The following is a 115,343-nucleotide window of genomic DNA, read 5'->3' as shown; positions in this document are numbered from 1 at the left end:
GCGCAAGGTCGTCTACGGCGGCTCTCCGATCTCCGAGACGCTGCTGGCCGAATGCCTGGAGACCCTCGACTGCGACATGGCCCAGATCTACGGCCTCACCGAGACCGGGAACACCGCGGTCTGCCTGCCGCCGGCCGACCACGTCCCGGGCGGCCCCCGGATGCGCGCCGCCGGCCGCCCCTACCCCGGCGTCCAGGTGAAGATCATCGATTCGGACGGCTCTCCGGTCCCCGCGGGGACGGTCGGCGAGGTCTGCCTGCACAGCCCCGCGAACATGCTGGAGTACTGGCGGCAGCCGGAGGCGACGGCCCGGACGCTGGTCGACGGGTGGATCCACACCGGGGACGCGGGCCGCCTCGACGAGGACGGCTACGTCTTCATCCAGGACCGGATCAAGGACCTGATCATCGTCGCCGGGGAGAACATCTACCCCGCGGAGATCGAGAACGTTCTGGCCAAGCATCCGGCGGTGGCCGACGCGGCGGTGGTGGGCGTGCCCGACGACCGCTTCGGCGAGGCGGTGCACGCCTTCGTGGCGCTGCGTCCCGGCGCCCAGGCCGGCCCGCGGGACCTGCTGGAGTTCCTGCGGGAGCGGATCGCCGCCTTCAAGATCCCCCACCGGTTCGAATTCGTCGACCGCGTGCCGCGCAACCCCAGCGGCAAGATCCTGCGCCGCGAGCTGCGCGACCGGCTCTGGCAGGGCCGCGACCGCAAGGTGAACTAGAGGGTAGAGGGAAGCGATCGTGACACAGCGCCTGGACGCCGCGGACCTGCGCCGCGACGTGGCCGAACTGCTCTACCTGCCACCGGAGGAGCTGACCGGTGACCTCGACCTGTTCGCGCAGGGCCTGGACTCGATCCGGCTGCTGTCGCTCGTCGAGACCTGGCGCGGGCGGGGGGGCCGACATCAGCCTCGTCGCGCTCGCCGAGCGGCCCACACTCGCGGCCTGGTCCGAGCTGATCCTCGGCACCCGGGCCGGACCGGGCCCCGGCGGCGGCCGCCGGGGCGGCACCCGCCGGCCGCTGACCGAGGCGCAGCTGGGGATCTGGACGGGCCAGCAGCTCGATCCGGACAGCCCGGCCTACAACACCGCGGAGTACGCCGAGATCAGCGGCCCGCTCGACGTGACGGTCCTGGAGGCGGCGATCCGCCACGTCGTGGACGAGACCGAGGCGCTGAGCGCCGGGCTGCGCGTCGACGGCGACGGCCGGCCGTGGCTGCTGCCGGGCGAGGCGCCCGCCTGGCCGTTCCACGTGCTCGACTTCAGCGGCGAGGCCGACCCGGCGGCCGCGGCGCGGGCCTGGATGGACGAGGACGTGGCCAGGCCCATCGACCTGACCGCCGACCCCCTCTTCGGCCACGCCGTCCTCGAACTCGGGCCCGGCAGGCACCTCTGGTACCACCGGGTGCACCACATCGCGCTCGACGGCTTCGGCCTGGCGCTCGTCGCGCGGCGGGTCGCGGCCGTCCACACCGCGCTGGTGAAGGGGGAGCCCGCCGGCGAGGCGGACTTCGGCTCTTTGCAGGCGGTCGTCGAGGAGGACGCCGCCTACCAGTCCTCGCCCCAGCGCGAGCGCGACCGCGAACACTGGCTGGAGCGCTGCTCGGGGCGCCCGGATCCGGTGACGCTCGCCGGGCGGCCGGCCGGGCGGTCGGCGACCTTCCTCCGCGCCGTCTTCGACGTCGACCCGGGCACCGCAGAGGGCATGCGCGCCCTCGCGCACGCGGCCTCGGTGACCTGGTCGGAGGTGTTCCTCGCGGCGTGCGCGGCCTACACCCACCGCATGACGGGCGCGCGGGAGGTGACGCTGGGCCTGCCGGTCATGGGACGGCTGGCGTCGGCGTCGCTGCGGGTGCCGGGCATGGTCCTCAACATCGTCCCGCTGCGCGTGCCCGTGGACCCGGGGGCCGGCGTGCGCGACCTCGCCGCCGTGGTGGCGGCCCGCATGCGGGAGGACCGGCCGCACCACCGCTACCGGTACGAGCATCTCCGGCAGGATCTGGGACTCAGCGGTGAGCGGGGCAAGCTCTACGGGCCGGCCGTCAACATCATGCCGTTCGACTACGGCCTGGACTTCGCCGGAAGCCGCGCCGTCGTCCACAACGTGTCCGCGGGACCGGTGGAGGACGTCTCCATCAACGTCTACGACCGGGCGGACGGCGCCGGCCTGCGGATCGCCATGGACGGCAACCCCGCGTGCCTCGACGGAACGGAACTGGACGCGCACGGCCGGCGGCTGCTGGCGTTCCTGGACGCCGCCCTCGCCGAGCCCGAGCGCCCGCTCCGCGATCTGGACCTCCTCCTGGAGGACGAGCGGCACCGGCTGCTGGCCGAGTGGAACGGCACCACGCGGGAGGTCCCGTCCGGGACCGTCACCGAACTGTTCGAGCGGCAGGCCGCGCGCACCCCCGACGCGGTCGCGGTCGTCTGCGGTGACTCCACGATCACCTACGGGCGCCTGAACGCGCGCGCCAACCGCCTCGCCCGCCTGCTGGTCGAGCGCGGCGCGGCGCCGGAGGAGCGGGTCGCGCTGCTGCTGCCCCGTTCGGCGGACCTGGTCGCCGCGCTGCTGGCGGTGCTGAAGGCAGGCGCCGCCTATCTCCCCCTCGATCCCGGGCTGCCCGCCCGGCGGTTGCGGTCCATGCTCGACGACGCACGGCCCGCGCTGCTGGTCACGACGGAGGACCTGGCCGCGCCGCTGCCGCCGCCCGCGCCGGGACCGGGCGCCGGCCTGGTCCTGCTGGACGACCCGGAGGTCAGGGACGCTCTCGCCTCCGGCACCGGCCCCGCCGCCGTGCCGGAGACCGACCTCACCGACGATGATCGGCGCGCACCGCTGCCTCCCGCGAGTCCGGCCTACCTCATCTACACCTCGGGGTCGACGGGGCGCCCCAAGGGAGTGCTCGTCCGGCACGACGGCCTGAGCAACCTCTACCACCACCACCTGCGGGAGATGTACCTGCCCGAGACCGCAGCGGCGGGCGGGGCCCGCGTCCGGGCCGCCCTCACCGCGACGCTGGCGTTCGACACCTCCTGGGAAGGCCTGTTCTGGATGATCGCCGGGCACGAGATGCATCTCGTCGAGGACGAGGTGCGGCGCGACGCCGAGGCGATGGTGGACTACATCACCGACCACGAGATCGACTTCCTGGACGTGACGCCCTCCTACGCCGAGGAGCTCCTCGCGGCGGGCCTGCTCGCACCGGGACGCCGCGCGCCGCGGGTGGTGGCACTCGGCGGCGAGGCGGCCGGGAGGTCCCTGTGGCAGCGGCTGCGTTCGGCGCCCGCGACGGTGGGATACAACCTGTACGGCCCCACCGAGTGCACCATCGACACCCTCTGGTGCCGGCTGGAGGACAGCGCCACGCCGATCGTGGGCAGGCCGGTCGCGAACACGCGCGCCTACGTCCTGGACGCCTCCCTGCGCCAGCTCCCGCCCGGCGCCACCGGCGAGCTGTACCTGTCGGGGGTCGCGCTGGCCCGCGGCTACCACCGCAGGCCGGAGCTGACCGCCGAGCGGTTCGTCCCCGACCCCCACGGCCCGCCGGGCGCGCTGATGTACCGGACGGGCGACCTGGCACGCCGACGCTTCGACGGCGACCTCGAATATTTCGGCCGCGCCGACGAGCAGGTGCAGATCCGGGGATTCCGCGTCGAACCCGGTGAGGTCGAGGCCGTCCTGCTGGAGCATCCGTTCGTTGCGCAGGCCGCCGTCCTGGTGCGGGAGGACGCGCCCGGGGCGGCGAGCCTGGCCGCCTACGTGGTGCCCGCGGACTCCACCGGCGACCTCGACCCCGCGGCGCTGCGCGTCCACACGGCCGACCTGCTGCCCGCCTACATGGTGCCGTCGGCCTTCGTGAACCTGCCGAAGCTGCCGCTGAACGCCAACGGCAAGCTCGACCGCGGGGCCCTGCCGAAACCGGACCGCGCCGCCGGCGCCCCCGGCCGGAGCCCCCGGACGCCCCTGGAACGGCGCCTGTGCGAGCTGTTCGCGGAGACCCTGGGTCTCGCCGGCGTCGGCGTCGACGACGACTTCTTCGACCTCGGCGGGCATTCGCTGCTGGTGACGCGCCTGGCGGGCCGTATCCGGCGCGAGCTGGGCACCGCCGTCCGGGCCGGGGCGCTGTTCGAGCGATCCACCGTCGAGCGCCTGGCGGAACTGCTGGAGGGGACCGCCGAGGGCGGCACCGGGGCGAGCACCGAGGCGGAACCGCCCGTCCCGGCGGATCTGGAGGCCGAGGCCGTCCTCGACCCCTCCATCAAGGCCGCCGGCGCGGCCCCGGTCCTGGACGGCGGGGTCCGGCGCGTCCTGCTGACCGGGGCGACCGGCTTCCTCGGCGCGTTCCTGGCGCACGAACTCCTGGAGCGCACGGACGCCGAGGTGTGGTGCCTGGTGCGGGCGGCCACCCCCGGCCAGGCGCGCGGCAGGGTCGAGCAGGCACTCGACCGCTACCGCCTGAACCCCGGCCCGGCCGCGCGGAACCGCATCGTCGGCGTGCCCGGCGACCTGGAACGCCCACGGCTCGGTCTCGACGACACGGCCTTCACCGAACTGGCCGAGCGGATCGACCTCATCGTGCACAACGGCGCCACGGTGAACCACGTGGCCCCCTACTCCCGCCTCAAGGCGCCGAACGTCCTGGGCACCCAGGAGATCCTGCGGCTCGCCGCATCCGGCCGGACCAAACCCGTCCACCACGTATCGACCTGCGACGTCGCGGCCGACGCGGACGGCGGCCCGCACACCCTCGCCGAGGACCGGCTCGCCCCCGCCCACGCCGTCCTGCGCAACGGCTACGTGGCCGGCAAGTGGGTGGCCGAGCGGCTGGTGCGGACGGCCCGCGAACGCGGCGTGCCCACCACGGTCTACCGGCCGAGCCGGGTCGGCGGGCACAGCCTCACCGGGGCCGGCGGCGACGGCGACGCGCTCTGGAACCTCATCCGCGCGATGATCGTCCTCCGGGCCGTCCCCGCCGAGTTCACCGCGGACACCGGATTCACCGTCGACCTCGTCCCCGCCGACTTCGTCGCCGGGGCCGTGGTGCACCTGGCGCTGCGGGCGCCGTCCGGCGAACGGTCCTACCACCTGACGCATCCGCGGCCGACCACCATCGCCTCGATCGTCGGCCACCTGCGGGACGCCGGATACGAGCTGGCCCCGGTCGCACGGCGCGAGTGGGACCGCAGGCTCGCCGATTCCGCCGAACGGGGCGCGCTGGCGGGCGACTACTCCCTGGCCCGAGCGTCGCTGATCAGCGCGAACTTCGGCGGACCGCCCCGGGAACGCGAGTTCGAGCGCACCGGCGCGCGCGACGGGCTGGCCGGGTCCGGTATCCGATGTCCTGACATCGACGGCACGCTCCTGCGGCGGTACCTCGGCTTCTTCGTGGAATCGGGGTTCGTCCCCCCGGCCGGGAACGCGCCCGCCCGCGACCGATCGGCCCGCCCATGACCAGCGGGACGGATTCCACCGGGACGACGGCCGACACCGGCGCCGGCCACCCGGGCACGGCGCGCGTCTGGCTGACCATCGCGGCACTGTCGGTCGGATCGTTCCTGTTCGTGACGTCCGAGACGTTGCCGATCGGGCTGCTGTCCGAGCTGTCGGCCGATCTGAACGTCAGCGAGAGCGCAGCCGGGCAACTGGTGACGGTCTACGCGTTCTGCATCGCACTCGGCGCGCTCCCCTTGACGATGCTGCTGTCCCCGATGAACCGCCGGCGGTCGCTGCTGGCCGTGTTCGCGGTGTTCGTCGTGGGCACCGCCCTCGCGGCATGGTCACCCGGATTCGGGGCCCTGGTGGCGACCCGCACCGTGGTCGCGCTGGCGCAGGCGGCGTTCTGGGCCATCGCCGTCTCCTACGCCGCGAGGCTGGCGCCGCCCGGACAGCAGGGCAGGGCGATCGCCATGGTGTACGCCGGGATCTCCTTCTCCCAGTTCCTCGGCGTGCCCGGAGGGTCGGCCCTCGGCCACGCGCTGGGCTGGCGCACCGCCATGCTCGTCATGGCGCTGGCCGGGCTGCTGACGCTGCTGGTGCTGGCGGCGGCCACGCCGCCGATGGAAGGACAGGCCCCGGTCGGGCCGCGTCAGGTGGCGGGGCTGGCGGCGCAGGGCCGCGTCCTCACGGCCATCGCCGCCGTGGCGCTCTCCTTCACCGGGGCGTACGTGGCCTTCACCTACCTCAGCCCGCTCCTGCAGGACATCGGCGGCGTCGAGACCGGCATGGTCTCGATCTTCCTCCTGCTCTTCGGCATGGCGGGCGTCGGCGGCAACGCGCTGGCCGGGATGCTGGTCGACAAGCGGCTGACCTGGGCGCTCTACCTGGCCGTCGGCGGCCTGTTCGGCACGCTCGTGCTGTTCGGCCTGGCGGCGCGGTGGCTGCCCGTCGCGGTGGTCTCGATCGTCCTGTGGGGGCTGTGCGGATCGGCGCTGCCGACCACGTTCACGTCCTGGGCCCTCCGGCTGGCGCCGACCGGCCAGGAGGCGATGACGGCGCTGCTGGTGATCGCCGTCAACCTCGGTCTCGGCACCGGCGCCCTCGTCGGAGGCAGGCTCCTGGCCGGACCGGGCGCGGAGGCGGTCGTCTGGGGCGCCACCGCCCTTCTCGGGGCGGCGGCCGCCGCGGTCACGGTCGTGGCACGGAGATGAGCCTGCCGCGGTGGCGCGCCCGCGCCGCACCGGCGGCGGTGTCCTCGCAGGCCGGAGCCGCTCGTGCTCCGAACGGCCCGGCGGACGCGGGACGGTGCGCGGCGCGCGGGGCGCGCAGGGTGCTCCACGGGGAGGCGGCTCACATAGACAACGCTATCCCTTTGAGCTTGGCGCCGCCAGCCCGCCGGGTGGCGAACCCGGGAACCCGCCGGGCCCGGCCGTGTCAGCGCAGGTCCAGGGCTCGCAGTACCCCCCTGCCGAGGGCGTCCTCGTGCTGCGCGCGCTCTCGGGCGTAGAGGCGGGTCAGGTCGTGGAACCGGTAGCGCACCGGGCCCTCGGCCGGCTCGACGACGTCCAGGAGGTGCGTGTCGATCAGCTCGTCGAGCAGGCGCTGGGCGACCTGCGGGTCGACGTCCAGGACCGCCGCGGCCGTCCAGTGCGCGAAGTCCGGCTCCTCCAGCGCGCCGAGCCGCCGGAACAGCCGGCGGGCCTTGGGGGTCAGCGCCAGGTAGCTCGGCGTGAGGCTGGACCGCACCCCCAGCCCTCCGTAGGCCAGCACGTCCAGCGGCCGGGCGCCGGTCAGCCCGGCGACCAGGTCGGCGACCCGGTAGTGCGGCCGGGCCGCCAGTAGCGAGCCGGCGGTCCGCAGCGCCAGCGGCGACCCCGCGCAGAGCCGGACCAGAGTGCGCAGGTGGGCCGGGTCGGCCGCGGCCAGCCGGTCGCCGGTGACCTTCCGCAGCAGCGCCGCGCCGTCGGGTTCGCCGAGGTCGCCGAGGGCGATGCGGTGGGCGCCCACCAGCGCGCCGAGCCGGGTCCGGCTGGTCACCAGGACCCCGCACGTTCCGGAGCCGGGCAGCAGCGTGCTGAGCTGGCCTTCGTCTCTGACGTCGTCCAGGACCACCAGCGTGCGCCGCTCGGCCAGCAGGCTCCGGTACAGCCCGGCGCGCTCGTCCTCGTCGTCGGGGACGGCGGCCGCGGGGACGCCGAGCGTCCGCAGGAAGCGGCCGAGCACCGTGTGCGGGTCCAGCGGCGACTCGGTGGTGGCGAGCGTGGCGAACAACTGGCCGTCGGGGTGCGCCCGCAGCACCCGGTGCGCCGCCTGGATCGCCAGGCTGGTCTTCCCGGAGCCGGCGCGGCCCGAGATCGTCACCACGGCCGTCGGGTCCTCGGGCGCCCGTTCCCCGCCGAGGACCTGCTCGATCGCCTCCAGTTCGGCCTGCCTGCCGGTGAAGTCCCGCAGCGCCGAGGAGAGCATGCGCGGCACGACCGCGGGGCGAGCCGGTCCGGCCGTCGCCGGGAGCGGTGCCGCGGGTCCGAGCGAGACGTCCTGGCCGAGGATGCGCTGGTGGATCTCGCGCAGCTCCCGGCCCGGATCGAGCCCGGCCTCCTCGATCAGGGTCCGCCGGGCCTGCGTGTACGCGTTGAGGGCGTCCGCGCGGCGCCCGCAGTGGTAGAGCGTCAGCATCAGCTGACCCCACAGGCGCTCCCGCAGCGGGAACTGGCCGGTCAGGGACGTCAGCTCGCCGAGCAGCTCGCCGTGGCGACCCAGCCGCAGGTCCACCGTGATCCGGCGTTCCAGCACCGACAGGCGCTCCTCTTCGAGCCGGGTGGACTCCACGGCCAGCGTCGCGACATCGGTCATGCCCGCGAAGGCCGGGCCGCGCCACAGCGCCAGCGCCTCGCGGAGGCGCCGGCTCGCCTCGTCGAGGCGGCCGGCCGCCTCCAGGGCCCGGCCCGAGGCCGCCAGATCCTCGAACCGCGCCGTGTCCAGGTCCTCCCGGCGCGTCGACGCCAGGTAGCCGGACCCCTGCCGGACCAGGCACGCCGGGTCGCCCAGGCACAGCCGGAGCCGGTGGACGTAGGTCTGCACGTTCTTGACGGCGCTCTTGGGGGGAGCGTCCCCCCACAGCGCACCCGCGAGCTGCTCCATCGAGACGGGCCGGCCGGCCCGGGACAGGAGCATCGCCAGGATGATCCGCGTCTTGGGCGTGCCCAGGTCGAGCTCGACGCCCTCCCGGCACACCGACAGCGGACCCAGCAACCGGTATTCCACGGACCTCATCATCCGGGGCGAGACATTAGGGGTGATCGCCCGGTCGGCTGGTGTAGATCGCGTTAACGCGATGTAACAAACCGGTCTACTGTCGCTGACAGTGACGAGTGAGTATACGCACTGTTCGTTGTCGCGCCGGCGCGGCCTCACAGTGCGGGCAGGACGGATCGGCGCTCGTCGATGCCATGGGCCGGCCGCCGTACCGCCATTTATTCGATGTTTCTCAGGGGTCACATCACGATCACTCTGTGAGCTGGATCATTGCATGCATGTAGCATATGCCAGGCATATGCCGAACTTATGCCGGACATATACCGGTGGCAGTTAAAGTTCGGCGAACGGGCCCCGAAAAGCGAGGCATGTCCCCAGGTGTCCAATTATCTTGGGTCGGGCGGGATGGCGGCCGGGGCCTTAATGGTTCGAGAAAGGAAAGGTATGGGGGCAAGAGGGATTGTGCTCTGCATTTCGAGTGGCGGCCATGACCGTGCGGCCGGCGGGCGGTGCCGGCCGCTCATCTGAGGAGCGGGCCCGCCGGAGCGCCCGCGACCGTTCACCGGCTCCCGTGCTCCCTGCCCCCCGGTCGGCGTCATCCCATCTGACCATTGACGTCACGGCTCCCGGAGCCACGACATGCTGCGCGCGGCAGCGCGGAACCCATCGCCGCGACGATGCCCGCCCGGGCCCGCGGCGCGCCTCCGCCGACCGCGCCAGGACGTGCGGGCCGACGGCTGCGCACGCGTCATCGAGCCTTGTGGCCAGCCCCGATATCCGGCCGGATATCGGGGCCCGCCGTGCGTCTTTCCATTCACTTCTCATCTCCGCGGTGAGTCGATCGTGTGTCGGTCATCGGCCCTGGGAATGCTTCCAACACATTCGGGAGTGCTGGCGATATGCATCTGGTGGAACGAGACAAAGAATTCGATGCGCTGACCGAAGCGTTCAGGGAATGCGCGCACAATGGCGGGCGATTGATTCTGGTCAATGGCCCTCCCGGCAGTGGGAAGTCCGCCCTCCTGGATCAGTTCTGCGAGCGGGTGGGAGCGGCCGGGGGGCGTTCTCGCAGCGCGGTCGGGCGCAAGGTCGAAATGGGGCAGCGACTCGGGATCGTCGAGCGGCTGTTCCGCGTCCCGGACGCCTCCGCGGAAATGCTCGACGCGCTGGACCGCGCACTGACGGCGATCGCGGAGCAGGACGCCGGGCATGATCTCGCGCAGCGGCCCCCGAGCCATGAGATCACCCGTCTGGCGGCGGCCCTGCGGCGGGACATCTCCGGCTCGCCCCTGGTGATCTGCGTCGACGACGTCCAGTACGCCGACGCCGCCTCGCTCCAGGTCCTGTCGCTGCTGATGGGCCGGCTCGACGAACTGCCGCTGCTGCTGGTCGTGACGGAGCCGGGCGGCACGCCCGCGCCGCCGATCTCCTTCCAGATCGAGGCGCGGCGGGTCCGCCGGGTCCGCCGCCTGCGGCTGGGGCCGCTGAGCAGGTCCGGCGCGCTGGAGGTGCTCGCCGGGCGCGTGGGCGGGCCCGCCGCGGCGCGGCTGGCGGACCGGTTCTACGAGATCACCGGCGGGAACCCGCTGCTGGTCGGCTCGCTCGCCGAGGAGTGCGGCGAGCTGGCACCGCCCGCGGACCCGGACTGGGGCTGCCTGGCCACCGGCGAGCGGTTCACCTCCGCCGTTCTGGTGTGCACCGGCAGCGGGGACGCCGACACCTTCTGGATCGCCTGCTGCGTCGCGGTGCTGGGGGACGAGGCGACCGTCGGGAGGGTCGCCCGGCTGGCGGGGGCGCACCGTTCGGCCGCGGCCGCGGTGATCCGGGAGCTGACCTCCGCCGGATTGGTCGCCGAGGTGAGGTTCCGCAGCCCGGAACCGGCCGCCGCGCTCCTCGCCCGCCTGCCCCCCGCCGACGTGTCGGTTCTGCACACGCGGGCGGCGCACCTGCTCTACGAGGCGGGCCTGCCGTTCACCGCGGTGGCCCGGCACCTGGTCGGGGAGGAGGCGGTCGGCGAGCCGTGGGTGGTGCGGGTGATGCTGGAGGCGGCCGCGGAGGCGAGGGAGCGCGACGACGTCGGGTTCGCCGTCACCTGCCTCGACGCGGCGGCGCGGGCCTGCTCGACGGACGCCGAGCGGGTGCCGGTGGAGATGGCGCGCAGGCTCGTCGACTACCGCGACAGCCCGCTGCTGGCGCACCGGTGGACCGAGTCGCTGCTCGCCGCGATGCGCGCCGGCCATCTGTCGCAGGGCGACATCGCGCAGCTCGTCATGGACCTCGCCTGGCAGGGCCGGCTGGCGGATGCGAAGGAGGCGCTCAGCCGGGCCGGTGAGGCGGAGAGCGGCCCGGGCGCGCGCGGGCGTACGACGTCCGTGATCGCCCACGAGCTGTTCGAGCTGCTCTACCCGCCGGAGCGGGGGGCCACGGGGCGGCCGGCGGGGCCGGTCAGCGACCACCGGGCCATGGTGGTGCGGACGCTGTCGGCGGTGCTCGCCAACGGCGGCGACGACCAGAGCACGAGCCTGGCCACGAGCTTCCTGGGCGGGATGGAGCTGAACGAGCACACCATCTCCACCATCGTCAGCGCGCTGCACATCCTGATCTTCGGGGGCAGGCCGGACATGGCGCTGCCGTACTGCGACGCCTGGTACGAGGAGGCGGTGGCGCGGGGGAGCCGCACGTGGCAGGGGCTGCTCGCCTGGACGCGCGCGTCCATCGCCATGCACCAGGGGGACCACGTCGTGGCCGATCGCCGCGGCAGGGACGCCTTCGCGGCCATCCCGCCGGCCGGCTGGGGCGTCGTCGTCGCGGCTCCCCTGGCCGCCTGCGTGTCCGGGAGCGTCGCCCTGGGCAGGACCGGGGACGCCGCGAAATGGCTGAGCACCCCGGTTCCGGACGCCCTGTTCCAGTCCCGCTTCGGCCCGCAGTACCAGTACGCCTGGGGCGAGTACCACCTGGCCACCGACAGGCCGGACGCGGCGCTGGAGGATTTCCTCGCCTGCGGGGAGCAGCTGGGCAAGTGGAACATGGACATCCCGTCCGTGCTGCCGTGGCGCATCGCGGCGGCGGAGGCGTGCCTCGCACTGGGGGACGCCGCGCAGGCGCGCCAGATCATCGACGGGCACGACCGCCGCTCCTGCGTGAACCCGCCGCGGATCCGCGCGGCCTTCCTGCGGGTGCTGTCGATGACGAAACCGCTCAAGGAGCGTCCCGCGCTGCTCCAGGAGGCCCTCACCGCGCTGGCGGGAGGGGCCGACCGGTCCGAGGCGATCCGCGTGCTGGCCGACCTGGGGCAGGTGCTCGCCGATCTCGGCATGTCCGGCCGCGCCAGATCGATCGCGCGCCGGGCGTGGAACATGGCCCGCGACGAAGGGCTGGAGGCATTGTGCGCGCCTCGCCTGTCGCCGAGCCTTTCCGCGCATCTGGAGGTTTCCGACGACGTGGACATGGAAGGCCAGATTTCGCTGTCCGAGTCGGAACTCGCGGTGGCGAAACTCGCCGCACTGGAGCACACGAATCGTGAGATCAGCCGGAAGCTGAATATCACCGTGAGCACGGTCGAGCAGCATTTGACGCGCGTCTACAAGAAGCTCGGCGCACGCGGGCGCCATGAAATATCGATCCTGCTCCAAATGAACGCCGCGACCGTCGCCGTCCGCAGCGAGTAGCGGATCGCCGGCCGCTCCGGCCGCGTTCCCGTCCACGGGGCCGCGGCCGGCTTCGGCGTGCCCGCGCGCAGGCGCGCCGACCGCCGATGCGCCGCCCCGGAACAGGCACTCCCGGTCCTCCCGCCGAGGTCAGGGGAGGGCAAGGGGTTGGAGATAGGGGCAGCGGAGGGGTTGGCTTGCGATCGCCTGGCGTGCTGGTACGAACTCGCGAATAGGCCGAATTGACCGGGGGCGCCCCGCGCGAACCATCCGCCAGTCCCGGACAGCGCGACGAAGGACGGTTTGTGGCGGACGAAGCGAAGTTGGTCGAGTACCTGCGCCGCATGACCGCGGATCTGCGGCAAGCCCACCGGCGTATCCGTGATCTGGAGTCCGGCGATCGGGAACCGATCGCGATCGTCGGCATGGCGTGCCGCTATCCCGGCGGTGCCGCCACTCCGGAGGAATTCTGGGAACTGGTTCTCGAGGGACGGGACGCGATCGCCGAATTCCCCGCCGACCGGGGCTGGGCGCCCGCGGGGCGGGACCCGGACTCCGGGATCGTCGAGCGGGGCGCGTTCCTCTACGACGCGGGCGAATTCGATGCCGCGATGTTCGGCATCTCGCCGCGCGAGGCGCTGGCGATGGACCCGCAGCAGCGGCTGCTGCTGGAGACGTCGTGGGAGACCTTCGAGCGGGCCGGGATGGACCCGCTCTCGCTCCGCGGCAGCCGCACCGGCGTGTTCTCCGGGCTCATGTACCACGACTACGGGATCCGGGCGGAGACGCCCGCCGAGCTGGAGGGGTACCTGGGGACCGCGACCTCGGCCAGCGTCGCCTCCGGCCGGGTCGCGTACGTGTTCGGGCTGGAGGGCCCGGCGGTGACGGTGGACACGGCGTGTTCGTCGTCGCTGGTGGGGTTGCATCTGGCGGCGCAGTCACTGGGGTCGGGGGAGTGCGATCTGGCGCTGGCGGGCGGGGTGACGGTGATGGCGACGCCGTTCACCTTCCTGGCCATGGCCAAGCAGGGCGGCGGCGCGGCGGACGGGCGGTGCAAGTCGTTCGCGGCGTCGGCGGACGGCACCGGCTGGGGTGAGGGCGTCGGGCTGGTGCTGCTGGAGCGGTTGTCGGACGCCGAGCGCAACGGTCGGCGGATCTTGGGGATCGTGCGTGGTTCGGCGGTGAATCAGGATGGTGCGTCCAATGGGTTGACGGCGCCGAACGGTCAGGCTCAGCAGCGGGTGATCCGGTCGGCGCTGGCGAGTGCGGGCTTGTCGGCCGGTGATGTGGATGTGGTGGAGGCGCACGGTACCGGGACGGTGCTGGGCGACCCGATCGAGGCCCAGGCGGTCTTGGCGACCTACGGGCAGGATCGCGACCGTCCACTGCTGCTGGGGTCGGTGAAGTCGAACATCGGTCATACGCAGGCGGCGGCCGGGGTCGCCGGTGTGATCAAGATGGTGATGGCGCTGCGGCATGGCGTGGTGCCCGGGACGCTGCACGTGGACGAGCCGTCCCCCCACGTGGACTGGTCGGGCGGAGCGGTCGAGCTGGCCGCCGGGGCGCGCGACCTGCCCGAGCTGGACCGGCCGTGGCGCGCCGGGGTGTCCTCGTTCGGGGTCAGCGGGACCAATGCCCACGTCATCATCGAGCAGGCGCCGGAGCAGGCACCCCGGGAAACGGTGTCCGGCGGTGCGGCCGTACGTCCGTTCGTGGTGTCGGCGAAGTCGGCGGAGGCGTTGCGGGCCCAGGCCGCGCGGCTGCGGGACTTCCTGGCGGAACCCTCCGGTCCGGGGCTGGACGATCTGGCGTGGTCGCTGGCGTCCACCCGCGCGGAGCTGGAGCACCGGGCCGTGGTGGTGGCGGCGGACCACGGCGAGCTGGCCGCCGGCCTCGGCCGGATCGCGGCCGGTGAACCGTCGGACGGCGTGGTGTCCGGCACGGCGCACGGCGCCGGGGGCAAGACGGTGTTCGTGTTCCCGGGGCAGGGCGCGCAGTGGGCGGGCATGGGCCGGGAACTGCTGGCGGACGAGCCGGTGTTCGCCGCCCGGATGGCCGAGTGCGCCGCGGCGCTGGACCCGCTGACCGGGTGGTCGCTGCTGGACGCGCTCGGCGACGCCGAGGCGCTGCGCCGGGTGGACGTCGTCCAGCCGGTCTCGTTCGCGGTGATGGTGTCGCTGGCGGCGGTGTGGGAGTCGTACGGGGTCGTGCCGGACGCGGTCGCCGGCCACTCGCAGGGCGAGATCGCCGCGGCGGCGGTGGCGGGCGTGCTGTCGCTGGAGGACGCGGCGCGCGTGGTGGCCGTCCGCTCCCGGATGCTCACCGCGCTGTCCGGGCAGGGGGGCATGCTGTCGGTCGCGCTGCCGGAGGCCGACGCCGGAACGCTCGCGGCCCCCTTCGCCGGGCTGTCGGTGGCCGCCGTGAACGGCCCCGCCGCGGTGGTGGTCGCGGGGGGCCGCGCGGAGCTGGCGGAGTTCGCGGCGGCCTGCGCCGAGCGCGAGGTCCGCACCCGCTGGATCGAGGTGGACTACGCCTCGCACACCGCGCAGGTCGACGCGGTCATGGACGAGCTGCGCGCGGCGCTCGGCGGTGTCACGCCGCTGCACGGCAGCGTGCCGCTGATGTCGTCGACCACCCTGGACCTGATCGACGGCGCCGGCGGCGTCCTGCCGGACGGGGACTACTGGGCCCGGAACCTGCGGGAGCCGGTCCGCTTCCACAGCGCGATCGAGAACCTTCTCGCCGCGGGCCACCGCCGGTTCGTCGAGGTCAGCGCGCACCCGGTGCTGGCGCCCGCGATCGAGGAGACGTGCGCGCAGGCCGACACCGCCGGGACGGTCCTGACCACCCTGCGCCGCGACGACGGCGGCGCGGGCCGCCTGCTCCGCTCGCTCGGCGCCGCCTGGGCGGCCGGCCTGCCGGTGCGCTGGCCGCTGCCCGCCGGACGGTACGCGGACCTGCCGACGTACGCGTTCCAGCGCGATCGGTACTGGCTTCCGGAGGGGCCGGCGGCCGGCGACGTCTCCGCGGCCGGCCTCGCCGCCGCCGACCATCCGATGCTCGGTGCCGCGATCACCCTGGCCGGTTCGGACGGCCTGGTCCTGGCGGGCCGCCTGTCGGCGGCGGGGCAGCCGTGGCTCGCCGACCACGCGGTGTCCGGCACGGTGCTGGTGCCGGGCACGGCGTTCGTCGAGCTCGCGCTCCGCGCCGGTGACCAGCTCGGCTGCGATCTCGTGGAGGAGCTGACGCTGGAGGCGCCGCTGGTGGTGCCCGAGACCGGCGGCGTGGCGCTGCAGATCGAGGTGGCCCGGGCCGGTGCGGACGGGCGCCGCCCGTTCACCGTGCACGCGCGGCCGGACGGCGGCGCGGAGGGGGAGTGGGCCCGCACCGCCGGCGGCGTCCTGGCGTCCGGGCGGCCCGCGCCCGGAGCGGACCTGGCGGCCTGGCCGCCCGCCGGGAGCGTGGAACTGGACACCGGCGACCTGTACGACCGGCTCGCCGCGTCGGGCTTCGAGTACGGGCCGGTGTTCCGGGGCCTGCGCGCCGCCTGGACGTACGGCGGCGACGTCTACGCCGAGATCCACCTGCCCGGCGAGGACGCGGACGCCGCCCGCTTCGGCGTGCACCCGGCGCTGCTGGACGCCGCGCTGCACTCAGCGTCCCTGCTGGACGGCGCCCGTCCCGATGGCGACCGGACGCCGGGCGGGATCCCGTTCTCCTGGCGCGGCGTCGCGCTGTACGCGACCGGCGCGCGGACGCTGCGGGTCCGGCTCCGCGCGGCGGGTCCCGGCGCGGTGTCGCTGTTCGCGGCGGACGCCGCCGGAGAGCCGGTCGTCTCGGTGGAGTCGCTCGCGGTGCGGGCCATCTCGGCCGAGCAGCTTGAGCGGGCGCGGGGTGCCGCGCCCGAGCCGATGTACCGGCTGGCCTGGCAGGCCGCGCAGGTGCCGCCGACCACCGACTACGTCCTGCTCGGGACCGGCGACCCGCCGTCCGGCGCCGGCGCGTTCCCCGATCTGGACGGGCTGGGTGAGGTCGCGGAGGCGGGCGTCCCGCCCCTGGACGTCGTGGTCCGGGTGCCCGTACCGGACGCGGACGGCCCGGCGGCGGTGCGCCAGAGCGTGCACGCCGTGCTGGAGCTGGTGCAGAGGTGGCTGGCCGACGAGCGGTTCGCCGGCCGCCGCCTGGTGCTCGTCACGAGCGGCGCCGTCGCCGTGACCGGGCGGGAGGACGTCGCCGTCCCGGCCCACGCCGCGGTCTGGGGCCTGGTCCGCTCCGCGCAGACCGAGAACCCCGGCAGGCTGCTGCTGATCGACCTCGACGGCCCGCTCGGGCCCCTCCCGCTGGGCGGCGACGAGCCGCAGGCCGCCGTGCGGGCGGGTGTGGTGCACGTGCCGAGGCTGGTGCGGGCCGAGCCCGCCGCGCCCGCGACCGGGCCGGGGTTCGCGCCAGCCGGGACGGTCCTGGTCACCGGGGCGAGCGGGACGCTCGGCGGCCTGGTGGCCCGGCACCTGGTCGCCGAGCACGGCGTGCGGCACCTGCTGCTGGCCAGCCGCAGCGGCGACCTCGGCGACCTGCCCGCCGAGCTGACCGCGCTCGGCGCCGCCGTCGCCAACGTCCGCTGCGACGTCGCGGACCGCGCCGCCGTCGCCGACCTGCTCGGCCAGGTGGACCCCGGGCACCCCCTCACCGCGGTGGTGCACGCGGCGGGCGTCCTGGACGACGCCGTCGTCACCGCCCTGACGCCGGAGCGCGTCGACGCCGTGCTGCGCGCCAAGGTGGACGCCGCCTGGCACCTGCACGAGCTGACCGCGGACCTCGGCCTGACCGCGTTCGTGCTGTTCTCGTCCGCGGCGGGAGTGCTGGGCGGCGCCGGGCAGGCCGGCTACGCCGCGGCCAACGCCTACCTGGACGCGCTGGCCGTCCGCCGGCACGCCGCCGGGCTGCCGGGCACCGCGCTGGCCTGGGGTTTCTGGGCGGAGCGCGGCGGGATGACCCGGCACCTGACCGACCTCGACCTGCGGCGGATGGCGCGTGCCGGGGTGCGCCCCCTGTCGACCGAGCAGGGGCTCGCCGCGTTCGACGCCGCGCTCGGCCGGGCGGACGCCGCCCTGGTGCCCGCCCGGTTCGACATCGCCGGGCTGCGCGGCCTGGCGGCCGACGGCCGGCTGCCCGCGGTGCTGCGCGCGCTCGCCGGTCCCGTGCGGCGGCGCGCCGCGGCCGGGACCGGGGGAGAGGCGGCCGAGGGGATCCTCGCGCTGCCCAGGGCCGAGCAGCGGAGCGCACTACTGGAGACGGTGCGCGCGCAGGCCGCCGCCGTGCTCGGGCACGCCTCGGGCGCGGCGATCGACCCGGACGGCACCTTCCAGGGGCTGGGCGTCGACTCGCTGACGGCCGTCGAGCTGCGCAACGGCCTGAGCGCGAGCACCGGCCTCAGGCTTCCCGCGACCCTGGTCTTCGACCATCCGACGCCGGCGGCGGTCGCCGACCACCTGTTCGCCGAGATCACCGGCCGGGCCGGGGCCGGGGCCGCCGCGACCCGCGCGGCCGCCACCGACGAGCCGATCGCGATCGTCGGGATGGGCTGCCGCTTCCCGGGCGGGGTGGACTCGCCGGAGAGCCTGTGGCAGTTGGTCGGCACGGGCACCGACGCGGTGTCGGGGTTCCCCGCCGACCGCGGCTGGGAACCAGGGACCCACGGCGAGGAGCCGCGGTTCACGCGCGCCGGAGGGTTCCTCCACGACGCGGGGCGCTTCGACGCCGAGCTGTTCGGGATCTCGCCGCGCGAGGCCGTCGCCATGGATCCGCAGCAGCGGCTGCTGCTGGAGACCTCATGGGAGACCTTCGAGGGCGCCGGCATCGATCCGCTGTCGCTGCGGGGCAGCCAGACCGGCGTGTTCGCCGGGATCATGTACCACGACTACGGGGCCCGGCAGGACACCTCCGCCGAGGGGATCTCCGGGTACCTCGGCACGGGGACGTCCGGAAGCATCGCCTCCGGCCGCGTCGCGTACACGTTCGGGCTGGAGGGCCCGGCGGTGACGGTGGACACGGCGTGCTCGTCGTCGCTGGTGGGCCTGCATCTGGCGGCGCAGTCGCTGCGGTCGGGTGAGTGCGATCTGGCGCTGGCGGGCGGCGTCACGGTGATGGCGACGCCGGGCACGTTCGTCGAGTTCGCGCGGCAGGGCGGGCTGGCGGGCGACGGCCGCTGCAAGTCCTTCGCCGCCGCCGCCGACGGCACCGGGATCTCCGAAGGCGTCGGGCTGGTGCTGCTGGAGCGGTTGTCGGACGCGGTGCGCAACGGGCGCCGCGTCCTGGGCGTGGTGCGTGGTAGCGCGGTCAATCAGGACGGCGCGTCCAACGGGTTGACGGCGCCGAACGGGGCGTCGCAGCAGCGGGTGATCCGGTCGGCGCTGGCGGCGGCGGGGGTGCCGGCGTCCGAGGTGGACGTGGTGGAGGCGCACGGCACCGGGACGGTGCTGGGCGATCCGATCGAGGCGCAGGCGGTGCTGGCGACCTACGGGCAGGACCGGGAGCGTCCGGTGTTGCTGGGGTCGGTGAAGTCGAACATCGGTCATACGCAGGCGGCGGCCGGGGTCGCCGGTGTGATCAAGATGGTGATGGCGCTACGGGAGGGCGTGGTCCCCGCGTCGTTGCATCTGGACGAGCCGTCCCCGCACGTGGACTGGAGCGCCGGCGCCGTCCGGCTCGCGGCGGAGCCGAGCCCGCTGCCCGAGGTGGACCGGCCGTGGCGGGCGGCGGTGTCGTCGTTCGGGATCAGCGGCACCAACGCGCACGTCATCATCGAGCAGGCCCCCGACGCGCCCGGCGCCGCCCTCGCCGCGGCGCCCCTGGCGCCAGCCGTGGACGGACGGCCGCTGCCGTTCGCGATCTCCGGCAAGTCCGGCGGCGCGCTGCGCGCGCAGGCCGCCCGGCTGCGGGACCTGGTGCAGGCGGATCCGGCGATCGCGCTGCCCGACCTGGCGTGGTCGCTGGCCCGCGCGCGGGCGCGGCTGGACCGGCGCGCCGTCGTCGTGGCGGCGGACCGGGACGGGCTGCTCGCGGAGCTGGACCGGGTCGCCGCCGGGGAGGCCGGCACGACCGCCGTGCGCGGCGGCCGGCTGGCCGTCGTCTTCTCCGGCCAGGGCTCGGAGTGGGCGGGGATGGGCCGGGAGCTGCACGCGGCCTTCCCGGTGTTCCGGGAAGCCTTCGACGAGGTCTGCGCGGTGGCCGACGGCCTGGTGGACCGCTCGCTGCGCGAGGCCGTCTTCGACGCCGGCGCCGACGGGCTGACCGGCACCCTGTTCACCCAGCTCGGGCTGTTCGCGTTCGAGGTCGCGCTGTACCGCCTGGTGCGGTCGTGGGGCGTGCCGGTCGGCGCGGTGCTGGGCCATTCGCTCGGCGAGGTGGTGGCCGCGCACGTGGCCGGGGTGTTCGGCCTGGCCGACGCGGTGCGCCTCGTGGTCGCGCGGGGGCGGCTGATGGCCGGGGTGGAGGGCGGCGCGATGGCCGCCGTCGAGGCCTCCGAGGCGCGGGTGCGCGGCGAACTGGTGGACGGCGCGGAGATCGCGGCCGTGAACGGCCCGGAATCGGTGGTGGTCTCCGGCCGGGAGGACGCCGTCGAGGCCGTCGCCGCCCGGTTCGCCGCGGCGGGCCGCCGCGTCCGCCGGCTGGCCGTCCGGCACGGCTTCCACTCCTTCCTGATGGAGCCGATGCTGGAGGAGTTCGGGCGCGCGCTCGACGGCGTGGAGTTCCACCGGCCCGACCTGACGGTGATCTCCAACGTGACGGGACGGGCCGCCGCGGACGAGCTGTGCGACCCCGCGTACTGGGTGCGGCACGTGCGCGAGACCGTCCGGTTCGGCGACGGTGTCGCCGCCGCGGCCGCGGCCGGCGTGTCGGGGTTCCTGGAGCTCGGCCCGGACGGGTCGCTCACCTCGCTGGTCCGGGCGATCCCGCACGGCGCGGCGGCCGGCGAGGTGGTCTCGGTCGCCGGGCAGCGCCGCGGCCGGCCGGAGACCGCGACCCTGCTCGGCGCGGTCGCCGCGCTCGACGCGCACGGGCCGGCCGTGGACTGGAGCCGCTACCTCACCGGTCCCGGGGGGCCGCCGCGCCTGATCGACCTGCCGACCTACGCGTTCCAGCGCCGCCACTACTGGCTGCCGCCGGCGGCCGGCGCCGCGCCGGGCGTGGCCGCCACCGCGCACCCGGTGCTCGGCGCCGCCGTCGCGCTCGCCGAGACCGACGGCCTGGTGCTGACCGGGCATCTGTCGCTGACCGCGTTCCCGTGGCTGGCCGATCATGTCGTGCTCGGCAACGTCCTGGTGCCGGGCGCCATGTTCGTCGAGTTCGCCCTGCACGCGGGCCGCCGGGTCGGCGGCGCCGTGGTGTCGGGGCTGACGGTCGAGAGGCCGCTGGTGCTGTCGGAGCACCGCGGCATCACCGTCCAGGTCACCATCGGCTCGCCGGACGAGAGCGGGCACCGCGCGCTCGCGATCTACTCCAGGAGGGACGACGGCGCGGCCGCCGAGGAGTCGTGGACGCGGCACGTCACCGCGACGCTCGACCCGGTGGAGGGCCCCGGCGGGGAACCCGCGCCCGACGGGGAGCAGTGGCCGCCGCCGGGCGCGGCCGAGCTCGACACCGCCGACCTGTACGAGCGGGTGATCGCCAGCGGCATCACCTACGGCCCGGTGTTCCAGGGGCTGCGCGCCGCGTGGATCCGCGGCGCGGAGCTGTTCGCCGAGATCGCCCTGCCCGAGGAGACCGCCGACGACCGGTACGAGCTGCACCCCGCCCTGCTGGACGCGGCCCTGCACGTGCTGGGCGCGCCGCGGCACGAGGAGCGGCCGGTGGAGCTGCCGTTCGTCTGGAACGGCGTCCGGCTGCACGGTGCCGGCGGCGGCGAGGGCGCCGTGCTGCGCGTCCGGGTGGCACCGGTGGACGGCGACCGGATCGCGCTGGCGGTGACCGACACCGGCGGGCGGCCGATCGTGGCGGTGGACGCGCTCACCACCCGGCCCGTGTCGCCCGCGCAGCTCGCGCAGGCCGGCGGCGGAGACGCGCCGGAGGCCCTGTTCCAGGTGGGCTGGACCGAGCTGACCGTGCCGGAGGAAGACGACCGCGACGTCCTGGTGGCCGGGTCGCTCCCCGGCGCCGGGGAGGACGCGTTCCCGGACCTGCGCTCCCTCATCGCCGCGGTCGAGGCGGGGGCGCCGGTGCCGGACGCCGTCCTCCTCCCGCTCCCCGACCGGCCGGACACCGCGTCCGGCGACCTCGCGCGGGCGGTCCGGGACGCGACCGTGCAGGCCCTGGAGCTGGCACAGGACTGGTTCGCGAGCGACCGGCTGAGCGGCACCAGGCTGATCGTCCTCACCCGCGGCGCGGCGGCCGGCGCACCCGGCACCGGCGCCCCCGACCTGGTGGGCGCGCCGGTGGCGGCCCTGCTGCGCGCGGCGTCCGCCGAGCACCCCGGACGCCTCATGCTGGCCGATCTCGACGACGGCCCCGGCTCCCTCGCCGTGCTGCCCGCCGTCATCGGCCTGGACGAGCCGGAGGTGGCGATCCGGGACGGCGCCGTGCACGCCCCCCGCCTGGTGCGGCCGGAACCCGGCGGCGACGGCCCGGTGCCGTGGGCCGCCGACGGCGCCGTGCTGATCACCGGAGCCGCCGGCGCGCTCGGTGCGGCCGTCGCGCGGCACCTGGTGACGGCGCACCGCGTCGGCCGGCTCGTGCTGGTCGGCCGCGGCGGGGCGGACGCGCTGTCCACCGAGCTGACCGTCCTCGGCGCGCAGGTCACCTCGGCCGCCTGCGACGTCTCCGACCGGGAGGGCCTCGCCGCCCTGATCGCCGCGCTGCCGTTCCCGCTGACCGGCGTCGTGCACGCCGCGGGCGTGCTGGACGACGGCGTCCTGGCGGCCATGACCCCCGAGCGCGTCGAGCGGGTCATGAAGGCCAAGGTGGACGGCGCGCTGAACCTGCACGAGCTGACCCGGGACATGGACCTGGCCGCGTTCGTGCTGTTCTCGTCCGCCGCGGGCACGTTCGGAGGGGCCGGGCAGGCGAACTACGCCGCCGCGAACGCCTTCCTCGACGCGCTCGCGCGGCACCGCGCCGCCGGCGGGCTGCCCGCGACCTCCCTGGCCTGGGGGCCGTGGGCCGGCGAGGGTATGGCCGCGGGGCTCGGCGAGCAGGGCCGCCGCCGGCTGGGCCGCACCGGCGTGGTGGCGCTGCCCGTCGAACGGGGCCTCGCCCTCTTCGACGCCGCGCTCGCCGCGCCGCGGCCCGTGCACGTGCCGATGGGGCTGGACATCTCGGTGCTGCGCGCCGCATGGGCGAGCGCGGAGCCGGTGCCCGCGCTGCTGCGGGACGTCGCGCGCATCCCGCGGCCGAAGGTGCTCGGCAGGCCCAGGCCGGCTCCGCTCGCCGCCCGGCTCGCGGGCGTGTCGGAGAAGGAGCGGCGCACCCGGTGCCTCGACCTGGTCCGCGCCGAGGTCGCCGCCGTGCTCGGCCACCGGGGCGCGGCCGATGTGGATCCGGACATCCCGTTCAACGAGATCGGCGTCGACTCGCTCACCGCGGTCGAGCTGCGCGACCGGCTCGGCGCGGCCACCGGCGTCCGGTTCCCGGCGACCCTGGTGTTCGACCATCCGACCCCGGCCGCGCTCGCCCGCCACGTGCTCGCCGAGGTGACCCGGGACGGCGGCGCCCCGGCCGCCGGCACCCTGGACGCCGGCGCGGCGCCGGTCCCCGCCGACGAGCCGATCGCGGTCGTGGCGATGGGCTGCCGCTATCCGGGCGACGTCCGCTCGCCGGAGGACCTGTGGCGGCTGCTGCTGGCCGGCGGCGACGCGATCTCGGAGTTCCCGTCCGACCGGGGCTGGGATCTGGCCGCGCTCTACGACCCCACCGGGACGCGGCCGAACACCACCTACACGCGCGAGGGCGGGTTCCTGTCCGGCGCCGCGGAGTTCGACGCCGGGCTGTTCGGCATCTCGCCGCGCGAGGCGCTGTCGATGGACCCGCAGCAGCGGGTGCTGCTGGAGATCACCTGGGAGGTGTTCGAGCGCGGCGGCATCGACCCGCTGTCGCTGCGCGGCAGCCGGACCGGGGTGTTCGCCGGCGTGATGTACGGCGACTACGCCTCGCTCGTGCAGCGGGCGCCGAGCGACCTGGACGGGCACGTCGGCACCGGCACCGCGGGCAGCGTCGTGTCCGGCCGCATCGCCTACACCTTCGGCCTGGAGGGCCCGGCCGTCACGGTCGACACGGCCTGCTCGTCGTCGCTGGTGTCGCTGCACCTGGCGGCGCAGGCGCTGCGCAACGGCGAGTGCGCGCTTGCGCTGGCGGGCGGCGTGGCGCTGATGAGCACGCCGATCTCGTTCGTGGACTTCAGCAGGCAGCGCGGACTGGCGCCCGACGGCCGCTGCAAGGCGTTCGGCGCGGGCGCGGACGGCACCGGCTGGAGCGAGGGCGCGGGCCTGGTGCTGCTGGAGCGCCTGTCGGACGCGCGGCGCAACGGCCATCCCGTGCTCGCGGTGATCCGCGGCTCCGCGGTGAACCAGGACGGCGCGTCCAACGGGCTGTCCGCGCCGAACGGCCCGTCCCAGCAGCGGGTGATCCGGCAGGCGCTCGCCGCGGCCCGGCTGTCCCCCGCCGACGTCGACGTGATCGAGGCGCACGGCACCGGGACGCGGCTGGGCGACCCGATCGAGGCTCAGGCGGTGCTGGCGACCTACGGGCAGGACCGGGACGATCCGGTTTTGCTGGGGTCGGTCAAGTCCAACCTCGGCCACACCCAGGCTGCGGCGGGCGTGGCCGGGCTGATCAAGCTGGTCTTGGCGCTGCGGCACGGCACGGTGCCCGCGACGCTGCACGCCGACGAGCCGTCCCCGCACGTCGACTGGTCGTCCGGGGCCGTCGAGCTGGTGACGCGGTCCCGGCCGTGGCCGCGGGTCGAGCGCCCGCGGCGGGCCGCGGTGTCCTCCTTCGGGTTCAGCGGGACCAACGCCCACGTGGTGGTGGAGCAGGCGCCCGAACCCGCGCCCGAAACCGCTGCGGAGCCGGCGGTCCCGCCGCTGCTGCCGCTGGTGCTGTCCGGGAAGACCGAGGACGCCCTGCGCGACCGGGCCGCACAGCTCATGCCCGTCCTGGACGCGGCCGGCCCGGTCGACCTGGCGTGGTCGCTCGCCACGACCCGCGCCGCGCTGCCCAGCCGGGCGGTCGTCGTCGGCCGCGACCGCGACGAGCTGGCCCGCGGCCTGGCCGCGCTCGCCTGCCGCGAACCGGCCGCGAACGTGATCACCGGGACCGCCCCGGCGGCCGCGCGCCTGGGCATCGTCTTCTCCGGGCAGGGCTCGCAGCGCGCCGGGATGGGCCGGGAGCTGTACGAGGCGTTCGGGGCGTTCGCCGCGGCCTTCGACGAGGTCTGCGCGGCGTTCGACCCGCTGCTCGGCCGCCCGCTGCGCGAGGTGGTGTTCGACGGCGCGGACGTGATCGACTCGACCGGGTTCGCGCAGCCCGCCCTGTTCGCCGTCGAGGTGGCGCTGTTCCGGCTGCTCGCCTCGTGGGGGATCGAGCCGGAGCTGGTGTTCGGCCACTCGCTCGGCGAGATCACCGCGGCGCACGTGGCCGGGGCGCTCACGCTGCCGGACGCGGCGGCCATGGTCGCCGCGCGCGCCCGGCTGATGCAGGCGCTGCCCGAGGGCGGCGCGATGCTGGCCGTCCAGGCCGCTCCGGACGCCGTGCGGCGGGTGGCTCCCGCCGGGGTCGACGTCGCCGCGGTGAACGGGCCGGCCGCGGTCGTGCTGTCCGGCCCGCGCGAGGGCGTCCGCGAGCTGGAGGCGCGGTGCGCCGAGCGCGGCTGGCGCGCTCGGCGGCTGTGGGTCTCGCACGCCTTCCACTCGGCGCTGATGGAGCCGATGCTCGAGGACTTCGCACGGGTCTGCGCGGGGATCGCCGTCCAGCCGCCCCGGCTGCCGGTGGTGTCCAACGTGACCGGGCGGCTGGCCACCGCGGAGGAACTCGCCACGCCGGACTACTGGGTCCGGCACGTGCGGCAGACGGTGCTGTTCGCCGACGGTGTGCGCGCGGCCGCCGCCGAGGGCGTCACCACCTTCCTGGAGGTCGGCCCCGACGGCTCGCTGACCTCGCTCATCAAGGAGAACCTCGCCGGTACCGGCGGCGACGCCGTCGCGGCGCTGCGCAAGGGCGAGGCCGAACCGGTCGCGCTGGTGTCCGCGCTGGGCGCGCTCGTCGCCCGGGGCTGCCCGGTCGACTGGTCCGGCTACTTCGCAGGCAGCGGCGCGCGGCGCGTCGACCTGCCGACGTACCCGTTCCAGCACCAGCGCTACTGGCCCGCCGCCGTCTTCACGGGCGCGGCGGGAGAGCGCACCGGGCACCCGCTGGTCGGCGCGGTGGTCGCGCCCGCGGATTCCGGCGGCGTCCTGCTCAGCGGGCGGCTGTCCGCGCAGATCCAGCCCTGGCTCGCCGACCACCGCGTGTCCGGCGCCGCCGTGGTCCCCGGCGCCGTGCTGGTCGAACTCGCGCTCGCGGCCGCCGCGGAGACGGACTGCGGCCGGATCCGCGAGCTGACCGTGCAGGCGCCACTCGTGCTGCCCGAGGACGGAGGCGTCCAGGTGCAGGTGTCGGTCTCCGGCGCGGACGAGGCCGGCGACCGGGAGCTGGTCTGCTACGCGCGCCGTGACGGCGCCGCGCCGGACGAGCCGTGGACCAGGCACGCGGACGGTGTCCTGGCCGCCGGCGACGGCGACCCGGGGCCGGAGATCGGCACCTGGCCGCCCGCTCCGGCCGACCGGATCGACGTCGCCGGCCTCTACGCGGACTTCGCGGCGGGCGGCCTGGAGTACGGGCCGGCGTTCCAAGGGCTGCGCGCGGTCTGGCGGCGCGGCGCGGACGCCTTCGCCGAGGTCGAGCTGCCGGGCCAGCATGGCGCCGCCGACGGGTTCGGCGTCCATCCGGCGCTGCTCGACGCCGCGCTGCACGCGGCCGGCACCGGGATCGCCGGCACCGCCGGGGCGGAGGGGGCCGCGCTGCCGTTCTGCTGGCGGGACGTCCGGCTCCGCGCCACCGGCGCGACCCGGATCCGGGTGCGCGTCACCGCGCTCGGCGGCACCGCGCTGTCGATCACCGCCACCGACCCGGCGGGGCAGGAGGTCCTGTCGGTCGGCGAGCTCACCCTGCGCCCCCTCCCCGCCGGCGGGCTGCGCGCCACCGGCTCCATCGCCGGGGAGGCGCTGTTCCGCCCCGAGTGGGTCGAACTGGACGCCGCTCCGGGCGCCGCGGCCGCGGTCGAGCTCGGCGGCGACGCGTACCCGGACACGGACGAGCTCGCCGCCGCCGTCGCGGCCGGGCGGGTCCCGGAGGACGTCGTCGCGCTGTACCGGCCGCCCACCGGCGACGGCAGGTCCGCGGCGGCCGTCCGGTCGGCGTCCGAACGGGTGCTGGAACTGCTCCAGGGCTGGCTCGCCGACGACCGGCTCGCGGCGGCGCGGCTCGCCCTGATCACCGAAGGGGCGACCGATGGCGGTCTCGGCGGCGCCGCCGTGTGGGGCCTGGTCCGTACGGCGCAGGCCGAGCATCCCGGCCGGTTCCAGCTCGTCGACCTGGACGGTTCACCGGCATCGGCCGGCGCCCTGCCGGACGCGCTGGGCAGCGGCGAACCGCAGGTCGCCGTCCGCGCCGGCCAGTGCCACGGAATGCGGCTGGCCCGCGCCGGAGCGGACGCGGCCGCGGACCCGGCCGCGCCGGACGGGCAGGCGTTCGACCCCGGCGGCACGGTCCTGATCATCGGCGGCACCGGCGACCTCGGCGCCGCCGTCGCCCGGCACCTGGTGCGCGAGCACGGCGTCCGGCACCTGCTGCTCGTCAGCCGCCGCGGCCCGGACGCGCCCGGCGCGGCCGACCTGGCGGCCGAGCTGGCGGACCTGGGCGCCACGGTGCGCGTCGAGGCCGCCGACGCCGCCGAGCGCGCCGACGTCGAACGGGTGCTCGCCCTGATCGGCGAGGAGCGCCCGCTGCGCGGCATCGTCCACGCGGCCGGAGTCCTGGACGACGGGATGCTCACCTCCCTGACCCCCGAACGGCTCGGCGCGGTCCTGCGGCCGAAGGTCGACGCCGCCCTCAACCTGCACGAGCTGACCCGCGGAGCCGACCTGACCGCGTTCGTGCTGTTCTCCTCCTCCGCCGGTGTGGTCGGCGCCGCGGGCCAGGCCGGCTACGCCGCCGCCAACGCCTTCCTCGACGCGCTGGCCCGGCACCGTATGTCCCTGGGGCTGCCGGCGCTGTCGCTGGCCTGGGGCATGTGGGCGGGCGGCATGGCGGCCCGCGCCGACGCGCGCCGCTACTCGCGCGGCGGCGTGCTCGAACTCGCCGTGGACGAAGGGCTGGCGCTGCTCGACGCGGCGCTGCCGCGCCGTGAGGCGGTGCTCGTCCCGGTGCGGCTGGACTTCGCCGCGCTGCGCGCCGGCACCGGTCCCGTCCCGCACGTGCTGAGCGCCCTCGTCCGCCGCCCGGCGCGGCGCCGGGCCGGGACGGTGGCCGCGGACTCGGCCCCGGCCGACCGGCTGGCGGGGCTCCCGGCCGCCGAGCGGGACGAGGCGCTGCTCGGCCTGGTGCGCGGCCACGCCGCCGCCGTCCTCGGCCACGCGCGGCCCGACGACGTCGGCGCCGTGACGGCCTTCGCCGACCTCGGCTTCGACTCGCTCACCTCGGTGGAGTTCCGCAACGCGCTGGCCGAGGCGACCGGTCTGAGGCTCCCCGCGACGCTGGTGTTCGACTACCCGACGGCCGAGGCGGTCGCCGGATACCTGCGCGACCGCCTGCTCGGCGCCACCGCGCGGACCGCCGCCGCCCGCCCGGCCGCGGTGGACGAGCCCATCGCGATCGTCGCCATGAGCTGCCGCTACCCCGGTGGGGCCGGCTCGCCCGAGGCGTTCTACGCGATGCTGGAGCGCGGCGTGGACGCGATCGGCGCGTTCCCGCCCGACCGCGGCTGGCGGCCAGACCTGATCTATCGCGGCACGGACGACGACGTGCGCGAGGGCGGGTTCCTCGACGACGCGGCCGAGTTCGACGCCGCGTTCTTCGGGATCTCGCCGCGCGAGGCCCTGGCCATGGATCCGCAGCAGCGGCTTCTGCTGGAGACCTCCTGGGAGGCGTTCGAGCGGGCGGGGATCGACCCGCCGTCGCTTCGCGGCAGCCGGACCGGAGTGTTCGTCGGGGTCATGTACCACGACTACGTCGGCCTCATCCAGGACGAGGAACTGGCCGGATACCTGGGCACCGGTGGCTCCGGCAGCGTCGTGTCAGGCCGCCTGTCCTATGTGTTCGGGCTGGAAGGTCCCGCGGTGACGGTGGACACGGCGTGTTCGTCGTCGCTGGTCGGGTTGCATCTGGCGGTGCAGTCGCTGCGGTCGGGGGAGTGCGATCTGGCGTTGGCGGGCGGGGTGACGGTGATGGCTACGCCCGCCGCGTTCGTGGAGTTCGCCCGGCAGGGCGGCCTGTCGGGGGACGGGCGCTGCAAGCCCTTCGCGGCGGCGGCTGATGGCACGGGCTGGGGTGAGGGTGCGGGGCTGGTGCTGCTGGAGCGGCTGTCGGATGCGCGGCGTCGTGGTCATCGGATCCTGGGTGTGGTCCGCGGCTCTGCGGTGAACCAGGACGGTGCGTCCAACGGGTTGACCGCTCCGAATGGCTTGTCGCAGCAGCGGGTGATCGGTGCGGCGCTGGCGAGTGCGGGTCTGTCGGCCGGTGAGGTCGACGTGGTGGAGGCGCATGGCACCGGGACGGTGCTGGGTGATCCGATCGAGGCGCAGGCGGTGCTGGCGACCTACGGCCAGGACCGGGAGCGTCCGGTGCTGCTGGGGTCGGTGAAGTCGAACATCGGGCACACGCAGGCCGCGGCGGGCGTGGCCGGTGTGATCAAGATGGTGATGGCGTTGGAGCGGGGTATGGTTCCGGCGTCGCTGCATCTGGACGAGCCGTCCCCGCACGTCGACTGGAGCGCGGGCAACGTCCAGCTCACCGACGAGAACAGCCCGCTCCCCGAGGTCGGCCGCCCGTGGCGCGCCGGGATCTCCTCCTTCGGCTTCAGCGGGACCAACGCCCACGTCATCATCGAACAGGCACCCGAGCCGGAGGAACCCGCGCGGCCTGACGCACCGATCGTGGATTCCCCGGTGCTGCCGTTCGCGCTGTCGGCGAAAACGGAAGCGGCGCTACGGGCGCAGGCCGCGCGGCTGCTGGAGTTCGTCGAGGAGCGCCCCGGGATCGACCTCGGCGACATGGCGTGGTCGCTGGCGGAGGGCCGGTCGGCGATGCGGCACCGCGCCGTCGTCGTCACCGGCGACCGTGACGCGCTGCTGACGGGCCTGGCCGCGCTCGCGGCGGGAACGCCGGACGCCGCGACCGTGCATGGAACCACCGCAACCGCCGGGGCCAAGACCGCGTTCCTGTTCCCCGGCAAGGAATCCTGCTGGTCCGGCGCGGGCCGGGAACTGCGGGCGTCCTCGCCGGTGTTCGCGGCGCGGATCGCCGAATGCGCCGAGGTCCTCGACCCGCTGACCGGCTCGTCGCTGGTGGAGGCCGTCGACTGTGGGGCCGAGGGCGACGGGCCGGCGGCCTTCGCGGTCCTGCTTGGGCTGGCGGCGCTGTGGGAGGCGTGCGGGGTGACGCCCGCGGCGGTGGTCGGGGACGCCGAAGGGATCCTCGCCGCCGCCTGCGCCGCAGGAGTGCTGGACCTGGCCGACGCCGCCCGGCTGCTCGTGCTCGGCCCGGACGCGGCGACGGGGATCGAGCCGCGTCCCGCGGCGATGCCGCTGCTGTCCACCGGTACGGGCGACCGGCTCGGCGAACTCCTCGGCGCCACCGTGCACACCGGCCTCGACCAGGCGATCGGGACGCTGCGCGACGACGGCTTCCAAAGCGTCATCGAGATCGGCCCGGACCCGGTGCTCCCCGCCGGGACGGACCTGACCGCGGTCGCGACGCTGCGCCGCGGCGACGGCGGCCCCGGGCGGCTGCTGACCGCGCTGGCCGAGGCCCACGTCCACGGCCTGCCCGTCACCTGGCCGATCGCCGGCCGGTTCACCGACGTCCCGACCTACGCCTTCCAGCACGACTACTACTGGCCGAAGCCGCCTAGGGCGACCGGCGACGCCGTGTCCCTCGGCATCGGGGCGAACCGGCACCCGATCCTCTCGGGCGCGGTGTCCCTGCCGGACTCCGAGGCGATGCTGTTCACCGGCCGCGTGGCGCTCGACGCCCAACCCTGGCTCGCCGACCACGCGGTGGCGGGCACCGTCGTGGTCCCCGGCGCAGTCCTGGTCGAGGTCGCGGTGAACGCGGGCGACCAGGTCGGGTGCGACGCGCTCGACGAACTCGTCCTGGCGGCGCCCCTGATCGTGCCCCGTGCCGGCGGCGTGGCGGTGCGGGTCACGGTCGGCGAACCCGGCGACGGCGGGAGCCGCGCCCTGGAGGTTCACTCGCGTCCGGAGGGCACCGAGGCGCCCTGGACCCTGCACGCGACCGGCAGGCTGGGCACCGGCCCGGACGCGCCGTCGTTCGAGCTGACCGAGTGGCCCCCGCAGGCGACCCCGCTCGAAGTGGACGAACTCTACGAACGGCTCGCCGAGACCGGGCTGGTATACGGGCCCGCCTTCCGCAACCTGCGGGCGGCGTGGCGCCAGGGCGAGGACGTTCTGGCCGAGGTCGCGCTCGGGGAAGGCGTTCCCGGTGACGACCTGACCCTGCATCCGGGCCTGCTGGACGCGGCGCTGCACGCGGTCGGGCTCGGCGGCGACGGGCCGGGGCAGCTGCCCTTCGGCTGGCACGGGGTCACCGTGCACGCCGCCGGCGCCGATCGGCTGCGGGTACGAATCTCCGCCGCCGACGGTGGTGTCGCGCTGCAGATGGCGGACGGCGCGGGCCGGCCGGTCGCCTCCGTCGGCCTGCTGGAGTTCCGGCCGCTGCCCACGGAGCTCGGGCTACGCGAACACCCGGTCGAGTCGCTGTTCCGGCTCGACTGGCCGATGCTGACGCCGACGCCCCCGCCCCCGGCCGCCGAGACCGGATGGCGGGTGGCAGGCGACGGCGGCGAGCTGGCCGCGCTGCTCCGCCGCGCCCGGCAAAAGGTCCGCTCCACCGGACCGGACCCGGCCGCCGAGCCCGGTCCCGTGCTCGTGTCCTTCCTGCCCGAAGCCGAGGGCGCCCCCGCAACCGGCATCGTCGCGGCGACGCACGCCGCGACGGCACGGGCGCTGGCCACCGTGCGGTCCTGGCTCGCGGGGCCGCCGGCCGGCCTGCTCGCGATCGTGACGCGGCGCGGCGCGGCCGTCGGCGGCCCGGCCGATCCCGCGGCCGCGGCGGTGTGCGGGCTGGTGCGGTCGGCGCAGGCCGAGCATCCGGACCGGTTCGTCCTGGTCGATCTCGACGACGGCGACCTCGATCCGGAGCTGCTGCGCGCCGCGCTCGCCGCGGGCGAACCGCAGATCGCGATCCGCGGCGCGGAACTGCGCGTACCGCGCCTCGCGCGGGCCGCCCCGGACCCCGGCCACCGCGCCTTCGCCTGGGATCCGGCGGGCACCGTGCTCGTCACCGGCGGCACGGGCGCGCTGGGCTCCGCCGTCGCCCGGCACCTGGTCACCGAGCACGGGGTGCGGCGGCTCGTGCTGACCGGACGGCGCGGCGCCGGCACCCAGGGCGCGGCCGGGCTCGCCGCCGAGCTGTCCGGGCTCGGCGCCGAGGTGCGCGTCGAGGCGTGCGACGCCGCCGACCGGACCGCGCTGAGCAGCCTGCTCGCGACGATCCCGGACCTGACCGGGGTCGTGCACGCCGCCGGCGTCTTGGACGACGGGCTCGTCACGGACCTCACGCCCGAGCGGCTGGCGGCCGTGCTGCGGCCCAAGGTGGACGCGGCCCGGCACCTGCACGAGCTGACCGCGGGGACGCCGCTGTCGGCGTTCGTGCTGTTCTCCTCGGCCGCCGGGGTGTTCGGCGTCGCGGGCCAGGCGAACTACGCGGCCGCCAACGCCTTCCTCGACGCGCTGGCCGGCGAGCGGGCGGCGGCCGGGCTCGCGGGCGTCTCGCTGGCCTGGGGCCGCTGGGACGCGGGCATGTGGCGGGAGAACGCGCGGGCCGAGCCCGGCCCGGACGCCCTCTCGGTCGAGGAGGGCCTCGGCCTGCTCGACGCGGTCCGGACCGTCGACGCCTCCGTGCTGGTGCCGATGAAGCTCGGCACGGTGATGGACGCGGTGCCGCCCGTCCTGCGCGGCGTGGTGCGCGCCCCGTCCCGGCGCCAGGCCGGCACCGGCGGCCGGGACGCGCTCGCCGGGCTGCTGCGGGGGAGAACCGCGGAGCAGCGGCGGACGGTGCTGCGCGAGCTGGTGGACGCCGAGGCCGCCGCGGTGCTCGGGCACGCCGGCACCGGGACGGTCGACACCGCCCTGCCCTTCCGCGAGCTGGGCTTCGACTCCTTGGCCGCCGTCGAACTGCGCAACCGGCTGAACCGGCGGACCGGGCTGGTCCTGGCGCCGAGCCTGGTGTTCGACTACCCGACCTCGGCCGCCGTCGCCGACCACCTGCACGACGAGCTGGGGCTCGCGGAGGCGGCCGCGGACGAGGCGATCCTGGGCCGCCTCGACGAGGTCGAGACCGCGTTCCAGGACCTCCCCGCCGGGCTGGACCGGACACGGATCAGGACACGGCTGCGCTCCCTGCTCGCGCGCTGGGACGACGCCGAGGAGCCGGCCGCCGCGGTCGATCTCGCCGGCACCAGCGACGACGAGCTGTTCGACCTGCTCGACAAGAACCTCGGAACGACCTGATGGACCGCGTCGGCGAGGCCGCGGACACCGCGGCGGAGACAGGGGGCCAAGCCGTGGACGGCGACCGGAAGTACCGCGACTACCTGCGGCGGGCCACCGAGGACCTGCTGCGCACGAGGCGGCTGCTGGAGGCCGCCGAGGCCAGGGCGCGCGAGCCGATCGCCGTGGTCGCCATGGGCTGCCGCTATCCGGGCGGCGTGCGCACGCCCGAGGAACTGTGGCGGCTGGTCTCGGACGGCCGGGACGCGATCTCGGCGTTCCCGGACGACCGCGGCTGGGCCCGCGACGCTTCCGGCTTCCGGCCGGAGGGCGGGTTCCTCTACGACGCGGGGGAGTTCGACGCGGGGCTGTTCGGGATCTCGCCGCGCGAGGCCCTGGCGATGGATCCGCAGCAGCGGCTGCTGCTGGAGACGTCCTGGGAGGTCTTCGAGCGGGCCGGGATCGGCCCGCACTCGCTGAAGGGCAGCCTGACCGGGGTGTTCGTCGGGGTGATGTACCACGACTACGCCTCGGGGGCGCAGATCCCGGACGGCCTGGGCGGCTACCTGACCACGGGCGTCGCGGGCAGCGTCGCGTCCGGTCGGCTTTCCTACGCCTACGGCCTGGAGGGCCCCGCGGTGACGGTGGACACGGCGTGCTCGTCGTCGCTGGTGGGGCTGCATCTGGCCGTGCAGGCGCTGCGGGCCGGGGAGTGCGACCTGGCGCTGGCGGGCGGCGTGACCGTGATGTCCACGCCGAGCGTGTTCGCGGAGTTCTCCCGGCAGGGCGGGCTGGCCTTCGACGGCCGGTGCAAGCCGTTCGCGGCGGCCGCCGACGGGACGGGCTGGAGCGAGGGCGCCGGCCTGCTGCTGCTGGAGCGGCTGTCGGACGCCCGGCGTGCGGGCCGGCCCGTCCTCGCGGTGGTGCGCGGCTCCGCGGTGAACCAGGACGGCGCGTCCAACGGGCTGACGGCGCCGAACGGGCTGTCGCAGCAGCGGGTGATCCGGGCGGCGCTGGCGAGCGCGGGCCTGTCCACCGGCGATGTCGACGTGGTGGAGGCGCACGGCACCGGCACGACGCTCGGCGACCCGATCGAGGCGCAGGCGGTCCTGGCGACCTACGGGCAGGACCGGCGGCGGCCGGTGCTGCTGGGATCCATCAAGTCGAACATCGGGCACGCCCAGGCCGCCGCGGGCGTCGCGGGCGTGATCAAGATGGTGCTGGCGCTGCGGCACGGCGTGGTCCCGGCGTCGCTGCACGTCGACTCCCCCACGCCGAACGTCGACTGGAGCGCGGGGGACGTCGAGCTGGCCACCGGCCAGCGGCCCCTGCCGGACCTCGAAAGGCCCTGGCGGGCGGCGGTGTCCTCGTTCGGGTTCAGCGGCACGAACGCGCACGTGATCCTCGAACAGGTCCCCGCGGACCCCGAACCCGAGGTCACCCAGCCCACCGGGGAGGCTCCCGTGCTGCCGTTCGCGGTGTCGGGGGCGTCGGAGTCGGCGCTGCGGGGGCAGGCCGCGCGGCTGCGCGAGTTCCTGCTGGAGCACCCCGGCGCAGGGCTGCGGGACGTGGCCGGTTCGCTGGCGGCGGGCCGCGCGGACCTGGCGCACCGCGCCGTCGTGACCGCCGCGGACCGGGACGAGCTGCTGACCGGGCTCGCGGGCGTCGCCGCCGGTGAACCGGGGGACGGCACGGTGGCGGGCGTGGTCCGGGGCCGCGCGGGCCGGACCGTGTTCGTGTTCCCCGGCCAGGGCACCCAGTGGCCCGGGATGGGGCGGGAGCTGCTCGCGTCCTCGCCGCCGTTCGCCGCGCGGATGGCCGAGTGCGCCGAGGCGCTGGACCCGCTGACGGGCTGGTCGCTGACGGCCGCGCTGGACGACGCGGCGGCCCTGGAACGCGTTGACGTCGTCCAGCCGGTGGTGTTCGCCGTGATGGTGTCGCTGGCGGCGGTGTGGGAGGCCGCCGGGGTCGGGCCCGACGCGGTGATCGGCCACTCCCAGGGGGAGATCGCCGCCGCCGTGGTCGCCGGAGGGCTGTCGCTGGCCGACGGCGCGCGGGTCGTCGTCGGCCGGTCCCGGGCGCTGACCGCGTTGTCCGGGGAGGGCGGCATGGTGTCGGTCGCGCTCGGGGAGGCCGCGACCCGGGAGCTGGCCGGCCGGTGGGACGGGCGGATCTGCGTCGCGGCGCTCAACGGGCCGGCGGCGACCGTGGTGTCCGGCGCGCCGGACGCGCTCGCCGAGCTGCTCGCCGCCTGCGCCGAGCGGGACGTCCGCGCCCGCCGGGTGGAGGTGGACTACGCCTCGCACTCGCCGCAGGTCGACGCCGTCACCGGCGAGCTGCGCGCGGCACTGGCCCGGATCACGCCGCTGCCGCCGCGGATCCCCTTCCTGTCCACGGTGTCCGGGGAGTGGGTGGACGGCGCCACCCTCGACACCGGCTACTGGATCCGCAACCTGCGCGATCCCGTCCGCTTCCACCAGGCGACCGACGCCCTCATCGCGGACGGCTTCCGCACCTTCATCGAGGTCGGCCCGCACCCGGTGCTGACCCCGTCCATCGCGCAGGCTGCGGAGGCCGCGTCCGCCGACATCGTCACGATCTCCGCCCTGAAGCGGGACGGCGGGACGCGCGTCCTGCTCACCGCGCTGGCGACCGCGTACGCGCACGGCCTGCCGGTGGCCTGGCCGCGCGACGGGCGGCGCGCCGAACTCCCCACCTACGCCTTCCAGCGCCGCCGCTACTGGCTGGCCGCCGGCGCCGCCTCGGGGTCGGCGGACCCCACCGGCTCCTGGCGCTACCGGGAGACCTGGCGCCGGATCACCGTCCCGGACGGGGACTGCTCCGGCACCTGGCTGCTGCTCTCCTCCGCCGGCGCCCCGGCCGACCCGGCGCTCGCGGCGGCGCTCACCGCCGCGGGCGGGAAGGTCGCGGAGATCCGGCTGACCGAGGACGAGACGACCCGCGCGGCCCTCGCCGACCGGCTGCGGACCCACGAGGGCGACGGCGTGCGCGGAATCGTCTCGCTGCTGGCCGCCGACACCCGGCCGCACGCGGATCATCCGGGGCTCACCCGCGGCCTCGCCGCCACCCTCGCGCTGGCGCAGGCGTGCGCCGACACCGCGACGGGCGGCGCGCTGTGGACGGTGACCCGGCACGCCGTCGCGGTGTCGGACGGCGAGACCATCGCCGGACCCGAGCAGCAGGCCGTCTGGGGGCTCGGCCGGGTCATCGCGCTGGAACACCCGCACCACTGGGGCGGCCTGCTCGACCTGCCCGCCGATCTCGGCGAGACGGCGGCCGCCGCCGCGGCCGCGGTGCTCTCCGCGGGCGGGCGGGAGGACCAGGTCGCCGTCCGCGACACGGGCGTGTTCGGCCGCCGCCTGGGCAGGGCGCCGGTCCCGGCGCACGAGCCCCGGCGGCGCTGGCGGCCGCACGGCACCGTGCTGATCACCGGAGGCACCGGCGAGATCGGGGCGCACCTCGCCCGCTGGGCGGCCCGCGAAGGGGCCGGGCACCTGGTCCTCACCGGCCGCCGGGGCCTCGCCGCGCCCGGCGCGGCCGCGCTCGCCGCGGAGCTGGAGGACCTCGGCGCGACCGTCACCGTCGCCGCGTGCGACGTCGCCGACCGCGCCGCGCTGGCCGCGGTGCTGGCCGGGATCCCGGCCGGGCAGCCGCTGACCGCCGTCCTGCACGCCGCGGGCGTCGCCCCCCGCACGCCGGTGGCCGAGCTGGAGCCCGCCGAGCTGGCCGGGGTGCTGGCCGCCAAGGTGCTCGGCACGGACAACCTCCACGAGCTGACCAGGGAGACGGACCTGGAGGCGTTCGTCCTGTTCTCCTCCGGAGCCGCGACGTGGGGGAGCGCCGCGAGCGCCGCGTACGCGGCGGCCAACGCCTACCTGGACGGCATGGCCCTGCACCGCGCCGGCGCCGGGCTGCCCGCCACCTCGCTCGCGTGGGGAAGCTGGGGCGGCGGCGGGCTCGTCGGCGAGGCAGAGGACTTCCTCGCCCGGCAGGGCGTCCGGCCGATGGCGCACGAACCGGCGATCTCGGTGCTGCGCGGCGCCGTCGAGCACGGCGAGACGCTGCTGACCGTCGCCGACCTCGACTGGCCCCGCTTCGCGCCGGTCTTCTCGGCGCGCCGCGCCAGTGTCCTGTTCGAGGAGATCCCCGAGGCCGTGCTCGCCCCCGGCGGGGACGACGGCGGCGACGCCGGCCGGGTCCGGGCCGAGCTGGCCGCCGAACTGGGGGCGGTGGCGCCGCAGGAGGCGCGGCGCCGGCTGCTCGCCCTGGTCCGCGCGGAGGTCGCCGCGGTGCTCGGCTACGACGGCCGCGACGACGTCGAACCTGGCAGGCCGTTCCGCGACGTCGGCGTGACCTCCGTCGGGTCGGTCGAGCTGCGCGACCGGCTCGGCGCCCGGACGGGCATGCGGCTGTCCTCGGCGATGGTGTTCGACCATCCCACCCCGCTCGCGCTGGCGGACCACCTGCGCGAGGCGCTTTTGGCCGAGCCCGACCCCGTCGAGCCCGCCGAGCCCGGCGAAGCCGAGGTCCGCGCCGCCCTGGCCTCGCTCCCGCTGGCCCGGCTGCGCCAGGAGGGCCTGCTCGACAGGCTGCTCGACCTGGCCGGCCGGGACGGCCCGGACGGCGGTGGCGAGCGCGACCTGGACGAGCACGGGCGGGACGAGCAGGCCCAGATCGAAGCCATGGCCGTCGACGACCTCGTCCGCATGGCGTTCCAGCCCGGCGACATCGACTGATTGCGGAGTGAGAGCTGTGGACACACCTGCCGAGAACGTCGTCGAGGCGCTGCGCCGGTCGCTGCTGGAGAACCGGCGGCTCCGCGCCGAGCACAAGCGGATGGCGGCCGCGGCGGCCGAGCCGATCGCGGTCATCGGGATGGCCTGCCGCTTCCCCGGCGGCGTCGCGTCCGCCGACGACCTGTGGCGGCTCGTCGCCGGCGGCGTCGACGCCGTCGGCGGGTTCCCGGCCGACCGCGGCTGGGATCTCGACCGGCTGCACGACGCCGACCCGCTCGTGCCGGGCCGCAGCGTCACCCGGGAGGGCGGGTTCCTGGACGATCCCGGCGCGTTCGACGCCGGGTTCTTCGGGATCAGCCCGCGCGAGGCGCTGACCATCGACCCGCAGCAGCGGCTCGTGCTCGAAGCGGCCTGGGAGGCGATCGAGCACGCCGCGATCGCGCCGGGGTCGCTGGCGGGCGGCGGCACCGGAGTGTTCGTCGGCGGCGCGGCCAGCGACCACGTCTCGGTGCTGGCCGCCGCGGGCGACGAGGTCGAGGGCCAGGTGCTCACCGGGTCCGCGATCAGCGTGCTCGCCGGCCGCGTCTCCTACGCGCTGGGGCTGGAGGGCCCGGCGGTCACCGTCGACACCGCCTGCTCCTCCTCGCTCACCGCGCTGCACCTGGCGGTGCGGGCGCTGCGCGGCGGCGAGTGCGACCTGGCGCTCGGCGGTGGCGTGTCGGTGATCGTCACGCCCGGCAGCTTCATCGAGACGTCCCGGCTGGGCGGCCTCGCCGCGGACGGCCGGTGCAAGGCGTTCGACGCGTCCGCCGACGGCACCGGGTTCGCCGAGGGCGTCGGCATGCTGCTGCTGGAGCGGCTGCCGGACGCGCTGCGCAACGGGCACGAGGTGCTGGCGGTGATCCGCGGCTCGGCGCTGAACCAGGACGGCGCGTCCAACGGGCTGTCCGCGCCGAGCGGTTCCGCGCAGCGCGCACTGATCCGGCGGGCGCTCGCCGATGCCGGGCTCTCGCCCGCCGACATCGACGCCCTGGAGGCGCACGGCACCGGGACCACGCTCGGCGACGGCGTCGAGGGCGAGGCGGTGCTGGCCGCCTACGGGCAGGGGCGGCCGCAGGGCCGGCCGCTGTGGCTGGGATCGGTCAAGTCCAACATCGGGCACGCCCAGGCCGCGGCCGGCGCGGCCGGCGTGATCAAGATGGTGCAGGCGCTGCGGCACGGGATGCTGCCCCGGACCCTGCACGTGACGCGGCCGACCCCGCACGTCGACTGGTCGGCGGGCGAGGTCAGGCTGCTGACCGAGGAGCGGCCGTGGCCGGCGGAGCCCGGCCGGCCGCGCCGCGCGGCCGTCTCGGGCTTCGGCGTGAGCGGCACCAACGCGCACCTGATCCTGGAGGAGGCGCCGCCCGCCGAACCGGCCGGGACCGGGCCGCGGCCGGTGCCCGCGGCGGTTCCGTTCCCGATCTCCGCGAAGACCCCCGAGGCGCTGCGCGGGCAGGCGGAGCGGCTGGCCGCGCATCTGCGGGCCGAGCGCCCGGAGCCGGAGGACGTGGCGCTGTCGCTGGCCACGACGAGGTCCGCGCTGGACTACCGCGCCGTGGTGGTGGCGCGCGATCGGGACGATCTGGCGGACACCCTGGACCGGATGGCCGCGGGGGAGAGCCCGGCCAATACCGTGCGGAGCTGGAGCGACGCCGCGGCGGCCGGAGCGGTGTTCGTCTTCCCCGGCCAGGGCTCGCAGTGGGCGGGCATGGCCGCCGAGATGCTGGAGTCCTCGCCGGTGTTCGCCGCCCGGATCGAGGAGTGCGCGGCGGCGATCGACCCGCTCGTGGACTGGTCGCTGGCCGAGGTGCTGCGCGGCGCCGACGGCGCGCCGTCGCTGGACCGGATCGACGTCGTGCAGCCCGCGCTGTTCGCGATCATGGTGTCGCTGGCCGCGGTGTGGCGGTCGTTCGGCGTCGAGCCCGCCGCGGTGATCGGGCACTCGCAGGGCGAGATCGCCGCGGCGGCCGTCACCGGCGCGCTGCCACTGGCCGACGCCGCGCGGATCGTCGTGCTGAGGTCCCGGCTGTTCGCCACCGAGCTCTCCGGGCGGGGCACGCTGGCGGTGATCGCGCGTCCCGCCGGCGAGGTCGCCGCCCGCATCGAGGGCGGGGACGGCTCGCTGACGATCGCGGCGGTGAACGGGCCCGCCTCGGTGACGGTGGCCGGTTCGCACGACGCGGTCGCCGGGCTGGTCGCGGAGTACACGGCGGAGGGCGTGCGCGCCAAGACGGTCGCCGCGTCCATCCCCGGCCATTCGCCGTTCGTGGAGGACGTGCGGGAGCCGCTGGTGGCCGGGCTGGCCGGAATCCGGCCCGAGCCGACCGGGATCACCTACTACTCGCCGACGGCCGGCGGGCCGCTCGACACCGCGTCGCTGGACGCCGGGTACTGGTATCGCAACGCCCGCGAGACGGTGGACTTCGAGGCGACCCTGCGCCGCGCGTTCTCCGACGGGCACCGCGTGTTCATCGAGGTGAGCCCGCATCCCGTGCTGACGATGGCGGTCGAGGAGACCGCGTCGGACGCCGGGCGGGAGATCACGGTCGCGCCGACGCTGCACCGCGACGACGGCGGCCTGCGCCGCCTCTACACGTCCCTGGGCACCGTGCACGCCGCGGGCGTCCCCGTCGACTGGGCCCCCGCGTTCGCCGACGGCGGCGCGCGGGTGGTGAAGCTGCCGACCTACGCTTTCCAGCACCGCCGCTACTGGCTGGAGCCCGCCGCCGGCCGCGCCGCCGACCCGGCCGGGCTCGGCCTGACCCCGGTCGACCATCCGCTGCTGAGCGCGGCGGTGTCGCTGGCCGGACGCGACGCCCTGGTGATCGTCGGCAGGCTGTCGCCGCGGAGCCAGCCATGGCTGGCCGACCACGCCCTCGGTGACGCGCCGCTGCTGCCCGGGACCGCCTTCGTCGAGCTCGCGCTGCGCGCCGCCGGTCAGGCCGGGTGCGCCGGCGTCGCCGAGATCACCCTCGACGCGCCGCTGCCGCTGCCCGAGCGCGGCGGCGTCCAGATCCAGCTCGCCGTCGGCGAACCGGACGCCGACGGGCAGCGGATCCTGGAGGTCCACTCCCGGCCGGACGGCGACGACGGCGCGGACTGGACGCGGCACGCGCGGGCCGTGCTGGTGCCGGACGCGGCGCCGGAGCCCGCGGGGCTCACCGAGTGGCCGCCGCGCGGCGCGGAACCGGTCGCGGAGGACGAGGTCGACGGGCTGTACGCGGCGCTCGCCTCGATGGACATGCGGTACGGGCCCGCGTTCCAGGGCCTGGAAGCGGTGTGGCGCCGCGGCGACGAGGTCTACGCCGAGGTGCGGCTGGGCGAGGAGACCACCGGCGCGGAGCGGTTCGGAGTGCACCCCGCCCTCCTGGACGCCGCGTTGCACGCGGTCGCGTTCGGCCGGTTCGTGGCGGGGAGCGGGCGGCCGCTCCTGCCGTTCGCCGTGCGGGGCGTGGCGTGCCATCGTCCCGGCGCCGCGGCGCTGCGGATCCGGCTGTCCCCCGCGGGGTCCGGCGGCGTCGCGCTGCACGCCTCCGACGAGGACGGGCGGCCGGTGCTCACCGCGGACGCCGTGGTGCTGCGCGAACTCACCGGGGGAGAGCCCGGCCGGGCCCTGGACAGGGACCTGCTGCGGCCGGACTGGGTCACCGTCGAGCCGGGCGGCCGCGCGCCGTCGGTCACGGTCCTCGGCACGGACGTCCCCGATCTGGCCGCGCTCGCCGAAGCGATCGGCGCCGGGGCCGGGGCACCGGACGTGGTGCTGGCGCCGGTCGGCACCGAGGCGGGCGCTGAGGCGGGCGACGTGCCGGCGGCCGTGCGCGCGGCGACCACGGCGGCGCTGGAGCTGATCCAGGAGTGGGTGGCGGGCGAGCGGTTCGGCGACGCGCGGCTGGTGCTGGTCACCCGGGACGCGACACGCGAACCGGCCCCCGACCTCGCCGGAGCGGCGGTCTGGGGCCTGGTCCGCTCCGCCCAGTCCGAACATCCCGGCCGGTTTCTGCTGGCCGACGTCGACGGGACGCCCGAGGCGTGGGACCTGCTGCCCGCCGCCGTGGGCACGGGCGAACCGCAGTTCGCCGTCCGCGACGGCGCGGTCCGCGCGCCGCGGCTGACCCGTGGCGCCGCGCCGGCCGCCGCCGGCCGCGCGCCTTGGGGACCGGACGGCACCGTGCTGATCACCGGCGGCACCGGCGCGCTCGGCCTCGGGCTCGCCCGGCATCTCGTCGCGGCGCACGGCGTCCGGCGGCTGGTGCTGGCGGGCCGCGGCGGCGCGACCCCCGAGGCGGCCGCGCTGCGCGCCGAACTCGCCGAGCGGGGCGCCGACGTCCGGCTGGCCGCGTGCGACGTCGCCGACCGCGCCGCGCTGCGCGACCTGCTGGCGGGCATCCCGGCCGAGCATCCGCTGACCGCCGTCGTGCACGCCGCCGTGGTGCTCGACGACGGCGTCGTCACCGGGCTGACCCCCGGCCGGCTGGAGACGGTCCTGCGCCCCAAGGTCGACGGCGCCTGGCTGCTGCACGAGCTCACCCGGGACCTCGACCTGTCCGCGTTCGTCCTGTTCTCCTCGGCCGTCGGCGTGCTCGGCGCCCCCGGCCAGGCCGCGTACGCGGCGTCGAGCACCTTCCTGGACGCCCTCGCCCGGCACCGCCGCGCCGCCGGCCTGCCCGCGCAGTCCCTCGCCTGGGGCCGGTGGGCGCGCGAGGACGACGGCCTCACCGCCGGGCTGACCGCGGCCGACGTCCGGCGCATCAGCGCGTCGGGCGTGGCCGGATTCACCGAGCCGGAGGGGCTGGCGCTGCTGGACGCGGCCTGCGCGCGCGACGAGGCCGTGCTGGTGCCGCTGCGGCTCGACCTGGCCGCGGTGCGCGCCCGGGCCGGGGAGGAGGCGGTCGAGCCGATGCTGCGCGGGCTGGTCCGCGCCGTCCCCCGCCGCCGGGCCCCCGGCGGCACGGCGCTCGCGGACCGGCTCGGCCGGGCGGGCGCCGAGGAGCGGCCGCGGCTGGTGCTGGACGTCGTGCTCGCCGAGGCGGCGGCCGTCCTCGGGCACGCCGGCGCGGACGCCATCCGCCCCGGCACCGCGTTCTCCGACCTGGGCGTCACGTCGCTGACCGCCGTGGAACTGCGCAACCGCCTCGGCGCCGTCACCGGCCTGCGCCTGCCCGCCACGCTCGTCTTCGACCACCCGACCCCGGCCGACCTCGCCGAACACCTGCTGGGCCTGGCCGAGGGCGGGGCGGCGGCCGAGACCGTCGAGCGGGCGGCCCCGGCGGACGAGCCGATCGCCATCGTGGCGATGAGCGGGCGCTTCCCCGGCGGCGCAGACTCTCCCGAAGCGCTGTGGCGGCTGCTGCTCGACGGCCGCGACACGGTGGCGGACGCGCCCCGCGACCGCGGCTGGGAGGCCGCCGGAGGCGCGGCCGAGGGCCGCGGGCTCCGCGGCGGCTTCCTCTACGACGCCGCCGGCTTCGACGCCGGGCTGTTCGGGATCTCGCCGCGTGAGGCGCTCGCCATGGATCCGCAGCAGCGGCTGCTGCTGGAGACCTCGTGGGAGACGTTCGAGCGGGCGGGCATCGACCCGCGCACGCTGCGCGGCAGCGCGACCGGCGTCTTCGCCGGCGTCATGTACCACGACTACGGGGCGGGGCTGCGGGAGGTGCCCGACGGGGTCGCCGGGTTCCTGAGCACCGGCACCGCCGGCGGCGTCGTCTCCGGCCGGATCTCCTACACCTTCGGGCTGGTCGGCCCCGCCGTGACGGTGGACACGGCGTGCTCGTCGTCGCTGGTCGGGCTGCATCTGGCGGCGCAGTCGCTGCGGTCGGGGGAGTGCGATCTGGCGCTGGCGGGCGGCGTCACGGTCATGGCGACGCCGGGGACGTTCACGGAGTTCTCCCGGCAGGGCGGGCTGGCCCCCGACGGCCGCTGCAAGTCGTTCGCGGGAGCCGCCGACGGCACCGGCCTGGCGGAGGCCGTCGGGCTGGTGCTGCTGGAGCGGTTGTCGGACGCGCGGCGTCATGGGCGGCGGGTGCTGGCGGTGGTGCGGGGTTCGGCGGTGAACCAGGACGGTGCGTCCAACGGATTGACGGCGCCGAGCGGGCGTTCCCAGCGGCGGGTGATCCGGTCCGCGCTGGCGAGTGCGGGCCTGTCGGCGTCCGAGGTCGATGTGGTGGAGGCGCACGGGACTGGGACGACTCTCGGCGACCCGATCGAGGCCGAGGCGGTGCTGGCGACCTACGGCCAGGACCGCGACCGGCCGCTGCTGCTGGGGTCGATCAAGTCGAACATCGGTCACGCGCAGGCGGCGTCGGGTGTCGCGGGCGTGATCAAGATGGTGCTGGCGCTGCGGCACGGTGTCGTCCCGGCGACGCTGCATGTGGACGAGCCGTCGCCGCATGTGGACTGGTCGGCGGGGAGCGTCGAGCTGGTCACCGAGGCGCGCCCGCTGCCCGAGCTCGACCGGCCCTCGCGGGGCGCGGTCTCCTCGTTCGGCGTCGGCGGGACCAACGCCCACGTGATCATCGAGCAGGCCCTCGAGCCGGACGGCGGCGTCCCGTCCGTGTCGTCGTCGTCGGTGTGGCCGTTCGCGGTGTCGGGGCAGTCGGACGGGGCGTTGCGGGCGCAGGCGGCGCGGTTGCGTGAGTTCCTGGCGGCCGACCATGGCGTGAGCCTGGGGGATGTGGCGTGGTCGCTGGCGTCGGCGCGTGCGGGGTTGGAGCATCGCGCGGTCGCGGTTGCCGGTGATCGTGCGGGGTTGCTGGATGCGCTGGCCCGGATCGCCACCGGTGAGCCTGGCGAGGCGCTGGTCTCCGGCGTTGCGGGTGGCTCGGGGAAGACGGCGTTCGTGTTCCCGGGGCAGGGGACGCAGTGGGTGGGGATGGGGCGTGACCTGCTGGGGTGTTCGCCGGTGTTCGCGGCGCGGATGGGTGAGTGCGCGGCGGTGCTGGATCCGCTGACGGGGTGGTCGCTGCTGGACGTCCTGGCCGACGGCGAGGCGCTGCGGCGGGTGGATGTGGTGCAGCCGGTGGTGTTCGCGGTGATGGTGTCGCTGGCGGCGGTGTGGGAGTCGTGCGGCGTCCGACCTGACGCGGTGGTCGGGCATTCGCAGGGTGAGATCGCAGCTGCGGTCGTGGCGGGTGCGCTGTCGCTGGAGGATGCCGCGTCGGTGGTCGTTGCCAGGTCGCGTGCGTTGACGGTGTTGTCGGGCCAGGGCGGCATGGCGTCGGTCGGGCTTTCCGAGGACTCGGCGGCTGAAGCCTTGGCGGAGTGGCCGGGGCTGTCGGTGGCCGCGGTCAACGGCCCGGACGCGGTGGTGGTGTCCGGTGGGCGGGAGGAGCTGGAGCGGTTCGTCGGCTCGTGCGGAGACCGGGGTGTGCGGGCGCGGTTGATCGAGGTGGATTACGCCTCGCATTCCTCTCAGGTGGACGGGGTCGCCGATGGTCTCCGGGCAGAGTTGGCGGGGGTGTCGGCGGGCGCGCAGCGGGTCGCGATGATGTCGTCGGTGACCGCTGGGTGGGCCGGGTCTGATGGCGCGGTCCCCGACGGGGACTACTGGGTGCGGAACCTGCGCGAGAAGGTCCGTTTCCACGACGCGGTCCGCAACCTCGTGGCAGAGGGGTTCCGGTGCTTCGTCGAGGTCAGTAGTCATCCGGTGCTGACGCCGGGGATCGAGGCGGCATGCGAGAACGCCGAGGTCACCGCGAGTGTCGTGGGCACGCTCCGGCGGGACGACGGCGGCGCCGCGCGCCTGCTGCGTTCCCTGGGCGAAGCCTGGACGGCCGGGCTGCCCGTGACCTGGCCCATCACCCCCGGCCAGCCGATCGACCTGCCCACCTACGCCTTCCAGCGCACCCCCTACTGGCTGAAGGACACCTCGCCGCAGCGGGCAGGGGACGGCGGTGGCCTGGACGAGACGTTCTGGTCGGCAGTCGAGGACGCCGACGTGGACGCGCTCGCGGCCGGGCTTGGCGCCGACCCGTCCGTAGTTCAGGACCTGCTGCCGGGACTCGCCGCCTGGCGGGGCCGGCTGGCCGCCGAATCCGAAGCCGACGCCTGGCGGTACGCCGTGGAGTGGCACCCCCTGGGCACCGGTTCGGGCTCCGGCCGGCTGTCCGGGACCTGGCTGGTCGTCCGGCACGAGGCCGGCGCGGACGCCCAGGCGGAGGAAACCGTGATCGACGCGCTGGCGCGCGCCGGCGCGCGGGTCGCCGAACTCGACGCCGCGGGGCTGGACCGCGCCGCCCTGGCCGCCCGCCTCACCGAGCTGGGCGAGGCGGTCCGGGGGGTGGTGTCGCTCCAGGCATGGCGCGCCGATGACGGGCCGGTACCGGCGGCGCCCGGCGTGACGGGCACCCTGCTGCTGATCCAGGCGCTCGGCGACGCCGGTGTCGGTGCCCCGCTGTGGTGTGTGACGCGCGGCGCGATGCGGACGGGTCCCGGCGACCCGGTGGCGCACCCCGCCCAGGCCCAGGTCTGGGGCCTCGGCCGTGTCGTCGCGCTGGAGCACCCGGAGCGCTGGGGCGGCCTGGCCGATCTGCCCGCGCGGGTGGACGAGCGGGCCGCCGACCTGCTCGCCGGGCTCCTCGCGGGCGCCCACGACGAGGACCAGGCGGCCATCCGCGAAACCGGCGTCCACGGCCGCCGCCTCGTGCCCGCCGGTCTCGGCGCGGCCCCGGCCGCGCCGGCCTGGCGGACCAGCGGCACCGCGCTGGTCACGGGCGGCACCGGGGCCCTCGGCACGCTGCTGGCGACCTGGCTGGTGCTGCGCGGCGCCGAGCATGTCGTGCTCACCAGCCGCCGCGGCCCGCAGGCCGACGGCGCCGCCGAACTCCGGGACCGGCTGCGCGAACTCGGCGCCACCTGCGCCGTGGTCGCCTGCGACGTCACCGACCGCGCCGCGCTCGCCGAGGTCATCGCGGCGCAGACCGCCGACCATCCGCTGCGGACGGTCGTGCACGCGGCCGCCGCCCTGGAGATCGACTCGCTGGCCGCGACCACCCCGGCCGAGTTCGAGCGGATGATGAGCGCCAAGGTCGCGGGTGCGGTGCACCTGGACGAGCTGACCGCCGACCTGGAGCTGGACGCGTTCGTCCTGTTCTCCTCGGTGGCCGGCGCCTGGGGCAGCGGGCAGCACGCCGCCTACGGCGCGGCCAACGCCCACCTCGACGCGCTCGCGCAGCACCGCCGCGCCCGCGGCCTGCCCGCCCTGTCGGTCGCCTGGGGCGTGTGGAGCACGCCGGGCATGTGGGACGGCGCGATGATCGTGGAAGGACTGGTCGTCGGCGAGCGGCAGACAAGGCACGGCCTGCCCCCGATGGACCCCGACGTCGCGCTGGCCGCGCTGCACCGCGCGCTGGACCGCGCCGAGACGACCCCGCTGATCGCCGACGTGAAGTGGGAGAACTTCGTCCCGCTGTTCACCATGGCGCGGCCGAGCCGGCTGCTGTCCACGGTGCCCGCCGCGCAGCGCGTCCTGCGCGCCGGGGCGGAGCGCCCGGCCGCCGCGTCGGCGCTGCACCGGAGGCTGGCCGCGGTGCCGCCGGAGGCCCGGGAGCGGATGGTGCTCGACCTGGTCAGGACGCACGTCGCCGCGGTGCTCGGCTACTCCGGCGGCGACGAGGTCGATCGGCGCCGCGCGTTCCAGGACATCGGCTTCACCTCGCTGTCGGCGGTGGAGCTGCGCAACCGGCTCAACGAGGTCACCGGCCTCAGGCTGCCCGTCACCGTGATCTATGACCACTCCTCGGCGGAGGACCTGGCCCGCCACCTGCTCGGCGAGGTGCTGCGGCCGGAGGCGGCGGAACCGGACCGGGCCCGCCCCGCCGCGGTCACCGACGAGCCGGTCGCGATCGTCGCCATGGCCTGCCGCTACCCCGGCGGGATCACCTCACCGGAACGGATGTGGGAGGCCGTCTCGGCGGGCCGGGACGCGATCAGCGGGTTCCCGCCGGACCGCGGCTGGAACCTGGACGACCTCTTCCACCCCGACCCGGAGCACCCCGGCACCTCCCACGTCCGGCACGCCGGGTTCCTGCACGACGCCGGGGACTTCGACGCCGGGCTGTTCGGGATCTCGCCGCGTGAGGCGCTCGCCATGGATCCGCAGCAGCGGCTGCTGCTGGAGATCTCGTGGGAGACGTTCGAGCGGGCGGGCATCGACCCGCTGTCGCTGAAGGGCTCCCAGACCGGCACCTTCATCGGCGCCAACCCCGCGCCGCAGGGCGGCGGCGGAGGCGAGATCGCCGCCGAGCTCGAAGCGCACATGATGACCGGCAACCTCCCCAGCGTGCTGTCCGGCCGCGTCTCCTACGTGTTCGGGTTGGAAGGACCTGCGGTCACGGTGGACACGGCGTGTTCATCGTCGCTGGTCGGGTTGCATCTGGCGGCGCAGTCCCTGCGGTCGGGGGAGTGCGATCTGGCGCTGGCGGGCGGCGTGATGGTGATGGCCTCGCCCGCCGGGTTCGTCGGCTTCTCCCGGCAGGGCGGGCTGGCGTCCGACGGCCGCTGCAAGTCGTTCGCGGCGGCCGCCGACGGGATGGGCTTCGGCGAGGGCGTCGGGCTGGTGCTGCTGGAGCGGTTGTCGGACGCCGAGCGCAACGGTCGGCGGATCTTGGGGATCGTGCGTGGTTCGGCGGTGAATCAGGATGGTGCGTCCAATGGGTTGACGGCGCCGAATGGTCAGGCTCAGCAGCGGGTGATCCGGTCGGCGCTGGCGAGTGCGGGCTTGTCGGCCGGTGATGTGGACGTGGTGGAGGCGCACGGTACCGGGACGGTGCTGGGTGATCCGATCGAGGCGCAGGCGGTCTTGGCGACCTACGGCCAGGACCGGGAGCGTCCGCTGCTGCTGGGGTCGGTGAAGTCGAACATCGGTCATGCTCAGGCGGCATCAGGCGTGGCCGGTGTGATCAAGATGGTGATGGCCCTGCGGCACGGTGTCGTCCCCGCGACGCTGCATGTCGACGAGCCGTCGCCGCATGTGGAGTGGACGGCCGGGAGCGTCGAGCTGGTCACCGAAGCGCGCCCGCTGCCCGAGCTCGACCGGCCCTGGCGTTCGGGCGTCTCCTCGTTCGGGATCAGCGGGACCAATGCCCACGTGATCATCGAGCAGGCCCTTGAGCCGGACGAGAGCCCGGCTCCGTCCGAGTCGCCGTCGGTGTGGCCGTTCGTGGTGTCGGGCAAGTCGGACGGGGCGTTGCGGGCGCAGGCGGCGCGGTTGCGTGAGTTCCTGACGGCCGATCCTGGGGCGGGTCTGGGGGATGTGGCGTGGTCGCTGGCGTCGGCGCGTGCGGGGTTGGAGCATCGCGCGGTCGCGGTTGCCGGTGATCGTGCGGGGTTGCTGGATGCGCTGGCCCGGATCGCCACCGGTGAGCCTGGCGAGGCGCTGGTCTCCGGCGTTGCGGGTGGCTCGGGGAAGACGGCGTTCGTGTTCCCGGGGCAGGGGACGCAGTGGGTGGGGATGGGGCGTGACCTGCTGGGGTGTTCGCCGGTGTTCGCGGCGCGGATGGGTGAGTGCGCGGCGGTGCTGGATCCGCTGACGGGGTGGTCGCTGCTGGAGGTCCTGGACGACGGGGAGGCGCTGCGGCGGGTGGATGTGGTGCAGCCGGTGGTGTTCGCGGTGATGGTGTCGCTGGCGGCGGTGTGGGAGTCATGCGGCGTCACGCCGGACGCGGTGGTCGGGCATTCGCAAGGTGAGATCGCGGCCGCGGTCGTGGCGGGTGCGCTGTCGCTGGAGGACGCCGCGACCGTTGTTGTTGCCCGATCGCGTGCGTTGACGGTGCTGTCGGGCCAGGGCGGCATGGCGTCCATCGGCCTTTCCGAGGCGGAGGCGGCCGAGTCGCTCGCGGAGTGGCCGGGGCTGTCGATCGCGGCGGTCAACGGCCCGGACGCCGTCGTGGTCGCGGGTGATGGCGGAGAACTGGAGCGGTTCGTCGCCTCGTGTTCAGACCAGGGTGTGCGGGCCCGGTTGATCGAGGTGGATTACGCCTCGCATTCGTCTCAGGTGGACGGGGTCGCCGATGCTCTGCGAGCGGAACTGGCGGAGGTTCCGGTGGGGACGCAGCGGATCGCGATGATGTCGTCGGTGACCGCGGGCTGGATCGGGTCCGATGGGGTGGCCCCCGACGGGGACTACTGGGTGCGGAACCTGCGCGAGAAGGTCCGTTTCCACGACGCGATCCGCAACCTCGTGGCAGAGGGGTTCCGGTGCTTCGTCGAAATCAGTAGTCATCCGGTGCTGACGCCGGGGATCGAGGCGGCATGCGAGAACGCCGAGGTCACCGCGAGTGTCGTGGGCACGCTCAGGCGCGACGACGGCGGCGCCGCCCGCCTGCTGCGCTCCCTGGGCGAAGCCTGGACGGCCGGGCTCCCCGTGACCTGGCCCATCACACCTGGCCAGCCGATCGACCTGCCCACCTACGCCTTCCAGCACCGGCGCTACTGGCTCACGCCGCGCCCAGCGCCGGCCGAGTCCACGGTGGACGGCGAGTTCTGGAAGCTGGTGGAGCAGGAGGACGTCCAAACGCTGGCGGACTCGCTCGCGGTCGAGGCCGAACCCCTGCGGGACATGGTCCGGTCGCTGCGGACCTGGCACCGCGGCCGGCGATCCCGGTCCGTCATCGACTCCTGGCGCTACCGCGAGTCCTGGCACCCGCTCACCGTCCCGGCCGAGGGGTCGCCGGCCGGAAAGTGGCTGCTGCTCCTGCCGGATTCCGCCGCCGGGCCCGCCCGCGAGGCCGCCACGGCCGTGGCGGACGGCTTCGGCGAGTCCGCGGAGGTGCTCGTCGTCCCGGACGGCGGCGACGGCGCCGAGCTGGCCGAATGGTTCCGTGCCCTCGACGGGGTCGCCGGTGTGCTGTCGCTGCTGGCGCTCGACGAGCGCGCCCATCCCGTGCACGCGGCGATGCCGTCCGGCTTCGTTCACAACCTGCTCGCCCTGCGGGCGATGACGGACGCCGGGGTCGACGCGCCGCTGTGGTGGGCGACCCGCGGCGCGGTGTCCCTCGGCGCCGCCGACCCGGTGCTCGGTGCGGAGCAGGCCATGACCTGGGGGACCGGCCGCGTCGCCGCGCTCGAGTACGCGCGGCGCTGGGGCGGCCTCGTCGACCTGCCCGCGACCGTCGACGAGCGGGCCGTCGCCCTGCTGCGCGGCGTGCTGGCGTCCGGGTCCGGGGAGGACCAGGTCGCGGTGCGCGCGGCCGGGGCGTTCGGGCGGCGGCTCGTCCGCGCCCCGCAGGCCGGGGCGGAGAAGGCGCCGTGGCGGCCGCGCGGCACCGTGCTGATCACCGGCGGCACCGGTGCGCTGGGCGCCCGCGTCGCCCGCTGGGCGGCGGCCAACGGCGCGGAGCATCTGGTCCTCACCGGACGCCGGGGCCCGGACGCCCCCGGCGCCGCCGCCCTGGCCGCCGAGTTGCGCGAGTCCGGCGCCGGGGTGACGGTCGCCGCCTGCGACGCCGCCGACCGGGCGGCGGTGGCCGCCCTGCTGGCCGGGCTGCCCGCGGACCGGCCGCTCACCGCCGTCGTCCACGCGGCCGGGATCGCCGAGGTGGGGATGCTCGCCGAGACCACGGTCCCGGAGTTCGCGCGGACCCTGACCGGGAAGGCCGCGGGCGCGCGGAACCTGCACGAGCTCACGGCCGGTCTCGACCTGGACGCGTTCGTCCTGTTCTCCTCGGGATCGGCGTCCTGGGGCAGCGCGGGCAACGCGGCCTACGCGGCGGGCAACGCCTATCTGGACGGGCTCGCCCAGGTCCGCCGGGCGGCCGGCCTGCCCGCCACCTCGGTGGCGTGGGGGAACTGGGGCGGCGGCGGCCTGACCGCGGGCGCCGGGGAGGAGGCGCTCACCCGGCGCGGCGTCCGGGCGATGGACCCCGACACGGCGGTGCGGGCCCTGGCGCAGGCCGTCGGGCACGGCGAGACGCTGCTGACGATCGCCGACCTCGACTGGGAGCGGTTCGCGCCGCCGTTCGCGCTCGGCCGCCCGAGCCCGCTGATCGGCGAGATCCCGGAGGCGCGGGACGCGCTCGCCGGGGCGGCCGCGGACGAGGGCGCCACGACCGGCCTGCGGCGGCGGCTCGCGGAGCTGACCGCGCCCGAGCGGCGCCGCCTGGTCTCCGTGCTGGTCGGCACCGAGATCGCCGCGGTGCTCGGGTACGCGGGCCCCGACGACGTCGAGCCCGACCGGCCGTTCCAGGAGGTCGGGTTCGACTCGGTCACCGCCGTCGAGCTGCGCAACCGGCTGACGAGGAAGACCGGGACGCCGTTGCCGGCGACCGTGGTGTTCGACCATCCGACACCGGCCGCGATCACCGAGCTGCTCCTGGCGACCCTGGTCGAGACGGACGCCGCGCCGCGCTCCCGGCTCGACGTCCTGGACGAGCTCGCCCGGGAGATGGCGGCCGCGGACCACGACGGCGACACGCGCCGCCAGGTCGTGGTCCGCCTTCAGACCCTCATCGCGAAGCTGAGCGAGAACGGCACCGGGAACGGGGCGGCGAACGGTCTCGACGGCGCCTCCGACGAGGAGCTCTTCGGCTTCATCGACAACGATCTGGGCGTCTCCTGACCCCGGGCACCGTGGGAGAAACGAGGACATCACGTGCGCGTTGAAGACAGGCTGCGCGAGTACCTCAAGCGCGTGACGGCGGACCTTCAGGCCACCCGCGAGCGGCTTCAGGCGGTCGAGTCCGGCTGGGGGGAGCCCGTCGCGATCGTCGGCATGAGCTGCCGCTATCCGGGCGCGGAGTCTCCCGAGGAGCTGTGGCGGGTGGTGGACGCGGGCCGCGACATGATCGCGGACGCGCCCGCGGACCGCGGCTGGGACCCGGAGCTGTCCTGCGCGGGCGGTTTCGTCGCGGACGCGGGCGGCTTCGACGCGGACCTGTTCGGGATCTCGCCGCGCGAGGCGCTGGGGATGGACCCGCAGCAGCGGCTGGTGCTGGAGGCCGCGTGGGAGGCGTTCGAGCGCGCGGGGATCGACCCGCACTCGCTGCGCGGCGGCCGGGCCGGGGTGTTCGTCGGCGGCACGTCCCAGGACTTCGCGATGCGGATGGTGGGCGCCGGCGACTCCGTCCCCAGCTACATCACCGGCGGTTCCGGGAGCGTGCTGTCCGGCCGCGTGGCGTACGTGTTCGGGCTGGAGGGCCCGGCGGTGACGATCGACACGGCGTGCTCGTCGTCGCTGGTGGCGGTGCACCTGGCGGTGCAGTCGCTGCGGTCCGGGGAGAGCTCGCTGGCGCTGGCGGGCGGGGTGGCGGTGATGTCGACGCCGGGCGCCTTCCTGGAGTTCTCGCGGCAGGGCGGGATGGCGTTCGACGGCCGCTGCAAGTCGTTCGCCGCGGCCGCGGACGGCACGGGCTGGGGCGAGGGCGTCGGGATGCTCCTGCTGGAGCGCCTGTCGGACGCCCGGCGCAACGGCCGCCGGGTCCTGGGGATCGTGCGCGGCACGGCGGTGAACCAGGACGGCGCGTCCAACGGGCTGACCGCGCCGAACGGCCTGGCGCAGCAGCGGGTGATCAGGGCGGCGCTGTCCGCCGCGCGGCTGCTGCCCGGCGACGTGGACGTGGTCGAGGCGCACGGCACCGGGACGGTGCTCGGCGACCCGATCGAGGCGCAGGCGCTGCTGGCGGCCTACGGGCAGGACCGGGACCGGCCGCTGCTGCTGGGGTCGATCAAGTCGAACATCGGGCACGCGCAGGCGGCGTCGGGCGTGGCCGGTGTGATCAAGATGGTGCTGGCGCTGCGGCACGGCGTCGTCCCGCGGACGCTGCACGTGGACGAGCCGTCGCCGCACGTGGACTGGTCCGCGGGCGACGTCGAGCTGGTCACGGGCCCGCGCCCGCTGCCGGAGGTGGACCGGCCGTGGCGGGCGGGGGTGTCCTCGTTCGGGATCAGCGGCACCAACGCGCACGTCATCGTCGAGCAGCCCCCGGAGCCGGACGAGGACGCCGCGGCCCGGCAGGCCCCGGCCGGGGAGCCCGCCGCCGGTGACGCGGTGCTCCCCTTCGCGGTGTCGGGGAAGTCCGAGGCCGCGTTGCGGGCGCAGGCGGGCCGGCTGCGCCGGTTCGTCCTGGAGAGCCCCGAGGTCCCGTTGCGCGACCTCGCCTCCGGGCTGGTGTCCTCGCGGGCCGCGCTGGACCGCCGGGCGACGGTGCTCGCCGCCGGCCGGGACGAGCTGCTGGCCGGTCTCGTGGCCGTCGCCGGCGGAACGGCGGCCGGCAACGTGGTGTCCGGTACGGCGCGCGGCACCGCCCGGCTCGGCGTGGTCTTCTCCGGGCAGGGCTCGGAGCGTGTCGGCATGGGCCGCGAACTGTACGAGGCGTTTCCAGTGTTCCGCGACGCCTTCGACGAGGTGTGCGCGGTCGCCGACGGGCTGATCGGCTGCTCGCTGCGGGACGCGGTGTTCGGCGACGCCGCGGAGACCCCCTTGCGGGGGACGCTCTTCGCGCAGCTCGGCCTGTTCGTGGTCGAGGTGTCGCTGTTCCGCCTGGTGCGGTCGTGGGGGGTGCCGGTCGAGGTCGTGCTCGGGCACTCGCTGGGCGAGGTGGTGGCCGCGCACGTCGCCGGGGTGTTCGGCCTGGCGGACGCGGTACGGCTGGTGGTGGCGCGCGGCCGCCTGATGGACGGCGTCTCCGGTGGCGCGATGGCGGCGGTGGAGGCGTCCGAGGAGGCGGTGCGGGCGGCGCTGGCCGACGGGGCGGAGATCGCCGCGGTCAACGGCCCGGACGCGACGGTGGTGTCGGGCGAGCGGGACGCGGTCCGCGCCGTCGCGGGGCGGCTGGCCGAATCCGGTGCGCGGGTGCGCTGGCTGCGGGTGGAGCACGGGTTCCACTCGGCCCAGATGGAGCCGGTGCTGGAGGACTTCCGGCGCGCCATCGCCGATGTGCGGTTCCACCGCCCGGAGATCCCGGTGATCTCCAACGTGACCGGCGGGCTCGCGGGCGCGGAGCTGTGCGACCCCGGCTACTGGGTGCGGCACGTGCGGCGGACGGTGCGGTTCGCCGACGGTGTCGGCGCCGCCGTGGAGGCTGGCGCGACCGCCTTCCTGGAGCTCGGGCCGGACGGCTCGCTGACCTCGCTCGTGCGGTCCCGGCTCGGCGCGGGAGGGCACGATGACGTCCCGGCCGTGGCGGGGCAGCGCCGTGGCCGCGCGGATGCGGCGACGTTGCTCGGCGCCGTCGCGGCCCTGCACGCGGGCGGCCTGCCCGTCGACTGGCGCCGTTGCGTCGGCGGCGGCGCGGGCCCGCTCGACCTGCCGACCTATCCGTTCCAGCGCCGGCACTACTGGCTGAAGACCGAACCGGTGGTGCCCGCCGGGCAGCCGGAAGGGCGCTTCTGGGACCTGCTGCGGGAGGCGGACGCGCCGACGCTCGCCGCGGAGTTCGGTGTCGACGCGGAGGCGGCCGGGCGCGTGCTGCCGGGTCTGCTGGAGTGGCGGCGGCGCGAGGACGACCGGCGCGCCGCGGACTCCTGGCGCTACCGGGAGACGTGGCGGCGTCTCGACCTGCCCGAGGGCGGGCCGTCTGGACGCTGGCTGGTCCTTGTCCCGGACGGCGTCGACGGGGCGGGCTTCCGCGACGTCTTGGCGGCGGCGGGCGCCGAACCGGTCGTCCTGCCCGTGGAGGGCGCCGCGGGGCGGCGGGAGCTGGCCGCCAGGCTCGCGGAGTCCGCCGGGGAGCGGCCCGCCGGAGTGCTGTCCCTGCTCGGCCTGGACGAGCGGCCCGGCCCCGAAGGGCTTCCCGCCGGGCTCGCGGCGTCCGTGCTGCTCGTGCAGGCGCTCGGAGACGCCGGGATCGACGCCCCGCTGTGGTGCGTCACCAGCGGTGCCGTGACCGCCGGCGCGGCCGTGACCAGCCCCGTCCAGAACCAGCTCTGGGGCCTCGGCCGGGTCGTGGCGCTGGAGCATCCCCGCCGCTGGGGCGGCCTGGTCGACCTGCCGTCCGGGTTCCAGGACGGCCCCGCGCGGCTGATGGCCGTCCTGGCGTCCGCGGGCGGCGAGGACCAGGTGGCGATCCGGGAGTCCGGAGTGTTCGGCCGCCGCCTGACCCCGCACCCGGCCACCGGGCAGACCCCGTGGCGGCCCGGCGGCACCATGCTCATCACCGGCGGCACCGGCGCGCTCGGCGCCCGCGTCGCCCGATGGGCGGCCGAACGGGGCGTCGCGGGCCTGCTGCTCACCAGCAGGCAGGGCGCCGACGCGCCGGGGGCGGCGGCGCTGACGGAGGAGCTGACCGCCCTCGGCACCCACGTCACCGTCGCGGCCTGCGACGTCGCCGACCGGGACGAACTGGCCGCGCTGCTGCGCGAGATCCCGGCCGACCGGCCGCTGGCCTCGGTCGTGCACGCCGCCGGTGTCGCGGCGTTCCAGCCGGTCGCCGACCTCGGCCTCGCCGAGCTGGCCGAGCTGACCCGGGCGAAGGTCACCGGCGCCGCGAACCTCGACGCGCTCACCGCGGACCTGCCGCTGGAGGCGTTCGTGCTGTTCTCGTCCGGCGCGGCGGCCTGGGGGAGCGGCGGCAACGCCGCCTACGCCGCGGGCAACGCCTACCTGGACGCGCTCGCGGCCGACCGCACCGCGCGCGGCCTGCCGGCCACGGCCATCGCGTGGGGCACCTGGGCGGGCGGTGGCATGGCCGACGGCGCCGCCGACGCGATGCTGTCCAGGCGGGGCGTGCGGGCCATGGCCCCGGAACCGGCGATCGCCGCGCTCGCCGAGGCGGTCGCCGCGGGCGAGCCCACGGTGACGGTGGCCGACATGGACTGGTCCCGCTTCGCACCGACCTTCACGCTGGCCCGCCCGGCGCCGCTGCTGGACGGTATCCCCGCCGCGCGCGAGGCCCTGCGCGACCAGGCCGGTCCCGCCGACGCGGGCCACGCCGCCGAGCTGCGCCGCATGCTCGCCGCCGCCGACGACCCGGAGCGGGCGGTGGCCGACCTCGTGCGCGCCGAGGTCGCCGTGGTGCTCGGCCATTCCGGCGGCGACGACATCGATCCGGGCCGCCCGTTCGCCGACCTCGGGTTCGATTCGCTGACCGCGGTGGAGCTGCGCGATCGGCTCACCGCCGCCACCGGCCTGAGCCTGCCGGCGACCCTGGTGTTCGACCGCCCGACCGTCGCGGAGCTGGCCGCGCATCTGCTCGCCGAGCTGCGCGGGGACCGCGCGGATCCGTCGGCCGCCGGGCGCGGCGCGGCCTCGCCGGACGAGCCGATCGCCATCGTGGCGATGGGCTGCCGCTACCCGGGCGGCGTCGAGAGCCCTGCGGACCTGTGGGAACTGGTCGCGTCGGGCGCCGACGCGATCGCGCCGGTGCCGGGCGACCGCGGCTGGACGGGCGAGAACGCCGCCGCCGCGGGCGGCTTCCTGCGCGGCGCGGGCGGCTTCGACGCCGGGCTGTTCGCGATCTCGCCGCGCGAGGCCCTGGCGATGGATCCGCAGCAGCGGCTGCTGCTGGAGACGTCGTGGGAGACCTTCGAGCGGGCCGGCATCGACCCGCTGTCGCTGAAGGGCTCCGCCACGGGGGTCTTCGTCGGCGGCACCGCGCAGGACCACTCCCTCAAACTGCTGCTGGCCGGGCCCGACGGCAGCGCCAGTACCAGCGCGTCGAGCAGCGTGCTGTCCGGCCGCCTGGCCTACTCGTTCGGACTGGTCGGGCCCGCGGTGACGGTGGACACGGCGTGCTCGTCGTCGCTGGTCGGGTTGCATCTGGCGGCGCAGTCGCTCCGGTCGGGTGAGTGCGATCTGGCGCTGGCGGGCGGCGTCACGGTGATGGCGACGCCGGGTGCGTTCATGGAGTTCGCGCGGCAGGGCGGGCTGGCGGGCGACGGCCGCTGCAAGTCCTTCGCCGCCGCCGCCGACGGTACGGGCTGGGGTGAGGGCGTCGGGCTGGTGCTGCTGGAGCGGTTGTCGGACGCCGAGCGCAACGGCCGCCGGATCCTGGGTGTGGTCCGTGGCTCGGCGGTGAATCAGGACGGTGCGTCCAATGGGTTGACGGCGCCGAATGGTTTGTCGCAGCAGCGGGTGATCGGTGCGGCGCTGGCGAGCGCGGGCCTGTCGGCTGGTGAGGTCGACGTGGTGGAGGCGCATGGCACCGGGACGGTGCTGGGTGATCCGATCGAGGCGCAGGCGGTCTTGGCGACCTACGGGCAGGACCGGGAGCGTCCGGTGCTGTTGGGGTCGGTGAAGTCGAACATCGGTCATACGCAGGCGGCGGCCGGGGTCGCCGGGGTGATCAAGATGGTGATGGCGCTGCGGGAGGGCGTGGTCCCCGCGTCGTTGCATCTGGACGAGCCGTCCCCCCACGTGGACTGGTCGAGCGGAGCGGTCGAGCTGGCCGCCGGGGCGCACGACCTGCCCGAGCTGGACCGGCCCTGGCGCGCCGGGATCTCCTCGTTCGGGATCAGCGGGACCAACGCCCACGTCATCATCGAACAGGCCCCCGAGGCGGCCGAGGTCGTCGAGCCCGAGACCGATACCTCCCCGCTGCCCTTCCCGGTGTCGGGGAAGACCGACACCGCGCTGCGAGAGCAGGCCGCGCGGCTGCGCGATCTCGTTCTCCGCGACCCCGGAACCGGGCTGCGGGACGTGGCGTGGACGCTGATGTCCGCCCGTGCCGCACTGGAGCGACGCGCGGTGGTGATCGCCGCCGACCGCGACGAGCTGGCCGCCGGCCTGGCCCAGGTCGCCGACGAGGGGACCGGCGTCTGGGGCGCGGGCCCCGACGGCCTGCGGGCGGCGGCCACCGCCTGGACGGCGGGCTCGCCGGTCGAATGGCCGGTCGAGAGCGGCCGGACCGTGGAGCTGCCCACCTACGCGTTCCAGCGCGCCGACTACTGGCTGGACGGTGACCCCCTGGCCCGGACGGGAAGCGGCCTGGACGGGTGGCGCTACCGCGAGACCTGGGAGCCGGTGCCCCTCGGCCCGCCCGCCGACCCCGGCCCGGTCCTGGCCGTGCTGCCCGCGCACGGCCTGGACGACGCGGCGCGCGCCCTGCTCACCGGCCTCGGCCGCACGGCCGAGGTGCACCGCCTGACGGTCGGCGACCTCGATCGGGAGAGCCTCGCCGCGCGGCTGCGGGCGGCCCCGCCGGTCCGGGCCGTGCTGTCCCTGCTGGGCCTGGACGAGCGCCCCGACCCGGACCGTCCCGCCGTCCCGCTCGGCGTCGCGGCAAGCCTGCTGCTCGCCCAGGGGCTGCTGGACGCCGGTGTCACCGCGCCGCAGTGGTGGCTGACCCGCGGCGCGGTGTCGACCGAGCCCGACGATCCCGTCACCGGCTCCGCGCAGGCGCAGCTCCTCGGCATCGGCCGGGTCATGGCGCTGGAGCACCCCCGCACCTGGGGCGGCCTGGTCGACGTCGGCGACGCTTCGGCGGCCGACCTGCTGGCGCGGATCCTGGCGGGCGCCGCGGGCGAGGACGACCAGGTCGCGCTGCGCGCGGACGGCGTCCTCGGCCGCCGCCTCGTCCCGGCCCCGCAGACGGGGACGCGGGAGTGGCGGCCGCGCGGCACCGTGCTGATCACCGGTGGGACCGGCGGCCTCGGCGCCCATGTCGCGCGCTGGGCCGCCGCGAACGGTGCCGAGCAGGTGGTGCTGGTCAGCCGATCCGGCAAGCGGGCGCCCGGCGCGGCGGAATTGGAGGCGGAACTCGCGGCGTCGACCGCGGTCCGCATCGAGGCGTGCGACGTCGCCGACCGCGACGCCCTGGCCGCGCTGCTCGACGGCCTGCCCGAACCGCCGACGGCCGTGGTGCACGCCGCGGGGGCCACGGGATCGGAGCCGGTCGCCGGCCTCGGCGTCGACGGCTTCGCCGCCGTGACCACGGCGAAGGTCGCCGGCGCCGCGAACCTCGACGCGCTCACCGCCGGGTACCCGCTCGACGCGTTCGTCCTGTTCTCGTCCTGCGCCGGGTTGTGGGGCAGCGCGGGCGGCGCGGCCTACTGCGCCTCCAACACCTACCTGACCGGGCTTGCCCAGGACCGGGCTCGGCGCGGGCTCCCGGCGACCTCGATCGCGTGGGGCGCGTGGGCGGGCGAGGGGATGAGCGGCGGCGAGGCGCTGGCGGCGCTGCGCGCCCGGGGGCTGCGGCCGATGCCGCCCGAGGAGTCCCTGCGCGCCCTCGCCCTCGCGGTCGGCGCCGGGGACGGGCACGTCGCCGTCACCGACGTGGACTGGTCCCGGTTCGCCCCGACGTTCACCATCGCCCGGCCCAGCCCGCTGATCGGCGGCGTGCCGGCGGCGCGCGCCGCGCTCGACGCCGGGGCCGGGGGCCCGGCCGGCGCGGCAGCCGACCCCCGGGCGCGCGACAGGCTCGCGGCGCTGCCGCCGGGCGAGCGGCAGGAGACGGTGGCCCGCCTGGTGCGCACCGAGATCGCCGCCGTGCTCGGGTACGCGGGGCCGGACGAGGTCGGCCCCGCCCGCCCGCTCGCCGAGCTGGGCTTCGACTCGCTGACCGGGATGGAGTTGCGCGACCGGCTCGCCAGGGCGACCGGCCTCACCCTGCCCGCCACGGTGGTCTTCGACCATCCGACCGCGGACGCGCTCGCCCGGGAACTGCTGGAGCGGCTGGGCGCCGGGGCGCCGCCCGCGCAGTCTCCGGCGAGCCTGGCCGCGCTCTACCGCGACGCGTGCGCGGTGGGCCGGTTCACCGAGGCCAACGAGATGATCATGATGGCCGGCCGGCTGCGCGCCACGTTCGCCGACCCCGCCGAGCCGGGGGCGGCGGGCTCGCCCGTCCGGATGGCCACCGGGGCGGCGGCCGGGCCGGTGCTGGTCGGGATCCCCGCGACCAGCATGCTGTCCGGGCCGCACGAGTTCGTCCGGTTCGCCCGCGCGCTGGACGGGAAACGCGAGCTGTGGGTGCTGCCGGTGCCGGGATTCGTCGCGGGCGAGAAGCTGCCCGCGACGCTGGACGCCCTGGTCGAGCTGCACGCGAACGCGGCCCTGGACGTCGCCGCCGGGCGCCCGCTCGTCCTGGTCGGCCGCTCGTCCGGCGGCACCCTCGCGCACCAGGTCGCCCTGCGCCTGGAGGAGCGCGGCGTCCGCCCCGCCGGGCTGGTGCTGCTGGACACCTACGAGGTGGGCAGCGAGGCGGCCGAGCAGGCCCAGCCGGGACTGCTGGCGAACCTGGGCGACCAGGAGGCCAGGTTCGGCGCCATCGACGACGTCCGGCTCACCGCGATGGCCGCCTACTTCGCGCTGCTGTCGGGATGGCGGCGGCGGAACCCGCAGGCCCCGAGCCTGTTCGTCCGCGCGACCGGGGACCTGGCCCCCGGCGAGGCGGCCCGCAGCACGTGGTCCCTCGACCACGAACTGGCCGAGGTCGCCGCGGACCACTTCAGCATGACCGAGGAGCACGCGGAAGACACCGCGGCCACGGTCGACGGCTGGATCACCACGAAGACCGCGACGGAGGAGACACACGCATGACAGAGCACCGCGGCCCGATCCTGTTCGCCTCCAACCCCAGCGCGGGACTGATCAACTGCGTGCTGGCCATGGCCGGCGAGGTCAACCGGCGCGGGGGCGCCGACCTGTGGTTCGCCAGCACCGAGGACCGCAGCGGGGACGTGTGGCGCCTGCCCGGAGCGGAGCGGGTGCGGTTCGTCTCCGTCGGCGAGCACCTCCCGGCCGTCGACCCGGTGAGCTGGCCGGACGAGACGCACCGCGCGCTGATCGGGGAGTCACGGCTGCGCCGGTACACGACCTTCCTGGACCACGCCTTCGACGCCGCCGACGTCTGGGCGAAGTACGAGCGCCTGCTGGCCGAGATCGACCGCATCCGCCCGGCCCTGATGGTCGTCGACTCCTCGACCGGCTGGGCGCTGGACGCGGCGATGGTCCGCGGCGTCCCCTACGTGATGACGGTGCCCCTCCCGGCGAGCGGCGCCTACCTGGACCGGCTGCCGTGGGGCTACCCGGCCCCGTTCAGCGGCCTGCCCGGGCGGATGGGCCCGCGCCAGCGGATCGCCAACGTCGCGTTCCGCATCGGCAGCAGGCTCGCGTTCTTCACGCCGTCCCGGCTTCGCATGATCGCGGAGAACGCGCGCCGCCGTAAGGGCGCCGACCTGCCCAACGTCGCCGCCGCGCCCTCACGCTACGCCGACGGAGCAGAGGCCGTCCTCAGCACCATGGTGCCGGAACTGGAGTACCCCTTCCCCGGCCAGGAGAAGGTGACCATGCTCGGCGCGGTGCTCCCCGAGGAGGACGGGGCGGCCGCCGGCGACGACGGCGGCGAGCTGGCCGCCTGGCTGGACCGGCACGAGTCCATCGTCTACATCGGGTTCGGGACCATCATGCGGCCCACCGCGGCGCAGGTGAAGGCGATCGTGGAGATGTGCGAGCGACTCGGGGACCGGCACCAGGTGCTGTGGCGGCTGCCCGCCGCCCGGCACGAACTGCTGCCGGAGAAGCCGCCGGGCAACCTGCGCGTCGAGACCTGGCTGCCGTCCCAGCTCGCGGTGCTCGCCCACCCGAACGTGCGGGTCTTCTTCAACCACGCCGGGGGCAACGCCGTGACCGAGGGCCTCTACTTCGGCAAGCCGCTCCTGGTGCTGCCGTTCTGGATGGACTGCCACGACTACGCGGTCCGCGCCGTCGACAGCGGCGCCGCGCTGGCGCTGGACCAGCGGGAGAGCGGCGACGCCGAGGTGATCACGGCGAAGCTGGAGCGGCTGCTGGCCGAGGACGGCTTCCGCGACGCCGCGCGCGCCATCGCGGACAGCCAGCGCGGCGCGGGCGGGGTCCGCGCCGCCGCCGACCTGATCGAGCGGGCCGCGGCCGCGGCCGCACGTCCCGCGCCCGACCCGACCGCGGCATGAGACCGCGCCGCCGGGACCGGTGGGACCGGTCCCGGCGGCGCGGGCGAAGGCTTCGGTGTGTTCGGACGGGCCGGCTCAGACATCCTTGAGCGCGTCCGGGACCGGGGTCGTCCCGGGCTCGACCGCGTTGGGGTTCGGCGTCGAGTCCTGGCTCATGTTCATGGAGAACAGGCCGATCAGGGTGCCCCGGTTGTCCCGGACGTGCGCGATGTCGAAGGTGCCGTCCTCGTTCTTCATCGGCGGGATCGTGACCCGGCCGCCGGCCTCCTCGACCCGCCGGCAGGTGTCCCTCAGGTCGTCGACCTGGAGGACCAGCGTCACGTACTCCTCGGGCACCTCGGTCCCCTCCGGCGTCAGCTTGGTGTCGAACACGGTGCCGAACGGCATGTTGCTGCCCTCCGGAGTGTTGGCGAAGCTGAACGGGTTCCCCTTTCCCTCGGTGAAGCTCCAGCCGAATGCCTGCTCGTAGAACTTCTCGGCCGCACCGGGGTCGCGGCTGCCGATCTCGAAGAACATGACTCGTGCGGTGGCGTTGGACAATGGTCCGTTCCTTTCGGGGTGAATTCAGCTCTCGCCGGGATGGTATTCATGGACCATGAGGCCGTGTCCGCGGCCAATTTAAGTCGCCGATTTCAGGCTGTCAACACAGGTGGGGAGCCTTCGGTGCCCGCTCCGGGTGCGCTAGGGGTGCTGGTTTAGGGGGTCTTTTAGCTAGGTTCCCGATATGCATAAGGTTTCGCCCGGACTTCGTGACGCGCGGATGCGGTGTCCGGCGTCCCGGAGCGGGCGCCGGTAGCGGCGGAGTGCGATGACCAGCGAACCGCAAGGACAGACCCCGGTGCCCGTGCTGTGCGTGCTGTCGGCGCCGCGCCGGGAGGATCTCGCCGCGCGCGCGGCCGCCCTCCGCGACCTCGTGCTCGGGTCGCCGGACCTCGCCCTGCCCGATCTCGGCTACTCCCTCGCCGCCGCCGACCCCGGCGACCCCTTCCGCGCGGGCATCCTCGCCACCGATCGCGCGGAGCTGCTGGCCGCGCTGGAGGGGCTCGCCGCCGGGGCCGCCCCGGCCGGGACGACGGTGGGCACCGCGCTGCCGGACGCGCCCGTCGCGATGGTGTTCCCCGGCTCGGGCTCGGAGTGGCCGGCGATGGCCGCCGAGCTGCTCGCCTCCGCGCCGGTCTTCCGCGCCGAGGCCGAGGCGTTCGCCGCAGCGCTCGCACCGTATCTGGACTGGTCGGTCATGGACGTGCTGCGCGGTGTCCCCGGGGCGCCCGCGCTGGAGCGCCCCGAGATCATCCAGCCGACGCTGTGCGCGGTGATGGCCGGCCTCGGCGCCCTGTGGCGCTCGGCCGGCGTGGACCCGGCGGCGGTGGTCGGCTACAGCGTCGGCGAGGTCGTCTCCGCGTACGCCGTCGGCGGCCTGTCCGCCGGGGACGCGGCACGGGTGGTCGCCCGGTGGAGCCGGGAACAGGGGAGGTACTACGGCCAGGGCGAGATGGGCACGGTCGCGCTGTCGCCGGCCGACCTCGCCCCCTACCTCGCGGACCGTCCCGGAGAGCTGTTCGTCGCCGGGTTCAGCGGCCCGCACTCGACCGTGGTCACCGGTGAGCCGGACGCGGTGGCCGGGCTGCTGGCCCGGCTCGACGCCGCCGGGGTGTGGGCCAGGAGGCTGCCCGTCGGTGTCGCGGTGCATTCGCCGCAGATGGAGCAGATCCGTGAATCGACCCGTGCCGCGCTGGCCCCGCTCGCACCGCGGGCGTCCGCGATTCCGCGCTATTCCACGGTCACCGGTGACGTCCTGGACACCGCGCTTCTCGACGAGGATTACTGGCCGGACAATCTGTGCAGGCCCGTGCTGTTCGATTCGACGCTGCGGCGGATGCTGGAGCACGGATACCGGTTTTTCATCGAGGCGAGCCCGCGCCCGGTATTGACCTTGGCGATGCAGGACGCCTTCGAACAGAGCGGAATAGACGCCGTCGCCCTGGGCTCCCTGCTGAAAGGGCGCGGCGACCTCGCGCGTTTTCGCACGGCGGTGGCCGAGGCATATGTCGCGGGCGTCCCGATCGACTGGGACAGGCATTTCGCCGAATACGGCGCGCGCCGGGTGGAGTTCCCGGAACTCGGAGAACCCGGCGCCGGCGCGCCGCGTCCCGCGCCCGCCGTCACGGGCTTCGCCCAGCGGCTCGCGGGCCTGCCCGGGACCGAACGGGCACGCCTGGCCCAGGAGGTGATCGGTGCCGCGGCCACGGCGGTGCTCGGCCTGGACGGCTCCGTCCCGATGTCCCCGCGGACGTCCTTCCGCGACTTCGGCTTCGACTCGCTCACCGGCGTGCAGCTGCGCAACCGGCTCAACGAGGAGACGGGGCTGCGCCTCCCGGCGACCGCCGTCTTCGACCACGCGACCCCCGCCGCCCTCGCCGCGCACCTCCTCGACCTGCTGGAGGGCGAGGGCCGTCCCGCGGCCGACCCGCCCGCCGCGCCTGTCCCGCCCGGCCGCACCGACGAGCCGATCGCCATCATCGGCATGGCCTGCCGCTACCCCGGCGACATCGGATCGCCCGAGCGGCTCTGGCGGTTCCTGCTGGACGGCGGCGACGCCGTCTCGGACTGGCCCGCCGACCGCGGCTGGCCGCGCCCGCCGACGATCGGCGGCTCGGTCCCGCGCGGCGGCTTCCTCACCGCCCCCGGCGGCTTCGACGCCGCGTTCTTCGGGATCTCGCCGCGCGAGGCGGCGGCGATGGACCCGCAGCAGCGGCTGCTGCTGGAGACCTCGTGGGAGGCGTTCGAGGCGGCCGGGATCGACCCGCACGCGCTGCACGGCACCCGCACCGGCGTGTTCGCCGGGATGTCCAGCCGCGACTACGCCGGCGACCTGGTGAACACCCCCGAGTCCGCGCGGGGCCACCTGCTGACCGGCAACCTCATGAGCGTCGCCTCGGGGCGGGTGGCCTACACCTTCGGCCTCGAAGGGCCCGCGGTGACGGTCGACACGGCGTGCTCGTCGTCGCTGGTGGCGCTGCACCTGGCCGCGCAGTCGCTGCGCTCCGGCGAATGCTCCCTCGCGCTGGCCGGCGGCGTGACGGTGATGGCCGGCCCGTTCCTCATCCTGGAGTTCATCCGGCAGGGCGGACTGGCGGCGGACGGCCGGTGCAAGGCGTTCGCCGCGGCGGCGGACGGGACGGGCCTCGGCGAAGGCGTCGGCGTCCTGGTCCTGAAGCGGCTCGCCGACGCGCGGCGGGACGGCGACCGCGTCCTGGCGGTGGTCCGCGGCAGCGCGGTCAACCAGGACGGCGCCTCCAACGGGCTGAGCGCGCCGAGCATGTCGGCGCAGCGGCGGGTGGTGCTCGAAGCGCTGGCCGGCGCCGGGCTGGCGGCGGCCGACGTGGACGCCGTCGAGGCGCACGGCACCGGGACCGTGCTCGGCGACCCGATCGAGGCGCAGGCCCTCATCGCCGCCTACGGCCGGGACCGCGACCGCCCGCTGCTGCTCGGGTCGCTGAAGTCCAACATCGGGCACGCCCAGGCGGCGGCCGGGGTGGGCGGCGTGATCAAGATGGTGCTGGCGATGCGGCACGGCGTGCTGCCGAGGACCCTGCACGTGGACGAGCCGACGCCGCACGTCGACTGGCCGGCGGACGGCGTCCGGCTGCTGACCGAGCCGGCGCCGTGGCCCGAGACCGGACGGCCGCGCCGCGCCGGTGTGTCCTCGTTCGGGATCAGCGGCACCAACGCGCACGTGATCCTGGAGCAGGCCCCCGAGGAGGCGCCGCCAGGACCGGCCTCCGAGCCGGAACCGGTTCCGCTGCCGCTGTCCGCGGCCACCGGGCGCGCGCTGCGCGATCAGGCGGGCCGGATGGCGGCGTTCATGCGGGAGAACCCCGGCGCGGAGCTGCGCGACATCGGGTTCTCGCTGGCCCGCCGGGCGCCGCTGGCGCACCGCGCGCTGATCGTCGGGCGGGAGCGGGAGGACGCCGTATCCGCCCTGACGGCCCTGGCCGAGGGCGCGAGCACCCTGCCCCCGGCCGCCGAGGACGGCGGCCGCCTGGCGGTGGTGTTCTCCGGTCAGGGCTCGGAGCGTGTGGGGATGGGCCGGGAGCTGTATGAGGGTTTTGATGTTTTCCGTGAGGCTTTCGATGAGGTGTGCGGGGTTGCGGATGGGCTGATCGGCTGTTCGCTGCGGGATGCGGTGTTCGACGGTGCCGGTGTCGGCGGGACGTTGTTCGCTCAGCTTGGGTTGTTCGCCTTTGAGGTGGCGTTGTTCCGTTTGGTGCGGTCGTGGGGTGTGGCGGTCGACGTGGTGCTGGGTCATTCGTTGGGGGAGATCGTTGCCGCGTATGTGGCGGGTGTTTTTGATCTGGCGGACGCGGTGCGTCTGGTGGTGGCGCGTGGTCGGCTGATGGAGGGTGCGGCGCCCGGGGTGATGGCCGCGGTGGGGGCGCCGGAGTCGGAGGCGCGCGGGTTGTTGCTGGATGGGGTGGAGATCGCGGCGGTGAACGGGCCGGAGGCGGTGGTGCTCTCCGGTGATGAGGATGCGGTCGGCCGGGTGGTGGAGCGCGCGGCGGGGTTGGGGCGTCGGGTGCGTTGGTTGCCGGTCGGGCATGGTTTCCATTCGTTCTTGATGGAGCCGGTGCTGGCGGATTTCGGGCGGGCGATCGAGGGTGTGGAGTTTCGTCGTCCGGAATTGACGCTGGTTTCCAATGTGACCGGCGGGGTCGTGGCCGATGAAGTAGGCAGTGCCGAGTATTGGGTGCGGCATGTGCGGGAGACGGTGCGGTTCGCCGACGGTGTCACCGCTGCTGTCGATGCCGGGGTGACCGGTTTCCTGGAATTGGGACCGGACGGTTCGCTGACTTCGCTGGTGCAGGGTGTCGTGCCCGGCGGGGTGGTCGCCACCGCGGCTCAGCGGCGCGGCCGGCCGGAGGCCGCCACCCTGCTGGACGCCGTCGCCGCCCAGTACGCCCACGGCCTGACCGTTGGCTGGCGCGACTACTACGGCGGCACGGGCCGACTCCTCGACCTCCCCTCCTACCCCTTCCAGCACGAGCACTACTGGCTGGAGAGGCTCCGGCCGGACGGCGGGTCCCCGTCCCCGGAATCAAGAACGGACGCGTGGTGCTACCGGGAAGCCTGGCGGCCCGTCCCCGCGTCCAGCCGCGCGCTGTCCGGCACCTGGCTGGCGGTACTGCCGGACGGTGAGGAGGACCAGGAGCCGTGGGCCGCCGTGCTGGACGCCCTGCGATCCTCCGCCGAGATCGTGACCACCGGGTGGGACCCCGCGATGGGACGCGGCGAACTCGCCGAGCGGCTGCGCGCCCTGCCCGCGGTGGACGGGGTCGTGTCCCTGCTGGCCATGGACGAGCGCCCGCACCCCGCCCACGGCGCCGTGCCCCGAGGTCTGGCCGGGACGCTCGCGGTGCTCCAGGCGCTGGGGGGACGCGGGCGTCGAGGCGCCGCTGTGGTGCGTGACGTCCGGGGCGGTCGCGACCGGCCCGGACGACACCGAGGTCAACCCGGCCCAGACCCAGAGTTGGGGTCTGGGCCGCGTGGCCGCCCTCGAACACCCGCGCCGCTGGGGCGGACTGGCCGACCTGCCCGCCGAGCCCGGCGAGCGGGACCTGCGCGCACTGGGCGGCGTGCTGGGTGGCGCGGGTGGCGAGGACCAGGTCGCGATCCGCGGCACCGGAGTCCTGGCCCGCCGCCTCGTCCGGGCCGTGCCGCCCGCGGCCGAACCCGCCTGGCAGCCGTCCGGGACGGTGCTCATCACCGGCGGCACCGGCGGCCTGGGCGCGCATCTGGCGCGCTGGGCCGTCCGCTGCGGCGCCGGGCACGTCGTGCTGCTGAGCCGTCGCGGCCCGGCCGCCCCGGGGGCCGCGGCCCTGACCGCGGAGCTGGAGGAGACCGGTGCCGCCGTGACCGTCGTGGCCTGCGACGTCGCCGATCGCGCGGCCGTGGCCGGGGTGCTGGCAGACCTGCCCGAGCTGACCGCCGTCCTGCACGCCGCGGGCGTGGCGGAGTTCGGCGCGCTGGACGAGCTGACCGCCGGTGGCCTGGCCGCGGCGACCGCCGCCAAGGTCGCCGGGGCGCGGCACCTGGACGAACTGACCGCCGGCCGCCCGCTCGAACGGTTCGTGCTGTTCTCGTCGGGCGCGGCGGCCTGGGGCGGCGGGACGCAGGGCGCCTACGCCGCCGGCAACGCCCACCTGGACGGCCTGGCCGCGCGGCGGCGCGCGCGGGGCCTGCCCGCCACCTGCGTGGACTGGGGAAGCTGGGCCGGCGACGGGATGATCGCGCAGGGGGACCTGGACGCGGCCCTGGCCCGTAACGGCCTGCGCGCCATGGACCCCGGCCTCGCGCTCGGCGTGCTGCACCGGGTGCTCGGCGCGGACGCCGCGCACCTCGTGGTCGCCGACATCGACTGGGAGCGTTTCGCCGCGGCCTTCACCAGCTCCCGCCCGAGCCCCCTGATCGGCGACCTGCCCGAGGCCCGCGCCGCGCGCCGCGACCCCGGCGCGGACGAAGGCGCCGCCGCCTGGCGGCAGGAGATGTCCGGCCTGCCCGAGCCCGCCCGCCGCGCCGCGATCGGCGCGGCGGTCCTGGCCGAGACGAGTGCGACGCTCGCCTACACCTCCGCCGACGCGGTCGACGGCTCCCGGTCCTTCAAAGACCTCGGCTTCGACTCCCTGATGTCCGTGGAACTGCGCAACCGCCTCGCCACGGCCACCGGGATGGAGATCCCGGCCACGCTGGTCTTCGACCATCCGACGCCGCGCGCGGTCGCGGAGTACCTGGACGCGCGGGTGTCCGGCGCACGGGCGGCGCCCGGCGCCGTGCGGGCGCGCGCGGAGGGCGAGCAGATCGCGATCGTGGGTATGGCGTGCCGGCTGCCCGGCGGGGTCACCTCTCCGGACGGTCTGTGGGAGATGCTGTCCGACGGACGGGACGCGATCGGCGACTTCCCCGCCGATCGCGGGTGGGACGTGCCGGACCTCGGGCGGGCGGCGCGCGGCGGCTTCCTCGCGGACGCGGCCGGTTTCGACGCGGAGCTGTTCGGGATCTCGCCGCGCGAGGCGGCGGCGATGGACCCGCAGCAGCGGCTGCTGCTGGAGACCTCCTGGGAACTGTTCGAGCGGGCCGGCATCGACCCGCTCTCCCTGCGCGGCAGCCAGACCGGCGTGTTCGCCGGGGGCAACAGCCAGGACTGGGCGGCGCTGACCCACACGACCGGCGACGAGCCGTCCGGCTACGCGCTCACCGGCGGCTCCGGGAGCGTGCTGTCCGGCCGTGTCGCCTACGTGTTCGGCCTGGAAGGGCCCGCGGTGACGGTGGACACGGCGTGTTCGTCGTCGCTGGTGGGCCTGCATCTGGCGGCGCAGTCGCTGCGGTCGGGTGAGTGCGATCTGGCGTTGGCGGGCGGGGTGACGGTGATGGCGACGCCCGCCGCGTTCATGGAGTTCGCCCGGCAGGGCGGCCTGTCGGGCGACGGCCGCTGCAAGCCGTTCGCGGCCGCCGCCGACGGCACCGGATGGGCCGAGGGCGCCGGCCTGGTGCTGCTCGAACGCCTCCCCGACGCCGTGCGCAACGGCAGGCGGATCCTGGGGATCCTGCGCGGCTCCGCCGTCAACCAGGACGGCGCGTCCAACGGCCTGACGGCACCGAACGGGTTGTCGCAGCAGCGGGTGATCCGGTCGGCGCTGGCGGGCGCCGGGCTGTCCGCCGCCGACGTGGACGTGGTCGAGGCGCACGGCACCGGGACCGTGCTCGGCGACCCCATCGAGGCGCAGGCGCTGCTCGCCACCTACGGGCAGGACGAGCGCGAGCGGCCGGTGCTGCTCGGCTCGCTGAAGTCGAACATCGGGCACACCCAGGCGGCCGCCGGGGTCGCCGGCGTGATCAAGATGGTCCTCGCCCTGCGGCACGGTGTGGTCCCGGCGTCGCTGCACGTGGACGAGCCGACGCCGCACGTGGACTGGACCGGCGGCGCCGTCGAGGTGGTCACCGGGCCGCGGCCGCTGCCCGCGCTCGACCGCCCCTGGCGGGCCGCCGTGTCGTCGTTCGGGATCAGCGGCACCAACGCGCACGTGACCATCGAACAGGCGTCCCCGGCCCCGCCCGCCGAACCCGCGACGCCTTCCGCGGACGGCCTGCCGCTGGCGTTCGTCGTCTCCGGCAAGTCGGACGAGGCGCTGCGCGCGCAGGCGGCGCGGCTGCGCGAGTTCCTCGCCGACCGCCCCTCCCTCGGCCAGGCCGACGTGGCGTGGACGCTGGCGTCGGCACGCGCGGAGCTGGAGCACCGCGCGGTGGTGGTGGCCGCGACCCGCGGCGAGCTGCTGGCCGGACTCGACCGGATCGGCGCCACGTCCCCGGCGGTCCGCGATGCCCGGCTGGCGGTGGTGTTCTCGGGGCAGGGGTCGGAGCGCGTGGGGATGGGGCGGGAGCTGTATGAGGCTTTCGATGTCTTTCGCGAGGCTTTCGATGAGGTGTGCGGGGTCGCGGATGGGCTGATCGGTTGCTCGTTGCGGGATGCGGTGTTCGACGGTGCCGGTGATGGGACGTTGTTCGCCCAGCTCGGGCTGTTCGCTTTCGAGGTGGCGTTGTTTCGTCTGGTGCGTTCGTGGGGTGTTCACGTTGATGTGGTGTTGGGCCATTCCTTGGGGGAGATCGTCGCCGCGCACGTGGCCGGTGTCTTCGACGTGGTGGACGCGGTGCGTCTGGTGGTGGCGCGTGGGCGGTTGATGGAGGGTGCGGCGCCTGGGGTGATGGCCGCGGTGGGTGCGTCGGAGTCGGAAGTAGGCGGCTTGCTGGTGGCCGGTGCGGAGATCGCGGCGGTCAACGGGCCGGAGGCGGTGGTGGTCTCCGGTGATGAGGACGCCGTGGGTCGAGTGGTGGAGCGGGTGGCGGAACGGGGACACCGGGTGCGGCGGTTGCCGGTCGGCCATGGTTTCCATTCGTTCTTGATGGAGTCGATGTTGGAGGAGTTCGGGCGGGCGATCGAGGGTGTGGAGTTCCGCCGGCCGGATCTGGAATTGATCTCGAACGTGACCGGTGGGGCCGTGGCTGATGAGGTATGCGGTGCTGAGTATTGGGTGCGGCATGTGCGGGAGACGGTGCGGTTCGCCGACGGTGTGACCGCTGCACTCGCTACCGGGGTGACCGGTTTCCTGGAATTGGGTCCGGACGGCTCGCTGACCTCACTGGTGCAGGGTGTCGTGCCTGGCGGGGTGGTCGCCACCGCGGCTCAGCGGCGCGGCCGGCCGGAGGCCGCCACGCTGCTGGACGCCGTCGCCGCCCAGTACACCCGCGGTGTCCCGGTCGACTGGACGCGCCATCTCCCCGGCGCACCGCGCTCGGTCGAACTGCCGACCTACGCCTTCCAGCACCGCCGCTACTGGCCGTCCCCGGCGCGACCGGCCGCGCCCGATCCCGGCGCGATCGTGCGGGAGGCACTGCTCACCACCGACTGGGTCCCGGTGCAGGCCGAGGAGAGCCCCGGTTCGCCGCGCCACCTCGTCGCCGTCGGCGATCCGTCCCCGGCGGCCGGGCCGGTCATCGAGACCTTCCCGGACCTGGCGAAACTGGCCGATGCCATCGCGGACGGCCTCCCCCGGCCCGACGCCGTGCTCGCCCACATCGCCCCCGGCGCGCACGACGACGTCCCGGCGGGAGTGCGCGCGGCCGCCGGGCAGGCGCTCGCCCTGATCCAGGCGCTGCTGGACGAGCCCCGGCTCGCGGGCACCGCCCTGGCACTGGTCGTCCCGGACCCCGGCCCCGGCCCGGCCGACATGATCGGCACCGCCGTCCGGGGGCTGGTGCGCGCCGCGCAGGCCGAGCACCCGGGACGGTTCGTGCTGCTGGTCCCCGACGGGCGGCCGCTCACCGGCGCGGGGCTGGCCGAGGCGCTGGCCACCGGCGAACCCGAGATCGCCGTCCGGGACGGGCGCCCGCACGCACGCCGCCTGGTCCGCGCGCCGGCGACGGCGCCGCAGGATCCGACGCCGCTCGACCCGCGGGGCACGGTCCTGGTCACCGGCGCCACCGGCGGCCTTGGCCGGATCATCGCCCGGCACCTGGCCGCCCACCGCGGGGCCCGGCGGCTGCTGCTGGCGAGCAGGACGGGCAGGGACGCCCCGGACGCCGCCCGTTTGGAGGCCGACCTGCGCGAACTGGGCGCCGACGTCGAATTCGCCCGCTGCGACGTCGGCGACAGGTCCGCGCTGGCAGAGCTGCTCGCGGCGATCCCAGGCGAACACCCCCTGACGGGTGTCGTCCACGTGGCGGGCGTGCTGGACGACGGGACCGTCCAGGCGCTCCACCCGGACCGGCTGGACCGAGTGCTGCGCCCCAAGGCCGACGCCGCCTGGCACCTGCACGAGCTGACCCGCGACCTCGACCTCGAACTGTTCGTGCTGTTCTCCTCGGCCGCCGCCGCCATCGGCGTGCCCGGCCAGGGCAACTACCTGGTGGCCAACGCGTTCCTCGACGCGCTGGCCCGGCACCGCCACGCCGCGGGGCTGCCCGCGACCGCGCTGGCCTGGGGGCCGTGGACGGGGTCGGGCGGCATGACCGGCACGCTCGACGATGTCCAGCTGCGCAGGCTCGCGCGGCTCGGCGCGCAGACGCTCACCGAGACCCAGGGCACGGCGCTGTTCGACGCGGCCCTCAGCTCGGGGCTGCCGTACCTCGTGCCGCTCCGGCCGTCCCCGGCCCGGCCCGGCGACGCCGTCCCGCCGGTCTTCCGCGCGCTGCTCGGCGACGCCGCCGGGCCCGCGCCCCGCCCGGCGGAGCCGTTCGCGGAGCGGCTGGCAGCGATGCCCCCCGAACGGCGGCTCCCGGCCGTGGTCGACCTCGTGCGGGAGAGCGTCGCGGCCGTCCTCGTCCACACCGACCCCGGCGCGATCCGGGAGGACCGGCCGTTCGCCGAGCTGGGCTTCGACTCCCTGACCGCGGTCGAACTGCGGAACCGGCTCGCCGCGCGCACCGGCCTCGTGCTGCCCGGCGGCCTGGTGTTCGACTACCCGTCGGCCGCCGCGCTGGCCGAGTACCTGGCGGACCGGCTGGCGCCGGAGGAGACGGCGGCCGCGCGCGTGCTGCGCGGGATCGTCGGCATCGAGGCGGACCTGGCCGCCGTCGGCACGGCCGACGAGTCCTACCCGGAGATCTCCGCGCGGCTCCGCGCCCTGGCGCACGGGCTGGCGCGCGAACGGTCCGGTCCCGGGCCGGACGGGCCGCCGGAGCAGGAGATCCTCGCCACGACGTCGGCGGCCGAGGTGCTCGACTTCATCGATCGCGAGTTCGGAGAGCTGGGCTAGTGGAGAACCAGGACAAGATCGTCGAGTATCTGAAGAAGGTCACCGCCGAGCTCCAGCGGACCCGGCGGCGGCTCCACGACGTCGAGTCCGAACGCACCGAGCCGATCGCCGTCGTCGCGATGGGATGCCGCCTGCCGGGCGGCGTGTCCTCACCGGAGGACCTGTGGGACCTGCTCGTCGACGGGACCGACGCGCTCACCGGGTTCCCCGCCGACCGCTGGGACGTCGACGAGGTCCACGACCCGTCCCGGTCGCGACCGGGCACCAGCCACACGGACGTGGGCGGGTTCCTCCGCGACGCCGCGGGGTTCGACGCCGCGCTGTTCGGGATCTCCCCGCGCGAGGCCCTGGCCATGGACCCGCAGCAGCGGATCCTGCTGGAGACCGCGTGGGAGACGTTCGAACGGGCGGGGATCGACCCGCTGTCGGTCAAGGGCGGCCGCACCGGGCTCTTCATCGGCACCAACGGCCAGGACTACCGCGACCTGACCCGGGAGGCCGGCGCGGCGAACCCGCACGCGGTGATCGGCAGCGCCGGCAGCGTCCTGTCCGGCCGCGCCGCGTACGTGTTCGGCCTCCAAGGTCCCGCGGTGACCGTCGACACGGCGTGCTCGGCGTCCCTGGTCGGGGTGCATCTGGCCGCGCAGGCGCTGCGGGCGGGGGAATGCGATCTGGCGCTGGCGGGCGGGGTGACGGTGATGTCGACGCCCGCCGCGTTCGTGGAGTTCTCCCGGCAGGGCGGCCTGGCGGAGGACGGCCGCTGCAAGCCGTTCGCGGCCGCCGCGGACGGCACCGGCTGGGGCGAGGGCATCGGCCTGCTGCTGCTGGAGCGGCTCTCGGCCGCCGAACGCCACGGGCGGCCGATCCTCGGCCTCATCCGGGGGTCCGCGGTCAACCAGGACGGCGCGTCCAACGGCCTGACCGCGCCGAACGGGGTGGCGCAGCGGCGGGTGATCCGGGCGGCGCTGGCCGGCGCCGGGCTGTCCGCCGCCGACGTGGACGTGGTCGAGGCGCACGGCACCGGCACCCGGCTCGGCGACCCGATCGAGGCGGAGGCGCTGCTGGCGACCTACGGCCAGGGCCGCCCGCGGCCGCTGCTGCTCGGATCGATCAAGTCGAACATCGGGCACACCCAGGCGGCCGCCGGGGTCGCCGGTGTGATCAAGATGCTGCTCGCCCTGCGGCACGGCGTGGTCCCGGCGTCGCTGCACGCGGCCGAGCCGACCCCGCGCGTGGACTGGTCCGGCGGTGCCGTCGAGCTGGCGGCCGGGGCGCGCGAGCTGCCCGCGCTGGACCGGCCGTGGCGGGCCGGGGTGTCGTCCTTCGGGGTGAGCGGGACGAACGCGCACGTGATCGTGGAGCAGGCGCCGCCGGACACGGACCAGGATCCGGCCCCGGAGCCCGTCGGGGACCCGCGGGTCTCGCCGTTCCCGGTGTCGGGGAACTCGGCCGCGGCGCTGCGGGCGCAGTCGGCGCGGCTGCGGGAGTTCCTGCTGGCCGACCCCGGGGTCGGGATGCGGGACCTGTCCTGGTCGCTCGTGACGTCCCGGGCCGCGCTGGACCACCGCGCCGTGGTCGTCGCGGAGGACCGGGAGGAGCTGCTGTCCGGCCTCGCGGACATCGCCGCCGGCGAGCCCGGCGGCGGGGCGATCGGGGGCGTGGCCCGCGGCGGTGGTGGCAGGACGGTGTTCGTGTTCCCCGGGCAGGGCTCGCAGTGGACCGGCATGGGACGCGGCCTGCTGGCCTCGACACCGGTGTTCGCGGCCCGCATGGCCGAGTGCGCGGAGGTGCTGGACCCCCTGACCGGCTGGTCGCTGATCGACGCCCTGGACGACGCCGACGCGCTGAGCCGGGTCGACGTCGTGCAGCCCGCGACGTTCGCCGTGATGGTGTCCCTGGCCGCGGTGTGGGAGTCGTGCGGGATCACGCCGGACGCGGTCGTCGGCCACTCGCAGGGTGAGGTCGCCGCGGCGGTGGTGGGCGGCTGGCTCAGCCTGGAGGCGGGCGCCCGCGTCGTGCTGGAGCGCAGCCGCGTCGTGGGACGGGTGCTGTCCGGTGTGGGCGGCATGGTGTCCGCCGCGCTGCCGGAACACGAGGCCGAGACGATGCTCGCCGACCATCCGGGGCTCTCGGTGGCGGCCGTGAACGGCCCGAACGCGGTCGTGGTCGCCGGCGAGCGCACCGCCCTGGCCGGCTTCGTGGCCGCGTGCGGGGAACGCCAGATCCGGGCGCGCTGGATCGACGTGGACTACGCGTCGCACTCCGTCCAGGTGGACGCCGTTCTGGAGGAACTGCGCGACGTCCTGGGCGGGCTCCCGTTGTCCGGCGCCGGGGCCGTGCCGATGATGTCGTCCGTCACCGCCGACTGGGTGAGCGCGGGGGAGCTGGACGGCGGTTACTGGATCCGCAACCTGCGCGGCAAGGTCCGCTTCCACGACGCGACGCGGGCCCTGCTGGACGGAGGCCACCGCCGGTTCGTGGAGGTCAGCGCCCACCCCGTCCTCAGCCTGAGCCTGGAGAGCACGGGCGAGGCGTCCGGCACCGCCGCGACCGTGCTCGCGACGCTGCGCCGCGACGACGGCGGGCACGGCCGCCTGCTGCGCGCGCTCGCCGAAGCCTGGACGGCCGGGCTGCCCGTGACCTGGCCCATTCCCGCCGGCCGCCGGATCGACCTGCCGACCTACGCCTTCCAGCGCGACGCCTACTGGATCGGCCGGGCGGGCGCACCCGTCCCCGCCATGCCCGTCCCCGACGAGGGCGACACCGACCCGGCGGCGATCCCGTCGCAGTGGCAGGGCCTCACCGGCGGCGAACGCCGGGCACGGTTGCTCGACCTCGTCCGCAGGCAGGCCGCGGACGTGCTCGGCCACGCGTCACCGGCGGACATCCCCGTGGACCAGGCGTTCAAGGACATGGGATTCGAATCCCTCACCGCGGTGGACTTCCGCAAGCGCCTGGCCGCCGCCATCGGAATGGACCTGCCGGTCACGCTGGTGTTCGACCACCCGACCCCGGCCGAGCTGGTGAAGCACGTGGACGCCGGGCTCACCGGCCGGGACGGGCGGGCGGACGACCCCGGACGCCGTGCCGCGACCGGGGAGCCCATCGCGATCGTGTCCATGGCGTGCCACTTTCCGGGCGGTGCCGGCTCGCCCGAGGACCTGTGGCGTCTGGTGTCCACCGGCACCGACGCCATCACCGGGTTCCCCACCGACCGGGGCTGGGACGTGAGCGGGCTCTTCGAGCCGGGCACGTCGGTCGCCCACAGGGGCGGCTTCCTCGACGACGCGGGCGGCTTCGACGCCGGGCTGTTCGGGATCTCGCCGGACGAGGCCCTGGTGATGGATCCGCAGCAGCGGCTGCTGCTGGAGACGTCGTGGGAGCTGTTCGAGCGGGCCGGGATCGACCCGTCCTCGCTGAAGGGCAGCCGGACCGGGGTCTTCGCCGGCATGTCCGGGCGGGACTACGCGGGATCGGACGCCGACATCCCGGAATCCGCCACCGGATACACCCTCACCGGCAGTGTCGGCAGCGTCCTGTCAGGTCGCCTGTCGTATGTGTTCGGGTTGGTGGGGCCTGCGGTGACGGTGGACACGGCGTGTTCGTCGTCGCTGGTGGGCCTGCATCTTGCGGTGCAGTCGTTGCGGTCGGGTGAGTGCGATCTGGCGCTGGCGGGCGGCGTGACGGTGATGGCGACGCCCGCCGCGTTCGTGGAGTTTTCCCGGCAGGGCGGGTTGGCGGCGGATGGGCGCTGCAAGCCGTTCGCGGCGGGCGCGGATGGCACGGGCTGGGGCGAAGGTGCGGGGTTGGTGCTGCTGGAGCGTTTGTCGGACGCCGAGCGCAACGGCCATCGGATCCTGGGGATCGTGCGCGGCACGGCGGTGAATCAGGACGGTGCGTCCAACGGTTTGACGGCACCGAATGGTCTGTCGCAGCAGCGGGTGATCGGTGCGGCGCTGGCGAGCGCGGGCCTGTCGGCCGGTGACGTGGACGTGGTGGAGGCGCACGGCACCGGGACGACTCTCGGCGATCCGATCGAGGCGCAGGCGGTCTTGGCGACCTATGGCCAGGAGCGCGACCGTCCGGTGTTGCTGGGGTCGGTGAAGTCGAACATCGGTCACACGCAGGCGGCGGCCGGGGTCGCCGGTGTGATCAAGATGGTGCTGGCGCTGCGGCACGGTGTCGTTCCGGCGTCGCTGCATCTGGACGACCCGTCCCCGCACGTGGACTGGACCACGGGCAACGTCCAGCTCACCGACGTGAACAGCCCGCTGCCCGAGGTGAAGCGGCCCTGGCGTGCCGGGATCTCGGCGTTCGGGGTCAGCGGGACCAACGCCCACGTCATCGTCGAACAGGCACCCGAGGAGTCCCGCGGCGCCTCGGCGGGATCCACCGAGGACGCCGCCCTTCCGTTCCTCGTGTCGGCGAAGTCCGACGAGGCGGTGCGCGCCCAGGCCGCACGGTTGCGGGACTTCCTGGAGCAGCGCCCGGACGTCGCACTCGGGGATGTGGCGCGCTCGCTGGTGTCGGCGCGGGCGGCGCTGGAGCGGCGGGCGGTGGTGGTCGCGGCGGGACACGACGAACTGCTCGCAGGTCTCGCGGCCCTGGCGGACGGCACGGCGGCGGCGAACGTGACGACCGGCACGGCCCGGAGCGGCGGCCGGCTGGCGGTGGTGTTCTCAGGTCAGGGGTCGGAACGTGTGGGGATGGGGCGAGAACTATATGAGGCGTTCGACGTCTTTCGTGAGGCTTTTGATGAGGTGTGCGGGGTCGCGGATGCGTTGATCGGTTGTTCGTTGCGGGATGCGGTGTTCGAGGGGGGAGGTGATGTGACTGGGACGTTGTCTGCCCAGCTTGGTTTGTTCGCGTTTGAAGTGGCGTTGTTTCGTTTGGTGTGTTCGTGGGGCGTCGAGGTCGACGCGGTGATGGGTCATTCGTTGGGGGAGATCGTTGCTGCGCATGTCGCCGGTGTTTTCAACTTGTCGGATGCCGTGGGTTTGGTGGTGGCTCGTGGCCGGTTGATGGGTGATGCAGGGCCTGGGGCGATGGCCGCGTTGGAGGCGTCGGAGTCCGAGGTGGGCGGGTTGCTGGTGGACGGGGTGGAGATCGCGGCGGTGAACGGGCCGGAGGCGGTGGTGGTCTCCGGCGATGAGAGTGCGGTGGGCACGGTGCTGGATCGGGTGGCGGAGCGCGGGCGCCGGGTGCGGCGGTTGCCGGTCGGGCATGGTTTTCATTCGTTCTTGATGGAGCCGGTGCTGGCCGATTTCGGGCGGGCGATCGAGGGTGTGGAGTTTCGTCGCCCGGAATTGACGTTGATTTCCAATGTGACCGGCGGGGTCGTGGCTGATGAAGTAGGCAGTGCCGAGTATTGGGTGCGGCATGTGCGGGAGACGGTGCGGTTCGCCGATGGCGTGTCCGCTGCCGTCGATGCCGGGGTGACCGGTTTCCTGGAACTGGGTCCGGACGGTTCGCTGACCTCGCTGGTGCGCGGCCGGGGTGACGAGGGGGTGATCGCTGCGGCGGGCCTGCGCCGCGAGCGCCCGGAGACCGCCACGCTGCTGGGGGCCGTCGCCGCGCTGCACGTCCACGGTCTGCGGACCGACTGGCGCCGGTACTTCACCGGGCCGTCGCGGCCGGTGGATCTGCCGACCTACCCCTTCCAGCGCCGGCGCTACTGGCTGGAGGCGAAACGGCCCGCCGGGCCCGCCGGGAACGACGCGCGCTTCTGGGAGCTGGTGCACGGCGCCGACGCCGACGCTGTCGCCGCCGAACTGGACGTGGACCCCGGGCAGCCGCTGCGCGAGGTGCTGCCCGCCGTGGCGCGCTGGCAGCGCAGGCACGCGCTGGAGAGCGCCGTCGGGCGGCACTGCTACCAGGTCTCCTGGGCGCCGTTCACCGGCCCGGACGCCGAGGCGCGGGAAGCCGTGTTCCTGCTCGTGGTCCCGGCGGGCGACGCGCGGGCCGAACGCCTCGCGGCTTTGTTCGCGGACCTGCCCAGCGTGGTGGCCGTGCCGCTGGCCGTCGGCGGCGATGACCGCGCCGCCCTCGCCGAACGGCTCCGGCGGATCCCCGGCTCCGTCACCGCCGTGCTCTCGCTGCTCGCGCTGGCCGAGGAACCAGTGGCGGGAAGCCCCGCCGTGCCGATGGGGCTGCGCGCCACCGTGACGCTCGTCCAGGCCCTCGGCGAGAGCGGAGTGCGGGCACCGCTGTGGTGCCTCACCCAGGACGCGGTCGCGGCCGCCGCCGGGGACCGGGTCGCGGGCACCCGGCAGGCGACGGTCTGGGGACTCGGGGCCGTCCTCGCCCTGGAACAGCCGGAGCGCTGGGGCGGCCTGGTCGACCTCCCGGCGGAGGTGACGCCGGACGCGGCGGCGGCCGCCGTCCGCGCGGTGCTGGCCCCCGGCGGCGAGGACCAGCTCGCCGTGCGGGACGCCGGCGTGCTGGCCCGGCGGCTGCTCCCGGCGCCCGCCCCGGCGGCGGCGCCGTTGTGGCGGCCGCGCGGGACCACCCTCATCACCGGCGGCACCGGTGCGCTCGGCGCGCACGTGGCGCGCCACCTCGCGGCACAGGGGGCAGAGCACCTGGTGCTGGCCGGCAGGCAGGGCCTGGACGCGCCGGGCGCGGGGGAGCTGCGGGCCGAGCTCACCGCTCTGGGCGCGCGGGTGACGGTCGTCTCGTGCGACGTCGCGGACCGGGACGCGCTCGCCCGCCTGATCGGCGGCCTCCCCGCCGAGCACCCGCTGACCACGGTCGTGCACGCGGCGGGCGCGCTGGACGACGCCGCGGCCGACGCGCTGACCGTCGAGCAGATGGACCGCGCGCTGCGGGCCAAGCTGCTCGGCGCGCGGCACCTGCACGAGCTGACCCGGTCCCTGGACCTGTCGGCGTTCGTGCTGTTCTCGTCGGCGGGCGCGACCGTCGGAGCCTTGGGACAGGCGAACTACGCGCCCGGCAACGCGTTCCTCGACGCGCTGGCGGCGCACCGGCGGGCGGCCGGGCTGCCCGCGACGTCGATCGCCTGGGGGCCATGGCGGGGCGAGGGCATGGCGGGCGCGCTCCGCAAGGTCGACGAGGTGCAGGGCGTCTTCCAGCTCGATCCGGACGCCGCGCTGCTCGCGCTGCGCCGGGCGCTCGCCCAGGACGAGGCATTCCTCCTGGTCGCCGACATGGACTGGCGGCGCTACCAGGCGACGGCGGGGGCGAGCAGGCCCGGCCTGCTGCTGCGCGACCTCGTCGCCGAGCCCGCGCCCGAGTCCGGGCGGGCATCGGCGTCCACGTTCCGGGACCGGTTCGACGCGGCGTCCCCCGGCGAGCGGGAAAGGATGCTGAGCGACCTCGTGCGCACCCAGGTGGCGGCGGTGCTGGGACCGAACGCCCCCGCGTCCCTCGACGGCGCCCGCCCGTTCCGCGATCTGGGGTTCGACTCGCTCGCCGCGATCGAACTGCGGAACAGGCTGACCATGGAGACCGGGCTGAAACTGCCGCCGGCACTCGCATTCGAACAACCGAATCCGAGCGCACTCGCGGAATTCCTGCATGAGCGGCTCGGCGGGACGGAAACGGCCGATCCGGAACCGGAACCCGTCCTCGGACAACTGTCCAGGCTGGAATCGTCGCTGGCGGCCGTGGCCGACGAAGAATTGCGGGTGACCGTCGCGGCCAGGCTCCGTGCGCTCGCCGCGCGGTTCGACGCCGTGGAGCCGGCGTCCGCGCTGGCGAAACTGGCCACGGGAAGTGACGATGACCTGCTCGATTTCATCCGGACGGAGCTGCGCGGCACCTGACCGGTCTGGGGTTGGCTAGGGGTTGCCGGCAAGGGTGGGCGCGTCCATAACCTGTGAACCGCCGAGACTTGCGGTGTTCCGCCAAAGCCATTGAAACGTCATGAGAAAGCGGAGTCGATGGCCAACGAGGTCGAGCTACGGGAAAATCTGCGGTGGGTCGCAGCCGATCTGCATCGCACTCGGCGCAGCCTGGCCGAGCTGGAATCGCGTGCGCACGAGCCGATCGCGATCGTCGGAATGGCGTGCCGCTTTCCCGGCGGGGTGAGTTCACCGGACGATCTGTGGCGCACGGTCGTCGACGGCGTGGACGCGATCTCCCCGCTGCCCGCCGACCGCGGCTGGGACCTGGCGGCGCTGTACGACCCCGACCCGGCGCGGCCCGGCACGCTCTACACGCGCGGCGGCGGCTTCCTCGACGACGTCGACCGGTTCGACGCGGCCTTCTTCGGCATCAGCCCGCGCGAGGCCGTGTCCATGGACCCCCAGCAGCGGCTCCTGCTGGAGACCTCCTGGGAGGCGGTCGAGCGGACCGGGATCGACCCCGCGGCGCTGCGCGGCAGCCCCACCGGAGTGTTCGTCGGCCTGGCCGGCGGCGACTACCGCACCCTCGCCGGCCGCGGCGCGGAGAGCGTCGAAGGGCACCTGACCACCGGCAACGCGGGCAGCGTCGGATCCGGCCGGATCGCCTACACGCTCGGCCTGGAGGGGCCGGCGCTGACCATCGACACCGCCTGCTCGTCCTCGCTGGTCGCGATCCACCTGGCGGCGCGGTCGCTGCGCCACCGCGAGTGCACCCTGGCGCTGGCCGGCGGCGCGACGATCATCTCCACCCCGGCGCTCCTGGTCGAGATGTGCCGCCAGCGGGTGCTCGCCGAGGACGGCCGCTGCCGCGCCTACGCCGCGTCCGCCGACGGCACCGGCTGGGGCGAGGGCGTCGGGGTGCTCGCGCTGGAGCTGCTGAGCGAGGCCGAGCGCAACGGGCACCCGGTCCTGGCGGTGCTGCGCGGCTCGGCGATCAACCAGGACGGCGCCTCCAACGGCCTGACCGCGCCGAACGGCCGGACGCAGCAGGCCGTCATCGAGGCGGCGCTGGCCGACGCCCGGCTGTCGGCCGCGGACGTCGACGTCGCCGAGGGGCACGGCACGGGCACCGTGCTCGGCGACCCCATCGAGGCCGGGGCGCTGCTGCGGACCTACGGGCAGGGCCGCCCGGCGGACCGGCCCCTGCTGCTCGGTTCCATCAAGTCGAACATCGGGCACACGCAGGCGGCGGCCGGGGTCGCCGGCGTCATCAAGATGGTGCTGGCCGTCCGCAACGGGCTGGCCCCGCGCACGCTGCACATCGACCGGCCGACCGGTCAGGTCGACTGGGACGGCGGTGCGGTCCGGCTGCTGACCGAGAACACCCCCTGGCCCGAGGTGGACCGGCCCCGGCGCGCCGGGGTGTCGGCGTTCGGGGTCAGCGGCACCAACGCGCACGTGATCGTCGAGCAGGCGCCCGAGCCCGGAACGGAGGCGGACGAGCCGCCGGCCCCGGAACGGCCGCTCGCCACCGGGGTCACGCCGTGGCCGCTCAGCGCTCGCGACGAATCGGCGCTGCGGGCGGCGGCGGCACGGTTGGCCGAGGCCGCGGCCGATCCCGCGGTGGACCTCGCGGATCTGGCCCGCACGCTCGCGGAGCGGACGCCGTTCGAGGAGCGCGCCGTGGTGCTCGGCACCGATCGGCAGGGCCTGCGCGCCGGGCTCGCGGACCTCGCCGAAGGACGCACCGGCCCCGCCGTCGTGTGCGGCCGGGCACGGGCCGGATCCGGCACGGTCTTCGTGTTCCCGGGCCAGGGCACGCAGTGGGCCGGGATGGCCGCCGGCCTGTACGACTCCTCGCCGGTCTTCCGCGCCGCGTTCGACGAGTGCGCGCGGGCGCTGGGCGCCTTCGTGGACTGGTCGCCGACCGCGGTCCTGCGCGGCGAACCCGGCGCCGCCGACCTGGACCGCATCGATGTCGTCCAGCCCATGCTGTTCGCCGTCATGGTGTCCCTGGCGCGGCTGTGGGAGCACTTCGGCGTCCGGCCCGCCGCCGTGGTCGGCCATTCGCAGGGGGAGATCGCCGCCGCCTGCGTCGTGGGCGCGCTGTCCCTGGAGGACGGCGCGCGCATCGTGGCGCTGCGGGGCAAGGCGTGGACCGCGCTGTCGGGCGGCGGCGCGATGGCGTCGCTGCGGCTGTCCCGGCAGGACGCCGCCGAGCGGACCGCCCGCTTCGGCGACCGCGTGACGATCGCGGCGGTGAACGGCCCGGCCGCGGTGCTGGTGACCGGGGACGCGCAGGCCGTGGACGAGCTGCTGGCCGAACTCGACGCCGACGGCGTCCAGACCAGGCGGCTGACCGGCGTCAACGCGCCGGGCCACTCGCCGCAGGTCGAGACGATGCGCGAGCGGCTGTTCACCGATCTCGCCGGGGTCGCGCCGCGGACCGCGGCGATCCCCTTCTTCTCCACGGTGACCGGCGCGCCCATCGACACCGGCGAGATGGACACCGCCTACTGGTACCGCAACGCGCGCGAGCCGGTGCTGTTCGAGCGGGCGGTCTCGGCCCTCGCGGACGCGGGCTTCACCGCCTTCCTCGAAGTGAGCGCCCATCCCGCGCTCGGCCCGGCCCTCCAGGAGACCCTGGAGACCGCGGGCGTGGAGCCGCTGCTGCTGACCTCGCTGCGGAGGCTGGAAGGAGGCCCGGAGCGGTTCCTGACCGCGCTCGCCGAGGCCCACGTGGCCGGAGTGCCCGTCGACTGGAGCGGCCAGACGCCCGGCAGGCGCGTCCCGCTGCCGACCTATCCCTTCCAGGGCGGCCGCTACTGGCTCGAACCGGACGCGGCGGCCCCCGCCGAGACGGGCACCGGGCAGAGCAGGGCCGAGCGGAGGTTCTGGGCCGCGGTCGACGACGCCGACCCCGCCGCGCTGGCCGGCGCGCTCGGCCCGGCCGGCGAAGCCGACGGATGGCGGTCGATCCTGCCGGAGCTGTCCGCCTGGCACCGCGCGGACGGCGAGCTGACCACCGTGGACGCATGGCGGTACCGGGTCGACTGGCGGCCCGTGCCGCCCGCCGGGAACGCCGCGCTCTCCGGGACCTGGCTGATCCTGGTGCCGCCCGGCGACCGCGCCGCCGCCATCGCCGGGCCGCTGGCCGGCGCGCTCACCGCGAGGGGCGCCGAGGCGCGCGTCCTGACCGTCGACCCCGCCCGCGACCCCGGAGGGTTCGAGGGCGTGCTCGCGGAGAGCGCGGGCACCGGCGTCGCGGGCGTGCTGTCCCTGCTCGGCGCCGACGAGCGCCGACACGAACGGCACCCGTGGCTCGGCACCGGCCTGACCGCCACCGCCGCCCTCGCCGCCGCGCTCGCCGGGCGCGGGGACGGCCCGCGCCTCTGGTGCCTGACCAGGGGCGCGGTGTCCATCGGCCGTTCCGACGCCGCCCCCGACCCGGCGCAGGCACAGCTCTGGGGCCTCGGCCGGGTGATCGGGCTGGAGTTCCCCGCCCTGCTCGGCGGCCTCATCGACCTTCCCGGCGAGCTCGACCGGCGTGGCGCCGACCGGCTGGCCTGGGCGCTCACCGCCGCGGGCGACGAGGACCAGATCGCCCTCCGCGGTTCCGGGGCGTTCGTCCGCCGCCTGGTCCCCGCTCCGGGCGGAGCGGCGGACCCGGACCGGACCTGGCGCCCGCGCGGCACCGTCCTGATCACCGGCGGCACCGGCGGCCTCGGCGCGCACGTCGCCCGCCGGCTGGCCGGCGGCGGCGCCGAGCACCTCGTCCTGCTCAGCCGCCGCGGACCGGACGCGCCGGGCGCGGCCGAGCTGCGCGACGAGCTGGCCGGGCTCGGCGCGCGGGTCACCATCGCCGCCTGCGACGTGGCCGACCGGGAGGCGCTGGCGCGCCTGCTCGACACGGCCGGGCCCCTCAGCGCGGTGGTGCACGCGGCCGGCGTCCCGCAGGAGACACCGCTCGCCGAGACCACCGACGAGGAGTTCGCCGCGGTCATGGCCGCGAAGGCCGCGGGCGCGACCCACCTCGACGCGCTGCTCGCGGGACGGCCGCTGGACGCGTTCGTGCTGTTCTCGTCCGGTGCCGCCGTCTGGGGCAGCGCCCGGCAGGGCGCCTACGCCGCGGCCAACGCCCATCTGGACGCGCTGGCCGAGGCCCGCCGCGAACGCGGTGACACCGCCACCTCGATCGCGTGGGGCGGCTGGGCCGGCGGCGGCATGGTCGACGACGCGGCCGCCGCGTCCGCCGGCCTGCTGGGCATCCGGCTCATGCCCGCCGACCTGGCGATCCGGGCCATGGACACCGCGGTCGGCCTGGACGAGACCGCCGTGACCGTCACCGACATGGACTGGCCCCGGTTCGCCCCGATCTACAACTCGGCCCGGCACCGCCCGCTGCTCGACGAGATCTCCGAAGCCGTGCGGGCGGCACAGGCGCGGCCGGACGACACGGGCGCCGACGCGCCCGCGCTGCTGCGCGAACTGGAGCCCCTCACCGCCGCGGAGCGCCGTACCGCGCTGCTGGCCCTGGTCCGCGACGCGGCCGCCGAGGTGCTCGGCCACACCTCCTCCGGCGCGGTCGCCGCGAACCGGCCGTTCAAGGACCTCGGCTTCGACTCGCTGACGTCGATGGCGCTGCGCACCCGCCTGGCGTCGGCCACCGGGCTGCGGCTGCCCGCGACCCTGGCCTTCGACCACCCGACCGCCGAGGCGGTGGCCGCGCTGCTGCTGGCCGAGCTGTTCGGCGCGGAGCCGGCCGCGCCCGCCGCGCTCCCGGCGACCGCCGCGCCCGCCGAGGACCCGGTGGTGATCACGGCGATGGCCTGCCGGTTCCCCGGCGGGGCCGACTCCCCGGAGGACCTGTGGCGGCTGGTCGAGCGGGGCGCGGACACCGTCGGCGGCTTCCCCGGCGACCGGGGCTGGAACCTCGGCCGCCTCTACGACCCGGACAGTGGACGCCCCGGCACCTCCTACGTCCGCGACGGAGCCTTCCTGACCGACGCGGGCGGCTTCGACGCCGCGTTCTTCGGGATCTCGCCGCGCGAGGCCCAGGCCATGGATCCGCAGCAGCGGCTGCTGCTGGAGACGTCGTGGGAGCTGTTCGAGCGGGCCGGGATCGACCCGTCCTCACTGAAGGGCAGCCCGACCGGGGTGTTCGTGGGCGGCGCCACGCACGACTACGCCGCACTCCTGCTCGACTCGACATCGGCGACCGACGGATACGCGCTCACCGGCAGTGTCGGCAGCGTTTTGTCGGGTCGCCTGTCGTACGTGTTCGGGTTGGAAGGTCCTGCGGTGACGGTGGACACGGCGTGTTCGTCGTCGCTGGTGGGCCTGCATCTGGCGGTGCAGTCGTTGCGGTCGGGGGAGTGCGATCTGGCGCTGGCGGGCGGCGTGACGGTGATGTCGACGCCTGCGGCGTTCGTGGAGTTTTCCCGGCAGGGCGGGTTGGCGGCGGATGGCCGGTGCAAGCCGTTCGCGGCGGGTGCGGATGGCACGGGCTGGGGTGAGGGTGTCGGGCTGGTGCTCCTGGAGCGGTTGTCGGACGCCGAGCGCAACGGCCGGCAGATCCTGGGTGTGGTCCGCGGCTCCGCGGTGAACCAGGACGGTGCGTCCAATGGGTTGACGGCGCCGAATGGTTTGTCGCAGCAGCGGGTGATCGGTGCGGCGCTGGCGAACGCGGGCCTGTCGGCCGGTGAGGTCGACGTGGTGGAGGCGCACGGCACTGGGACGGTGCTGGGTGATCCGATCGAGGCGCAGGCGGTGCTGGCGACCTATGGCCAGGATCGCGAGCGTCCGGTGTTGCTGGGGTCGGTGAAGTCGAACATCGGTCATACGCAGGCGGCGGCCGGGGTCGCCGGTGTGATCAAGATGGTGCTGGCGCTGCGGGAGGGTGTCGTCCCGGCGTCGCTGCATCTGGACGAGCCGTCCCCGCATGTGGACTGGACCACAGGCGATGTGCAACTGGCCGACGTGAACAGCCCGCTCCCCGAGGTGGACCGGCCTTGGCGTGCCGGGATCTCGGCGTTCGGGGTCAGCGGGACCAACGCCCACGTGATCATCGAACGGGCACCCGAGCCTCCCGCACGCGAGGAAGAGCGCCCCCCCGACGTGGAGCTGCCGGTCCTGCCGTTCCCGGTGTCCGGCCATTCAGCGGAGGCCCTGCGGGAACAGGCGCTACGGATCCGATCCGCCGTGGACGGCGCCGAACCTGCCGATGCCGCCTTCTCCCTGGCCACGACGCGCGCCCATCTGGAGCACCGGGCCGTCGTCTTCGGCCGCACGGCGGACGACCTGCGCGACGGTCTCGCGGCGGTCGCCGGAGGAGCGTCCGCCGCCGGTGTGTGCCAGGACGTCGCCGTGGACGGCAAGCTCGCTGTGATCTTCCCCGGCCAGGGCACGCAGCGCGCCGGCATGGGCCGGGAACTGCACGCGGTCTTCCCCGCCTTCGCCGACGCCTTCGACGAGGTGTGCGCCCAGTTCGACCCGCTGCTGGAAAAGCCGCTGCGCGAGGTGGTGTTCACCGATCCCGAACGGCTCGGGCTGACCGGCTACACCCAGCCCGCGCTGTTCGCCGTCGAGGTCGCGCTGTTCCGGCTCGTCGAGTCCTGGGGCATCCGGCCGGACCACCTGCTCGGCCACTCGATCGGCGAGATCGCGGCGGCGCACGTGGCCGGCGTCCTGTCGCTGCCGGACGCCGCCGCGCTCGTGGCCGCGCGCGGCCGGCTGATGCAGGACCTTCCCCCCGGCGGCGCGATGCTGGCGGTGCGGGCCACCGAGGACGAGGTGCGGCCGCTGCTCACCGGCCGGACGGCCGTCGCGGCGGTCAACGCGCCGGGCTCGGTCGTCCTGTCCGGTGCGGCCGAGGACATCGCCGAGGCCGAGCGGCGCCTGGCGGGACGGCGCACCAGCCGGCTGCGCGTCTCGCATGCCTTCCACTCCCCGCTGCTGGAGCCGATGCTGGCGGAGTTCGCCGAGGTCTGCGCCGGGCTGCGGTTCCAGCGGCCGCGGCTGCCGATCGTGTCGACGGTGACCGGCCGGGCCGTGGCGGCCGACGAGATGGCCACACCGGAGTACTGGGTCCGCCAGGCGCACGCGACCGTGCGGTTCGCCGACGGCGTCGCGGCCGCGGCGGCCGTGTCCCCGGAGGTGACGTTCCTGGAGCTCGGGCCCGGTGCGACCCTGTCGGCGATGGTGCACGAGAGCCTGGGCGAGGACGCCGCCGCGGTCCCGGCGCTGCGCAAGGACCGGCCGGAACCGGAGACGCTGCTGGCCGCGCTGGCCCGGCTGCACGCCCGCGGTGTCGCGGTGGACTGGCCGGCGTTCTTCGCGGGCACCGGCGGGAGCCGGATCGACCTTCCGACCTACGCGTTCCAGCACCAGCGGTACTGGCTGCGCGCCGCGGCGCGGCCGGGCGACGCGGCGGACCTCGGCCTGGACCGGGTCGACCACCCGCTGCTCGGGGCGGGCGTCGAGCTGCCGGGCACCGGCGAGTTCGTGTTCAGCGGGCTGCTGTCCGCCGCGGCCACGCCCTGGCTGGCCGAGCACGTCATCCACGGCGCCGCCCTGCTGCCCGGCACGGTGCTCGTCGAGCTGGCGGTGCAGGCCGGGCAGCGGCTCGGCCATCCGCTGGTGGAGGAACTCACCCTGGAGGCCCCCGTCGCCGTCCCCTCCGGGGAGGGCGTCCAGTTCCGGATCACCGTCGCGGCCCCCGGCCTGGCCGCGGGGCGCGGGTTCACGGTCCACACCCGCGTCGGCGACCAGCCGTGGGCCAGGGCGGCGACCGGCGTCCTCGCCGTTCCGGCCGGGACCGCCGGGATCGCCGAGGACGACCCGGAGGCCTGGCCGCCGCTCGGAGCCGAACCGGTTCCGGTCGCCGGCTACCACGAGCGCGCGGCGGCGGCCGGCTACGACTACGGCCCGGCGTTCCAGGGGCTCACCGCCGTCTGGTCGCGCGGCGCGGAGGTCTTCGCCGAAGCGGTGCTGCCCGAATCGGCCGACGCCGGGGGATTCTGGCTGCACCCGGCCCTTCTCGACGCGGTGCTCCGCGCGGCCGCCGCCGCAGAGGACGCGGGGGACGCGGGGGAGGAGCGCCCACCGCTGCTCCCGTTCACCTGGCGAGGCGTCCGGCCGCACGCGGCCGGTTCGCGCCGGATCCGGGCCCGCATCCTCCCGACCGGACCGGATGAGCAGAGCATCACCGTCTATGGCGGCCACGGCCAGGTCATCGCGTCCATCGACGCGCTGGTGAGCCGCGTCGCGGGCCGCACCGGGCCGGCCGGGGCCGCCGCCGGGCAGGCGGTCTTCGCCCTGTCCTGGGAGGCGGTCACCCCACCGGCCGCCCCCGCTGGCTGGGCGTTCCTCGGCGGCGACGGGCCGGTCCGGCCGGTCATGGTCGTCTACCGGACCTCCGAGGGCGGCCCGGCGGATCTCGCCGTCGGGGCCCGGCGGGCCACGGAGGAGGCCCTGGCCCTCCTCCAGGACTGGCTGGCCGACGATCGCTACGCCTCGTCCAGGCTGCTGCTGGTGACCCGCGGCGCGGTCGCCGCCCGCGACGGCGAGGCGGTGCCCGACCTGGCGCACGCGCCGCTGTGGGGCCTGGTGCGCTCCGCGCGGTCCGAGCACCCCGGCCGGTTCGCGCTCCTCGACCTGGACGCGTCCGCCGATCTGGACGCGGTGCTGCCGTCGGCCGCGGCCCTGTCCACCGCGGAACCCGAACTCGCCGTGCGGGACGGGGAGCTGCTGGCCCCCCGGCTGGCACCGGCCGCGGCGGGGGAGGCCGGCCCGGTGTGGGACACCACCGGAACGGTGCTGGTCACCGGCGCGACCGGTGCTCTCGGTGCGCTGCTCGCGCGCGACCTGGTCGCCGTGCACGGGGCGCGCCGTCTGCTGCTGACCAGCAGGCGCGGACCCGGCGCGCCCGGCGCGGACGACCTGGTCGCGGAGCTGCGTGCCCAGGGCGCCGAGGTGGAGCTGCACGCGTGCGACCTCGCCGATCCGGCCGCCGCCGCCGCGCTGCTGGACCGGGTCCCCGCCGAGCACCCGCTGCGGACGGTCGTGCACACGGCCGGGGCGGTCGACGACGGCCTGCTCACCGGGCTGACCCCGGACCGCCTGCACGCCGTGCTCGCGCCCAAGGTCGACGCCGCGGTCCGGCTGCACGAGCTGACCGCGCACCTCGACCTGTCCGCGTTCGTGCTCTACTCCTCGGCCGCGGGCGTGTTCGGCGCGCCCGGCCAGGCCGGGTACGCCGCCGCCAACGCCTTCCTCGACGCCTTCTCCCAGCACCGCGCCGCGGCCGGGCTTCCCGCCGTCTCGGTGGCGTGGGGACCGTGGGAGGTGCGCACCGGCATGACCGCCGGGCTGTCCGAGGTGGACCGCCGCCGCATCGGGCGCGGCGGGTTCCTGCCGCTCTCCGCCGGGGACGGGCTCGACCTGCTCGGCAGGTCGGTCGGGCTGGGCGCGCCGTCGGTCGTGGCGGGACGGCTCGACCTGGCCGCGCTGCGCCGCCGCGCGGAGGAACCGCCCGCGATGCTGCGCGCGCTCGTCCCCGCGCCGCGCCCGGAGCCGCGCCTCCCGGCGGGCGGCGGCGGGACCGCCGACCGGCCGGCCGGTTTCGCCGGCCTCGACCCGGCCGAACGCGCCAAACGGCTCCTGGAGCTGGTCCGCGACGAGGCGGCCGCCGTGCTGGGGCATCCGACGGCCGAGGCGGTCGCGCCGCGCAAGGCGTTCAGCGACCTCGGCTTCGACTCGCTGGCCGCGGTCGAGCTGCGCAACCGGCTCGCCACCGCCACCGGACTGCGGCTTCCCGCGACGATGGTGTTCGACTTCCCGAACCCGGAGGCGCTGGCCGCCCGCCTCGCCTCCGAGCAGGCCGCCTCCGCCCCCGCCCCCGGCGCGGCCGCGCTGCGGGAACTGGACCGGCTCGCCGCGCTGCTCGGCGAACTGCCGCTGGACGAGGCGTCCCGCGGACCGCTCAGGGCGCGCCTGAACACCCTGCTCGCCCGGCTCGGCCAGGACGACGGCACCGCGGCGTCCGGCGAGCTCGAATCGGCGTCCGGCGAGGAGCTGATGAACCTCATCGACGCCGAGTTCGGCGTTCCGGCCGACGACTCGTGACCCGAACCGCCCCTTCGACCCAGGGAGACCCATGACGAACACCCCGGCGGCGCCGAGCCTGCCCATGGCCCGCGATCGCGGCCCGTTCGATCCGCCCGCGGACCTCGCGGAGATGGCGAGGGAACCGGTCTCGCGGCTCCGCTACCCCGACGGCTCGCTCGGCTGGCTCGTGACCGGGCACGAGGAGGGCAACCAGGTCCACCTCGACCAGCGGTTCAGCGCCAAGAGCGAGCTGCGGGTCTCCCCGGTCGCCCCGGCCGGCGCGCCGAAGATGCCCGCCCCGCCCGGCATGTTCGTGTTCATGGACCCGCCGGACCACACCCGGCTGCGCAACCAGGTGGCCAAGCAGTTCACCGCCCGCCGGATGAAGCTGCTGGCCGAGGGGATCGAGGAGCTGACCGACAAGAAGATCAAGGAGATGAAGGCCGCCGGCGACACCGCCGACCTCATCGAGGCCCTCGCCAGGCCCGTTCCCGGCCAGGTCATCTGCGACATCCTCGGCGTGGCCTACGAGGACCGCGACAGCTTCCAGGCCCAGATGGAGAACCAGCTCGCCCTGGACGCCTCCCCCGAGGAGGTGATGGGCCAGTCGATGAACGTGGTCATGTTCCTGCACCAGCTCGTGGGCGCCAAGCGCGCCGCGCCCGGCGAGGACGTGATCAGCGCCCTGATCGAGGCCGGCGAGCTGCGCGACGACGAGATCGTCGGCATCGCCTTCGTGCTGCTGTTCGGCGGCCTGGAGACGGTCACCAACATGATCGCGCTGGGCACCATGGCGCTGCTCACCCACCGCGAGCAGTGGGAGCGGCTCTGCGCCGACCCCGGGCTGGTGGACGGCGCCGTCGAGGAGCTGCTGCGCTACCTGACGATCTTCCAGTACGGCACGACGATGACGGCGATGGAGGACATGCGGATCGGGGAGCAGGAGGTCAAGGCGGGGGAGATGGTGACCGTGTCGCTGGCGGCCGGGAACCGCGACCCCCGCAAGTACGACGACCCGGACGAGCTGGACGTCACCCGGAACGCGCAGAGCCACATGGCCTTCGGCCGCGGCATCCACTACTGCCTCGGGGCCCAGCTCGCCCGCGTGGAGCTGCGGATCGTGTTCGACCGCCTCGTCCGCGAGTTCCCCACGCTGCGGCTCGCCGAGCCCGCGGAGTCCGGCGAGTTCCGGGTCAATCACGAGATCTACGGCGTCGAGCGGGTCCAGGTCGCCTGGTAGCGAAAGGTCGTCCCCTTCCATGAACACCTTGTCCGATCTGGCGATCGCGGGCGCCGAGCCCGAGCGGATCGCGCAGGCGCCGGTCCCCGGCGAGTACCTGGCCACCTACATCCGGGCCGAGGACGTCGGCCTCTTCGGCGCCGACGCGGACCGGGACGTGCGCAGATCGCTGCACGTCGGGCCCGTGGCCATGCCCGAGCTGGCACCGGACGAGGTGCTCATCGCGGTGATGGCCAGCTCGGTGAACTACAACACGGTCTGGTCGGCGATGTTCGAGCCGGTGCCGACCTTCCGCTTCCTGGAGCAGTTCGCCCGCGAGGGCGGCTGGGCGGCCCGGCACGACCTGCCCTACCAGGTCGTCGGGTCCGACGCGGCGGGCGTCATCGTCCGGGTCGGGTCCGGGGTGCGGCGCTGGCGGGTCGGCGACCACGTGGTGGTGAGCCCCGCCTACGTCGACGACCAGGAGGCCGCCTCGCACGCCGACGGCATGCTCGGCGCCGAGCAGCGGGCCTGGGGCTTCGAGACCAACTTCGGCGGCCTGGCGCACTACTCGGTGGTGCGCGCGAGCCAGCTGATCCCCAAGCCGTCCCACCTCACCTGGGAGGAGGCGGCCTGCAACACGCTGTGCGCCGGCACCGCCTACCGGATGCTGGTCAGCGACCGCGGCGCCCGGATGAAGCAGGGCGACGTCGTGCTGATCTGGGGCGCCGCCGGCGGCCTGGGCGCCTACGCCGTCCAGTTCGTCAAGAACGGCGGCGGCACCCCGATCGGGATCGTCGGCTCGGAGGCCAAGGCGGAGGCGCTGCGCCGACTCGGCTGCGACGTCATCGTGCAGCGCTCGGAGTTCGGGCTGGCCGGCGACGAGGGCGCCGACCCCAGGCACAGCGTCGAGATCGGCCGCCGGCTCGGCAAGATCATCCGGCGGGCGGTCGGCGAGGACCCGCACATCGTGTTCGAGCACGTCGGCCGGGCCACCTTCGGGATCTCGATGTTCGTGGTGCGGCGCGGCGGCGCCGTCGTCACATGCGGGTCGAGCACCGGCTACCACCACGAGTTCGACAACCGCTACCTGTGGATGAAGCTGAAGCGCGTCATCGGCAGCCATGTCGCCAACCTCCAGGAGCAGTGGGAGTCCAACCGGCTCTTCCAGCAGGGCCGCATCGTGCCGACGATGGCGGAGGTCTTCCCGATGGCGGAGGTCGGCGAGGCGGCCAGGCTCGTGCAGACCAACCGGCACACCGGCAAGGTCGCGGTGCTCTGCCTCGCGCCCGAACGCGGTCTCGGGGTGACCGACCCGGCCCTGCGGGAGCGGATCGGCGCCGACCGGCTCAACCCGTTCGCGGGGCTCGCGACGAGCGCGCTGGTCGGCTGATGGGCGCCGAGCGAACGGATCCGGGGCCGGTGACCGGCGTCGGAACGGACCAGCGGTGGGTGCGGCGCTACCGGCCCGCCCCGGACGCCGTCCAGCGGCTGGTGTGCCTGCCGCACGCCGGCGGCTCGGCCAGCTTCTACCTGCCCGCCGCGCACGCCCTCGCGCCCCGCGTCGACGTGCTCGCCGTCCAGTACCCCGGCCGGCAGGACCGCCGGGGCGAGCCGTGCGTCGAGTCGATCCCCGAGCTCGCCGACCACATCGCCGAGGTGCTGCGGGACTGGGCGGACCTGCCGCTCAGCCTGTTCGGGCACAGCATGGGCGCGACGCTCGGGTTCGAGGTCGCGCGGCGCCTGGAGGCGTCCGGCGTCCGCCCGGCGGTGCTGTTCGCCTCCGGCCGGCGGGCGCCGAGCCGGCTGCGCGACGAGCGGCACCACCTGCTGGACGACGCCGGGCTGCTCGCCGCCGTCCGCGAGCTCGGCGGCTCCGCGCCGGAACTGTTCGAGGACGACGAGGTCCGGCGCATGGTCCTGCCCGCGATCCGCAGCGACTACCGCGCGGTGGAGACCTACCGGTACCGGCCCGGCCCGCCGCTGAGCTGCCCGATCGTCGCGCTCACCGGTGACGCCGACCCGAAGGTGACCGTCCCGGAGGCGCGGGCGTGGGCCGAGCACACCGACTCCTCGTTCGCGCTGCACGTGTTCCCCGGCGGGCACTTCTACCTGACCGACCGCTTCATCGCGGTCATGGACGTGATCACCGAACGGCTCGCGGTCCGGTGACGGACCCCCGCACACCTCTCACGGAGCACTGATGACGGCACAGCAGCGCATTCCCCCGCCCGACGAGATCGTGGACTTCTACGACCTGACCGGCCCCGTGTTCAGCGAGGTCTGGGACGGCAACTTCCATGTCGGCTACTGGGAGGACGACAAGGACCCGGCCTCGATCCAGGAGGCGACCGACCGGCTCACCGACCAGGTGCTCGGCCGGCTCCCCGTCGGCCCCGGCGACCGGGTCCTCGACGTGGGCTGCGGGATCGGCAAGCCCGCCGTGCGGCTCGCCGAGCGGACCGGCGCCGAGGTCGTGGGGATCAGCACCAACCGGGGACAGGTCGAGCAGGCGGCCGCGCGCGCGGCCGCGGCGGGCCTGGCCGACCGCGTCCGGTTCGCCTACGCGGACGCGATGGACCAGCCGTTCGGCGACGCCGAGTTCGACGCCGTGTTCGCGCTGGAATCGATCATCCACATGGACCGTCCGCGCGCCCTCGCCGAGATGGCCCGGGTGCTGCGGCCGGGCGGCCGGCTGGTGCTGACCGACATGATCGAGACCGCGCCGGAGGGCTCCTCCCAGCCCTCGGTCGCCGAGGCCGCCTTCGGCGCGACCGACTTCGTCCCGCTGCCCCGGCTGGCCGAGTACCGCGACCTGCTGCCCGCCGCCGGGCTGGAGGCCGTCGAGCTGCTGGACATCACCGCGCACACCCAGCACACGATGCTGCGCCTCGGCCCGGACCTCGCCCGGATCCACGGCCACGTCCACGAGCGCTTCGGCGCCGGGGCCGACGCGCTGCTGAAGCGGGTCATGGTCTCGGTGTCCGGGGCGGCGGAGATCGGCTACATGATCGCCGTCGCGCGGCGGCCCGCATGACCGGCGCACCAGACCCCTGGCCCCGGACCGACCTGAGGAGCACCACGTGACCATCGACTCGTCCACCGCGAGCCCCGAGTTCGACTTCCCGTTCGAGGAGTCCGAGCGCCTCGAACTCGACCCGCGCTACCTCTCGCTGCGCCGCGAGACGCCCGTCATCCGGGTCAGGCTGCCCCACGGAACCCGCGACGCCTGGCTCGTCACCGGCTACGACGAGGCCCGCGCCGTGCTGAGCGACCCCCGGTTCAGCCTGGCCGCCTGCACCCACCGCGACGTGCCGCGGGTGACCCCGAACCCGCTGCCCGAGGGCAGCCTGCTGTCCATGGACGGCCCCGAGCACGCCCGGCTCCGCCGGCTGGTCGCCAAGACCTTCACCATGCGCCGGGTGGAGAGCCTGCGGCCGCGCGCCGTCGAGGTCACCGAGGGCCTGATGGACGAGATGGCCGAGCAGGGCGCGCCGGCGGACCTGGTGGAGTCGTTCGCGATGAAGCTGCCGATCATCATGATCTGCGAGCTGCTCGGCGTCCCCCTGGTGGAGCGCGCCCGCTTCCACTCCTTCGCCCGGACCGTCCTGTCGAACAAGGGCATCACGCCCGAGGAGATCGGCATCGCCGCGGGCGAGATCTACTCCTACATCGTGCAGCTCATCGCCGAGCGCCGGGAGGAGTCGGCGGACGACCTGATCAGCGCGCTGATCGAGGTCCGGGACGAGCGCGGGGCGCTGAGCGAGCACGAGCTGGTGCTGCTGGTCATGAGCCTGCTGATCGGCGGCAACGAGGGCACCGCCAACGCGATCGGCAACTTCATGTACACGCTGCTGTCCAACCGGCACCTGTGGGACCAGCTCGTCGAGGACCCCGAGCTGGTCACCGACGCGATCGAGGAGCTGCTCCGGGTCACCCCGCTGGTGGCGGGCGGCGGCTTCACGCGGGTGGCGCTGGAGGACGTCCAGATCGGCGACGTGCTCGTCCGCAAGGGCGAGGCGGTCATCTCGCAGCTCGACGTGACCAACCGCGACGAGCGGATCTTCGAGGGCGCCGAGGAGTGCGACTTCAGCAAGAAGCGCAAGACGCACATGAGCTTCGGGCACGGCATCCACCACTGCCTGGGCGCAGCCCTGGTCCGGATGGAGATCGCCGTGGCGCTCACCGGCCTGATCCAGCGGTTCCCCAACCTGCGGATCGCGGTACCCGAGGACGAGCTGCCGTGGAAGAAGGGCACCCTCGACCGCGGCCTGCACGGGCTGCCGGTGGCCTGGTGATGGCCGTGCGCTGGCGCCTGGCGGTCACCGAGGACTGCATCGGCTCCGGGCTGTGCATCGGCAGCTCCGCGGATCACTTCCAGCTCGTGGACGGGTTCTCGCAGCCGGTGACCGCCGAGGTGGAACCCGGCCACGACGTCTACGACATCGCCTTCCAGTGCCCGGTCGAGGCGATCGTGCTCACGGACGCGGAGACGGGCGAGCCGGTCCTGGCCGACCCGGTGGCGGCCCGCGTCTACGGACAGCAGCGGGCATGAGCCTGCCCAGCCGAACGCACGCCGGCCGGCAGCGGTGCGCGAACGCGCCGCTGCCGGGCGGCACGAGGAGGCGCCGATGAGAACCGCGCTGGTCACCGGGATCTCCGGTCAGGACGGCGCCTACCTGGCCCAGCTCCTGCTGGAGAAGGGGTACCGGGTCTACGGCGCCTACCGCCGGACGAGCTCGGCCAACTTCTGGCGCATCGAGGAACTGCGCATCCGGGACCACCCGTGCCTGAGCCTGGTCGAGTACGACCTGACCGACCTGGGCAGCAGCATCCGGCTGCTGGAGGCGACCCGCGCCGACGAGATCTACAACCTCGCCGCGCAGAGCTTCGTCAGGGTGTCCTTCGACCAGCCGGTGACGACCGCGCAGATCACCGGGGTCGGCGCGCTGAACCTGCTGGAGGCCGTCCGCACCGTGCGGCCCGAGGCGCGCTTCTACCAGGCGTCCTCCTCGGAGATGTTCGGCATGGCGCAGCAGGTCCCGCAGAACGAGTCGACGTCGTTCTACCCCCGCAGCCCGTACGGCATCGCGAAGCTCTTCGCGCACTGGATGACCGTGAACTACCGCGAGGCGTACGGCCTGTTCGGGGTGAGCGGGATCCTGTTCAACCACGAGTCGCCGCTGCGCGGCCGGGAGTTCGTCACCCGGAAGATCACCGACGGGGTCGCCCGGATCAAGCTGGGCAAGCTGGAGACGCTCGAGCTCGGCAACCTCGACGCCCAGCGCGACTGGGGCTTCGCCCGCGAGTACGTCGAGGGCATGTGGCGGATGCTGAACGCCGACACGCCCGACACCTTCGTGCTGGCCACCAACCGCACCGTGTCCGTCCGCGACTTCGTGACCCTGTCGTTCCGGGCGGCGGGGATCGAGCTGCGGTGGCGGGGCGGCGGCCTGGACGAGCGGGGCGTCGACGCCGAGACCGGCCGCGAGCTGGTCCGGGTCAATCCGCAGTACTACCGCGCCGCCGAGGTGGACCTGCTGTTCGGCGACGCGTCCAAGGCCAGGAAGGTACTCGGCTGGCAGGCCGAGACGACCGTGGACGAGCTGGCCGCGATGATGGTCGACGCCGACATCGAACGCCACCTGCGCGGCACCATCGTCTGAGCGGAGGACGGGGCCGTGTCCGTGGGGCCGGCCCCTACCGCGGAGGTCAGGCGGGTCATTTCGTGGGTGAATACCGGACCCGCATTGTGGCCGGCCCGGACACGAGCGTCGAGGCCAGCCAACTGACCGGCTCGGCGAGTTCGAGGTCCGGAATGCGCCGCAGGACCTCGCGCACCATGACCCGTCCCTGAAGCCTTCCCACGTGCACCCCGAGGCAGTAGTGCCCGGAGAAACCGAAAGAGATGTGGGGATTCGGCGAACGAAGGACGTCGAACCGCTCGGGGTTCTCGAATTTCGCCGGGTCGGAGTTGGCGGCGCCGTACCACGGGATGACCGCGTCGCCGCGTTCGATCCGCTGCCCGAGGAGGACGGTGTCGCGCGTGGCGATGCGGTAGACGTGGGCGACCGGGCTCAGCCATCGCAGCATCTCCTCGACGGCGGCGCCGATCCCGCCGTCGAGATCTTCCATCAGCAGGGCGCGTTGGTCCGGGTTCTGCAGCAGGGCCAGGATCCCGCCCGCGATGAGGTTGCGCGTCGTGTCGCTGCTCCCGTGGACGAGGAGTCCGAGGTTGGGAACGAACGCCTCCTCGTCCATCGGCTCGTCGCCGATCATGCCGAAGGCGAGCCGGGTCGAGATGTCGTCCGCCGGGTTGGCGCGCTTCTCCCGCCAGACCTGCCGGCAGTACTCGCCCTCGGCCTCCCTGGCGGCGCGGACCGCCTCCGGATCCTGCGTGTCCGAAACCCCGTGGATCGTCTCGACGTGCCGGTAGAGGGCCACCGCGTCGGAGCGCGGGATGCCGAGCAGGTCGGCGCCCACGTACGAGGCCATCTTCCCGGCGACGTCCTGGACGAACTCGCAGGTGCCCCGCTCGCTCATCTCGTCGATGATGTCGCCGGCGATCTCGCGGAAGCGGGCCTCCCGCCGCTTGACCATGCGCGGCGTGAACCAGCCGCTGATGATCTTCCGGAGCAGCGCGTGCCGCGGATCGTCGAGCATGATGAAGGCACTGTTGCGCTCGACCTCTTCGGGAAGATCCAGCTTTCCGAGGTAGCCGTGCGACGAATACAGGTCGTTGTGCCGCAGAACCGTGTGCACGCCCTCGTAGCTGGTGACCGCCCAGAATCCGGCCCCGTATCTGGCGTCGCGGGCGGGCTCGGGCTGAGAGTGCCAATAGACGGGGTGGTTCTCGCGCAGCCAACGGAATTGGTCGAGTGGTTGGCCGTCAGCCCATGCCGCGACGGACAGCAGGTTGATCGCCTGAGCCCCTTCTTCGGTCACGGTCACTGTCGTGCTCCTTCCTTCGCGCACACGGTCCCCGAGACTCGTCCGATCATCTCTCATGTGGTTGAGGTGCTGCCCTGGCCCGTGACCCTGCCCTATCGCCACCATTGTCCTTGACAGGCACTGTGGGGAACCGAAGCGCGTTGGTCGTGCCAACTGATCGCTGTGCCAGACGCTGGGGCCACGGCCTCGCTAGCATGTCCACCGTGACGGGGGAGGGCATGGTGCTCAGCGGGCGCGCGTCGCGCGGTGAGCGTCGCCCTGACGGTGACCGTCACCTCATTGCTGCGGTCGTCGCGACCTGCACTCATACGAGACCGCCACCATTACCTGCCTCTATCGAGGGCCCGCTTGGTTCCGATCCGGGCATTCGCAGCGAGCCGCGTGTCCTCGCCCGGCGGGCGAATTCGCTCAAATGGACGAGCGGACGGAACGCGGCCGAGAAGTGCTTGTGGAGGCCGGCGGACGGCGGCATGCACGACTCGCACCCGAACGCTTTACGTGAACCCAGGAGCGTTACGGCGCAGGCCACCCGGTGCCGTCGCGGCGATGGACCAGCGCGCCGCCACCGGCGAGGCGCGATCCAGCGCGAGCCCGGACCGCCGTTGACACCCGACCGAACGGTGGGCACGCTGGAGGACGGCCACGAATCGCGTGTCTCATCACCTCTCCTGGTGCCCCGATTCACAAGCCGAGGTGGACATGGCTCTCGACGATGCGACCGCGCGCTTCCCCACCCAGATGGCCGAGCCGGGCACGAAATGACTCCCGGGGAGGCCCGCCGACTCGGCGCGTACGACCCGGGTCCGCCGCCGCCCGCCCTCGTCCGCCCGGTCGCTACGCCGACCTGGACCTCGATGCGGGGAAACGGCTCATGCTCAACCGGGACGCGATGAGCCGGTACCGCGACCATGACGCACAAGGGCTCCCGCGACACCCCGGACGCCTCTCCGCTACGGGGCGGCCGATCTGACGGGCCGGCCACCGGCGGTTGTGCTCACCGCCGAACACGACGTACTCCGAGACGACCATGAGGCCCACGCCGAGCTGCCTCGTTCCGCGAGCGTCGCGGTGGCGCATCACCGCTTCCCAGGCCGGATACACGGCTTCTCCACCTTCGTCGATGTGCTTCCGGAGGGAATGAGGAGCCGTCCTTTGCCAGTGAGCAGATCCAGAAGCATCGGTCCGGCGCCACCGTGGCCTCGTTCTGACGCTGAACTTCCCGCCCCACACGGCACATCCCCCCTCTCGGAAGGCAGATCCACATGTCCGGATCGGAGCGCACAGTCGACGCCGTCATCGTCGGAGCCGGGTTCGCGGGGCTCTACCAGCTCTACCGATTCCGCGAACTCGGCCTGACCGCCCGCGTGTTCGAGGCGGCGCCGGACGTCGGCGGGACCTGGTACTGGAACCGCTACCCCGGCGCCCGCTGCGATGTCGAGAGCATGTCCTACTCCTATTCCTTCTCCCCGGAACTGGAGCAGGAGTGGACCTGGACCGAGAAGTATCCGCCGCAACCGGAGATCCTGCGGTACCTCAACCACGTCGCCGACCGGTTCGAGCTGCGCGAGGACATCACGTTCTCCACGAAGGTCACCGGCGCGACCTGGGACGACGGCGCCAAGCGGTGGACGGTCACGACCGACGGCGGCGAGACCGTCACCGCTCGGTACGTCGTGATGGCGACCGGGTCCCTGTCGGTACCGAAGGATCCAGAAGTTCCCGGGATCGAGCGCTTCCAGGGGAAGATCTACCGCACGGCGGACTGGCCGCACGAAGGCGTCGACTTCACCGGCCTGCGACTCGGCGTCATCGGGACCGGCAGCTCCGGCATCCAGGTCATCCCGCTCGTGGCCGGGCAGGCCGCCGACACCACCGTGTTCCAGCGGACCCCGAACTTCACGCTCCCGGCCGGGAACCGGCTCCTCACCGACGCGGAGATCGCCGAGCGGAAGGCGAACTACCGGGAGTGGCGGGAGGCGCAGCGCCGGTCCGGCTTCGGCGTTCCGGTCCCAGTGGCCGAGAAGTCGGCGTTCGAGGTGAGCGAGGAGGAGCGCAACGCCACCTATCAGGCGGCCTGGGATCAGGGGTCACTCATGCCCATCCTCACCGCGTTCACCGATTCGATCACCGCCCAGGCGGCCAACGACACCGCGGCGGAGTTCGTCCGCGGCAAGATCCGCGAGATCGTCGAGAACCCCGAGGTCGCCGAGAAGCTCTGCCCCACCACGTACCCGATCGGCATCAAACGGCCGTGCCTGGACACCGACTACTACGCCACGTTCAACAAGGACAACGTCCACCTGGTCGACCTGCGGCAGACCCCGCTGGCCGAGTTCACCGACAGGGGGATCCGCACGGCGGAGCGGGAGTACGAGTTCGACGCCATCATCCTCGCCACCGGCTTCGACGCCATCACCGGCGCGCTCACCGCGATCGACATCCGCGGCCGGGACGGGGTGCGGCTCACCGACAAATGGTCGGACGGCCCTCGCTCGTACCTGGGCCTGGCGGTCGCCGGCTTCCCGAACCTCTTCACGATCACCGGGCCGCTGAGCCCGTCGGTGCTGTCCAACATGGTCGTCTCGATCGAACAGCACGTCGACTTCGTCACTCAGGCGGTCACACATCTGAGGGACAACGGCTACGCGGCCCTCGACGCGAACGTCCAGGCCGAGGGCGCGTGGGTGGCCCACGTCGACGAGGTCGCGCACTACACGCTCTACCCGACCGCCGACACTTATTACAATGGCGCGAACGTACCCGGTAAACCGCGGGTCTTCCTCGCGTACGCCGGCGGGGTCGGGACCTATCGGGAGCACTGCGAACAAGTCGCGGCCAAGGGGTATGAGGGATTCGACTTTATTCCTGCGTAGCGGCGGAATTGATTGTCGATCTGCGCCCGCCCCGGCCGATCGGCCGGGGCGGGCGAGGCCGGCGTTTCCCGGAAAGAGCAACATGCGTCCGTCTTTTGGCCGCACACGTGGCCTCGATCCCGATGAGATCTCCCACGCCGCTTCTAGGGTCTCTGCTGTGAACTCGGTATCCGATTCCGGGCTGGTGCCGGGGCCGAGCGGCGGCAATGTGCGCGGGGGGCCGACGACTCCGACCGGCGACGGCATGCGGCCATGCCGGCGGCGCTTGAGCAGATCCGCGCTCCCTCGACTCTGGACATGGCCGAGCCGGTCGCCCGGGCATCGCTGCTACCCGGCGCCGACGGGTCGCCATCATCGACGTCGACCTGACTCACCGGCAGGTGTTCGGCCGTGCCGAATCCGCACTCACCCCTGGCCGGTGTCCCCGGCCCGCCCGCCAGGGCCCAACCGGAGAAACTGGGCAGAACGGCTGATAGCCCATGCCCGCAACCGACCGGCGGCTCAGCAACCCAAGCCAGAACCGCCTGCAAGAGCACTCCCGATATCCATCGGTGGATCGAGGCTGAGGCTCCCCGAGCATCTTTCACGATCTACGACGGGAGGGGATGCCGACGGCCGCCACCGTGGCGGCCGCTGGCATGCCTGCGATCTTGGCAACCGCCCGGATCTCGCCATGCGACGGTTCGTGGGCCTGGGCCGGCCCTTGGCACTCGGCAGCGGCCACGCCGCGCGGGCATCACCTCTGGCCAGGACCATGACCGTACTGTGGCGACTCCTCGAATGCAGGGCCGACGCCCCGTCCCGGTCTTCGGGACCCCTAGGATACTGGTGAGCATGCATTAACTACCGAACCCTGTTCGGTGATTCCATGTCTCATTCGCCGGGTGCGGGAGAAAATCGAAGTTTGAGTGACTGCCCGCACCTGCGAGCGTTATGGTGCATTCCCATCGGACTCACTTCCGTAATGTTCGCAGTGCGGCGAGGGTTGCGCACATCCCGTCGCGCCATGCTCAGAAGGACGCGATGGATGGCAGCACAAGCAGGCCGGCCGGCAGTTGAACGAGACGCGCTGGAACACGCGTTCCGGGTTTGGCTGATACTGATCATCGTCGCGGGCGGCGCCTGGTTGGGAACTCTTCTGATCCTGGACCGCATCGGTCCTTGGAGCGCCTCGATCGGCGGCCTGGCGGCGCTGATCGTCAGCCTGGCGCTCGCGGTCGCGGCCTATCACGCCCGGTACGCGCGTAGCGTCCGCGACTGGGTGTCTCACCGGGAGAGCGACGATGACCGGTTGGAGAGGCGGTTGCGTGAGTTGGTCGATGGGCCGTTGCCTGATTTGATCGGGCGGCTTCGTGCGGGGGCGTCGCCGCAGGAGACGCTGGCTGATCTGAAGGCTGTTCCCGATCATCTGCTGGGCCGTTTGGTGCATGTGGTGGCTGAGGGTGTGGCGTCGGGTGAGCGTGATGCGGCGGTGGCGCGTGGCGAGTTGGAGTCTTTGGATCGGGCGGTGGTGCGGCTGGCCGAGGAGACGCTTCCGGCCTTGGTGGAGCGGATTCATGGGGATCGCGCTTCGGCTTCGACCGCGCTTGCCGAGTTGCCCGCTCTTCCGCATGCTTCGCTGGATCGCCTGTTGCGGGAGACGGCGGAGGCGTTGGTGGTGAGTGAGCGGACCAGGGCTGCGGCGATGGCGGCGGCGGCGAGTGCGGCCGCGCGGATTCAGGCGCAGACGACGCGGATGCTCGCTCAGTTGCGTGAGTTGGAGGATCGGTACAACGAGGATGAGTTCTTCGGTGATCTGCTGGACCTTGACCATCACGTTTCCCAGATGGGGCGTTTGGCCGACAGCATCGCGTTGCTCAGTGGTGGGCGGTCGGGTCGGCGCTGGACCAAGCCGATCGTGCTGGAGAGCATCATCCGCGGGGCGATGGGTCGTATCGCCTCTTACCAGCGTGTGCAGTACCACTCGACGAGCAACGCCGCCGTTGCGGGGTTCGCGGCCGAGGGTGTGATGCATGCGTTGGCGGAGTTGATGGACAACGCTGCGAACTTCTCGCCGCATGGGACGGCTGTGCATGTGTATGCCGAGGAGGAGGATGCCGGTGTCGTGGTCACGATCGAGGACAGTGGGCTGGGGATGCGGCAGCGTGAGCGTGAGCGTGCGGAGCGGCTGGTGGCGGAGGCGGCGGATCTGACGACGCTTCCTGGGACGCGGCTGGGTTTGGCGGTGGTGGGCCGGTTGGCGGGCAAGCATCGTTTGACGGTGAGTTTTCGCCCGTCTTCGCGGGGTGGCATTGGGGTGGTGGTGTTGATTCCGCGGCGGTTGATCACGCGTGCCTCCGACGAGACGGCTTTGGACATGCCGCCTGGGGTCGGCACCGCCGCGTCGTCCGCTACCTCTTCGCGTAACCGCGCCGGGGCCGCCGTCCATACGGGTGGGGAGGGCGTCGGTGCGCAGGGTGGGGGTGCGGGGGAGGCGTCCATGCCCAAGCGTCGCCGCGGTGCGACCTTGGCTGCGGCGATCGAGCGGCCGCCCCGGTCTGATCCCAAGCCTCGTGACCCGGGGGTGCGGTTCGCCGCGTTCCGCCAGTCCGCTGAGGGCCGCGGCCGTGCGGCCGGTGCCGGGAGCGGAGCCGGCGACGACGGCGACGGCGACGGTGTGTCCGCCGCGGACTTCGACCAGTAGGGGGTTGCGACCCTTCCTGTGGCGTCCCTCTCGGGGGGCGGTGTGTACGGGTTCTGGGTCTCTGCCCGGCCGGAGAACGACTGATGAGGAGGCAGGGGTGCAGCGTCCGCTGGTCGCGGCCCCGTGATTGTGATGAACACCGATGAGCATCGACTTGATTGGCTTCTGGCGGGTCTGGTGGACCGGGCTCCGGGGATCCGGCATGTGCTGGTGCTGTCCAGGGACGGTCTGCGGATCTGTCACACGCCGGGGCTGGATGACGACAGGGCCGACCAGTTGGCGGCGATAGCGGCGGGGATCCAGAGCCTGTCTTTGACCGCTTCGCATGAGTTCGGTGACGCTGTCGGGGCGGGGCAGTCGATGGTGGAGTTCTCGGGTGGGGTGTTGCTCATCGTCCCGGCGGGGGAGGGGGCGCATTTGGCGGTGCTGGCCGGTGAGGACGCCGATGTGGGTCTGGTCGGGCACAGTATGAATGAGCTGGTGGAGCAGATCGGTGGGTATCTGACCGCGGCGCCGCGTTCGGCGGGTCATGGCACGCCGGCATGAATGCCCGTGCTCTGGATCGGGAGGATCCCGACCGGCTCTACATCGTGACCGGTGGCCGCAGCCGGGTGGACGAAGAGGGTCTGGACCTGGTCAGTCTGATCCTCGCCGAGAGCGACGCCGCGCCGGGCATGCAGTCCGAGCACGTGACGATTCTGCGGCTGTGCCGGGATGAGCCGGTGGCGGTCGTGGAGTTGTCGGCCCATCTGGGTCTTCCGGTGAGTGTGGTGAAGATTCTGCTGCTGGATCTGCGCGACACCGGTCACATTTCTGTTCGCCATCCCTCTTCGGCCGCCGCGGCGCGTGTGGCCGACATGGACACGTTGAAGCAGGTGCTCGTTGGACTCCAAAGTCTGTGACGCGGTCCCGTTGCCTCGCACGGCGCGGGAGGCGTTGAAGATCGTGATCGTGGGCGGGTTCGGTGTCGGGAAGACCACCCTGGTCGGTTCGGTCAGCGAGATCCGCCCGCTCAGCACCGAGGAGACGATGACGCAGGCGGGCGTGGGGATCGATGACGCCAGCCAGGTCGCGCACAAGAGCACCACGACGGTGGCGTTCGACTTCGGCCGGATCACGCTGAACGCGCAGCGGGTGCTCTATCTGTTCGGGGCGCCGGGGCAGGAGCGGTTCTGGTTCCTGTGGGACCAGTTGTTCTCCGGCAGCCTGGGCGCGGTGGTGCTGGTGGACACCCGCCGTCTGGAGGATTCCTTCTATCCGCTGGACCGGCTGGAGCATCACAGGATGCCGTTCGTGGTGGCCGTCAACCGGTTCCAGGACCCCGGCCCGGGTCCGGGTTCGGGCTCGCAGCCGTCGCTGGAGCGGGTCCGCGAGGCGCTGTCGCTGGATTCCCACATTCCGCTTGTCGAGTGCGACGCCCGGTCGCGGGAGTCGAGCAAGAACGTGCTGATCACCCTTGTCCGGCATCTTGTCGGGCTCAATGACCCAGCCGCTTTGCAGGAGGCCGTGCAGTGAACGAGGGAATCGGTGGCGGGGACGCGGTGCGTCTGTATGGGGAGGAGTTCAATGAGCGGCCGTTGGAGCTGTATCAGCGGTTGCGGCGTGAGTACGGTCCGGTGGTGCCGGTGCTGCTGGAGGGTGATCTGCCGGCCTGGTTCGTGATCGGGTACCGGGAGCTGAACCATGTGGCGAGCAATCCCGGTCTGTTCGCGCGGGACACCCGCCGCTGGAACGCCTGGGACCGGATTCCCGATGATTGGCCGTTGATGCCGTATGTGGCGTGGTCGCCGGCGATGTGGATGACCGAGGGGGCCGAGCACCAGCGGCGGGCCGGGGTGGTCAGCGACGCGCTGGACGCGATCGACCGGACCGAGCTGGCGGTGCTGAGCGAGGAGGTCACCGACGGGCTGATCGATGCCTTGGCCGGGGACGGTGAGGCGGAGTTGATGGAGGGTTACGCCGATCCGATCCCGCCGCTGGTGTTCGCGCGGCTGCTGGGCCTGCCCGAGGCCCAGGTGCCGGCGCTGATCACCGACATCGCCGATTCGGCGGGCTCGGACGAGAACGCGATCCCGGCGTTCCAGCGGCTGCATGAGCGTCTGGGTGATCTGGTGGAGCACCGCAGGGTGCACAAGGGGCCCGACATCACCTCCAGGATGCTGGCCCACCCGGCCGGGCTGACCGCCGATGAGGTGGTCCACGACATCGTGATCCTGCTTGCGGCGGCGCATCTGCCCACCAGCAACTGGATCGGGAACACGCTGCGGTTGATGCTGGTCGACGAGCGGTTCGCGATGACGTTGCAGGGCGGGCGGGGCAGTGTGTCCCAGGCGCTCAACCAGGTGCTGTGGGAGGACACGCCGCAGCAGAACGTCATCGGCCGTTTCGCCGTGCACGCCTGCGAGCTGGGGGGTCACACCATCCGCGCGGGGGACATGGTGGTGATGGGGTACTCGGCGGCCAACGCCGATCCCGCGGTCCGGCCCATCTCACCGGGGCAGGACGCCGGCAACCGGGCCCATCTGTCCTTCGGGCAGGGCGAGCACGGGTGTCCCTTCCCGGTGCCCGAGCTCGCCGAGATCATCGCCAGGACCTCGGTCGAGGTGCTCCTGGACCGCCTGCCCGACATCGAGCTGTCGGTCAAACCCGACGAGCTGGAATGGGTGCCCTCGTTCTGGGTCCGCCGCCTGGCCGCCCTTCCGGTCCGCTTCACCCCGGCCGGTTTCCGCCCAGGTGCATGATCCGGCAGGCTCATGCTCTGCCGTACCTCGTGTTGATGTGTGTCCCGGGCCGATTACGCGGTGATCTCGGCTCTGGTACGGCGACCTTCGCCGCGGTCAGCCGGTCGTCGATCCGGTGACGTCGGCGACCAGGTCGCGGCGCACGAGCTTTCCGGCTTCGTTGCGCGGCAGTTCGTCACGCCAGACCACGTGGTCCGGGGTGCGGGAACCACGCAGTCGCGAGCGTGCCCAGTCGCGCAGCTCCCGCTCGTCCACCTCGGAGCCCGCGCGCCGGACGACGACCGCCAGGATTCGTTCGCCCCACTCGTCGTCGGGAACGCCGATCACCGCGGCGTCGGCCACCTCGGGATGGGCGACCAGCGTCTCCTCGATCTCGGCGGGGGCGATGTTCTCGCCACCGCGGATGATCGTGTCGTCGGAGCGCCCCTCGACGAACAGATACCCCTCGGAGTCCAGCCAGGCGCGGTCCCTGGTCGGGAACCATCCTCCGGCGTCCAGCACCGATCCGCGTCCGACGTACTCCCCGGACACCTGCGGGCCGCGCACCCACAGTTCACCGGGTTCGTCCGGGCCCAGTACCGCACCGTCGCCGCCGCGGATCTGCAGTTCGATGCCCTGCACCGGCAGCCCGACGCTGCCCAGCCGGGCCCGGACGCTCTCGTCGCCGGCGACCAGCGCGGTGCGGTGGTCATCCGGGCCGAGCAGAGAGATCGTCGAACTGGTCTCGGTCATGCCGTAGGCATTGACGAAGCCGACGCCGTCGAACGCGACCAACGCCCGCGCGAGCAGCGACCGCGGCATCCGTGAGCCGCCGTACAACAAGGTCCGCAGGCTCGGCACGCCGGCGGACCCGGTGCCGAGGTGTTCGACCACGCGGCTCAGCATGGTCGGCACCACCATCGCGCTCGTGACGCGCTCGCGGCGGGCGAGTTCGAGCCAGGCCTCCGCGGTGAAGTCCGGCAGGTAGACGACCCGGCGCCCGGCGTAGAGGTTCGACAGCACCGAGGCCACCGCGGCGATGTGGTAGGGCGGCATGGAGACGAGCGCCGCGTCGCCGTCCTCGGCCGAGCCGTGGCCGACGTTCTGGAGTATGTAGGACGTCAGGTGGCGGTGCCGCAGCAGGACGATCTTCGGCTTCGACGTGGTGCCGCTGGTGAACAACATGACCGCGGGCTTGTCGTCGGGGAAGTCGGACTCCGGCGCCGGCTCCGCCGCGTCGCACGCGGCGACGAACTCGGTGCCCGCCATCGCCCGGTGCTCGCCCGCCACGATCGGCAGGTAGTCGTCGTCGGCCACGACCAGCGGCGCATCGAGATCGGCGAGCAACCCGCGGATGTGCGTCGCGGACAGGCGGTAGTTCACCGGTGTGAAGGCGATACCGGCCCGGGCGGCGGCGAACAGCAACTGCGGCATGACCGGACCGTTACGGGCCAGCAGCACCGCGTGGCCCGCGGCCTGCTCGCGCAGCACCGTGGCGCCCCCCGCGGCACGTCGTGCCAGCCGGGTGAAGGACAGTCCGTCGGCTCGGCCGCCGAGCGCCACCCGCTCGCCCTGCCTGGACGTGGCCAGTGTGAGCAGCCTGCTGAGGTGCACCTCGGCCTCCTTCTGTGAACGGTTGGCCGCGAGCGGACCGGCGCCGGTGACGACTCGATCCGCGTTTGTCGAGGCCGGCGCTCCGCGGCTGTGAGAACGCGTACCGATTGATCTTAAGTTTTTAAGATTTGCGGATAGCATACCTCGGCTCGTTGCCGACGCGAGCGGCGCGGCCTTCGGGGAGCGCCGGAATCGACGCGTCCGAAGGCTTGACGCGGGTCGGAGCCTCTCGTACCCTCCGTATCGCAAATGAATGAATCTTTATACAAAAGGGGAACCCATGGCCGAGGAGACGACGCTGCTGCGCACGTCGTCGGTCAGCAAGCGGTTTCGCGGCGTCGTCGCGCTGTCGGACGCGTCGATCCGCCTGGAACAAGGTGAGATCCTCGGCATCATCGGGCCGAACGGGGCGGGCAAGACCACGCTGTTCAACGTGATCGCCGGCGCCATGCGCCCGTCGTCGGGCAGCGTGATCTTCCGTGGGCGGGACATCACACGGATGGCGGCCGACCGGCGACTGCGGCTCGGCCTCGCCCGCACGTTCCAGCTGATGAAGCCGTTCGTGTCCCTGACCGTCTACGACAACATCGTCGTCGGCGCCACCGGCAGCGGGCTGTCGAAGCGGCGTGCGCGGGCACGGGCCGACGAGATCGTCGACCTGCTCGACATGGGTCGCATCGCGTCGCGGTCGGCGGGCGCCATCAACGCCGTGCAGGCCAAACGCCTCGAGCTGGCCCGCGCCCTGTCCGCCCAGCCGGTCGTGGTCCTGCTCGACGAGATCTTCAGCGGGCTGCGCCCCGACGAGGTCGACGACCTCGCCGCGCATGTCCGCGCCCTGCCCTCCCGTGGTCAGACGGTGATGATGATCGAACACAACCTTCCCGCGATCCGCAGCGTCTCCGAGCGCGTTCTGGCGCTGAGCGCCGGCGCGGTCATCCGCGAAGGCAGTCCTGCCGACGTCTTCGACGACCCTGAGGTGGTGAGCAGCTATCTCGGAAAGCGAAGCCGCCCTGCGCATTGAGAACGTCACGGTCCGGCGCGGGCTCATCGACATCGTTCGCGATGTGTCGCTGACCGTCTCACCGGGTGAGTGCGTCGGTCTGCTCGGTCTCAACGGAGCGGGCAAGAGCACTCTGCTGGCCGGTGTCGCCGGCACGCTGAGCTCCGTCACCGGATCGATCCGCCTGGGCGATCGAGATCTCAGCGGGAAACCGAGCTGGCACCGGTGCCGGCAGGGGCTGGTGCTCGTTCCGGCCGGACGCCAGTTGTTCGGCGACCTCACCGTGATGGACAACCTGCTCGTCGGGGCGCACACCCAGAAGTCGGGCTCACGGCGCAAGGAACTGCTCGAGGTGGTCTACGGCCACTTCCCGATGCTGCGGGACAAGCGCGGCCAGAAGGCCCGTGAGCTCAGCGGCGGCCAGCAGCAGATGGTCGCGATCGCGAGGGGCCTGATGGCCGAACCACGGGTGCTCATGCTCGACGAGCCCTCCGAGGGCCTGGCCCCGGTGATCGTTGAGCAGGTGTTCGAGGTGATCGGGGCGCTGACGCGTGAAGGGTCCCTCGCGATCCTGCTGGCGGAGCAGAACGCGAGCGCGGCCGAGATCTGCAGCTCGTCGGCCGTCCTCAAGGACGGAACCGTTTCCGCGGTCGCGCGCACGAGCGCGGACGACATCGCCGACGCGGTCTTCGGCTAGCACGACGGGCCGTCGACACGGGCGGCCCGGCGAACGACAGGCACCGGCCGGTCGGGTGAATGGAGAGATCGATGAGGATGCACACCTCTACTGTGTTGGCAGGGCTCGCGGCCGTCGCGTTGACCGTCGCGAGTGCCGGCTGCGGCTCGACCGGTGGCGGTGCGGGCATGAAGGACGGGAAGGTCGTCCTCGGCGAGGTCACCGACCTCAGCGGGGTCGCCTCGTCGTACGGGATTCCCGAGAGCCAGGGCGCGCAGATCGCGGTCGACCAGATCAACGCGGCGGGCGGGATCAAGAGCCTCAACGGCGCGAAGCTGGAGATCAAGAAGTACGACACCGCGTCGAGCACCGACAACGGGACCACGAAGGCCACCGCCGCCGTGGGCGACAAGGTCGCGGCCGTCTTCGGCGGCGAGATCTCCGACACCGTGCTCGCCGGTATCAACGTCACCCATCGGGCCGGCACCGCGTGGCTGGTCTCGGGCGGCACCGCCGATCAGATCCACCAGCGCGGCTACGACACCGTCTTCCAGGTCGCCAAGAACTCCACCCAGTTCTCGCAGGGCTGGGTCGACACCGCCAAGCTGGCCGCCGGACAGCTCGGGATCGCCAACCCGACGGTCGCGATCGCCTACAGCCAGACCTCCTACGGGCAGGACTTCCTCAACGCGTTCGAGACCATCAACAAGACCGCCGGGTTCCGGGTCGTCTCGAAGATCGGCTACCCGATCTCGACGACCGATTTCTCGTCGGTCGCGGCCCGCCTCGCATCGACGCCCGCGGACATCATCTTCAACATCGGCTACCCGGCCGACGGGCTGAACCTGGCGAAACTGTTCGCGACGAAGTACAGCGCCCGGGCCAAGATCTTCATGGCCGGTGGAGCGGACGCGGGCGACGTCGTCAGCCAGCTCAAGACCCAGGCCGATGGAACGCTCGTGCTGGGCGATGTCACGCCGAGCACGCCCGGCGCCCCGCCGGCCTTCAAGACCTTCTACGACCAGTACAGGGCCAAGTACAAGGCGGCTCCGAACTCGCAGGCGCTGTTCGGATACGTCTCGGTGCAGTTCGCCGCCGCGGCCTTCGAGAAGGCGAAGTCCGCCACCCCGTCGGAGGTGGCCAAGGTCTTGAAGTCGGTGACGCTCACGCACACGACCGGCAACATCTTCCCGTCGCCGAGCACCCTGTCGTTCGCCGGCAACGGGTCGCTGAAGCAGGCGCCGTTCCTCGCCTCCCAGGTGGTCGACGGGGCCGCCAAGGTCGTGTTCCCGGCCGCCGCGGCCGAATCGAAGATCCAGCCGTACAAGTGACGGGCAATCGACGTCCGCGGGTCCCGGGCCCGCGGACCCGATGAGATGTGAGGACGACCGCGCGACATGCTCTTCGAACAACTGCTCGTCAGCGGACTCATCACGGGCGCGGTGTACAGCCTGGTGGGCGTCGGTTTCACCCTCGTCCTGGGGGTCGGCAAGGTCGCGAACTTCGCGCACGGCGGTTTCGTGGCCCTCGGGCTCTACACGGCGCTGTTCGCGCACACCCAGCTCGGGCTCAACGCGTACCAGACGCTGCTACCGGCGGTCCTGATCTTCCTCGTGGCCGGGTTCGGCGTCGGCGAGCTGTTCGAGTGGCGGGCGCGCCGCGCCGGCGAGATCGGACAGCTGCTCGTGGGACTCGCCCTGCTGCTGCTGATCGGCGGCCTGCTCGAGGTGCTGTTCAAGAACAACCCGCGGACGATCGACGGACCGACCCTCGGCGAGGTGCGGGTGGCGGGGCTGACCGTCCATGGGACGGAGATCTTCGCCGCCGCCTTCACCCTCGTGGTGGCGCTGCTGATCTACGTGGTGGTCCGGCACTCGCGGTGGGGGAGGGCGATGCGCGCCGTCGCCGACAACGCCGAGGCCGCCGGGCTCTACGGCATCCGCACTCCGCTGGCCCGGCGATCGGCGCTGGCCGTGTCGGTCGCGCTCGCCGGCGCGACCGGCGTCGTCATCAGCCCGTTCACGACTCTGACGCCGGGCGTCGGGACGTCGTACCTGATATCGGCCTTCGCGGTCGTGATCCTCGGCCGGATCGGGAACCCGCTCGGCGCGGTGATCGCGGGCCTGGGGCTCGGGGTCGTCAACTCGATGTCCGCGGGCTACCTGGCCTCGTACTGGACGTCGCTGGCGCCGCTGCTGATCATCCTGCTCGTGCTGCTCGTGCGGCCTGACGAAGGAGCAGTCGTATGACGCTGACCGATGCCGCGGGCCGCCCGGCGCACCGGCGGATCCGTGAACACGCCGCGACGCGCTGGGTCGTCCTCGCCGTCTTCCTCGTCGTCACCTGGTTCAGCCTCGGCGGGCTGGAATCGGCGACGCTCACCATCATGGTGCTCGTGCTCTACTACGCGGCGGCGGGGACCTCGTTCAACCTCCTGTTCGGGTCGCTGGGCGTCTTCTCCCTGGCCCAGCCGGTCTTCGTGATGGTAGGCGGCTACACCTCCGCCTACCTGTTCGCCCGGCACGGGATCTCTCCGTGGATCAGCATGCTCGTCGCGATGTCCGTCGCCGCGCTGCTCGCCCTCCCGGTCGGTTTCATCGCCATGCGGCGCTCGGGAACGATCGTGACCGCTCTGGTGACACTGATCCTCTCCATGGCGGCGCCGCCGATCATCGCCGCGGTGAAGCCGCTGGGCGGGACGGTCGGTCTGTACATCCCGGTGAAGTCCGGCGACAACTGGTGGGACATGCAGTTCGCGACCGGGGTGCCGTTCGCCCGGATCCTGCTCGTCATGAACGTCGTGTTCATCGCCGGCCTGATGTGGTTCGCGCGCAGCAAGTGGGGCGGATGGACGACCGCGATCCGCGATTCCGAGGCGGCCGCGCAGGCGGCCGGCATCCCGGTGCTCAGGGTGCGCATCACGATGTTCGTGGTGTCGGCGATGATGGCGAGCCTGCCCGGGGTCGTCTACGCGCAGTACAACCTGCTGAGCAACACCGAGCTGTTCCTCAGCATGTCCGCGTTGTTCCAGGTCCTGGTCGTCGCCCTCGTGGGCGGGGTCGACCGGGCGTGGGGGACGCTGGTCGGCGCCGCCCTGATGATCCAGATCTCACACCGGCTGAGCGAGGCGGCGGGCGGCCGGCCGGGCATCGGTCCGCTGACCTTCGCCGCCGCCTTCCTGATCATGGCGCTGGTGCTGCCACGCGGGATCTCCGGAGCATGGGCGGCCCTCCAGGCCCGCTACTCGGGCGAGGGCGCTCCGGGCGGAGCGGGGGAACCCGAGGTGGAAGATCGTCGTTCGGCGGCCGCCACCGAGGGAACCCGACATGGATCTGACTGACGCGCACGCGCCGGTCGATTTCCGGGACGAGGCGGCGCGACCGACGACCGGTCAGCCGCCGAGGTCGCGCAGGCCATTGCGCAGTGACGTCGCACGAACGACCTGTGTTTCGGAGTTCTCCAGGGCGTAGCGCTGAGAGTGCGTGAGGTGTCCTGTATCGATCTTGCGCGCCGTGTTGGAGTCGCCGGCCGCGATCGCGTCCACCAGCGAAGCGTGCGTGGACAGCACCTCGCGGCGGCGGCCCTCGTTCGGGTAGCGCCCTTCGGTGGTGACGCGGGCGGCCCACTGCCGT

The 115,343-nt window shown here is 74.5% G+C and carries 35 protein-coding genes and 3 pseudogenes (2 of these 38 only partly in view); 33 read left to right on the top strand and 5 right to left on the bottom strand.

What is annotated here, in order from left to right:
* From ACZ466_RS00700 to ACZ466_RS00685, 4 genes and pseudogenes are all read left to right on the top strand, one after another.
* Window positions 1-724: the end of a long-chain-fatty-acid--CoA ligase gene (locus ACZ466_RS00700; protein ID WP_464042641.1), read on the top strand. 875 nt of this gene lie to the left of the window's left edge; only the last 724 of its 1,599 coding nucleotides appear in the window; its start codon lies beyond the left edge, outside the window; it ends in the stop codon at window positions 722-724.
* 19 nt (window positions 725-743) lie between these two features.
* Window positions 744-830 (top strand): annotated as a pseudogene (locus ACZ466_RS00695) (hypothetical protein); the annotation flags it as partial.
* Window positions 823-5,454 (top strand): amino acid adenylation domain-containing protein, encoded by a 4,632-nt coding sequence (locus tag ACZ466_RS00690; protein WP_464042639.1) that lies wholly within the window; start codon window positions 823-825, stop codon window positions 5,452-5,454. The pseudogene ACZ466_RS00695 and the gene ACZ466_RS00690, both read left to right, overlap by 8 nt.
* Entirely contained in the window at window positions 5,451-6,650 is a 1,200-nt protein-coding gene (locus ACZ466_RS00685) for an MFS transporter (RefSeq protein WP_378281019.1), read from the top strand. The genes ACZ466_RS00690 and ACZ466_RS00685 overlap by 4 nt, the downstream gene beginning before the upstream one ends.
* Before the next feature lie 223 nt (window positions 6,651-6,873).
* Here the strand turns inward: ACZ466_RS00685 and ACZ466_RS00680 are convergent, their stop codons facing one another.
* Window positions 6,874-8,703, bottom strand: coding sequence for an AfsR/SARP family transcriptional regulator (locus ACZ466_RS00680; RefSeq protein ID WP_378281020.1), 1,830 nt, complete (start codon window positions 8,701-8,703; stop codon window positions 6,874-6,876).
* Between the two features lie 890 nt (window positions 8,704-9,593).
* Here ACZ466_RS00680 and ACZ466_RS00675 point away from each other — a divergent pair.
* From ACZ466_RS00675 to ACZ466_RS00650, 6 genes are all read left to right on the top strand, one after another.
* Complete coding sequence (locus ACZ466_RS00675; protein WP_378281021.1) at window positions 9,594-12,362, top strand: helix-turn-helix transcriptional regulator; 2,769 nt, start codon at window positions 9,594-9,596, stop codon at window positions 12,360-12,362.
* A gap of 284 nt (window positions 12,363-12,646) precedes the next feature.
* Complete coding sequence (locus tag ACZ466_RS00670) at window positions 12,647-33,178, top strand: SDR family NAD(P)-dependent oxidoreductase (RefSeq protein ID WP_464042636.1); 20,532 nt, start codon at window positions 12,647-12,649, stop codon at window positions 33,176-33,178.
* Window positions 33,178-37,914, top strand: coding sequence for a type I polyketide synthase (locus tag ACZ466_RS00665; RefSeq protein ID WP_464042634.1), 4,737 nt, complete (start codon window positions 33,178-33,180; stop codon window positions 37,912-37,914). The genes ACZ466_RS00670 and ACZ466_RS00665 overlap by 1 nt, the downstream gene beginning before the upstream one ends.
* Before the next feature lie 16 nt (window positions 37,915-37,930).
* On the top strand, window positions 37,931-52,510 hold the full coding sequence (locus tag ACZ466_RS00660; RefSeq protein ID WP_464042632.1) for a type I polyketide synthase: 14,580 nt from the start codon (window positions 37,931-37,933) through the stop codon (window positions 52,508-52,510).
* A 33-nt stretch (window positions 52,511-52,543) separates the two neighbouring features.
* A complete protein-coding gene (locus ACZ466_RS00655) occupies window positions 52,544-61,366 on the top strand; it encodes a type I polyketide synthase (RefSeq protein WP_464042630.1) in 8,823 nt (2,940 codons plus the stop codon).
* Entirely contained in the window at window positions 61,363-62,757 is a 1,395-nt protein-coding gene (locus tag ACZ466_RS00650) for a glycosyltransferase (RefSeq protein WP_378288043.1), read from the top strand. Before ACZ466_RS00655 ends, ACZ466_RS00650 begins: the two co-directional genes overlap by 4 nt.
* Window positions 62,758-62,832: 75 nt before the next feature.
* Here the strand turns inward: ACZ466_RS00650 and ACZ466_RS00645 are convergent, their stop codons facing one another.
* Window positions 62,833-63,297 carry a VOC family protein gene (locus ACZ466_RS00645; RefSeq protein WP_378288042.1) on the bottom strand — a complete coding sequence of 155 codons (465 nt, stop codon included), beginning with the start codon at window positions 63,295-63,297 and terminating at the stop codon, window positions 62,833-62,835.
* 268 nt (window positions 63,298-63,565) lie between these two features.
* On the opposite strand from ACZ466_RS00645, the pseudogene ACZ466_RS00640 reads away from it, so the two are divergent.
* The 11 genes and pseudogenes from ACZ466_RS00640 to gmd form a co-directional block, all read left to right on the top strand.
* Window positions 63,566-67,606, top strand: a pseudogene (locus ACZ466_RS00640) (acyltransferase domain-containing protein); the annotation flags it as partial.
* A gap of 694 nt (window positions 67,607-68,300) precedes the next feature.
* On the top strand, window positions 68,301-74,063 hold the full coding sequence (locus ACZ466_RS00635) for an SDR family NAD(P)-dependent oxidoreductase (protein ID WP_464042628.1): 5,763 nt from the start codon (window positions 68,301-68,303) through the stop codon (window positions 74,061-74,063).
* Window positions 74,063-81,847, top strand: coding sequence for a type I polyketide synthase (locus tag ACZ466_RS00630; RefSeq protein ID WP_464042626.1), 7,785 nt, complete (start codon window positions 74,063-74,065; stop codon window positions 81,845-81,847). The genes ACZ466_RS00635 and ACZ466_RS00630 overlap by 1 nt, the downstream gene beginning before the upstream one ends.
* Before the next feature lie 117 nt (window positions 81,848-81,964).
* A complete protein-coding gene (locus ACZ466_RS00625) occupies window positions 81,965-91,993 on the top strand; it encodes a type I polyketide synthase (protein ID WP_464042624.1) in 10,029 nt (3,342 codons plus the stop codon).
* 31 nt (window positions 91,994-92,024) lie between these two features.
* Window positions 92,025-93,215 (top strand): cytochrome P450, encoded by a 1,191-nt coding sequence (locus ACZ466_RS00620; protein WP_378288038.1) that lies wholly within the window; start codon window positions 92,025-92,027, stop codon window positions 93,213-93,215.
* 19 nt (window positions 93,216-93,234) lie between these two features.
* Window positions 93,235-94,587: a crotonyl-CoA carboxylase/reductase gene (gene ccrA / locus ACZ466_RS00615; RefSeq protein ID WP_378288037.1), complete on the top strand. Its 1,353-nt coding sequence runs from the start codon at window positions 93,235-93,237 to the stop codon at window positions 94,585-94,587.
* 29 nt (window positions 94,588-94,616) lie between these two features.
* The gene (locus ACZ466_RS00610) at window positions 94,617-95,366 is read left to right on the top strand and encodes a thioesterase II family protein (RefSeq protein ID WP_378288036.1); all 750 of its coding nucleotides are present in this window, start codon (window positions 94,617-94,619) and stop codon (window positions 95,364-95,366) included.
* 31 nt (window positions 95,367-95,397) lie between these two features.
* Window positions 95,398-96,231 (top strand): SAM-dependent methyltransferase, encoded by an 834-nt coding sequence (locus ACZ466_RS00605; RefSeq protein ID WP_378288035.1) that lies wholly within the window; start codon window positions 95,398-95,400, stop codon window positions 96,229-96,231.
* 46 nt (window positions 96,232-96,277) lie between these two features.
* Window positions 96,278-97,492, top strand: a complete 1,215-nt coding sequence (locus ACZ466_RS00600) for a cytochrome P450 (RefSeq protein ID WP_378288034.1) — start codon at window positions 96,278-96,280, stop codon at window positions 97,490-97,492.
* Window positions 97,492-97,749: a ferredoxin gene (locus tag ACZ466_RS00595; RefSeq protein WP_378288033.1), complete on the top strand. Its 258-nt coding sequence runs from the start codon at window positions 97,492-97,494 to the stop codon at window positions 97,747-97,749. The genes ACZ466_RS00600 and ACZ466_RS00595 overlap by 1 nt, the downstream gene beginning before the upstream one ends.
* Window positions 97,750-97,825: 76 nt before the next feature.
* Window positions 97,826-98,860 carry a GDP-mannose 4,6-dehydratase gene (gene gmd, locus ACZ466_RS00590; protein WP_378288032.1) on the top strand — a complete coding sequence of 345 codons (1,035 nt, stop codon included), beginning with the start codon at window positions 97,826-97,828 and terminating at the stop codon, window positions 98,858-98,860.
* Window positions 98,861-98,915: 55 nt separating this feature from the next.
* On the opposite strand, the gene ACZ466_RS00585 is transcribed toward gmd, so the two are convergent.
* Window positions 98,916-100,145 carry a cytochrome P450 gene (locus ACZ466_RS00585; RefSeq protein WP_378288031.1) on the bottom strand — a complete coding sequence of 410 codons (1,230 nt, stop codon included), beginning with the start codon at window positions 100,143-100,145 and terminating at the stop codon, window positions 98,916-98,918.
* A 954-nt stretch (window positions 100,146-101,099) separates the two neighbouring features.
* Here ACZ466_RS00585 and ACZ466_RS00580 point away from each other — a divergent pair.
* The 7 genes and pseudogenes from ACZ466_RS00580 to ACZ466_RS00550 form a co-directional block, all read left to right on the top strand.
* Window positions 101,100-101,501: pseudogene (locus tag ACZ466_RS00580) on the top strand (alpha/beta hydrolase fold domain-containing protein); the annotation flags it as partial.
* Window positions 101,408-103,018 (top strand): flavin-containing monooxygenase, encoded by a 1,611-nt coding sequence (locus ACZ466_RS00575; protein ID WP_378288030.1) that lies wholly within the window; start codon window positions 101,408-101,410, stop codon window positions 103,016-103,018. The pseudogene ACZ466_RS00580 and the gene ACZ466_RS00575, both read left to right, overlap by 94 nt.
* 1,027 nt (window positions 103,019-104,045) lie before the next feature.
* Window positions 104,046-105,701 (top strand): sensor histidine kinase, encoded by a 1,656-nt coding sequence (locus ACZ466_RS00570; RefSeq protein WP_464042619.1) that lies wholly within the window; start codon window positions 104,046-104,048, stop codon window positions 105,699-105,701.
* 132 nt (window positions 105,702-105,833) lie between these two features.
* A complete protein-coding gene (locus ACZ466_RS00565) occupies window positions 105,834-106,247 on the top strand; it encodes a roadblock/LC7 domain-containing protein (RefSeq protein ID WP_464042617.1) in 414 nt (137 codons plus the stop codon).
* Window positions 106,244-106,603 (top strand): DUF742 domain-containing protein, encoded by a 360-nt coding sequence (locus ACZ466_RS00560; protein ID WP_378293530.1) that lies wholly within the window; start codon window positions 106,244-106,246, stop codon window positions 106,601-106,603. The genes ACZ466_RS00565 and ACZ466_RS00560 overlap by 4 nt, the downstream gene beginning before the upstream one ends.
* Window positions 106,604-106,637: 34 nt before the next feature.
* Window positions 106,638-107,216: a GTP-binding protein gene (locus ACZ466_RS00555; protein WP_378293528.1), complete on the top strand. Its 579-nt coding sequence runs from the start codon at window positions 106,638-106,640 to the stop codon at window positions 107,214-107,216.
* Window positions 107,213-108,442 (top strand): cytochrome P450, encoded by a 1,230-nt coding sequence (locus tag ACZ466_RS00550; protein ID WP_464042615.1) that lies wholly within the window; start codon window positions 107,213-107,215, stop codon window positions 108,440-108,442. Before ACZ466_RS00555 ends, ACZ466_RS00550 begins: the two co-directional genes overlap by 4 nt.
* 96 nt (window positions 108,443-108,538) lie before the next feature.
* On the opposite strand, the gene ACZ466_RS00545 is transcribed toward ACZ466_RS00550, so the two are convergent.
* Window positions 108,539-110,035, bottom strand: coding sequence for a class I adenylate-forming enzyme family protein (locus ACZ466_RS00545; protein ID WP_378288973.1), 1,497 nt, complete (start codon window positions 110,033-110,035; stop codon window positions 108,539-108,541).
* Window positions 110,036-110,315: 280 nt separating this feature from the next.
* Between ACZ466_RS00545 and ACZ466_RS00540 the strand changes: the two genes are divergently transcribed.
* The 5 genes from ACZ466_RS00540 to ACZ466_RS00520 all read left to right on the top strand — a co-directional run bounded on the left by ACZ466_RS00540 (window position 110,316) and on the right by ACZ466_RS00520 (window position 115,051).
* Window positions 110,316-111,056, top strand: a complete 741-nt coding sequence (locus ACZ466_RS00540) for an ABC transporter ATP-binding protein (protein WP_378288976.1) — start codon at window positions 110,316-110,318, stop codon at window positions 111,054-111,056.
* 43 nt (window positions 111,057-111,099) lie between these two features.
* Window positions 111,100-111,732 carry an ABC transporter ATP-binding protein gene (locus tag ACZ466_RS00535; protein WP_378288978.1) on the top strand — a complete coding sequence of 211 codons (633 nt, stop codon included), beginning with the start codon at window positions 111,100-111,102 and terminating at the stop codon, window positions 111,730-111,732.
* A 71-nt stretch (window positions 111,733-111,803) separates the two neighbouring features.
* A complete protein-coding gene (locus tag ACZ466_RS00530; RefSeq protein WP_464042612.1) occupies window positions 111,804-113,042 on the top strand; it encodes an ABC transporter substrate-binding protein in 1,239 nt (412 codons plus the stop codon).
* 66 nt (window positions 113,043-113,108) lie between these two features.
* Entirely contained in the window at window positions 113,109-113,960 is an 852-nt protein-coding gene (locus tag ACZ466_RS00525; protein WP_378288982.1) for a branched-chain amino acid ABC transporter permease, read from the top strand.
* Window positions 113,957-115,051: a branched-chain amino acid ABC transporter permease gene (locus tag ACZ466_RS00520; RefSeq protein WP_378288984.1), complete on the top strand. Its 1,095-nt coding sequence runs from the start codon at window positions 113,957-113,959 to the stop codon at window positions 115,049-115,051. Before ACZ466_RS00525 ends, ACZ466_RS00520 begins: the two co-directional genes overlap by 4 nt.
* 51 nt (window positions 115,052-115,102) lie before the next feature.
* Here the strand turns inward: ACZ466_RS00520 and ACZ466_RS00515 are convergent, their stop codons facing one another.
* Window positions 115,103-115,343, bottom strand: the 3' end of a protein-coding gene (locus ACZ466_RS00515) for a FadR/GntR family transcriptional regulator (protein ID WP_378288986.1). The gene runs 572 nt beyond the window's last position; 241 of the gene's 813 nt are visible here — the last part of the coding sequence; the start codon falls outside the window, past its right edge; the stop codon is at window positions 115,103-115,105.

The organism is Actinomadura rugatobispora, assembly GCF_055379765.1.
Note: the sequence above shows the minus strand (reverse complement) of the source record. Positions and strands in the feature narration are given on the sequence as shown.

Coding starts and splice junctions, on each gene's coding strand:
- ACZ466_RS00685 (WP_378281019.1), top strand. CDS start 5,451: ATGACCAGCGGGACGGATTCCACCGGGACGACGGCCGACACCGGCGCC.
- ACZ466_RS00675 (WP_378281021.1), top strand. CDS start 9,594: ATGCATCTGGTGGAACGAGACAAAGAATTCGATGCGCTGACCGAAGCG.
- ACZ466_RS00665 (WP_464042634.1), top strand. CDS start 33,178: ATGGACCGCGTCGGCGAGGCCGCGGACACCGCGGCGGAGACAGGGGGC.
- ACZ466_RS00650 (WP_378288043.1), top strand. CDS start 61,363: ATGACAGAGCACCGCGGCCCGATCCTGTTCGCCTCCAACCCCAGCGCG.
- ACZ466_RS00625 (WP_464042624.1), top strand. CDS start 81,965: ATGGCCAACGAGGTCGAGCTACGGGAAAATCTGCGGTGGGTCGCAGCC.
- ACZ466_RS00620 (WP_378288038.1), top strand. CDS start 92,025: ATGACGAACACCCCGGCGGCGCCGAGCCTGCCCATGGCCCGCGATCGC.
- ccrA (WP_378288037.1), top strand. CDS start 93,235: ATGAACACCTTGTCCGATCTGGCGATCGCGGGCGCCGAGCCCGAGCGG.
- ACZ466_RS00605 (WP_378288035.1), top strand. CDS start 95,398: ATGACGGCACAGCAGCGCATTCCCCCGCCCGACGAGATCGTGGACTTC.
- ACZ466_RS00595 (WP_378288033.1), top strand. CDS start 97,492: ATGGCCGTGCGCTGGCGCCTGGCGGTCACCGAGGACTGCATCGGCTCC.
- gmd (WP_378288032.1), top strand. CDS start 97,826: ATGAGAACCGCGCTGGTCACCGGGATCTCCGGTCAGGACGGCGCCTAC.
- ACZ466_RS00575 (WP_378288030.1), top strand. CDS start 101,408: ATGTCCGGATCGGAGCGCACAGTCGACGCCGTCATCGTCGGAGCCGGG.
- ACZ466_RS00570 (WP_464042619.1), top strand. CDS start 104,046: ATGGCAGCACAAGCAGGCCGGCCGGCAGTTGAACGAGACGCGCTGGAA.
- ACZ466_RS00565 (WP_464042617.1), top strand. CDS start 105,834: ATGAACACCGATGAGCATCGACTTGATTGGCTTCTGGCGGGTCTGGTG.
- ACZ466_RS00560 (WP_378293530.1), top strand. CDS start 106,244: ATGAATGCCCGTGCTCTGGATCGGGAGGATCCCGACCGGCTCTACATC.
- ACZ466_RS00540 (WP_378288976.1), top strand. CDS start 110,316: ATGGCCGAGGAGACGACGCTGCTGCGCACGTCGTCGGTCAGCAAGCGG.
- ACZ466_RS00530 (WP_464042612.1), top strand. CDS start 111,804: ATGAGGATGCACACCTCTACTGTGTTGGCAGGGCTCGCGGCCGTCGCG.
- ACZ466_RS00525 (WP_378288982.1), top strand. CDS start 113,109: ATGCTCTTCGAACAACTGCTCGTCAGCGGACTCATCACGGGCGCGGTG.
- ACZ466_RS00520 (WP_378288984.1), top strand. CDS start 113,957: ATGACGCTGACCGATGCCGCGGGCCGCCCGGCGCACCGGCGGATCCGT.